General features: G+C 71.6%; 98 protein-coding genes and 2 riboswitches (1 of these 100 cut by a window edge). Of the genes, 37 read left to right on the plus strand and 61 right to left on the minus strand.

Features of this window, described 5'->3' with window-relative positions:
- The 6 genes from ACV7NM_RS10040 to ureA form a co-directional block, all read right to left on the minus strand.
- Positions 1 to 1,271, minus strand: the 5' portion of a protein-coding gene (locus tag ACV7NM_RS10040) for a hypothetical protein (protein ID WP_463409973.1). Its footprint begins 76 nt before the window's first position; 1,271 of the gene's 1,347 nt are visible here — the first part of the coding sequence; the start codon lies at positions 1,269 to 1,271; its stop codon lies off the left edge, out of view.
- Between the two features lie 81 nt (positions 1,272 to 1,352).
- The gene (cimA, locus tag ACV7NM_RS10045) at positions 1,353 to 2,984 is read right to left on the minus strand and encodes a citramalate synthase (protein ID WP_463409974.1); all 1,632 of its coding nucleotides are present in this window, start codon (positions 2,982 to 2,984) and stop codon (positions 1,353 to 1,355) included.
- A 433-nt stretch (positions 2,985 to 3,417) separates the two neighbouring features.
- The gene (locus ACV7NM_RS10050) at positions 3,418 to 4,035 is read right to left on the minus strand and encodes a TetR/AcrR family transcriptional regulator (RefSeq protein ID WP_463409975.1); all 618 of its coding nucleotides are present in this window, start codon (positions 4,033 to 4,035) and stop codon (positions 3,418 to 3,420) included.
- A 34-nt stretch (positions 4,036 to 4,069) separates the two neighbouring features.
- The gene (locus ACV7NM_RS10055; RefSeq protein ID WP_463409976.1) at positions 4,070 to 5,104 is read right to left on the minus strand and encodes an agmatine deiminase family protein; all 1,035 of its coding nucleotides are present in this window, start codon (positions 5,102 to 5,104) and stop codon (positions 4,070 to 4,072) included.
- A 94-nt stretch (positions 5,105 to 5,198) separates the two neighbouring features.
- A complete protein-coding gene (locus tag ACV7NM_RS10060) occupies positions 5,199 to 6,881 on the minus strand; it encodes an urease subunit alpha (RefSeq protein ID WP_463413885.1) in 1,683 nt (560 codons plus the stop codon).
- A 50-nt stretch (positions 6,882 to 6,931) separates the two neighbouring features.
- Complete coding sequence (gene ureA, locus ACV7NM_RS10065; protein WP_463409977.1) at positions 6,932 to 7,663, minus strand: urease subunit gamma; 732 nt, start codon at positions 7,661 to 7,663, stop codon at positions 6,932 to 6,934.
- A 156-nt stretch (positions 7,664 to 7,819) separates the two neighbouring features.
- On the opposite strand from ureA, the gene ACV7NM_RS10070 reads away from it, so the two are divergent.
- Positions 7,820 to 9,280, plus strand: a complete 1,461-nt coding sequence (locus ACV7NM_RS10070; protein WP_463409978.1) for a cytosine permease — start codon at positions 7,820 to 7,822, stop codon at positions 9,278 to 9,280.
- Positions 9,281 to 9,384: 104 nt separating this feature from the next.
- Here the strand turns inward: ACV7NM_RS10070 and ACV7NM_RS10075 are convergent, their stop codons facing one another.
- The 5 genes from ACV7NM_RS10075 to ACV7NM_RS10095 form a co-directional block, all read right to left on the minus strand.
- Complete coding sequence (locus tag ACV7NM_RS10075; RefSeq protein ID WP_463409979.1) at positions 9,385 to 9,822, minus strand: hypothetical protein; 438 nt, start codon at positions 9,820 to 9,822, stop codon at positions 9,385 to 9,387.
- A 389-nt stretch (positions 9,823 to 10,211) separates the two neighbouring features.
- Positions 10,212 to 11,297: a branched-chain amino acid aminotransferase gene (locus tag ACV7NM_RS10080; protein ID WP_463409980.1), complete on the minus strand. Its 1,086-nt coding sequence runs from the start codon at positions 11,295 to 11,297 to the stop codon at positions 10,212 to 10,214.
- Between the two features lie 231 nt (positions 11,298 to 11,528).
- Positions 11,529 to 12,569 (minus strand): 3-isopropylmalate dehydrogenase, encoded by a 1,041-nt coding sequence (locus ACV7NM_RS10085; RefSeq protein ID WP_463409981.1) that lies wholly within the window; start codon positions 12,567 to 12,569, stop codon positions 11,529 to 11,531.
- Positions 12,570 to 12,728: 159 nt separating this feature from the next.
- A complete protein-coding gene (locus ACV7NM_RS10090) occupies positions 12,729 to 12,860 on the minus strand; it encodes a hypothetical protein (protein ID WP_361128211.1) in 132 nt (43 codons plus the stop codon).
- Between the two features lie 271 nt (positions 12,861 to 13,131).
- The gene (locus ACV7NM_RS10095) at positions 13,132 to 14,010 is read right to left on the minus strand and encodes a LysR family transcriptional regulator (RefSeq protein ID WP_463409982.1); all 879 of its coding nucleotides are present in this window, start codon (positions 14,008 to 14,010) and stop codon (positions 13,132 to 13,134) included.
- A 101-nt stretch (positions 14,011 to 14,111) separates the two neighbouring features.
- Here ACV7NM_RS10095 and ACV7NM_RS10100 point away from each other — a divergent pair, with 101 nt between their 5' ends.
- The 3 genes from ACV7NM_RS10100 to ACV7NM_RS10110 all read left to right on the plus strand — a co-directional run bounded on the left by ACV7NM_RS10100 (position 14,112) and on the right by ACV7NM_RS10110 (position 18,383).
- Positions 14,112 to 15,125, plus strand: coding sequence for an NADP-dependent oxidoreductase (locus tag ACV7NM_RS10100; protein ID WP_463409983.1), 1,014 nt, complete (start codon positions 14,112 to 14,114; stop codon positions 15,123 to 15,125).
- Between the two features lie 119 nt (positions 15,126 to 15,244).
- The gene (locus tag ACV7NM_RS10105; RefSeq protein ID WP_463409984.1) at positions 15,245 to 17,275 is read left to right on the plus strand and encodes a phosphocholine-specific phospholipase C; all 2,031 of its coding nucleotides are present in this window, start codon (positions 15,245 to 15,247) and stop codon (positions 17,273 to 17,275) included.
- Between the two features lie 406 nt (positions 17,276 to 17,681).
- The gene (locus ACV7NM_RS10110) at positions 17,682 to 18,383 is read left to right on the plus strand and encodes a nitroreductase family protein (protein ID WP_463409985.1); all 702 of its coding nucleotides are present in this window, start codon (positions 17,682 to 17,684) and stop codon (positions 18,381 to 18,383) included.
- Here the strand turns inward: ACV7NM_RS10110 and ACV7NM_RS10115 are convergent.
- On the minus strand, positions 18,362 to 18,826 hold the full coding sequence (locus ACV7NM_RS10115) for a MarR family winged helix-turn-helix transcriptional regulator (RefSeq protein WP_463409986.1): 465 nt from the start codon (positions 18,824 to 18,826) through the stop codon (positions 18,362 to 18,364). The genes ACV7NM_RS10110 and ACV7NM_RS10115 overlap by 22 nt on opposite strands.
- 86 nt (positions 18,827 to 18,912) lie before the next feature.
- Here ACV7NM_RS10115 and ACV7NM_RS10120 point away from each other — a divergent pair, with 86 nt between their 5' ends.
- Positions 18,913 to 19,836, plus strand: a complete 924-nt coding sequence (locus tag ACV7NM_RS10120) for a quinone oxidoreductase family protein (RefSeq protein WP_463409987.1) — start codon at positions 18,913 to 18,915, stop codon at positions 19,834 to 19,836.
- A 129-nt stretch (positions 19,837 to 19,965) separates the two neighbouring features.
- Here ACV7NM_RS10120 and pruA read toward each other — a convergent pair whose 3' ends face one another.
- Both pruA and ACV7NM_RS10130 read right to left on the minus strand, forming a co-directional pair.
- Entirely contained in the window at positions 19,966 to 21,597 is a 1,632-nt protein-coding gene (pruA, locus tag ACV7NM_RS10125; RefSeq protein ID WP_463409988.1) for an L-glutamate gamma-semialdehyde dehydrogenase, read from the minus strand.
- Positions 21,598 to 21,629: 32 nt separating this feature from the next.
- Complete coding sequence (locus ACV7NM_RS10130; protein ID WP_463409989.1) at positions 21,630 to 22,556, minus strand: proline dehydrogenase family protein; 927 nt, start codon at positions 22,554 to 22,556, stop codon at positions 21,630 to 21,632.
- Positions 22,557 to 22,755: 199 nt separating this feature from the next.
- On the opposite strand from ACV7NM_RS10130, the gene ACV7NM_RS10135 reads away from it, so the two are divergent.
- A complete protein-coding gene (locus ACV7NM_RS10135) occupies positions 22,756 to 24,027 on the plus strand; it encodes a PucR family transcriptional regulator (RefSeq protein ID WP_463409990.1) in 1,272 nt (423 codons plus the stop codon).
- Between the two features lie 99 nt (positions 24,028 to 24,126).
- Here ACV7NM_RS10135 and ACV7NM_RS10140 read toward each other — a convergent pair whose 3' ends face one another.
- Positions 24,127 to 25,293 (minus strand): GDSL-type esterase/lipase family protein, encoded by a 1,167-nt coding sequence (locus ACV7NM_RS10140; RefSeq protein WP_463409991.1) that lies wholly within the window; start codon positions 25,291 to 25,293, stop codon positions 24,127 to 24,129.
- Positions 25,294 to 25,406: 113 nt separating this feature from the next.
- Entirely contained in the window at positions 25,407 to 26,012 is a 606-nt protein-coding gene (locus tag ACV7NM_RS10145; protein ID WP_463409992.1) for a TetR/AcrR family transcriptional regulator, read from the minus strand.
- A gap of 89 nt (positions 26,013 to 26,101) precedes the next feature.
- Between ACV7NM_RS10145 and ACV7NM_RS10150 the strand changes: the two genes are divergently transcribed.
- Complete coding sequence (locus ACV7NM_RS10150; protein WP_463409993.1) at positions 26,102 to 27,643, plus strand: MFS transporter; 1,542 nt, start codon at positions 26,102 to 26,104, stop codon at positions 27,641 to 27,643.
- 70 nt (positions 27,644 to 27,713) lie between these two features.
- Here ACV7NM_RS10150 and serA read toward each other — a convergent pair whose 3' ends face one another.
- The 6 genes from serA to ACV7NM_RS10180 all read right to left on the minus strand — a co-directional run bounded on the left by serA (position 27,714) and on the right by ACV7NM_RS10180 (position 37,565).
- Positions 27,714 to 29,303 (minus strand): phosphoglycerate dehydrogenase, encoded by a 1,590-nt coding sequence (serA, locus tag ACV7NM_RS10155; RefSeq protein ID WP_463409994.1) that lies wholly within the window; start codon positions 29,301 to 29,303, stop codon positions 27,714 to 27,716.
- Between the two features lie 281 nt (positions 29,304 to 29,584).
- Entirely contained in the window at positions 29,585 to 30,586 is a 1,002-nt protein-coding gene (gene ilvC, locus ACV7NM_RS10160) for a ketol-acid reductoisomerase (protein ID WP_136214557.1), read from the minus strand.
- A 148-nt stretch (positions 30,587 to 30,734) separates the two neighbouring features.
- Positions 30,735 to 31,259: an acetolactate synthase small subunit gene (gene ilvN, locus ACV7NM_RS10165; RefSeq protein WP_030027475.1), complete on the minus strand. Its 525-nt coding sequence runs from the start codon at positions 31,257 to 31,259 to the stop codon at positions 30,735 to 30,737.
- Between the two features lie 32 nt (positions 31,260 to 31,291).
- Entirely contained in the window at positions 31,292 to 33,178 is a 1,887-nt protein-coding gene (locus ACV7NM_RS10170; protein WP_463409995.1) for an acetolactate synthase large subunit, read from the minus strand.
- Between the two features lie 230 nt (positions 33,179 to 33,408).
- Positions 33,409 to 36,378, minus strand: coding sequence for a putative bifunctional diguanylate cyclase/phosphodiesterase (locus tag ACV7NM_RS10175; protein ID WP_463409996.1), 2,970 nt, complete (start codon positions 36,376 to 36,378; stop codon positions 33,409 to 33,411).
- Between the two features lie 239 nt (positions 36,379 to 36,617).
- A complete protein-coding gene (locus tag ACV7NM_RS10180; RefSeq protein WP_463409997.1) occupies positions 36,618 to 37,565 on the minus strand; it encodes a 2-hydroxyacid dehydrogenase in 948 nt (315 codons plus the stop codon).
- A 73-nt stretch (positions 37,566 to 37,638) separates the two neighbouring features.
- Between ACV7NM_RS10180 and ACV7NM_RS10185 the strand changes: the two genes are divergently transcribed.
- Entirely contained in the window at positions 37,639 to 38,646 is a 1,008-nt protein-coding gene (locus ACV7NM_RS10185; protein WP_463409998.1) for an aldo/keto reductase, read from the plus strand.
- Positions 38,647 to 38,876: 230 nt separating this feature from the next.
- Positions 38,877 to 40,082, plus strand: a complete 1,206-nt coding sequence (locus ACV7NM_RS10190; RefSeq protein ID WP_463409999.1) for a PQQ-dependent sugar dehydrogenase — start codon at positions 38,877 to 38,879, stop codon at positions 40,080 to 40,082.
- Between the two features lie 63 nt (positions 40,083 to 40,145).
- Here ACV7NM_RS10190 and ACV7NM_RS10195 read toward each other — a convergent pair whose 3' ends face one another.
- From ACV7NM_RS10195 to ACV7NM_RS10215, 5 genes are all read right to left on the minus strand, one after another.
- Positions 40,146 to 43,208, minus strand: a complete 3,063-nt coding sequence (locus tag ACV7NM_RS10195) for a helix-turn-helix transcriptional regulator (protein ID WP_463410000.1) — start codon at positions 43,206 to 43,208, stop codon at positions 40,146 to 40,148.
- An 80-nt stretch (positions 43,209 to 43,288) separates the two neighbouring features.
- Positions 43,289 to 43,462: a hypothetical protein gene (locus tag ACV7NM_RS10200; RefSeq protein WP_463410001.1), complete on the minus strand. Its 174-nt coding sequence runs from the start codon at positions 43,460 to 43,462 to the stop codon at positions 43,289 to 43,291.
- Positions 43,463 to 43,676: 214 nt separating this feature from the next.
- Positions 43,677 to 44,384, minus strand: coding sequence for a hypothetical protein (locus tag ACV7NM_RS10205; RefSeq protein ID WP_463410002.1), 708 nt, complete (start codon positions 44,382 to 44,384; stop codon positions 43,677 to 43,679).
- Between the two features lie 406 nt (positions 44,385 to 44,790).
- A complete protein-coding gene (locus tag ACV7NM_RS10210) occupies positions 44,791 to 47,082 on the minus strand; it encodes an MMPL family transporter (protein ID WP_463410003.1) in 2,292 nt (763 codons plus the stop codon).
- A 194-nt stretch (positions 47,083 to 47,276) separates the two neighbouring features.
- Positions 47,277 to 47,681 carry a cupin domain-containing protein gene (locus ACV7NM_RS10215; protein ID WP_463413886.1) on the minus strand — a complete coding sequence of 135 codons (405 nt, stop codon included), beginning with the start codon at positions 47,679 to 47,681 and terminating at the stop codon, positions 47,277 to 47,279.
- Positions 47,682 to 47,825: 144 nt separating this feature from the next.
- Here ACV7NM_RS10215 and ACV7NM_RS10220 point away from each other — a divergent pair, with 144 nt between their 5' ends.
- The 7 genes from ACV7NM_RS10220 to ACV7NM_RS10250 all read left to right on the plus strand — a co-directional run bounded on the left by ACV7NM_RS10220 (position 47,826) and on the right by ACV7NM_RS10250 (position 55,040).
- Positions 47,826 to 48,632: a GNAT family N-acetyltransferase gene (locus ACV7NM_RS10220; protein WP_463410004.1), complete on the plus strand. Its 807-nt coding sequence runs from the start codon at positions 47,826 to 47,828 to the stop codon at positions 48,630 to 48,632.
- Between the two features lie 59 nt (positions 48,633 to 48,691).
- On the plus strand, positions 48,692 to 49,192 hold the full coding sequence (locus ACV7NM_RS10225; protein WP_463410005.1) for a DinB family protein: 501 nt from the start codon (positions 48,692 to 48,694) through the stop codon (positions 49,190 to 49,192).
- 95 nt (positions 49,193 to 49,287) lie between these two features.
- Complete coding sequence (locus ACV7NM_RS10230) at positions 49,288 to 51,444, plus strand: penicillin acylase family protein (RefSeq protein ID WP_463410006.1); 2,157 nt, start codon at positions 49,288 to 49,290, stop codon at positions 51,442 to 51,444.
- On the plus strand, positions 51,441 to 52,055 hold the full coding sequence (locus ACV7NM_RS10235) for a GNAT family N-acetyltransferase (protein ID WP_463410007.1): 615 nt from the start codon (positions 51,441 to 51,443) through the stop codon (positions 52,053 to 52,055). Before ACV7NM_RS10230 ends, ACV7NM_RS10235 begins: the two co-directional genes overlap by 4 nt.
- 81 nt (positions 52,056 to 52,136) lie before the next feature.
- Entirely contained in the window at positions 52,137 to 52,961 is an 825-nt protein-coding gene (locus ACV7NM_RS10240) for a helix-turn-helix domain-containing protein (protein ID WP_463410008.1), read from the plus strand.
- Positions 52,958 to 53,197 (plus strand): DUF397 domain-containing protein, encoded by a 240-nt coding sequence (locus ACV7NM_RS10245; RefSeq protein WP_463410009.1) that lies wholly within the window; start codon positions 52,958 to 52,960, stop codon positions 53,195 to 53,197. The genes ACV7NM_RS10240 and ACV7NM_RS10245 overlap by 4 nt, the downstream gene beginning before the upstream one ends.
- A gap of 73 nt (positions 53,198 to 53,270) precedes the next feature.
- The gene (locus ACV7NM_RS10250) at positions 53,271 to 55,040 is read left to right on the plus strand and encodes a protein kinase domain-containing protein (protein WP_463410010.1); all 1,770 of its coding nucleotides are present in this window, start codon (positions 53,271 to 53,273) and stop codon (positions 55,038 to 55,040) included.
- Between the two features lie 63 nt (positions 55,041 to 55,103).
- Here the strand turns inward: ACV7NM_RS10250 and gatB are convergent, their stop codons facing one another.
- The 10 genes from gatB to ACV7NM_RS10300 all read right to left on the minus strand — a co-directional run bounded on the left by gatB (position 55,104) and on the right by ACV7NM_RS10300 (position 66,955).
- A complete protein-coding gene (gatB, locus tag ACV7NM_RS10255) occupies positions 55,104 to 56,612 on the minus strand; it encodes an Asp-tRNA(Asn)/Glu-tRNA(Gln) amidotransferase subunit GatB (RefSeq protein WP_463410011.1) in 1,509 nt (502 codons plus the stop codon).
- A 15-nt stretch (positions 56,613 to 56,627) separates the two neighbouring features.
- Positions 56,628 to 56,873, minus strand: coding sequence for a hypothetical protein (locus tag ACV7NM_RS10260; RefSeq protein ID WP_136214541.1), 246 nt, complete (start codon positions 56,871 to 56,873; stop codon positions 56,628 to 56,630).
- Complete coding sequence (gatA, locus tag ACV7NM_RS10265) at positions 56,870 to 58,369, minus strand: Asp-tRNA(Asn)/Glu-tRNA(Gln) amidotransferase subunit GatA (RefSeq protein ID WP_463410012.1); 1,500 nt, start codon at positions 58,367 to 58,369, stop codon at positions 56,870 to 56,872. The genes ACV7NM_RS10260 and gatA overlap by 4 nt, the downstream gene beginning before the upstream one ends.
- 5 nt (positions 58,370 to 58,374) lie before the next feature.
- Positions 58,375 to 58,671, minus strand: a complete 297-nt coding sequence (gatC, locus tag ACV7NM_RS10270) for an Asp-tRNA(Asn)/Glu-tRNA(Gln) amidotransferase subunit GatC (RefSeq protein WP_010984178.1) — start codon at positions 58,669 to 58,671, stop codon at positions 58,375 to 58,377.
- A 300-nt stretch (positions 58,672 to 58,971) separates the two neighbouring features.
- The gene (locus tag ACV7NM_RS10275) at positions 58,972 to 61,170 is read right to left on the minus strand and encodes a putative bifunctional diguanylate cyclase/phosphodiesterase (RefSeq protein WP_463410013.1); all 2,199 of its coding nucleotides are present in this window, start codon (positions 61,168 to 61,170) and stop codon (positions 58,972 to 58,974) included.
- A 385-nt stretch (positions 61,171 to 61,555) separates the two neighbouring features.
- On the minus strand, positions 61,556 to 63,766 hold the full coding sequence (gene ligA, locus ACV7NM_RS10280) for an NAD-dependent DNA ligase LigA (RefSeq protein WP_463410014.1): 2,211 nt from the start codon (positions 63,764 to 63,766) through the stop codon (positions 61,556 to 61,558).
- A 30-nt stretch (positions 63,767 to 63,796) separates the two neighbouring features.
- Positions 63,797 to 64,792 carry a methionine synthase gene (locus ACV7NM_RS10285; RefSeq protein ID WP_463410015.1) on the minus strand — a complete coding sequence of 332 codons (996 nt, stop codon included), beginning with the start codon at positions 64,790 to 64,792 and terminating at the stop codon, positions 63,797 to 63,799.
- Positions 64,789 to 65,478: an SDR family oxidoreductase gene (locus ACV7NM_RS10290; protein ID WP_463410016.1), complete on the minus strand. Its 690-nt coding sequence runs from the start codon at positions 65,476 to 65,478 to the stop codon at positions 64,789 to 64,791. Before ACV7NM_RS10290 ends, ACV7NM_RS10285 begins: the two co-directional genes overlap by 4 nt.
- Before the next feature lie 63 nt (positions 65,479 to 65,541).
- Entirely contained in the window at positions 65,542 to 65,886 is a 345-nt protein-coding gene (locus tag ACV7NM_RS10295) for a DUF1330 domain-containing protein (protein WP_463410017.1), read from the minus strand.
- Positions 65,887 to 65,974: 88 nt separating this feature from the next.
- Complete coding sequence (locus ACV7NM_RS10300; protein WP_463410018.1) at positions 65,975 to 66,955, minus strand: GlxA family transcriptional regulator; 981 nt, start codon at positions 66,953 to 66,955, stop codon at positions 65,975 to 65,977.
- 134 nt (positions 66,956 to 67,089) lie between these two features.
- Between ACV7NM_RS10300 and ACV7NM_RS10305 the strand changes: the two genes are divergently transcribed.
- Positions 67,090 to 68,013 (plus strand): NADP-dependent oxidoreductase, encoded by a 924-nt coding sequence (locus ACV7NM_RS10305; protein ID WP_463410019.1) that lies wholly within the window; start codon positions 67,090 to 67,092, stop codon positions 68,011 to 68,013.
- Between the two features lie 58 nt (positions 68,014 to 68,071).
- Here ACV7NM_RS10305 and mnmA read toward each other — a convergent pair whose 3' ends face one another.
- The gene (gene mnmA / locus ACV7NM_RS10310; RefSeq protein WP_463410020.1) at positions 68,072 to 69,208 is read right to left on the minus strand and encodes a tRNA 2-thiouridine(34) synthase MnmA; all 1,137 of its coding nucleotides are present in this window, start codon (positions 69,206 to 69,208) and stop codon (positions 68,072 to 68,074) included.
- A gap of 69 nt (positions 69,209 to 69,277) precedes the next feature.
- Here mnmA and ACV7NM_RS10315 point away from each other — a divergent pair, with 69 nt between their 5' ends.
- Positions 69,278 to 69,934, plus strand: coding sequence for an N-acetylmuramoyl-L-alanine amidase (locus ACV7NM_RS10315; protein WP_463410021.1), 657 nt, complete (start codon positions 69,278 to 69,280; stop codon positions 69,932 to 69,934).
- A 65-nt stretch (positions 69,935 to 69,999) separates the two neighbouring features.
- Here ACV7NM_RS10315 and ACV7NM_RS10320 read toward each other — a convergent pair whose 3' ends face one another.
- The 11 genes from ACV7NM_RS10320 to ACV7NM_RS10370 all read right to left on the minus strand — a co-directional run bounded on the left by ACV7NM_RS10320 (position 70,000) and on the right by ACV7NM_RS10370 (position 82,561).
- Positions 70,000 to 71,163: a cysteine desulfurase family protein gene (locus ACV7NM_RS10320; protein ID WP_463410022.1), complete on the minus strand. Its 1,164-nt coding sequence runs from the start codon at positions 71,161 to 71,163 to the stop codon at positions 70,000 to 70,002.
- 180 nt (positions 71,164 to 71,343) lie between these two features.
- Positions 71,344 to 72,198, minus strand: coding sequence for a thioesterase family protein (locus ACV7NM_RS10325; RefSeq protein WP_463410023.1), 855 nt, complete (start codon positions 72,196 to 72,198; stop codon positions 71,344 to 71,346).
- A 57-nt stretch (positions 72,199 to 72,255) separates the two neighbouring features.
- A complete protein-coding gene (locus tag ACV7NM_RS10330) occupies positions 72,256 to 72,912 on the minus strand; it encodes a trimeric intracellular cation channel family protein (protein ID WP_463410024.1) in 657 nt (218 codons plus the stop codon).
- A gap of 199 nt (positions 72,913 to 73,111) precedes the next feature.
- Positions 73,112 to 74,224 carry an ABC transporter ATP-binding protein gene (locus tag ACV7NM_RS10335; RefSeq protein ID WP_463410025.1) on the minus strand — a complete coding sequence of 371 codons (1,113 nt, stop codon included), beginning with the start codon at positions 74,222 to 74,224 and terminating at the stop codon, positions 73,112 to 73,114.
- A 5-nt stretch (positions 74,225 to 74,229) separates the two neighbouring features.
- Positions 74,230 to 75,306 (minus strand): ABC transporter ATP-binding protein, encoded by a 1,077-nt coding sequence (locus tag ACV7NM_RS10340; protein ID WP_463413887.1) that lies wholly within the window; start codon positions 75,304 to 75,306, stop codon positions 74,230 to 74,232.
- Between the two features lie 29 nt (positions 75,307 to 75,335).
- Positions 75,336 to 76,337, minus strand: a complete 1,002-nt coding sequence (locus tag ACV7NM_RS10345; protein WP_463410026.1) for an ABC transporter permease — start codon at positions 76,335 to 76,337, stop codon at positions 75,336 to 75,338.
- A 209-nt stretch (positions 76,338 to 76,546) separates the two neighbouring features.
- Positions 76,547 to 78,304: an ABC transporter substrate-binding protein gene (locus tag ACV7NM_RS10350; protein ID WP_463410027.1), complete on the minus strand. Its 1,758-nt coding sequence runs from the start codon at positions 78,302 to 78,304 to the stop codon at positions 76,547 to 76,549.
- Between the two features lie 41 nt (positions 78,305 to 78,345).
- Entirely contained in the window at positions 78,346 to 79,338 is a 993-nt protein-coding gene (locus ACV7NM_RS10355) for an ABC transporter permease (protein ID WP_463410028.1), read from the minus strand.
- A gap of 553 nt (positions 79,339 to 79,891) precedes the next feature.
- Entirely contained in the window at positions 79,892 to 80,632 is a 741-nt protein-coding gene (locus ACV7NM_RS10360) for an enhanced serine sensitivity protein SseB C-terminal domain-containing protein (protein ID WP_136214523.1), read from the minus strand.
- A gap of 59 nt (positions 80,633 to 80,691) precedes the next feature.
- Positions 80,692 to 81,426, minus strand: coding sequence for an enhanced serine sensitivity protein SseB (locus tag ACV7NM_RS10365; protein ID WP_463410029.1), 735 nt, complete (start codon positions 81,424 to 81,426; stop codon positions 80,692 to 80,694).
- Between the two features lie 475 nt (positions 81,427 to 81,901).
- Positions 81,902 to 82,561 (minus strand): AAA family ATPase, encoded by a 660-nt coding sequence (locus tag ACV7NM_RS10370; protein WP_463413888.1) that lies wholly within the window; start codon positions 82,559 to 82,561, stop codon positions 81,902 to 81,904.
- A 247-nt stretch (positions 82,562 to 82,808) separates the two neighbouring features.
- Positions 82,809 to 82,912: riboswitch (glycine riboswitch) on the plus strand.
- 161 nt (positions 82,913 to 83,073) lie between these two features.
- Here ACV7NM_RS10370 and gcvT point away from each other — a divergent pair.
- The 4 genes from gcvT to ACV7NM_RS10390 all read left to right on the plus strand — a co-directional run bounded on the left by gcvT (position 83,074) and on the right by ACV7NM_RS10390 (position 87,575).
- Positions 83,074 to 84,189 carry a glycine cleavage system aminomethyltransferase GcvT gene (gcvT, locus tag ACV7NM_RS10375; RefSeq protein WP_463410030.1) on the plus strand — a complete coding sequence of 372 codons (1,116 nt, stop codon included), beginning with the start codon at positions 83,074 to 83,076 and terminating at the stop codon, positions 84,187 to 84,189.
- An 80-nt stretch (positions 84,190 to 84,269) separates the two neighbouring features.
- Positions 84,270 to 84,650, plus strand: coding sequence for a glycine cleavage system protein GcvH (gene gcvH, locus ACV7NM_RS10380; protein ID WP_463410031.1), 381 nt, complete (start codon positions 84,270 to 84,272; stop codon positions 84,648 to 84,650).
- Between the two features lie 15 nt (positions 84,651 to 84,665).
- Positions 84,666 to 85,922, plus strand: coding sequence for a serine hydroxymethyltransferase (glyA, locus tag ACV7NM_RS10385; protein WP_463410032.1), 1,257 nt, complete (start codon positions 84,666 to 84,668; stop codon positions 85,920 to 85,922).
- Positions 85,923 to 86,192: 270 nt separating this feature from the next.
- Positions 86,193 to 87,575 carry an L-serine ammonia-lyase gene (locus tag ACV7NM_RS10390; RefSeq protein ID WP_463410033.1) on the plus strand — a complete coding sequence of 461 codons (1,383 nt, stop codon included), beginning with the start codon at positions 86,193 to 86,195 and terminating at the stop codon, positions 87,573 to 87,575.
- Between the two features lie 86 nt (positions 87,576 to 87,661).
- On the opposite strand, the gene ACV7NM_RS10395 is transcribed toward ACV7NM_RS10390, so the two are convergent.
- Entirely contained in the window at positions 87,662 to 88,333 is a 672-nt protein-coding gene (locus tag ACV7NM_RS10395; protein WP_463410034.1) for a hypothetical protein, read from the minus strand.
- 149 nt (positions 88,334 to 88,482) lie between these two features.
- Here ACV7NM_RS10395 and ACV7NM_RS10400 point away from each other — a divergent pair, with 149 nt between their 5' ends.
- Entirely contained in the window at positions 88,483 to 88,974 is a 492-nt protein-coding gene (locus ACV7NM_RS10400) for an AMIN-like domain-containing (lipo)protein (RefSeq protein WP_463410035.1), read from the plus strand.
- 18 nt (positions 88,975 to 88,992) lie between these two features.
- Here the strand turns inward: ACV7NM_RS10400 and ACV7NM_RS10405 are convergent, their stop codons facing one another.
- Positions 88,993 to 89,724, minus strand: a complete 732-nt coding sequence (locus ACV7NM_RS10405; RefSeq protein ID WP_463410036.1) for a flavodoxin family protein — start codon at positions 89,722 to 89,724, stop codon at positions 88,993 to 88,995.
- 82 nt (positions 89,725 to 89,806) lie between these two features.
- Positions 89,807 to 90,032, plus strand: a riboswitch (cobalamin riboswitch).
- 29 nt (positions 90,033 to 90,061) lie between these two features.
- On the opposite strand from ACV7NM_RS10405, the gene ACV7NM_RS10410 reads away from it, so the two are divergent.
- The 5 genes from ACV7NM_RS10410 to ACV7NM_RS10430 are packed head-to-tail and all read left to right on the plus strand — an operon-like array spanning position 90,062 to position 93,319.
- Positions 90,062 to 90,760, plus strand: a complete 699-nt coding sequence (locus tag ACV7NM_RS10410) for an energy-coupling factor ABC transporter permease (protein ID WP_463410037.1) — start codon at positions 90,062 to 90,064, stop codon at positions 90,758 to 90,760.
- On the plus strand, positions 90,760 to 91,143 hold the full coding sequence (locus tag ACV7NM_RS10415) for an energy-coupling factor ABC transporter substrate-binding protein (protein ID WP_463410038.1): 384 nt from the start codon (positions 90,760 to 90,762) through the stop codon (positions 91,141 to 91,143). The genes ACV7NM_RS10410 and ACV7NM_RS10415 overlap by 1 nt, the downstream gene beginning before the upstream one ends.
- Positions 91,144 to 91,146: 3 nt before the next feature.
- Complete coding sequence (gene cbiQ / locus ACV7NM_RS10420; protein WP_463410039.1) at positions 91,147 to 91,896, plus strand: cobalt ECF transporter T component CbiQ; 750 nt, start codon at positions 91,147 to 91,149, stop codon at positions 91,894 to 91,896.
- Positions 91,893 to 92,726: an ATP-binding cassette domain-containing protein gene (locus tag ACV7NM_RS10425; RefSeq protein WP_463410040.1), complete on the plus strand. Its 834-nt coding sequence runs from the start codon at positions 91,893 to 91,895 to the stop codon at positions 92,724 to 92,726. Before cbiQ ends, ACV7NM_RS10425 begins: the two co-directional genes overlap by 4 nt.
- 44 nt (positions 92,727 to 92,770) lie before the next feature.
- Positions 92,771 to 93,319: a PadR family transcriptional regulator gene (locus ACV7NM_RS10430; protein WP_463410041.1), complete on the plus strand. Its 549-nt coding sequence runs from the start codon at positions 92,771 to 92,773 to the stop codon at positions 93,317 to 93,319.
- Between the two features lie 21 nt (positions 93,320 to 93,340).
- Here the strand turns inward: ACV7NM_RS10430 and ACV7NM_RS10435 are convergent, their stop codons facing one another.
- Entirely contained in the window at positions 93,341 to 93,553 is a 213-nt protein-coding gene (locus ACV7NM_RS10435) for an EF-hand domain-containing protein (protein ID WP_463410042.1), read from the minus strand.
- Between the two features lie 251 nt (positions 93,554 to 93,804).
- On the opposite strand from ACV7NM_RS10435, the gene ACV7NM_RS10440 reads away from it, so the two are divergent.
- Together ACV7NM_RS10440 and ACV7NM_RS10445 are read left to right on the plus strand one after the other, a co-directional pair.
- On the plus strand, positions 93,805 to 94,605 hold the full coding sequence (locus ACV7NM_RS10440; protein ID WP_463410043.1) for a tRNA-dependent cyclodipeptide synthase: 801 nt from the start codon (positions 93,805 to 93,807) through the stop codon (positions 94,603 to 94,605).
- Entirely contained in the window at positions 94,586 to 95,839 is a 1,254-nt protein-coding gene (locus ACV7NM_RS10445; protein WP_463410044.1) for a cytochrome P450, read from the plus strand. Before ACV7NM_RS10440 ends, ACV7NM_RS10445 begins: the two co-directional genes overlap by 20 nt.
- A 161-nt stretch (positions 95,840 to 96,000) precedes the next feature.
- Here the strand turns inward: ACV7NM_RS10445 and ACV7NM_RS10450 are convergent, their stop codons facing one another.
- The 6 genes from ACV7NM_RS10450 to ACV7NM_RS10475 form a co-directional block, all read right to left on the minus strand.
- Entirely contained in the window at positions 96,001 to 97,188 is a 1,188-nt protein-coding gene (locus tag ACV7NM_RS10450) for a YncE family protein (protein ID WP_463410045.1), read from the minus strand.
- On the minus strand, positions 97,185 to 97,967 hold the full coding sequence (locus tag ACV7NM_RS10455; protein WP_463410046.1) for a polysaccharide deacetylase family protein: 783 nt from the start codon (positions 97,965 to 97,967) through the stop codon (positions 97,185 to 97,187). The genes ACV7NM_RS10450 and ACV7NM_RS10455 overlap by 4 nt, the downstream gene beginning before the upstream one ends.
- A 373-nt stretch (positions 97,968 to 98,340) precedes the next feature.
- The gene (locus ACV7NM_RS10460; protein WP_463410047.1) at positions 98,341 to 98,844 is read right to left on the minus strand and encodes an ATP-binding protein; all 504 of its coding nucleotides are present in this window, start codon (positions 98,842 to 98,844) and stop codon (positions 98,341 to 98,343) included.
- A 276-nt stretch (positions 98,845 to 99,120) separates the two neighbouring features.
- Positions 99,121 to 99,888 (minus strand): enoyl-CoA hydratase/isomerase family protein, encoded by a 768-nt coding sequence (locus tag ACV7NM_RS10465; RefSeq protein ID WP_389662998.1) that lies wholly within the window; start codon positions 99,886 to 99,888, stop codon positions 99,121 to 99,123.
- 86 nt (positions 99,889 to 99,974) lie between these two features.
- Entirely contained in the window at positions 99,975 to 101,216 is a 1,242-nt protein-coding gene (locus tag ACV7NM_RS10470; RefSeq protein WP_463410048.1) for a L,D-transpeptidase, read from the minus strand.
- 139 nt (positions 101,217 to 101,355) lie between these two features.
- Complete coding sequence (locus tag ACV7NM_RS10475; protein ID WP_463413889.1) at positions 101,356 to 102,576, minus strand: L,D-transpeptidase; 1,221 nt, start codon at positions 102,574 to 102,576, stop codon at positions 101,356 to 101,358.
- A gap of 181 nt (positions 102,577 to 102,757) precedes the next feature.
- On the opposite strand from ACV7NM_RS10475, the gene glgX reads away from it, so the two are divergent.
- Together glgX and ACV7NM_RS10485 are read left to right on the plus strand one after the other, a co-directional pair.
- A complete protein-coding gene (glgX, locus tag ACV7NM_RS10480; protein ID WP_463410049.1) occupies positions 102,758 to 105,109 on the plus strand; it encodes a glycogen debranching protein GlgX in 2,352 nt (783 codons plus the stop codon).
- A 492-nt stretch (positions 105,110 to 105,601) separates the two neighbouring features.
- The gene (locus ACV7NM_RS10485; protein ID WP_463410050.1) at positions 105,602 to 106,324 is read left to right on the plus strand and encodes a CDP-alcohol phosphatidyltransferase family protein; all 723 of its coding nucleotides are present in this window, start codon (positions 105,602 to 105,604) and stop codon (positions 106,322 to 106,324) included.
- Here the strand turns inward: ACV7NM_RS10485 and ACV7NM_RS10490 are convergent.
- Entirely contained in the window at positions 106,305 to 106,790 is a 486-nt protein-coding gene (locus ACV7NM_RS10490) for an adenylyltransferase/cytidyltransferase family protein (protein WP_463410051.1), read from the minus strand. The genes ACV7NM_RS10485 and ACV7NM_RS10490 overlap by 20 nt on opposite strands.
- 172 nt (positions 106,791 to 106,962) lie before the next feature.
- Here ACV7NM_RS10490 and ACV7NM_RS10495 point away from each other — a divergent pair, with 172 nt between their 5' ends.
- From ACV7NM_RS10495 to ACV7NM_RS10505, 3 genes are read left to right on the plus strand one after another with little or no spacing between them, the layout of a single operon-like run.
- Positions 106,963 to 108,168 (plus strand): glycosyltransferase family 4 protein, encoded by a 1,206-nt coding sequence (locus ACV7NM_RS10495; protein ID WP_463413890.1) that lies wholly within the window; start codon positions 106,963 to 106,965, stop codon positions 108,166 to 108,168.
- Positions 108,165 to 109,928, plus strand: coding sequence for a lipopolysaccharide biosynthesis protein (locus ACV7NM_RS10500; RefSeq protein WP_463410052.1), 1,764 nt, complete (start codon positions 108,165 to 108,167; stop codon positions 109,926 to 109,928). Before ACV7NM_RS10495 ends, ACV7NM_RS10500 begins: the two co-directional genes overlap by 4 nt.
- Positions 109,925 to 111,142, plus strand: a complete 1,218-nt coding sequence (locus ACV7NM_RS10505) for an MATE family efflux transporter (RefSeq protein ID WP_463410053.1) — start codon at positions 109,925 to 109,927, stop codon at positions 111,140 to 111,142. The genes ACV7NM_RS10500 and ACV7NM_RS10505 overlap by 4 nt, the downstream gene beginning before the upstream one ends.
- Before the next feature lie 238 nt (positions 111,143 to 111,380).
- Here the strand turns inward: ACV7NM_RS10505 and ACV7NM_RS10510 are convergent, their stop codons facing one another.
- Positions 111,381 to 112,892, minus strand: a complete 1,512-nt coding sequence (locus tag ACV7NM_RS10510) for a hypothetical protein (RefSeq protein ID WP_463410054.1) — start codon at positions 112,890 to 112,892, stop codon at positions 111,381 to 111,383.
- 108 nt (positions 112,893 to 113,000) lie between these two features.
- Between ACV7NM_RS10510 and ACV7NM_RS10515 the strand changes: the two genes are divergently transcribed.
- Positions 113,001 to 113,540, plus strand: a complete 540-nt coding sequence (locus ACV7NM_RS10515; RefSeq protein WP_463410055.1) for a WcaF family extracellular polysaccharide biosynthesis acetyltransferase — start codon at positions 113,001 to 113,003, stop codon at positions 113,538 to 113,540.
- Positions 113,541 to 113,548: 8 nt separating this feature from the next.
- Complete coding sequence (locus ACV7NM_RS10520) at positions 113,549 to 114,676, plus strand: glycosyltransferase (protein ID WP_463413891.1); 1,128 nt, start codon at positions 113,549 to 113,551, stop codon at positions 114,674 to 114,676.
- 20 nt (positions 114,677 to 114,696) lie between these two features.
- On the opposite strand, the gene ACV7NM_RS10525 is transcribed toward ACV7NM_RS10520, so the two are convergent.
- Positions 114,697 to 114,915, minus strand: coding sequence for a hypothetical protein (locus ACV7NM_RS10525; RefSeq protein WP_136214496.1), 219 nt, complete (start codon positions 114,913 to 114,915; stop codon positions 114,697 to 114,699).
- Positions 114,916 to 114,978: the final 63 nt, after the last annotated feature.

The raw sequence follows: 114,978 nt of genomic DNA on the forward strand, positions 1-114,978 counted from the left end.
AAGTCGGCCGGGTTGAAGTCGGCCCCCGACACGTCGCCGCCGTCGAACCCGCCGCCCACTCCGCCGAAGTCGGAGGCGTACGCCGGACCGGACATCATCGAGCCGAGCATCGTGCCCACGAGCAGACCGGGCAGGATGCCCCCGCCGAAGTACCCGCCGGCCCAGGGGCCGTAGGCCGGGCCCGCGTCGTAGTAGGGGCGCGGCCCGTGGTCGGTGTCCACGGTGCGCACGGCCGGGTCCAGGCCGTCGCGCAGCCGCACGGCGTCCGCCGTGCAGACGGGGACGGTACGGGCCACCCCGCCCGCGGGGGCCCAAGTGGCGTCCTCCGTGCTCGGACCGTGGCGCGGGTCGAAGAAGCACGGCGCCCGACGCTCCGGTACCGGCCGGCCCTGGCGGCGCGCGTCGAGGCGGGCCAGGGCGTATCGACCGTCCTCCAGTGCCTGCGTGACGCCCTGCACCTCCTCCGGGTACCGGACCTGGGCCATGATCTGCTTGGCCCTCTCGTACGAGTCCAGGGCCTGGCCGTAATCCGCGCGCATGGCGTCGTCGGCGCCGGGCTCACCGGGCCGGAAGTCCAGGCGGTCGAGTTCCTCGCCGAAGGCGGTGATGTCCTCGTCCACGACCACGCCGAGACGGGCGACGGCCTCGCGGCGGACCTCTTCCTTCTTCTTGCGGTTGCGCCGGACCAGCGCGTACGCGCCGCCGCCGCCGAGCACGGCGACCGCGCCGAGCGTGACCAGGCCGCCGACCGGGGTGCCGTGGTCGGCGCCGGTGTCGCCCCAGGAGGCCGGGGCCCCGCCCTTGGTCTGGGTGAGGGCCTGGTCCACGAAGTTGTTCAGCTCGGTGACCGCGTCGACCGGCCCGCCCGCCTTCACGGCGTCGGTGAGGTTGCGTACGGCGACCCGAGGCATGACGGAGGCGTCGGCCCCGGCGTCGAAGCCGGTGCCGAGGCGGATCGCGTACAGCCCCGTGATGCCCGTCTGGGCGCGGACGGCGCTCAGCAGCCCATTGGGCGGGAACTCGTCCGTGGCGGGGAGGACCACGACGAAGACCGGCTTCCCGGCCTTCTCGATCTTCCGGGCCAGCGCGTCCGCCTGCGCCTTCGGCAGCTGTGCCTCGGCGCGGGGGTCGACGTAGACGGGACCCTGCTTGAGGGCCCGCGCGACGGCCGCGGTCCCGGTGTCGGCGGACGCATGCGGCGCGCCCACGAGAGCGAACGCGAAAAGCCCCAGCAACAGACCGGACAATACGGAGACAAGCCTGGTCTTCATGTCTACGACGCTACCCGAACCGCCCCTCGCGCGGGTGAACGGGACATGGGGCCGGTCTGTGCCCGGGCCGGGGCCGCGCGCCTACTCGGCCGGTTCGACGCCCGCGCGTAGGAGACCGTAGGTGAAGGCGTCCTCCAAGGCCTGCCAGGAGGCCGCGATCACGTTCGGGGCGACGCCGACCGTGGACCACTCGCGGGCGCCGTCCGTCGTGGAGATCAGCACCCGGGTCGTGGACTCCGTGCCGTGCTTGCCCTCCAGGATGCGGACCTTGTAGTCCACCAGCTCGAACTTGGCCAGCTGCGGGTAGAACCGCTCCAGCGCCACCCGCAGCGCGCGGTCGAGCGCGTTGACGGGGCCGTTGCCCTCGGCCGTCGCCACGATCCGCTCCCCCTTGGCCCACAGCTTGACCGTGGCCTCGTTGGCGTGGGTGCCGTCCGGACGGTCCTCGACGATCGCCCGCCAGGACTCGACCCGGAAGTACTTGCGGGCCCGGCCCTCCGCCTCGGCGCGCAGCAGCAGCTCGAAGGAGGCGTCGGCGGCCTCGTAGGTGTAGCCCTGGAGCTCGCGCTCCTTGACCCGCTCCACGACCCGGGAGATCAGCGCGCGGTCGTCGCCGAGATCGACGCCGAGTTCCTTGCCCTTGAGCTCGATCGAGGCGCGGCCCGCCATGTCGGAGACCAGCATCCGCATGGTGTTGCCGACGCGCTCGGGGTCGATGTGCTGGTAGAGGTCGGGGTCGACCTTGATCGCGGACGCGTGCAGGCCCGCCTTGTGCGCGAAGGCGGAGACGCCCACGTACGGCTGGTGCGTGGACGGCGTCAGGTTGACGACCTCGGCGATGGCGTGCGAGATCCGGGTCATCTCGGCGAGCGCGCCCTCGGGCAGCACCCGACGCCCGTACTTGATCTCCAGCGCGGCGACGACGGGGAACAGGTTGGCGTTGCCGACGCGCTCGCCGTAGCCGTTCGCGGTGCACTGGACGTGGGTGGCGCCCGCGTCCACGGCGGCGAGCGTGTTGGCCACCGCGCAGCCGGTGTCGTCCTGGGCGTGGATGCCCAGGCGCGCGCCGGTGTCCGCGAGGACGGTGGCGACGGTGGCGGAGATCTGGGCGGGGAGCATGCCGCCGTTGGTGTCGCAGAGGATGACGACATCGGCGCCGGCCTCGTACGCGGTCCGCACGACGGACTTCGCGTACTCGGCGTTGGCCCGGTAGCCGTCGAAGAAGTGCTCGCAGTCGACGAAGACCCGACGGCCCTCCGCGACCAGGTGGGAGACGGTGTCGCGGACCATCTCCAGGTTCTCGTCCAAGGTGGTGCGCAGCGCGAGTTCGACGTGCCGGTCGTGGGACTTCGCGACCAGGGTGATCACGGGCGCGCCGGACTCCAGCAGGGCGCGGACCTGGGGGTCCGCGGCGGCGGAGCCGCCGGCGCGGCGGGTGGCGCCGAAGGCTACGAGCTTCGCGTGCTTGAAGTCGATCTCGGCGCGGGCGCGGGCGAAGAACTCGGTGTCGCGGGGGTTGGCGCCGGGCCAGCCGCCCTCGATGAAGCCCACCCCGAAGTCGTCCAGGTGCCGGGCGATCGTCAGCTTGTCCGCGACCGTGAGGTTGATGCCCTCGCGCTGGGCGCCGTCGCGCAGGGTGGTGTCGAAGACGTGGAAGCCGTCGGCAGTGCCTGCCTGCGGCTCAGTCGGCTCCGTGGCCTCTGTCGTCGTCATGCTGGTCTGACTCCTGTCGGATGAGTGGTTCCGGAGACCGGGGATCCACTGCCCCCATCATCGCGCGCTGCCGGGCCCCGGCAGGAATGGGCCGGGAAACGAAAAAACCTCTCGCGGGTGCGAGAGGTCTGCGCGCGGGTCTGAGGCACGGTGGCCGCTTTCCCGTGGTTGTTCCACGGCTAGCGGCCACTGCGGACCGGCGCGCTGCTGTCGATAATCATGAGCTGAGCAGGCACGCCCGCAGTGTGCCACAGGGGTCCACGCGCGCGGACCGACGTCTCACTATGCGAGCGGGGGCGGTGCGGGCGGGTCTCGGCGGATCGGGGTCTCGGGGTGATCGGGTCTGGGGGTGATCGGGTCTCGGGGCGATCGCGTCTCGGGGCGATCGGGTCTGGGGGTGATCGCGTCTGGGGGTGATCGGGCGCCCGCGGGGTCAGGCCGGCGGCGCCGCCAGCGTCTGGTCCACGAATTCCCTCACGTGGTCGAGGATGTCGCCCCGCCCTATCCCGGGCAGGCCGACGGCGACCTGGATGCTGAACCCGTCGAGCAGGGCGCGCATCCGGGCCGCGAAGCGGTCGGCGTCCACCGGCCGGAACTCCCCGCGCGAGATGCCCTCGGCGAGCAGCGCCACGAGATCGCGGTGCCAGGCGCCCTCGATGGCGGCCTGCCGCTCGCGTTCGCCCGGCCCGGCGTTCTGCGACCGGTTCCAGACCTCCAACCACAGGGTCCAGTGCGGGTCCCGGGCGCCGTCGGGGACGTAGAGGTCCACGTAGGCCGCGAGCCGTTCGCGCGCGGTACCGCCGCGCGAGAGCAGGGCGCGTCGTTCGCCGCCGAGCTCGGCCTCGCTCCACTCCAGGGTCCGCAGCAGCAGTTCGTCCTTGCTGCCGAAGTAGTACAGGAGGTGGCCGCTGCTCATGCCGACCTCGCGACCCAGGCCGGCCATGGTCAGACCGTCCAGGCCGCGTTCGGCGATCGTGGCCATGGCGGCGACGAGCACGTCCTCGCGCGGCGGTGCGTTCTTCCGCGCCGGCCGTACTCCACCCGCCGCCATGGGCCTCTCCTCTACATCGGTCCGACCACCCGGGTCAGACCTTCGGTTGCTGCTGGGTGATGCAGTGGATACCGCCACCCCCGGCGAAAATCGTACGTGCGTCAACGAGGGTCACGGTCCGCTCGGGGAACAGACCGCGGAAGATCTCCGCCGCCTCCTCGTCCCGGGGGTCGTCGAAGGAGCACAGGACGACGCCGTCGTTGCACAGGTAGTGGTTGATGTACGAGTAGTCGACCCACTCGCCGTCCTCCTCCAGCACGGTCGGCGCCGGGATCTCCACGACCTCCAGCTGCCGGCCCCGCGCGTCGGTGGAGGCGCGCAGGAGCGCGGCGATGGTCTTGCAGCGCTCGTGGTCCGGGTGGGCCGGGTCGGGCTGGGCGTGGACCATGACCACGCCGGGGCGCGCGAAGGCGGCGACGATGTCCACGTGGCCCTGGGTGCCGTAGGTGCCGTAGTCCCCGGCCAGGCCGTACGGCAGCCAGATGGCCTTGGTGGTGCCGAGGTGGGCGTGGATCTCCTCCTCGACCTGCCGGCGGCTCCAGTCGGGGTTGCGGCCCTCGCCGAGCTGCACGGTGTCGGTGAGGAGCACGGTGCCCTCGCCGTCGACGTGGATGGCGCCGCCCTCGTTGACCAGGGAGGTGCTGTACGTCCGGGTGCCGACCAGGTCCGAGACGTGGCGGGCGATCTTCTCGTCGTGGTCCCAGCGGGCCCACTCCTGGGCGCCCCAGCCGTTGAAGGTCCAGTCGACCGCGGCCAGCTCACCGGCGTCGTTGGTGACGAAGGTCGGACCGATGTCCCGCATCCAGGCGTCGTCGAGCTCCCGCTCGACCAGCTCCACGTCGTCGCCGACTATCGCGCGGGCGCTCTCGGCGTCACCGGGCGAGACCACGAGGGTGACGGGCTCGTACGAGCGGACCGCGCGGGCCACGGCTCCCCACGCCTCACGGGCCTCGGCGAGTTCCTGCTCGTTGGTGAAGGTGGGGTTGGGGCTGGGCCAGGCCATCCAGGTGCGCTCGTGGGGCGTCCACTCGGCGGGCATCCGGAATCCGTCGGCGACGGGCTTCGTCATGAGGGGTCCTTTAAGGGCTGGGCTGATTGACAAGCTCGGCTGGTTTACAAGCTGTGGCGGCCTACAAGCCGTGCCGGCTTACAAGCTGTGTCGGCTACAGGAAGTACAGGCGGTTGAGGGAGACCGAATCGGCCGCCTCGGAGCGCAGCGGATCGCCGTCGAGGGTGACGAGGCCGCTGCGCGCGTCCACGTCGACCGCGCCCACCCGGGAGTTGAGGAGGAGGTCCGCGGGGCCGATGCCACGGGCGCCGCGTACGGCCACCCGGCGCCGGCGCGTGGGCATCTGGTCGGAGCCCAGCGCCGCCGCCGCGGCGGAGACGAAGGCGACGGAGATGTCGGCGGCGGTGGCCCCGTACGCGCCGAACTGCGGCCCCAGTACGAGCGGTTCGCAGGTGTCGGTGGCGGCGTTGGGGTCACCGGTGACCCCGTACGCCGGGAAGCCGGACTTCAACACCAACTGGGGTTTGGCGCCGAAGAACTGCGGGCGCCACAGCACGATGTCGGCGAGCTTGCCGACCTCGACGGAGCCGATCTCGTGGGCCAGGCCGTGGGCGATGGCGGGGTTGATGGTCAGCTTGGCCATGTAGCGCAGGACGCGGGCGTTGTCGTCGCCCTCGCCGTCGCCGGCCAGCGGGCCCAGCTCGCCCTTCATCTTGGCGGCCATGGCGAAGGTGCGCCGGATGGTCTCGCCGGCGCGGCCCATGCCCTGGGCGTCGGAGGAGGTGATGCCGATCGCGCCCAGGTCGTGCAGGACGTCTTCGGCGCCCATCGTCCCGGCCCGGATGCGGTCGCGCGCCATGGCCGCGTCGCCCGGCAGGTCCGGCTTGAGGTCGTGGACGGAGACGATCATGCCGTAGTGCTCGGCGACCGCGTCCCGGCCGAAGGGCAGGGTGGGGTTGGTGGAGGAGCCGATGACGTTCGGCACGCCCGCCATCTTGAGCACGTTGGGGACGTGACCACCGCCGCAGCCCTCGATGTGGAAGGCGTGGATGGTGCGGCCGTCCAGGACGCGCAGGGTGTCCTCGACGGAGAGGCACTCGTTGAGGCCGTCGCTGTGCAGGGCGACCTGTACGTCGTGCTCCTCGGCCACCCGCAGGGCGGTGTCCAGGGCGCGGGTGTGCGCGCCCATGTCCTCGTGGACCTTGAACCCGCTCGCGCCGCCCTCGGTCAGGGCCTCCACCAGCGGCGCGGCGTCCGAGGAGGAGCCGCGGGCGAGGAAGCCGATGTTCACGGGCCAGGCGTCGAAGGCGTTGAAGGCGTGCTTCAGCGCCCACGGGGAGTTGACCCCCACGCCCCAGACCGGGCCGAACTCCTGGCCGATGACGGTGGTGACGCCGGCGGCGAGCGAGGCCTCCATGATCCGCGGGGAGAGCAGGTGGACGTGGGTGTCCACGGCTCCGGCGGTGGCGATGAGACCTTCGCCGGAGACGATCGACGTACCGGTGCCGACGACGACGTCCACGCCGTCGAGGGTGTCGGGATTGCCGGCCCGGCCGATCGCGTGGATGCGGCCCTCGCGGATGCCGATGGACACCTTGCGGATGCCGAGGACGGCATCGATGACCAGCACGTTGCTGATCACCACGTCACAGGTGTCGCGGACGGCGGCGGCCTTGAGGTGCAGGCCGTCGCGGGCGGTCTTGCCGAAGCCGGCCAGGAACTCGTCGCCCGGCTTCTGCGCGTCGTGCTCCACGCGGACGGTCAGGCCCGAGTCGCCGAGTCGCACCCGGTCGCCGGCGCGGGGGCCGAAGACGGAGGCGTACTCGTGCGCGTCGATGTGCCGGCTCGCGCCGGGCGCGCAGTGGTCGCTGTGCTTGGTCTGCTTGCTCACGCCTGGTCTCCGTCCGTCGAGTCGTCCGTCGTCGCGTCCCCGGACTCGCCGACGCCCAGGTAGCCACAGGCGGCGGCGCGGCGCAGGGCCTCCGCCTTGGCGCCGGGGGCGTCCAGCGGCCCGTCGACCAGCCCCGCGAAGCCGATGGCCACGCGCTCGCCGCCGATGGGGACCAGCCCGACCTCGGCCTCGCCGTGCGGGTCGAACCGTACGGAGGAGCCCGCGAGCACGCACAGCCGCATGCCGTAGGCCGCGGCCCGGTCGAAGTCCAGGCGCGGGTTCGCCTCGAAGAAGTGGAAGTGGGAGGTGACGCTGACCGGCACGGAGGCCGTGTTGCGCACCCGCAGGTGGACCACGGGCTCCGGCTGGGGCGCTCCCGGGCCGGGCACGACCGCGCCGGGCGCGTCGTCGCCCAGGCCCACGGCGCCCCGGATCGGCGAGGAGACCACGGCGAGCCGCGATCCGTCGTCGAAGACGGCCTCGACGTGGACCTCCGTGACCACGTCGGACACGCCGGGCAGCACGTCGTCGGGGCCCAGCACCCTTCGGGCCTCCTCGATGGCCTCGGCGAGCCGCTTGCCGTCGCGGGCCGCCTCGCAGATCGTGTCCGCGATGAGCGCGGTGGCCTCGGGGACGTTGAGCTTCAGGCCCCGGGCCCGCCGGGACCTGGCCAGTTCCGCCGCGCCGCGCAGCAGCAGCCGGTCACGCTCCGTAGGGGTCAGCCGCACGCCGATCCACCACCTTTTGAGTCGATGGGTTAGAGCATCACTCTAACTCTTCATTTCCCTGCAATGAAGCATTGACCTCAGGCCAGGGATTAGGTCACATTGAATGTCGCTCAAACGAAGTGCAAACATCCCCGCCCTGCCAAGGGAGCTCCCCCCATGCCCATCGAACAGCGTGGAGTCGACACGATCCCCGAGGAGGAGCGGACGAGCGGTCCCCGTGACCTGATATCGATCCTGCTCGGCTCCAATCTCTGCCTCGGCGTGATCGTGTTCGGCTGGCTGCCCCCGTCCTTCGGGCTGGGCCTGTGGCCCTCGCTCACGGCCATCGTGACCGGCACCCTCGTCGGCATCGCCTTCACCGCGCCGCTGGCGCTGGTCTCCCTGCGGACGGCCACCAACCTCTCCACCTCCAGCGGCGCCCAGTTCGGCGTCCGAGGACGGCTCGTCGGCTCGATCGTGGGCCTGCTCCTCGCGCTCGGCTACACCGCCCTGACCCTGTGGATCGGTGGCGACGTGATGGTCGGCACCCTGGCGCGGCTCGTGGGGCTCCCGGACACCAACGTCACCCACTCGGTCATGTACGGCGTACTGGCCGCCTTCACCGTCGTCGGGGCCGTCTTCGGCTACCGACTGCTCCTGCGCATGAGCAAGGTGCTCTCCATCGGCATGGTGATCCTGCTGGCCATCGGCCTCTACGCCTACGCGCCCGACTTCACCACCGCCGCGCCGCTCGGGACCTCGTACCTGCTCGGCTCGTTCTGGCCGACCTGGCTGCTGGCCGCCGTCGCCGCCGGTCTGAGCGGTCCCGTCGCCTTCATCACCCTGCTCGGCGACTACACCCGCTACATCTCCCCGACCCGGCACAGCTCCCGCAAGGTCTTCTGGGGCACCTGTCTGGGTCTGGCGATCGGTCTCCTGATCCCGCAGCTGTTCGGCACGTACACCGCGCTCGCCGCCAAGGCCGGCGCGGACTACGCCGGGCCGCTCGTCGACGCGGCGCCCTTCTGGTACCTGGTCCCGCTGCTCGCCGCGGCCGCGGCCGGTTCGGTGGGCAACGCCGGGCTGATGCTCTACTCCATGGGCCTCGACCTGGACGCGATCGTCCCCAAGGCCACCCGTACCAAGGCCACCGTGATCGCCGCCGCCGTCGCCACCGCGTTCGTCTTCATCGGTTCGTTCGAGTGGGACGTCCAGTCCGCGATGACCTCGTTCGTCCTGCTGCTGACCGCGATCGGCACGCCGTGGGCCGTCATCACCCTGATCGGCTACGTCCGCTGCCGCGGGCAGTACGACGCCGACGCGCTCCAGGTCTTCAACCGCCGCTCGGTCGGCGGGATCTACTGGTACCGGGCGGGCTGGAACATCCGGGCCACCGCAGCCTGGGCGATCGGCGCGGGCGTCGGCCTGCTCGCCGTGACCACCCCCTTCTACGAGGGCCCGCTGCTGGCCCTGACCGGTGGGGTGGACTGCTCCTTCGTCCTCTCCGGCCTGGTCGGCGGCCTGGTGTACCTGGCCCTGACGTTCAAGACGGCGGACGCGTCCGAGCCGGCCGAGCCGGCCGGACTCGACGAGACGGCCGTGTCGGCCGCCGTCGGGGTCGCGGTGGCCGTCGACTGACGCCGGCTGAAGCGGACGTACGGCGCGGGCCCCGGGGATTCCTCTCCCCGGGGCCCGCGCCGTCGGTCGTCGCCGCCGTCGGCGGCCCGTCCCGCCGTGCCCGGTCAGCCGGCCCGGCAGTGGTGGTCGGTGGCCGCCTGGGTGGCCGCGGTGTCGAGCTGCTGGATCTGCGGCTGGAGCTGGGTCAGGGCCTCCTTGCCCGTGGTGTCGCCGGGCAGGCCCTCGTAGGCCTTCTTGAGGTTCTCCGCAGCCGACTGGACGGCGTCCCGCTCGGCCGACTTCATGGTCTGGGTGTTCTCCTTGACGTTCTTCCAGTCCGTCTGCACGGCGTCGTAGGCCTTTTGCATCTGGTCCTTCGTGGCCGTGGCCGGGTTCAACGCCTTGAGTGCGGCATTGTCCGACTTCAGCTGGGTCAGGTTGGTACAGAGCTCGGCTCCGGCCTTCGAGGCCTTTTCCTCCGGGGTCTCGTCATTGCTGGAGCATGCCGAGGCGCCCAGCACCACGGCCGCACAGATCAGGCCGGAGGCAACGAACCGCTTCATGGGATCCGCCTTTCCGCCGGCACGAGCCGCCGGCGCACGAGGGGTCCACCCCCGATGGAGGGGCGTACCGGGCCGCCCGGGCCGGTGTCCGGCGCCGAATCGGCGGCGCGACCAAATTCGCACGCCGGTACGCACCCCGCATCCGTTTACGGGCGGGTCCCGCGCCCGCAGGGAGCGACGTCCGGGCTCGAACGGCCCGGCGGCCGACGGCCCGCATCGGTCGTGGCGTTCCCCGAGCGCCTGCCCGAGAGCGGGGCCGGGATGAGCCGTTCGGGTGGGACGGACGGCCGCCGCGAACTGCCCGCGCCGTCGGCGGCAGCGGACCCCGAACGCACGACGAGGCCCCGACCTCGCGGCCGGGACCTCGTGGCGGACGCGCCCGACAGGGACTAGCCGAGCGGGTGCATCCAGCCGTGGGTGTCGGCGGTGTGGCCGGTCTGGAGGTCCAGCAGCGCCTTGCGGAGCTTCATGGTGACCTCGCCGGGCTCGCCGGTGCCCTGGGTCCAGTTGGCGCGCTCCGACTTGACCGAGCCGACCGGGGTGATCACGGCGGCCGTGCCGCAGGCGAACACCTCGGTCAGGGTGCCGTTCTCGTTGTCGCGCTTCCAGTCCTCGGTGCTGATCCGGCCCTCCTCGGCGGTGTAGCCGAGGTCGCGGGCGATGGTGAGGAGCGAGTCGCGGGTGATGCCCGGGAGGAGCGAACCGGTGAGCTCGGGGGTGACGATGCGGTCGCCGTACACGAAGTACAGGTTCATGCCGCCCATCTCCTCGATCCAGCGGTGCTCGACGGCGTCGAGCCACACGACCTGGTCGCAGCCGTGCGAGGCCGCCTGGGCCTGGGCGACCAGGGAGGCCGCGTAGTTGCCGCCGGTCTTCGCCGCGCCCGTACCGCCCTTGACGGCGCGGACGTACTCCTCCGAGAGCCAGACGGAGACGGGCTTGACGCCACCGGGGAAGTACGCGCCGGCCGGCGAGGCGATGACCATGAACAGGAACTCGTTGGCCGGACGGACACCCAGGCCGACCTCGGACGCGAACATGAACGGACGCAGGTACAGCGAGGCCTCGCCGGAGTCCGGCACCCAGGCGCGGTCCTGCGCGATGAGGGCGTCGCAGGCGGCGATGAACAGGTCGGCGGGGAGCTCGGGCATCGCCATGCGGCGCGCGGAGGTCTGGAAGCGCTCGGCGTTGGCCTCGGGGCGGAACGTGGCGACCGTGCCGTCGGGCTGCTTGTAGGCCTTGAGGCCCTCGAAGATGGTCTGCGCGTAGTGCAGCGTCATGTTCGCCGGGTCGATCGACAGCGGCGCGTACGGGACCAGCTCGGCGTCGTGCCAGCCGCGGCCCTCGGTCCACTTGATCGTCACCATGTGATCGGTGAAGTGGCGGCCGAAACCGGGGCTGGCCAAGATCGCCTCGCGCTCCGCGTCGGACAGGGGGTTCGAGGAGGGCTTCAGCTCGATCGTGGGCGTCGTCATGAGTGCTTGTCCTTCACCGTTTGTGTATGGCGGACCGCGCTCACGCGTACTAGGACGTCCGAGCTTCCCCGTATTCCGCGGCCTCGCGTTCGATTATCGCGCGCGAGGTGTCCTCGGAGAAACGGGGTGATGCGGCCCAGGGGAGATGGTGGCACCCGGGGCCGCGCAGGAAAAGCCGCCGGGTGCGGTGATCGCGACCCGGCGGCTTCCTGGGTGTGGAGCTCTGCCGGGTCAGCCGGCTACTCGCGCGGCGAGGGCGTCGCCGATCGCGTCGGTGGAGCGGAAGGTTCCGTCCCGCTCGGCCAGGTCGACGGAGACCGCTTCCTCGATGCGGACCGCCTGGGCCTCGTAGCCCAGGTGGCGCAGCAGGAGGGCGACGGAGAGGATCGTCGCGGTCGGGTCGGCCTTGCCGGTGCCGGCGATGTCCGGGGCCGAGCCGTGGACGGGCTCGAACATGGACGGGAAGGCGCCGGTCGGGTTGATGTTCCCGGAGGCGGCCAGGCCGATCCCGCCGGTCACGGCAGCGGCCAGGTCGGTGAGGATGTCACCGAAGAGGTTGTCCGTGACGATGACGTCGAAGCGCTCGGGCTGCGTGACGAAGAAGATCGTCGCGGCGTCGACGTGCAGGTAGTCGGTGGTGACCTGGGGGTACTCCCGGCCGACCTTGTCGAAGATGTTCTTCCACATGTGACCCGCGTACACGAGGACGTTGTTCTTGTGGACCAGCGTCAGCTTCTTGCGGGGGCGGGCGTTGGCCCGCTCGTACGCGTCACGGACGACGCGCTCCACACCGTACGCGGTGTTGATGCTGACCTCGGTGGCCACCTCGGCCGGGGTCCCCGTGCGCAGGCTGCCGCCGTTGCCGGTGTATGGACCCTCGGTGCCCTCGCGCACCACCACGAAGTCGATCTCCGGACGACCGGCCAACGGCGTGGCCGTGTTGGGGAAGAGCTTCGAGGGGCGCAGGTTGATGAAGTGGTCGAAGGCGAAGCGCAGCTTCAGCAGCAGACCGCGCTCCAGGACCCCCGAGGGGACCGAGGGGTCGCCGATGGCGCCCAGCAGGATCGCGTCGTGGTGCTTGAGCTCTTCGAGCTCCGCGTCCGGGAGGGTCTCACCGGTGCGGTGCCAGCGCTGGGCGCCGAGGTCGTACTCCTTGGTCTCCAGCTTCACATCCTGGGGCAGGACCGCGGTAAGGACCTTGAGGCCCTGAGCCACGACTTCCTGGCCGATGCCATCACCGGGGATCACTGCGAGTTTGATGCTGGTCGACATGTCGGAACCGTACTCCCTGTCCCAGCCCTCAGACATCATCCGTCCACCATGTGGACCCATGTGGACTCGTGTGAATGGTGGGACGGTCGGTGCCGCGTCCGGGGTTGCGGCCCGGACGCGGGCTGTACGTCAGAAGGTGACCACGGGCCGCGGGGCGGCTCAGTGGCCCGTCGAGCCGCCGTTGTCGCGGCGGTCCAGCGCGCGCTGGAGAGCCGCGGCGGCGTTCTTGCGATCGGCGTCGGCGGTGGAGGAGTGGCGGACACGGCGGACCGCGGCGGTGGTGGGGGTCATGGTGATCGACTCCTTGAGATCACGGCGTGGCGGGGCCACGGATGAGGGGTTCCTTCAAGGCGCCGGAAGAGGCGGGGGGCGGTGCGCCGCAGGGGTTGCCTGCCAGGGGGCGCACGCTCTCGACCGCCATTCGCCGGATCAGCGAGACGTTCGGCTCCTACAAAGCTAGGGCAGGTGCCGCTGTCTGTCTCCGCAATTACTCGGACTTCCTAGTATCTGAGACGGGAATGACTCGAACGGAGCGCCCGAGCGGCCTTGAGAGCGGTTCCCCTCAGCCGTCTTTCGATCGAAGTTCCCTGATCAGGGCCCTCACGGCGAGGGTGGACGCCGATTCCGGTGTGGTGACGTAGCCCACCTGCCTCACCGGCCTCCCGGGCCCCAGGTCGGCGATCTCCACGGTTCTCCCCGCCTCGCGCAGCGACAGCTCGGGCAGGATCGCCATCCCCAGCCCCCGGCCCACCATGGTCAACACCATGCCGTCGTCCTCCGCCTTCACGGTGGCCCGCGGAATCCAGTCCTGGGCCGCCCACCAGGCACGGGTGTAGGAGCCGCAGTTCTCGTCCCAGTCCAGGAGCGGCAGCGTCCTGGGGTCCGGGTGACCCACCGGGTGGACCAGGGCGTACGCCTCCTCGGCGATGACCCCGCTCAGCAGGCCGGGCGGCAGCCCCGTCGAGCCGCCGAGGGTGGCGATGCCCAGGTCGGCCCGGCCCGCCAGGACCTCCCCGGCGGTACCGGCGCCGAGCTCGCGCACGACCCGGACCTCGGGCCGCAGCCCCGGGTGACGGGCGGTGAGGCGCTCCAGGGCGGGCGGCAGCAGGTGCAGGGCGGCGCTGCGGAACGCCGCGACGCGCAGTACGCCGTCCACCGCCTCGGCCGGGGCCCGGCCGGCGGCGCGGGCTTCGGCGCCCATGACCTCGTGGAGGCGCAGGATGCGCCGGGCCAGGGCGACGGCCCGCTCCCCCGCCGGGGTGGGCGTCGCCCCGGCGCGTCCGCGCTCGAAGAGCACCGCGCCGACCTTGGCCTCGCTGCCGCGCACCGAGTGCGAGACGGCCGACTGGCCGATGCCGAGCGCGGCGCCGGCGGCGGAGAAGCCGCCGGTTTCGGCGACGGCGACCAGGATGCGCAGTTCCTGCGGGGCGAGCTCGGCCACGCGGGCTCTCACCTCGTTCTATGAGCGGGATTCATGGTTGTGCGGCTTCCATGAGCCCAACCCCCTGCCCGGGCCGGTGATTCCTTCCTACGGTCACCGGCATGAGCACGCAGACCGGCTACGCCGTCCACCAGATCGCCCGCCCCACCGGCTTCCCCACCGCCGACGACTTCGCCCGCGTACGGACGCCGGTCCCCTCGCCCGCTCCCGGGACCGCCCTGGTCCACAACCTCCTGCTCTCGGTGGACCCGTACCACCGCGGGCTGATGGACGGCGGCGAGGGCGGCTTCGAGCTGGGCGCCCCGTTGGAGGGGCGCGCGGTCGGCCGGGTGGTCGCGTCCCGGGACCCCGGCCTGGCCGAGGGCGACCTCGTCTTCCACCGGCGGGGCTGGCGCACCCACGCGCTGGTCACCCCGGGCGTGGACGGCGCCCGCAAGCTGAGGAACCACGAGGGGGTCCCCCTGGATGCGTACCTCTCCATCCTCGGCGGCACCGGCCTGACCGCCTACGCCGCGTTGACCCGGACGGCTGCCCTCCACGAGGGCGAGGACCTCTTCGTCTCCGCCGCCGCGGGCGGGGTGGGTACGGCCATCGGGCACATCGCCCGGCTGCTCGGCGCCCGCCGGATCATCGGCAGCGCGGGCTCGGCGGCCAAGGTCGCACATCTGACGGGCGAGTTGGGTTTCGACGCCGCCTTCGACTACCACGACGGCCCGGTCGGCGAGCAGCTCGCACAGGCCGCGCCCGGCGGTATCGACGTGTACGTCGACAACGTCGGTGGGGACCACCTGGAGGGCGCGATCGACGCACTGCGCGAGTTCGGGCGGATCGCCTGGGTCGGGGCGATCTCGATGTACAACGGCGACCGCTCCCCCGCCGCGCCGCGCAACCTGTTCGAGGTCGTACACAAGTCGCTTCGACTGGAAGGGGTATTGGTTCGCAATCACACCAATCTGCAGGACGAGCTGGAGGAGTTCTTGGTCCCGCACCTGCGCAGTGGGCGGATCGGTACGGATACCACCGTTGTACAGGGGTTCGAGCACACGGTTGAGGCGTTCCTGGGCATGCTCCGCGGGGACAATCTGGGCAAGATGCTCGTTCGCGTCGAGGGCTGATTCCGGCCACCCGGAAGTTCACCGACTTCTTACCGCACGGATGTAGACCTTTGGTCCGGCGCCCGCCACTCTTTCGCTCAATGTGCCGACGGGGCACTTGGGTTGGAGGCGAGTAGCCAGTGACACCGATCAGCCGCAGGGGTTTCGTGGGTATCGGCGCCGGGCTGGTGGCGGGGGCCACCCTGCCCGCGGTCACGTCGACGACGGCGGCCGCGGCCGCCGCGACCGGCACGATCACCGATGTGAAGCACGTGGTGATCCTCATGCAGGAGAACCGCAGCTTCGACCACTACTTCGGTCGACTGAGGGGCGTCCGCGGCTTCGGCGACCGCGCGGCCGGCAACATACCGGGTGGTTGGGGCACTTTCAACCAGCCCAACTGGGGCGGCCGCCAGTATCCCTGGAAGCTGAGCGCCACCCCCGCCGCCGGCGGTGTCGACAGCGAGACCCTCGCCCAGTGCGACGGGGACCTCCCGCACAGTTGGTCCTCGCAGCACGCCGCATGGGACAAGGGCCGGATGGACAACTGGGTCACCGGCGTCGGCAACACCCGCACCCTCGGCTACCTCGACCGGGGTGACATACCGTTCCACTACGGGCTCGCCGACGCCTACACGATCTGCGACGGCTACTTCTGCTCCACCCTCAGCGCGACGGGCCCCAACCGCACGTTCCTGTGGAGCGGCAAGGTCGACGCGGGCAGCAAGGACGGCGGCGACGAGTCCGGGCTGACCTGGGAGACGTACGCCGAGGCCCTCCAGCGGGCCGGGATGAGCTGGAAGGTCTACCAGAACGCCCAGGACAACTACGGCGACAATGGCCTGGCCTACTTCAAGAAGTTCACGGACTCGGCCCCGGGCGACCCGCTGTGGGACCGGGGCATGGGCTCCGTCCCCAAGGTCACCGGCTCCACCCCGGACGACATCGCGGCGGCCATCCGCGCCGACGTGGTCGCCGGCACCCTGCCCCAGGTGTCGTGGGTCGTGGCGAGCGAGGCCTTCTCCGAGCACCCCTACGCGCCTCCCGGCGACGGCGCGCACTTCGTCGACCTGGTCTACCGGGCGCTCGCCGCGAACCGGGAGGTCTTCGACTCCACCGTCCTCTTCCTGAACTACGACGAGAACGACGGCTTCTTCGACCACGTCGCCCCGCCGATCGCCCCGCCCGGCACCCCCGGCGAGTACATCGACGGCACCCCGATCGGCCTGGGCTTCCGCGTGCCGATGATCGTGATGTCCCCGTGGACCCGGGGCGGCTGGGTCAGTTCCGAGGTCTTCGACCACACCTCCGTGCTCCGCTTCATGGAGACGTGGACTTCGGCCCTGGGCACCCCCGCGACCTGCCCCAACATCAGCGCGTGGCGCCGCAAGGTGACGGGCGACCTGACGGGCGTCTTCGACTTCGCGCACCCCGTCTACGGCGTCCCCGCCGGACTGCCCCCGACCTCGAAGGTCATCGGCCAGTCGACCTGCGGCCCGCTGCCCAACCCTGCGCCACAGGACAACGCCCTCCCCGCGCAGGAAGCCGGCACCCGTCCGGCGCGGGCCCTGCCGTACCAGGCGAACGGAAACCTGGACCGCTTCGAGTTCGGGGCGGCGGGCAAGATCCTGGCCTGGTTCTCGATGACCAACCAGGGCGCGCAGGCGAAGCAGGCCGCGCACTTCTCGATCCACCCGCACCAGTACCGGGACACGGCGGCCTGGCAGTACACCGTCGACGCCGGTTCCACCGCGACGGACTACTTCAACATCGGGCTCGGCAGCGGCTCCGGCAAGTACGACATCTCGATGTACGGTCCCAACCGCTTCCTGCGGCGCTTCATCGGCGACGCGTCGAAGGCGGGGAAGTCGGTCGAGGTCGCCGCCCGCTACGCGGTGGAACCGGGCACGGGCAAGACGGCGCTCTACTTCAAGATGACCAACGCCTCGGCCGCACCGGTCACCTTCACGATCCGCTCGAACGCCTACCGCACGGACGGGCCGTGGACGTACACAGTCCCGGCGAACTCCTCCCGCGAGGACTACTTCAACGCGGTCGCGTACAACAACGGCTGGTACGACTTCACGATCCTGGCGGACTGCGACGGCACCTGGTCGCGCCGCTACACGGGCCACATCGAAACGGGCGCGCCGAGCGTCTCGGGCTCGTAGCCGGAGCCTGGGGCGGGGGCGAGGGCGGCGGAAAGGCCAAAAACGCGCGGGGGTTCCGGAATTCGGAGAGCCCCTCGCGCGATCGGCGATCCCCGGCGGGCACCCGGCGGGGGCCGGCCGGTCGGGGGCGTGGTCCATCGCGGGCCGCGCCGCACCCGCGCAGGTCGATCGCGAGGGCGCGTCCCCCGCGTCGGCAGTGGTCCAGGCGCGCGCGGCGGGCACGGTCGGCGGGCCGTCGGGGCTCCGGGCCGCCCCGGGCCGCCCAGTGAGCGCCTGTGGGAACAGCCGCCCGCCGCGGGAATCGACCGGCGCGCGCCACCCCCAAACCTCCCCTGAGCGCACAGATCGGACAGCGGGCGGCGGCGGGAATCTGGTGGCGACCGGTCCTCCGCGTGAAGATCTGCGCATGTCACACGAGACCGAGCACTGGACCCCCACCCACGGCCTGCCCTACCGGCCCGTCGCCTACCGCCCGGCGCGCATGCCGAGCCGGGAATCCCTTGCGCGCGTCGCCGATTTGCGGGCGCGGATGGACGAGCGGCGCACCGTCCGCCGCTTCTCCACCGACCCGGTCCCGGAGCAGGTCGTGCGGGACGCCATCGCCTGCGCGGCGACCGCCCCGTCCGGCGCGCACCAGCAGCCGTGGACGTTCGTCCTGGTCAAGGACCCGGCCGTCCGACAGCAGATCCGCGCCGCCGCGGAGCAGGAGGAACAGATCTCCTACGACGGCCGGCTCGGCGAGGAGTGGCTCGCCGCGCTGCGCCCGATCGGCACGGACGCCGTCAAGACCCACCTGACCGACGCGCCCGCCCTGATCGTCGTCTTCCGGCAGCGCTACTGGCTCGGCCCGGACGGCACGAAGCGCAAGCACTACTACGTCGACGAGTCGGTCGGCATCGCGGTCGGCATGCTGCTGTCCGCGCTCCACCTCAGCGGCCTGTCCGCGCTCGTCCACACGCCGAGCCCGATGCGCTTCCTGGGCCACGTCCTGAGCCGCCCGGAGAACGAGAAGGCCTTCGCCGTCATCCCGGTCGGCTACCCCTCGGACGACTGCGAGGTCCCGGACCTGCTCCGCAAGTCCCTGGATCAGGTCTTGGTGGAGGTCTGACCGCTCTCGTCCGCGGTCGCGTCGTGAATACGGCTCAGCAGGGCCATGAGCGTGCGCCGCTCCGCCGGCGCCAGCGGCGCGAGGAACTCCGCGTTCGCCGCCTGCGCCAGGGCTCCGCAGCGGGCCAGGGTGGCCGCGCCCGCCGGGGTGAGGCTGACGGAGTTCTTGCGGCGGTCGGCGGGGTCGGGGGTCCGCAGGACGAGGCCCGCGTCCTGGAGGTGGTTGAGCAGCCCGACCAGGTCCTTGGGGTCGACGGCCAGCCGGCGGCCCAGGTCGGCCTGGGCGAGGGGGCCGTACTCGTCCGTCGCGGCGAGGACCGCGTGGTGGGCGGGCTTGAGCCCCTCCGCCGCGAGCGCGTCGGCGACCAGGGCGCGACCCCGGGTCGCCACGCGGCCGACGAGCCAGCTCGGCAGGGACTGGATGTGGGCGAGCGCTGAGGTCATGGACCCAACCTATCCGAAAACCGTTGGACACCCCCACGATCTCCATTATCGTTGGAGATCCCAATGAGTTGGATCGAGGAGGTCCCGTGCGGCGTGTTCGGTACGAGGTCAATGGCGGACCCGAGGTGCTGTTGTGCGAGGAGGCGGAACTCCCCCGCCCCGGCGCCGATGAACTGCTGGTGCGCGTCGAGGCGATCGGCGTCACGCTGCCCACCGTCCGCAAGGTGCGCGAGAGCAGCGAACCGATGCCGCTCGGCGGCGAGGTCGCCGGCACCGTGGAGGCCCTCGGCGCCGACGTGACCGACTTCGCCGTCGGGGACCGCGTCACCGGCCTCTGCTTCGCGGACGCCTACGCCGAGGCCGCCGTCGTGTCCACCGCCATGGCCTCCCGCGTCCCCGACGGCGCGAGCGCCGTCGAGGCGGTCGCGCTCGTGCGCAGCGGCCTGGTGGCGCGCGGAGCGTACGAGGCCGCGCGCCCGGAGCCCGGGGAGTCGGTCCTGGTGACGGCGGCGGCCAGCGCCGTCGGAGGCCTCGCGCTCCAGTACGCCAAGGCAGGTGGCGCCGGGCGCGTGGTGGCGGCCGTCAGCGACCGCGCCAAGGCCGACTTCGTGCGCGGCCTCGGCGCCGACGAGGTCGTCCTGTACGGGGACGCCGGCTGGGGAGACCCGTACGACATCGTCCTCGACGGTGTCGGCGGCGACCTGCTCTCCCCCGCCGTACGCGCCCTCGCGCCCGGCGGCCGGCTGGTGGCCTACGGCTCCGGCGGCGGGACCGTGGAGGCGTACGAACTGCTGGTGCGCGGCGCGTCGGTGATCGGCTTCCAGATGCGGTCCGTCGCCCTCGGCAAACCCGCGCTGTACGCCTCCTGGTTGCGCGAGGTGTGGGAGCTGCGGGACGCCGGCACCCTGCGCGCGTCCGTGCACGAGGAGGTGCCGTTGGCCGAGGCGGCCCGCGCGCACACGCTCATCGAGGAGCGGCGCAACCTCGGCAAAGTGGTCCTCGTGCCGTGAAGTCCTCCTGTCCGGAAGCCCTCGCGCCGCGAAGTCCTCGCGCCGTGAAGTCCTGGCGCGTTGGAATGGAGACCGCCCCCGCTCCGGGCTTGGGGGTACCGGAACGGGGGCGGGGTTCGGCGGGGGCGGTCAGCCCATGTGGGGGTACGCGTAGTCCGTCGGCGGGACCAGCGTCTCCTTGATGGAGCGGGTCGAGGTCCACCGCAGCAGGTTCGACGCCGCGCCGGCCTTGTCGTTCGTACCCGAGGCACGGCCGCCGCCGAAGGGCTGCTGGCCGACGACGGCGCCGGTCGACTTGTCGTTGATGTAGAAGTTGCCCGCCGCGAAGCGGAGCTTGTCCATCGCGTCGGCCACCGCGTAGCGGTCCTGGGCGATGACGGCGCCGGTCAGCGCGTACGCCGACACCGACTCCATCTGCTCCAGCATCGCGTCGAACCGCTCGTCCTCGTAGACGTGGACGGCCAGGATCGGGCCGAAGTACTCGGTCGTGAAGACCTCGTTCTCCGGGTCCGTGCACGCGATGACGGTCGGGCGGACGAAGTAGCCCTCCGAGTCGTCGTACGTGCCGCCGGCGACGATCGTGCAGGTCGGGTCGGCCTTGGCGCGGTCGATCGCGGCCTTGTTCTTGGCGAACGAGCGCTCGTCGATGACGGCGCCGATGAAGTTCGTCAGGTCGCGGACGTCGCCCATGGCGATGCCGTCGACCTCGGTCGCGAAGGCCTCCTTGAAGCCGTCGTTCCAGATCGACGCCGGGATGTACGCGCGGGAGGAGGCCGAGCACTTCTGGCCCTGGAACTCGAAGGAGCCGCGGGTCAGCGCCGTCTTGAGGATGTCGCGGTCCGCGGACGGGTGCGCGACGACGAAGTCCTTGCCGCCGGTCTCGCCGACCAGGCGCGGGTAGGACCGGTACTTCTCGATGTTGTTGCCGACCGTCTTCCACAGGTACTGGAAGGTCTTGGTCGAACCGGTGAAGTGGATGCCCGCCAGCTCGGGGTGGTTCAGGGCCACCTCGGAGACGGCGATTCCGTCGCCCGTCACCAGGTTGATGACGCCCTTGGGCAGACCGGCCGCCTCCAGGAGCTCCATCAGCAGGACCGCGGAGTGCGTCTGCGTCGGGGACGGCTTCCACACGACCACGTTGCCCATCAGGGCCGGGGCGGTCGGCAGGTTGCCGGCGATGGCCGTGAAGTTGAACGGGGTGATGGCGTAGACGAAGCCTTCGAGGGGGCGGTGGTCGCTGCGGTTCCACACGCCCGCGCTGTTCGCGGCCGGCTGCTCCGCCAGGATCTGGCGGGCGAAGTGGACGTTGAAGCGCCAGAAGTCGACGAGCTCGCAGGGCGTGTCGATCTCGGCCTGCTGGGCGGTCTTCGACTGGCCGAGCATCGTGGACGCGGCCAGCTTCTCCCGCCAGGGACCGGCCAGCAGGTCGGCGGCGCGCAGGATGATCGCGGCGCGGTCGTCGAAGGACATCGCGCGCCAGGCCGGAGCGGCGGCCAGGGCGGCGTCCACGGCCTCCTGGGCGTCGGCCTCGGTGGCGTTGGCGTAGGTGCCGAGCACCGACTTGTGGTCGTGCGGCTGCACGACGTCGAAACGCTCGCCGCCGCCCATCCGCTTGACGCCGTTGATCGTCATCGGGAGGTCGATCGGGTTCTCGGACAGCTGCTTGAGCTGGATTTCGAGACGTGCGCGCTCCGGGCTGCCGGGGGCGTACGAGTGGACCGGCTCGTTGACCGGCGCGGGGACCTGGGTCACAGCATCCATGGGGCTGGTAACTCCTTGAGCTAGTTCTGGACCTAGTTCTTGGTGATCATCGAGCGGAGGAAGAAGAGCAGGTTGGCCGGCTTCTCCGCCAGGCGGCGCATGAAGTAGCCGTACCAGTCCGTCCCGTAGGCGGTGTAGACGCGCATCCGGTGACCCTCGGCGGCCAGCCGCAGGTGCTCTTCGCCTCGGATGCCGTACAGCATCTGGAACTCGTACTCGTCCAGTTTGCGCCCGGCCGCGCGCGCGAGCTCCTGTGCGATGGCGATGAGACGCGGGTCGTGCGACCCGATCATCGGGTACCCGTCGCCCTCCATCAGGATCTTCATGATCCGGACGTACGCCTTGTCGATCTCGGCCTTGTCCTGGTAGGCGACCTCGGCGGGCTCCTTGTAGGCGCCCTTCACGATCCGTACGCGGCTGCCGGCGGCGGCCAGGCGGCGGGCGTCGGCCTCGGTGCGGAAGAGGTACGCCTGGATGACGCATCCGGTCTGCGGGAAGTCCCGGCGCAGCTCCTCGTGGATGGCGAACATCGAGTCGAGGGTGGTGTGGTCCTCGGCGTCCAGGGTGACGGTGGTGCCGATCGCGGCGGCGGCCTCGACGACGGGGCGGACGTTGGCGAGCGCGAGCTCGTGGCCGCCCTCCAGCGCCTGGCCGAACATGGACAGCTTGACCGACATCTCGGCCTTGTCGCCCAGGCCCAGGGCGGCGAGGCGTTCGATCAGCTCCAGGTAGGCGTCCCGCGCGGCGTGGGACTGCTCCACGGTGGTGATGTCCTCGCCGACGACGTCGAGGGTGACCTCCAGGCCCTTGCGCGTGAGGTCCCGGACGATCGGGATGACCTGGTCGACCGTCTCGCCGGGGATGAACCGGTTCACCACGGGCTTGGTCACGGGGGCGGCGGAGACGATTCGGCGCATCTTGTCGCTGCGCGACGCGGCGAGGATCGCGGGACCCAGCACGGGGCACCTCCAACGGGTGGCAGAAGCGGACATACGATCCGTCGCCGGATGGGCGGGGGACGTAAGAAAAACGCAAGTAAAACCACCGTGAAACCTAAGGATCTCCACGATCCTCTGCCATCGACAGCTGTCACGCATCCGTGGCGGCTATCTCATACATATGTCTGACGGCAGGCTGTGAGAGTGGGAGAATGTCCGGGTGAAGGGCGATTACCAGGACCTGGTGGACGAGATCTCGGCGCTGGTCGGCGCCCCGGCGACGCTGGAGAACCGGGACTTCCGCCTCATCGCCTTCGGCGCGCACGACAGCGATGACGATCTCGCCATGGACCCGGTACGGACCCGCTCGATCCTGACCCGGCAGTCGACGGCTGCCGTCCGCGCCTGGTTCGAGGCCTTCGGCATCGCCCGCGCCACGGGACCGGTACGCATCCCCGCCGCTCCGGACGCGGGGGTGTTCCGGGGCCGGATCTGCCTCCCGGTGCGGTACCGGGGCATCGTGCAGGGCTACGTGTGGCTCCTGGACCCGGAGCCCGGAGCGGGCGCGGGACCCGGCCCGGCGGCGTTGGCCTCCGCCATGGAGGTCGCCGAGCGGATCGGGGTGCTCCTCGCACAGGAGGCCAAGGCGGGGGCGGACCTCTCGCGGGAGTTCCACGCGGCGCTCACCGCCGGGCGGGGCTGGGAGCGGGACATGGCGGAGGCCGCGCTGCGCTCCGCCCTGGGCCCGGACGGCGACGGCCTGCACGCGGTGGTCTGCGTGACCCCGTGGGCCGGGGAGGCGCCGGGCTCCGTGCCGGGCGCGGCGGCGGTGTGCGTGGCGCCCTGCCCGGGGCCGGCCGGCGACGGGCCCGAGAGGGGCCTTGCCCTGCTGGTCAGGCTCCGCTCGGCGGACACCCTCACCCCGGCCGAGACGGTGGCGGCCCGACTCCTGCCGCGTCGGACCACACCGGCGGCGGCCGGGAACCCGGCTCCGCACACCTCCCCCACCACCGCCCGGACCGCGACCGCCGGGGCCGCGACCGCCCGGAGCGCGACCGCCGGGACAGCGACGGGCGTTCCCGCGACGGCCGGTATCGCCGAACCTCGGCGCGGGCCGGCCGGGCTCGCCGACGCCTGGGCGCAGGCATGGGCGGCGGCCCGGGCGGCGACCGCCCAGCCCCGGCTCGGCGCGGTGGCCCGGTGGTCTGCGATCGGTCCCTACCGGATGCTGGCAGCGCTGGCGACGGCCCCGGTGGACGATCCGGCGACCCGGGTCCTGCTCGGCCCGGCCCACCGGGAACTGGCCCGCACCGCCGAGGTGTTCCTGGACTGCGCGGGCCAGGCCGGCCGCGCGGCGGCGGCCCTCGGCATCCACCGCCAGACCCTGTACTACCGGCTGGGCCGGGTGGAGCAGCTGACGGGGCTCGACCTCGACGAGGGCGAGGACCGGCTGCTGCTCCACATGGCGCTCAAGACGGCCCGCCTCGCCTGACCGGCCCGTCCGGCTTGACGATCCGCTGCGCCTGACCAGCCCGTACGGCCTGATGGCCCGCCTCGCCTGACCGGCCCGTCCGGTTCGCGGGCCCTCCCGTCAGGCGCCCTTCGTCGCGAACGGCCCGCCCTCTCCGAAGGCCCGCTCCGCGAACCTCTCCCCGATCCGGCGGTGACCGGCGGCGTCGGGGTGCAGCCCGTCCGGCAGCGGCGATCCGGCCAGGTCGGACTCCCCGTAGAGCTCGCGGCCGTCCAGGTAGTAGAGGTTGGGGTCTTCGGCCGCGCGCGACGCGGTGATCCGTGCGAGTTCCTCCCTGACGACGGCCAACGTCAGCTTCCCCGCGGCCCGTTCCGCCGGGTCGCCCGTCGCGCGGAAGCGCAGCGTCCCGCCCTCGAACTCCGGCGTGAGGGGCCCGGGGGTGTCCTCCTGGATCGGGCACAGGATCGGGGAGACGACCAGCAACGGCGCGCTCGGATGCCCCTCTCGGAGGGTGTCGAGGAAGCCGTGGACCGCCGGTCCGAAGGCGCGCAGCCGCATCAGGTCGGTGTTGACCAGGTTGATGCCGATCTTGACGCTGATCAGGTCGGCGGGGACGTCCCGCATGGCCCGGGCGGTGAAGGGGTCGAGCAGCGCGTTGCCGCCGAACCCGAGGTTGATCAGCTCCACGCCGCCCGCGCGGGCGGCGACGGCCGGCCAGGTGCCCGTGGGCCCGGAATCCCTCGAACCGTGGCTGATCGAACTGCCGTGGTGCAGCCACACCCGGCGGGCGCGGTCGGCCGCCGCCGTGACGGGGGCGTCGGTGCGCAGCGCCACCAGTTCGGTGACCTCCGCCTGCGGCAACCAGATCTCGACGTCCTTCTCACGATCGGCCAGCCCCGTGAACCGGACGGTGGCGACCGGCCCGGGCTCGGTCACCGCCGCCCCGGTCGTCATGTCGACGGTGCGCACGTTGCCGCCGGCGGCGATCACCCCGGCCGTCACGACGCCGTCGACGACCAGCTCGTAGAGTCCGTCCGGCGTCGCGGGGGCGTCCCGGTAGACCACCTTCGTGGGTAGGACGTCCAGTTCCACGGCGGTGGCGCGGGTGCGGAACGCGAGCCGGACGCCGGAGGGCTGGGACTCGACCATCGCGAGGTAGGGATCGGGGCACTGCCGTCGTGCCCGGGCGGGCAGCCGGTGCGGGAGCAAGCCGTGGGCGGTGCGCTCCAGTTCGAGCGCGCCGCGCAGGACGTCGGGCCCGACAGGGGTGGTGGTCCAGTCCGTCACATTGACCTCCTTGGGGGGTGATCAGCGACGATAGACACACGGCGTGGCCCGGCGCCGCATCCTTTTCCCCCGGGACGTCGACGGTCGCGGCCTCCCCGGCCGTCTCCCGCGCCCTACGCGCCCCCGCCGCTCTTCCTCTCTCCTCCCGAGGCCTTGGACATGCCCTCGGCCGCCAGACGCATGCCCTCGCTGAACTCCTCGGCCGTGGCCGCCGATTCGGGATCGAAGAGCCACTGGATCATCAGGCCGTTCAGCAGCGCCTGGTAGAAGGTGCCCAGTGTGCGCATGTCCCGCTCCGTCAGTTCCTCCTCGGGCCGCCCGGTGAACATCGCGATCATGCCCTTACGCCCCTCCACCTGGGAGGTCGCGAGCATGCTCCGCAGCTCCGGCAAGCGGTCCCCGCTCAGCGCCACCTCCAGGCTGGCCGCCCAGATCGGCCCCCCGCCCTCTGGTTGGGACAGGACCCCGTCCCATACGGCGCGGAAGCGTTCCAGCGAACCGCCCTCGCCGCCCAGACCGCCCTGGAAGCCCTCGCCCCACTCCCGGATGAGCTCGATGAACGCCTGGGTGAGCAGGGCGTCCTTCGAGCCGTAGTGGTAGCCGATCGACGCCAGGTTGGTGCCGGAAGCCTTCACGATGTCCCGCGCCGTCGTGCGCACGAATCCCTTGTCGACCAGGCACTGCTTGGCGCCTGCGAGCAGATCCTCACGATGTCCCATGCCGCCACGGTATCAAGACAACCGTCCTAGACGACAGTTCTATACGCACGTACTAGACAACCGTATAGATGCCTTGTACCGTCCTGCCCATGACGAACCCCGCTGCTCCAGCCCGCCTCGCCGGCCGCCGTGAATGGATCGCCTTCACCGTCCTCGTGCTGCCCCTGCTCCTGGTCTCGATGGACGTCTCCGTCCTCTACTTCGCCATCCCCGCGATCACCCGACAGCTGGACCCGAGCGCGACCCAGCAGCTGTGGATCTTCGACAGTTATGCCTTCGCCCTCTCCGGACTCCTCATCACCATGGGTTCGCTGGGCGACCGGATCGGCCGCCGCAAGCTGCTGCTGATCGGCGCGGCGGCCTTCGGCCTCGCCTCGGTCGGCGCCGCCTACGCCACCAGCCCCGGGATGCTGATCGCGGCCCGCTTCCTGCTCGGCATCGGCGGCGCGACCCTGATGCCGTCCACGCTGGCGCTCGTCCGCAACCTCTTCCGGGACGCCAAGCAGCGCGGTCAGGCCATCGCCATCTGGTCCGGCGCGATGACCGGCGGGATCGCCCTCGGGTCCGTCATGAGCGGCCTGATGCTCAACCACTTCTGGTGGGGTTCGGTCTTCCTCGTCAACGTCCCCGCGATGCTGCTCCTGCTGCTCCTGGTCCCCGTGCTCGTCCCGGAGTTCAAGGACCCCGCCCCCGGCCGCTTCGACCTGCTGAGCGTCCCGCTGTCGATGGCCGCCGTCCTGCCGCTGGTCTACGGCCTCAAGGAGATCGCCGCCGAGGGCTTCGAGCCGCTCCACCTCGTCAGCGTCACCGTCGGTCTGGCCTTCGGCTACGTCTTCCTGCGCCGCCAGGCGACCCGTGCGGACGCCATGATCAGCCGGGACCTCTTCAGGGGCCGCGGCTTCGGGGCCGGTATCGGCCTGGGCACCCTCGCCGCCTTCGCCATGATGGGTTCCGCCTACTTCAGCACCCAGTACCTCCAGTCCGTCCTGGGCATGGGCACCCTCGAAGCGGCCCTGTGGAGCCTCGCCCCCTCGCTGGCGATCGGCGCCGCCGCCCCCGTCGGCGCGGCCATCGCCCAAAAGACCGACCGCGCCTACGTCATCGCCGTCGGGTTCGTCCTCGCCGCCGTCGGGTTCGCCCTGATGGGGCTGGTCGACACCGACTCGCTGTGGCTGCTGCTCGTCGCCGCGGGCGTCCTCGCCTCGGGCATCGTCACGGTGATGTCCCTCGTCTCCGACATGGCGCTCGGCTCGGCCCCCGCCGAGAAGGCCGGCTCGGCCGCCTCCCTGCTGGAGACGGGGCAAGAGTTCGGCGGAGCACTCGGGATGGCGCTCCTCGGCAGCCTCGGAACCGCCGTCTACCGCGCCGACCTGGCCGACGCCGACCCCGCCGTGCGGGAGACCCTGGGCGGGGCGGTCGCGGTGGCCCAGCGGCTCGGCGGCGAGGCCGGCGGGCAGATCCTCACACTGGCCCGGGAGGCCTTCGTCCACGGGATGCGGTACGCGGCCTGGGGCGGTACGGCGCTGCTGCTCGCGGCGGCGGTGGCCGCGGTCGTCTCGATCCGGGGCATCGGAGCTCCCGCCCCGGTCGCGGCGGATCCGGTCGAGGCTCCCGAAGTCCTCGCGCACTGAGCTTCGTAGAAGAAAAAGGCGGAAGGGCCCGGGGAAACACCCGGGCCCTTCCGCTCAGCCGTACGGCGGATCAGGTGAGGCTCACCGTGCGCGCCGAGACCGCGCCGATCTCGGCGGCGATGTCCGCGAGGACGTTGACCGGGACCTCGGCGTCGACCGTGAGGACGCCGAGCGCCTCGCCGCCCTCCTCCGCACGGGCGACCTGCATGCCCGCGATGTTCAGGCCGGCTTCGCCGAGGATGCGGCCGACGGTGCCGACGACGCCCGGGCGGTCGGAGTAGCGAAGGACGACCATCTGGTCGGCGAGCGCCAGGTCGACGTCGTACTCGCCGATGCCGACGATCTTCTGAAGGTGCTTCGGACCCGCGAGCGTGCCCGAGACCGAGACCTCCTGGCCGTCCGACAGGGTGCCGCGTACGGTCACCACGTTGCGGTGGTCGGGGGACTCCGAGCTGGTGGTCAGCCGGACCTCGACACCGCGCTCCTGCGCGAACAGCGGGGCGTTGACGTAGGAGACCGTCTCGTCGACGACGTCCTCGAACACACCCTTGAGGGCGGAGAGTTCCAGCACCTTGACGTCGTGCTGGGTGATCTCGCCGCAGACCTCGACATCGAGGCGGACCGCGACCTCGCCCGCAAGGGCGGTGAAGATGCGGCCGAGCTTCTCGGCGAGCGGCAGACCGGGACGCACGTCCTCGGCGATGACGCCGCCCTGGACGTTGACCGCGTCAGGCACGAGCTCACCGGCGAGCGCCAGGCGCACAGACTTGGCGACCGAGACGCCGGCCTTCTCCTGGGCCTCGTCCGTGGACGCGCCGAGGTGCGGGGTGCAGACGACCTGGTCGAGCTCGAACAGCGGGGAATCCGTGCAGGGTTCCTTCGCGTACACGTCGAGGCCTGCGCCGGCGACGCGGCCTTCCTTGATCGCCGAGTACAGCGCGGCCTCGTCGACGATCCCGCCGCGGGCGGCGTTGACGATACGGACGGACGGCTTCACCTTGTGCAGGGCCTCGTCACCGATGAGACCGAGGGTCTCGGGCGTCTTGGGCAGGTGCACGGTGATGAAGTCGGCGACCTCCAGCAGCTCGTCCAGCGTCAGCATCTTGACGCCCATCTGGGCGGCGCGCGCCGGCTGTACGTAGGGGTCGTACGCGACGACCTTCATGCCGAAGGCCGACATGCGCTGGGCGACGAGGACGCCGATGCGGCCGAGGCCCACGACACCGAGGGTCTTCTCGCTCAGCTCCACACCGGTGTACTTGTTCCGCTTCCACTCACCGTTCTTGAGCGCGGTGTTGGCCTGCGGGATGTTGCGCGCGGTGGCGACGAGCAGGCCGCAGGCGAGCTCGGCGGCGGTGACGATGTTGGAGGTCGGGGCGTTCACGACCATCACGCCGGCCTTGGTGGCGGCGGAGACGTCGACGTTGTCGAGGCCGACACCCGCGCGGGCGACGACCTTCAGCTTCTTGGCGGCGGCGATCGCCTCGGCGTCGACCTTGGTCGCGGAGCGGACCAAGATCGCGTCGACATCGACGATCGCGGGCAGCAGCTCCGCGCGGTCGGCTCCGTTGACGTGCCGGATCTCGAAGTCCGGGCCGAGCGCGTCCACGGTGGCGGGCGACAGCTCTTCGGCGATGAGTACGACGGGTTTCGAGCTCACGTGGGTCCTCACAAGTCCAGTGCGACGGCCGTCCCGACGGCCGCAGGCGGTGGAGGGGGTAGCCGCGTGGAAGACGCACGACACTGTGGGCCTGACGCGTTGTCTTATGCAGTGTAGTAGCGCTTCCGGGCCGGAACTCCGCCTGTACGGAGAGATCACCCGTCCGTGATTGGCCGGGGTGGACAAGCGGCGGTTTCGGAGGGTGCCGATCCGGCCGGATCGGCACCGGCGGTGTTGCGCGGCGGGGCCGGGAGTGGTCCCGGCCCCGCCGCCTCACGAGATCAGCTCTCGTCGTTGTCGACCCAGCTCATCAGCTTGCGCAGCTTCTTGCCGGTGGTCTCCAGCAGGTGCGCCTCGTCGGCCTTCTTGTACTCGTTGTACTTCGGCAGACCGGCCTTGTACTCGGCCATCCAGGTGTTGGCGAACTCGCCGCTCTGGATCTCCGCGAGGACCTTCTTCATCTCGGCCTTGGTGGCGTCGGTGATGATGCGGGGGCCGGTGATGTAGTCGCCCCACTCGGCGGTCTCGGAGACCGACCAGCGCATCTTCTCCAGGCCGCCCTCGTACATGAGGTCCACGATGAGCTTGAGCTCATGCAGGCACTCGAAGTACGCGATCTCCGGCTGGTAGCCGGCCTCGGTCAGGGTCTCGAAACCGGCCTTGACCAGGGCGGACGCGCCACCGCAGAGGACGGCCTGCTCGCCGAAGAGGTCAGTCTCGGTCTCCTCGGTGAAGGTCGTCTTGATGACGCCGGCGCGGGTGCCGCCGATGCCGGCCGCGTACGAGAGGGCGAGCGCGAAGGCGTTGCCGGTGTAGTCCTGCTCGACGGCGGCGATGCAGGGCACGCCGCGGCCTTCCTCGTACTGGCGGCGGACCAGGTGACCCGGGCCCTTCGGGGCGACGAGGGCGACGTCCACGTTGGCCGGGGGCTTGATGAAGCCGTAGCGGACGTTGAACCCGTGACCGAAGAAGAGCGCGTCGCCGTCCTTGAGGTGGTCCTTGACGGACTCCTCGTAGATCTCGGCCTGGAGCGGGTCCGGGGTCAGGATCATGATGACGTCGGCCCACTCGGCCGCCTCGGCCACGGGGAGGACCTTGAGGCCCTGCTCCTCGGCCTTGGCCTTGGACTTGGAGCCTTCCTTCAGACCGACCACGACCGGGACGCCGGAGTCGCGCAGCGACAGCGCGTGGGCGTGGCCCTGGCTGCCGTAACCGATGACCGCGACCTTGCGGCCGGCGATGATGGACAGGTCGGCGTCGTTCTCGTAGAACAGCTCGGCCACTGGGATATCTCCTTGGTGCGCTGGTGTTGCTCCCACCGTACGGCGGGGAACGGAATGTGAGTTTGTCGGTCTCGCCATACGGGCGGCTCGCGTGTCGTCTCCGGGTCACCGGCGGGTCGTCGCGGAAGCCGCCGCGCGGGGCGGTCGATCAGGCGCTGCGGTCGAGCGCGCGCAGGCTGCGGTCCGTGATGGACCGGCCGCCACGCCCTATGGCGATCGTGCCGGACTGCACGAGCTCCTTGATGCCGAAGGGCTCCAGCATCTTGAGCATGGCGCCGAGCTTGTCGCTGCCTCCGGTGGCCTCGATGGTGACGGCCTCCGGGGAGACGTCGACCGTCTTGGCGCGGAACAACTGGACGATCTCGACGATCTGGGAGCGGGTCTCGTTGTCGGCGCGGACCTTCACCAGGACGAGTTCGCGCTCGATGGCGTTGTGCGGCTCCAGCTCGACGATCTTGAGCACGTTGACCAGCTTGTTCAGCTGCTTGGTCACCTGCTCCAGCGGGAGGTCCTCGACGTTCACGACGATGGTGATGCGGGAGATGTCGGGGTGCTCGGTGACGCCGACCGCGAGGGAGTCGATGTTGAACCCGCGGCGGGAGAACAGCGCGGCGATCCGGGCGAGGATGCCGGGCGTGTTCTCGACCAGGACGGAGAGCGTGTGCTTGGACATGTGAGGCGTTCTCTCTCTCAGGCTCTCTCGGCTCAGTCGTCTTCGTTGTCGCCGAAGTCGGGACGGACGCCCCGGGCTGCCATGACCTCGTCGTTGGAGGTGCCGGCGGCGACCATCGGCCACACCATGGCGTCCTCGTGGACGATGAAGTCGACGACCACCGTACGGTCGTTGATCGCGTTGGCCTCGGCGATGACGCGGTCCAGGTCGGCCGGGTCCTCGCAGCGCAGGGCGACGCAGCCCATGGCCTCGGACAGCTTGACGAAGTCCGGGACGCGGGTGCCCTGGCGGGGGGCGATGGACTCGCCGAGCTGTGAGCCGACGGTGTCGTGGCCGGTCTCGTCGGCGTGCAGGACGGTGTTGGAGTACCGCTGGTTGTAGAACAGGGTCTGCCACTGGCGGACCATGCCCAGCGCGCCGTTGTTGATGATCGCGACCTTGATCGGGATGTTGTTCAGCGCGCAGGTGACCAGTTCCTGGTTGGTCATCTGGAAGCAGCCGTCGCCGTCGATCGCCCAGACGGTGCGCTCGGGCATGCCGACCTTGGCGCCCATCGCGGCGGGGACCGCGTAGCCCATGGTCCCGGCGCCGCCGGAGTTCAGCCAGGTCCGGGGCTCTTCGTAGTTGACGAAGTGCGAGGCCCACATCTGGTGCTGGCCGACGCCGGCCGCGTAGATGGTGTGCTCGGGGGCGAGCTCGCCGATGCGCTGGATGACCTGCTGCGGGGAGAGCATGCCGTCCGCCGGCAGGTCGTAGCCCAGCGGGTACGTCTCGCGCCAGCGGTTGAGGTCCTTCCACCAGGCGCTGTAGTCGCCGGCGTTGCCCTCGGTGTGCTCGGCCTGGACGGCCTGGATCAGGTCGGCGATGACCTCGCGGGCGTCACCGACGATCGGGACGTCCACCTCGCGGTTCTTGCCGATCTCCGCGGGGTCGATGTCGGCGTGGATGACCTTCGCGAAGGGCGCGAAGCTGTCCAGCTTGCCGGTGACGCGGTCGTCGAAGCGGGTGCCGAGGGCGATCAGCAGGTCCGACTTCTGCAGCGCCGTGACGCCGGTGACCGAGCCGTGCATGCCGGGCATGCCGACGTGCAGGGGGTGGCTGTCGGGGAAGGAGCCCAGCGCCATCAAGGTCGTGCAGACGGGAACGCCCGTCAGCTCGGCGAGGACCTTGAGCTCGGCGGTCGCGCCGGACTTCATGACGCCGCCGCCGATGTACAGGACCGGGCGCTTGGCCTGGCAGATGAGCTTGGCGGCCTCGCGGATCTGCTTGGCGTGCGGCTTGGTGACCGGCCGGTAGCCCGGCAGGTCGTGGGTGGGCGGCCAGGAGAAGGTCGTCTTCGCCTGGAGCGCGTCCTTGGCGATGTCGACCAGGACGGGGCCGGGCCGGCCGCTGGAGGCGATGTGGAACGCCTCGGAGATCGTCCGCGGGATGTCCTCGGCCTTGGTGACCAGGAAGTTGTGCTTCGTGATCGGCATGGTGATGCCGACGATGTCCGCCTCCTGGAAGGCGTCGGTGCCGATGGCCTTGGAGGAGACCTGGCCGGTGATCGCGACCAGCGGGACGGAGTCCATGTGGGCGTCCGCGATCGGCGTGACCAGGTTGGTGGCGCCGGGGCCGGAGGTGGCCATGCAGACGCCGACCTTGCCGGTGGCCTGGGCGTAGCCGGTGGCGGCGTGGCCGGCCCCCTGCTCGTGGCGGACCAGGATGTGACGGACCTTCTTGCTGTCCATCATCGGGTCGTAAGCGGGGAGGATGGCGCCGCCCGGGATGCCGAACACCGTGTCGCACCCCACCTCTTCGAGAGAGCGGATGAGGGACTGCGCACCCGTGACGTGCTCAACTGCGGCGGACTGCTGTCCACCCGTACGGGGCCGCGGCTGCGGATGGTGGGCCCCGGTGGCCTGGTCGGTCATCGGCATTCTCTTCTCGAAGCTGAGGGTTTTACGAGGAGCGGGGGTCTCCCCCGGACCGTGTCCGGGGGCGTGTGCCAGTGCAACAAAAAACCCCTCGTGCCGGGAGGCAAGCGAGGGGAGCGCGTCGGGCGTTGTGGAGCGGGGACATACCGACCCCGGCTTCAGCCGACGCGCTTTCCAAGTACGAGAATTCGGGTGCGCATGGCATTGACCCTCCCTCCGTCGGGAGGTCGATGTCAAGTAGGTGGGACGGGCGTCTCATTATGTGAGCCCCTATGGGTGACCATCGAGCCACCGGGCGAGCCGCCGGCCAAGGCGGGCTGGGCCAATACGCCCGGTACTGGGAACGTACCCCGCACGAGCGAGCGCCGCAGCCTGTATTCGTCGAGTGGCCCGGAGAAGGCCATGCCTTGTCCATGGGTACACCCCATCGAGCGCAGCGCCATGACCTGCTCGGGCCGGTCCACCCCATCGGCCACGGACTGCATGCCGAGATCGTTCGCGATCCGCAAGAGCCCTGCCGTGATCTTGTGCAGGCGGGCAGACTCGACCACGCCCTCGACCAGGCCCCGGTCCAGCTTGAGCATGTCCACCGGGAGGCGCCGCAGGGCGCTGATGGCCGCGTAGCCGCTGCCGAATCCGTCGAGCGCGATCCGGACGCCGAGCCTGCGCAAGGCCGCCAGGCGCCGCTCCAGCTCGTCGAAGGGGACTCTGGGGTCGTTGTCCGCGAGCTCGATCACCAGCGCCCCCGACGGCAGCCCGTGCCGGGACAGCAGGGCCTCCACCGAGGGCTCCGGCGCGGCTCCCCCGGTTCCGGCCGGGGGTGCTCCCAGCTCCAGCAGCCGCTCGGCGGTCATCCGGACCGCCACCGGGACGTCGTGCCCGACCCGGTGCCGTTCCGCGGCCTGCTCCACGGCCTGCTCCAGCAGCCGGCGCCCCAGCTCTGCGGCGCGCAGGGACGCGGCCCCGGTCCGGGCCCCGGGGGCACCCGGGGAGGCGGCGTGCGCTCCTTCGCCGGACTCGGCGACACGCAGGACCTCGGCCGGGGTGAACAAGATCCCCTGGGCGGAACGCCAGCGGGCCTGGGCGGCCACCGCCGTGACCTCCCCGGTGGCAAGCGACACCACGGGCTGGTGCAGCAGGGCGAACTCGCCCTCTTGGAGCGCGGCGCGCGGCCGGCCGGCCGGCTCCGCCTTCCGAGCGGCCGCCGTCTGCATCTGTGGCACGTACAGCTCGACGCGGTCCTTGCCGGCCGCCTTGGCCCGGTACATCGCCAGGTCGGCGTTGCGCATCAGGTCCGAAGGCGTGATGCCGGGGTCCGCGAAGGCCACCCCGATGCTGGCGGCGACGCGGACCTCGCTCCCGGAGATCCGGTAGGGCTGGGAGAGCGTGGCCCTCAGCCGGTCGGCGATCTCGCGCACCTGGTACTCGCGGCCACCGCGGTCGCGGCTGCCGTCGCCCACGATCAGCGCGGCGAACTCGTCACCTCCGAGGCGGGCGGCCGTGTCCCCGGCCCGGACGGAGTCCTGGAGCCGGCGCGCGGCCTCGACCAGCAGTTCGTCACCGGCCTGGTGCCCGATCGTGTCGTTGACCGCCTTGAAGCCGTCGAGGTCGATGAAGAGCACGGCGGTGCTCCGGTCGCCGGCCCGGCGGCCCGTGAGGGCCTGGCGGACCCGGCGGGTGAACAGGGCCCGGTTGGGCAGGTCCGTCAGGGCGTCGTGCTCGGCGCTGTGCTGGAGCTGGGCCTGGAGCCGGACCCGCTCGGTGACGTCCCGGCTGTTGAGGATCAGGCCGCCCTGGTGGCGGTTGACGGTGGACTCGACGTTGAGCCATTCGCCGCCGCCCGACTTGAACCGGCACTCGATGCGGGTGGTGGGTTCCTCGGTGGGCGGAGCGGCGAGGAAGCGGCGCACCTCGTGCACCACGCGGCCCAGGTCCTCGGGGTGGATCAAGGTGGCCAGTTCCGTCCCGACGAGCTCCTCCGCCTCGCGGCCGTACACCCCGGCGGCGGCGGGGCTGACGTAGCGCAGGGTCCCCGTGGGCGCGGCGATCATGATGACGTCGCTCGACCCCTGGACCAGGGAGCGGAAGTGGTTCTCCTTCTGCGCCAGTTCCTGGGTGAGCGCGATGTTGTCGAGGAGCATGATGCCCTGGCGGATGACGAGGGCGAGGACGACGGTGCAGCCGGTGAAGACGACCACACGGTCGACCTTCCGGCCGTCCACGACGTTGTACAGGATGCCCAGCGTGCAGACGGCGGCCGCGAGGTACGGGGTGAGGGCGGTCAGCGATCCGGTGATGGGACGGCTGACCGGGCGGTCGCCGCGGGGGTGCCTGGGGACGGCGGGGCCCGGGTGGCTGCGGCGGGCGCCCCAGGGCGCGTAGGCGAGGAGCAGCGAGCCGGCGAACCAGCCGGCGTCCAGCAACTGCCCCGACTTGTAGGCGGCGCTGAGCAGCGGTGAGGTGAACAGGGCGTCGCTGAGCACGGTCAGGGCCAGCGCCGCGATGGCGGTGTTGACGGCGGACCGGTTGGTCTCGGAGCGCCGGAAGTGCAGGACCAGGACTATCGAGACGAGCGCGATGTCCAGGATCGGGTAGGCGAGGGTGAGCGCCGCGCTCAGCACGCTGCTGGGGGTCCCGGACTGGGCGGTCCGCGCGGCGTTCGCGAGGGCCAGGCTCCAGGACAGGGTCAGCAGGGAGCCGCCGATGAGCCAGGAGTCCAGCCCGAGGCAGACCCAACCGGCGCGGGTGACGGGACGTTTGGCGAGGACGAGCAGGCCCACGATCGCGGGCGGCGCGAAGCAGAGGAAGGCGAAGTCGGCGAGCGAGTGCTTGGGCACCTCGGCGCCGAGGATCACCTCGTACCAGCCCCAGACCGCGTTTCCGCAGGCGCCCATGAGGGAGGAGAAGGCGAACAGCAACCAGGCGGGGCGTTCGCGCGGGTCGATGGTGCGCGCGTAGCCGTAGCAGGAGACGGCGGCCAGCAACGCGGCCCCGCTGAGTCCGAAGTCGCCCATGAAATCGGCGACGAACTTGGAGCCCCATCCGAGGGCCGATCCGACGGCGTAACCGGCGCACGTGGCGGCGAGAAGCAACTGCATCGTCAGGCCCCTGGCCCCGGCGCGGCCCGGCGGCCGGGTCAGGAGCGCCGCCGCCCCCGGGGCGCTCACCGGTCCACCTCGCCGGCCGGTTCGGGGGCACCCCATCGTCGCTTCCGGCGGCTCTGCCGCACCCGATCCTTCGTCCATTGGCCGTACATCGCCCGTCGCCCCCCAAATGGTCCGATCACTCCCCAGCGCCAGACGTTCGTGGCGCAGCCCCTTCTTCCGGACGATACACCACTTTCGTCACTCAGGGACATAGCACGTCTACGCTCAGTGACCGTGGAGGAGGGGTTCCGACACCGCTCGCACTCGCCCGAATGCGCTTGGTCACCATCCTGCCCTCAGTCCGTGATCAACACGGTGTTCTCCACCGGTTCCCCGGCGGCGAACCGAGCGAGCTGGCGGGCGACCAGGCGCTTCGCCCGTGGCTCGAACGCGCTGCTGCTGCCGCCCACATGAGGCGTGATCAAAGTGTTCGGCGCGTGCCACAGCGGATGGCCGGCGGGCAGCGGTTCCGGGTCCGTGACGTCCAGCGCCGCCCGCAACCGCCCCGTCCGCAGCTCCGCCAGCAGCGCGCCGGTGTCGACGACGGGACCCCGGGCGACGTTCACCAGGAGGGCGCCGTCCTTCATGCGGCCGAGGAAGCCGGCGCCCGCCAGGCCCCGGCTCTCCTCGGTCAACGGCGTGGTGAGGACCACCACGTCCGCGTCCGGCAGCAGCCGGGGCAGCTCTTCCAGGGAGTGCACCGGGCCGCGCGGCACGGAGCGGGCCGACCGGGCGACGCGCGTGACCAGCCGGCATTCGAACGGCTCCAGCCGGTCCTCTACGGCCGCGCCGATCGACCCGTAGCCGACGATCAGGACGGACTTGTCGGCGAGCGCCTCGTAGAAGCCCGAGCGCCACTCCTCCCGGTCCTGACCGCGCACCATGCCGGGGATGCCGCGCAGGGAGGCGAGGATCAGGGTGAGGGCCAGTTCGGCGGTGCTCGCCTCGTGGACGCCGCGCGCGTTGCACAGCCGTACGCCCGACGGCAGGTCGTCGAGGCCGGGCAGGACGTGGTCGATGCCGGCCGTGAGGGTCTGGACGACCCGGATCACGGGCATGGCGGCCAAGGGGCGCAGGGTCACCGCCGAGGACTTCATGTAGGGCGTCACGTAGAAGACGCACGCCCGCGGGTCCGCGGGGAACCGCTCCTCACCGTCCCACAGGCGGTAGCGGAAGGCGTCGGGGAGGCCGTCGACCTCGTCGGCGGGGAAGGGGAGCCACACGTCCCCGGTCGTTGCAGTCATGATCACGAGGCTATGCGAAGGCATCGCGATCAAGCCGTTAGTTTGAGGGCCGGACCGGGAGGGGGACTCAGGCGTGGAGCGCAGGTCGATCGGGGCGGGATCGCTGACGGTGGGCGCCGTCGGACTCGGCTGCATGCCGATGAGTTGGGGATACGCGCCCTCGCGCCGCCGGGGCGAGGAGTCGCTGCGGACCCTGCACACGGCGCTGGACTTGGGGGCGAACCTGCTGGACACCGCCGACGTCTACGGGCCGTACACCAACGAGCTCGTACTCGGGCGCGTGCTGCGGGAGCGGCGCTCGGACGCCTTCGTCTCCGCCAAGGTGGGGCTGCGGGCGGGCGAGCAGCACGTGGTGGCCGACGGGCGGCCGGGATACGTGCGGCGGGCCTGCGACGCGTCGCTGCGACGGCTGCGGACCGACGTCATAGACCTGTACCAACTGCACCGGGTCGATCCGGACGTCCCGGTGGAGGAGACCTGGGGCGCCATGGCGGAGCTGGTGGGGGCGGGGAAGGTGCGGGCGCTGGGCTTCTGTGCGCTGGGGGCGGCGGCCGGTCCGGGGGCGGGGCGGCTCGGGGACCGGGGGTACCGGTCGACCGTGCGGCACCTGGAGCGGGCGCAGCAGGTGTTCCCGGTGACCGCGGTCCAGGCGGAGCTGTCGGTGTGGTCGCCGGAGGCGGCCTGGCAACTGCTGCCGTGGTGCGCCGCCCGGGGAGTGGGGTTGCTGGCGGCGATGCCGCTCGGCAGCGGCTTCCTGACGGGGACGCTGCGGCCGGGGGCGGGATTCGAGCCCGAGGACGCGCGGGCCCGGCACCCCCGGTTCACGGCGGACGCGATGGCCGCGAACCAGGTGTTGGTGGCGGGGCTGCGGCGGGTGGCCTCGCGGCACGGGCCCGAGGTGACCGCGGCGCAGGTGGCGCTGGCGTGGGTGCTGGCGCAGGGGCCGCACGTGGTGCCGGTGCCGGGCGCGGACCGTGCGCACTGGGCGGCGGAGAACGCGCGGGCGGCGGAGGTCCGGCTCACGGCCGCCGATCTGGCGGAGATAGCCGGGCTGCCGGCGGCGGTGGGGGCCTGGGACTGAGCCGGTCCGCCCGTGGGCGGCTCACACATCCACTCGATCGAGTGTACGAGTGGTGGAACTTCGGGTAAGGCCGTGGCGGTTGAGTCAGGTGGAAGGGCACAGTCACAGGACCGGAGGGGAGCAGGATGATGCGATACGGACAGGGGTCGGCGGGCGCGGCGCGGGGTCGGACGCGGGGGCAGGGGCGGCGGGATCGCGTTTGGGGATTCGGGGGTCCTCGGGAGGCACACGTGTCGTACGAGGACCCGCGCGCCCGGCCCCGCGGAGTGCCGGCGGCTCTCGCCCTGGCGGGATGTGGGGCCTTGCTGGCGGCGGGATGTTCACCACCGGGCGGCGCGCCCCCCGGGCCGGGCGGCTCACCACCGCAGGCGGCGTCCGCCGCGACGGCCAAGGCCGCCTCGGGCGGCCCGTCCCGCTCCCCGGACGCTTCGGCGCCGCCCGCCAAGGGGTCGGTGACCGTGACGGGCGAGGTCGCCAAGGACCTGGAGTCCCCGTGGGGAGTGGCACCGCTGCCGGAGGGCGACCTGCTGGTGGCCTCGCGGGACAAGGGCACCATCAGCAGGGTGGATGTGGGCAAGGGCACGGTGACCCAAATCGGAAAGGTTTCGGGGGTGGCCCCGGGAGGCGAGGGGGGACTGCTGGGCTTGGCCCTGTCCCCGGCCTTCGCTTCGGACCATCTGGTGTACGCCTACTTCACCACCGAGTCGGACAACCGCATCGCCCGGATGCGCTACGACGCCGAGCGGCCTGCGGGGCAGCAGCTCGGGGCTCCCGACACCATCTTGCGGGGCATCCCCAAGGGCGTGATACACAACGGCGGCCGGATCGCCTTCGGCCCGGACAAGATGCTCTACGCCGGGACCGGGGAGACGGGTGACACCGGGCTGGCGCAGGACAAGAAGTCGCTCGGCGGCAAGATCCTCCGGATGACCCCGGACGGGCAGCCGGTACACGGCAATCCGGAGCCCGATTCCGTCGTCTACTCCTACGGCCACCGCAATGTGCAGGGGCTGGCCTGGGACCAGGACAAACGGCTGTGGGCGTCCGAGTTCGGGCAGCACACCTGGGACGAGCTCAATCTCATCGAGCCGGGCGGGAACTACGGCTGGCCCGAGGCCGAGGGGAAGGCGGGCAAGCCCGGTCTGCGGGACCCGGTGGCGGTGTGGAAGACGGACGAGGCCTCGCCGAGCGGGATCGCGTGGGCGCAGGGCTCCATCTGGATGGCGGCCCTGAAGGGCGAGCGGCTCTGGCGGATTCCGCTGGCGGGGGCGGCCCCGGTGGCGCAGCCGGAAGCGTTCCTCCAGGGCGCCTACGGCCGGCTTCGGACGGTGGTGGCACTGGGCGGGGACAGATTGTTGCTGGTGACGAGCGAGACGGACGGCCGCGGGTCGCCGAGCGCCGGTGACGACAGAATCCTGACACTGACCGTGCGGTGACCGGCGGGACCCGGGGTCGGCAGGGGCGCCGCGCCCCGGGGGCCCTACCGGGCGGGGACCGTCCTACCGGTTGTGGGCCGCCCTGGCGGGCGGGGGGACGTGGACGATCGGGCCGAACAGTCGCAGCCGGTGGGCGAGGGCAGCCGCTTCGCCTCGGCCGGAGACGCCCAGCTTGGCGAGGATGTTCGAGACGTGCACGCTCGCCGTCTTCGGGGAGATGAACAGTTCCTCGGCGATCTGCCGGTTGGTGCTGCCCGTCGCGACCAGGCGGAGCACGTCCCGCTCGCGGCTGGTCAGGCCGAGCGCCTCGACCGGGTCCTCCTCCGGCGCGACCGCCCGCCGCGCCGGCTCGTCTTCGGTGAGGGGGAGCCGGGCCCGCTGCGCCAACAGGGCCAGGTCCTCGCGGAGTCGGCGCGCGCCCAACCGGTCGGCGGTGGCGTAGGCGTCGCGGAGCAGGGTCGCGGCCCGATCGCGGTCGCAGCCGGCCGCCAGCAGGGTCTCGGCGAGCCGGTGGCGGGCGCGGGCCAGCAGGTAGGGACGTTCCAGCGGGGCGACGGCCTCCACGACCGAGTTCCAGTCGCGGACGGTGTCCCCGCCCTCGGCCCGGCGCAGCTCGGCCCGCAGGTACTCCGCGTGCGCGGCCCACACCGGCACGGGGGTGGCCAGGTTCCGGGCGGCGTCGCGCAGGACGTCCACGGCGGCGGCGCGGCCGGCGTCGGCGGCCGGGAGGCCACGGGCGTCGGCTTCCGCGGTGGCCGCCGCGAGGAGCAGCGGCCAGGCGTAGCGGTGGTGGCCCAGCGGGAAGCCGGCGGCGATCGCGTCGGCGACCTCCGCGCGGACGTCGGCGATCCGGCCCTCCCCCGCGGCCAGCCCGACCGCGAGGCGGTACAGCGGTATCCGGTGCTGTGGCTGGGTGTCGTGGGTTCCGAAGTGGGCGTGGGCGGCGGCGAGTTGCGTGGCCGTCTCGCTCAGTTCCCCGCGGGCCAGCGCGAGGTAGGCGAGGCGGGCGGCGCCGGAGCCGCGCGGGGCCGCGCTCTGACCGACCCGCAGCGTGCGCCGGGCCGCGTCGGCGGCCTCGTCCCAGCGGCCCAGGCTGTACAGGCTCTCGGCCATGTTTCCCCAGATCCAGGCCTGGATGTCCAGGAGCCGGGCCTTCCCCACGCGTTCGACCCCCTGCTGGGCCACCTCCACGGCCTCCCGGGACCTGCCCAGGCTCTCCAACTGCGAGCTGAGGTTGATGTCGGCTCGCCCCGCCAGCATGACGTGGCCGAGCGCGGTGGCCCGGTCCTTGACCTCGGTCATCACCGCCAGACCCCTCTCCCGCTCCCCGGAGTCGGCGAGCAGGGAGCCCATGGTGATGCGGGCGTTGAGTTCGATCTCCTCCGCGTCGACCATGTGCGCGTACTCGACCGCCCGTTCGGCGGCCTCCAGATTGCCCGGGCCGGGGTTGTGCAGCATGCCCCACCCGGCGGCCCGGACCAGGACCTGGGCGTGCACGTGCGACGGCGGCAGTCCTTGGACGAGTTCCTGCGCCTTGGCGAGTTCCTCCCACCCGTCGCCCCGTCCGAGACCGGCGATCAGGGAGGAGCGCTCGGTCCAGAACCAGGCGGCGCGCAAGGGGTCCTGGTCCTCTTCGAGGAACCTCAGGGCCAACTTGGTCGTCTTGAGGGCGCGTTCGCGTTCGCCGCCGAAGCGCGCCGCGACGGTCGCCTCGGCCAGCAGGTCGAGGCGGGCGAGCGGGGTGGTGGCCGGGTCACAGCCGCACGGCGGGTACACGTCGGTGTAGTCCACCGGGCGCAGCGCCTCGCGGACCTCCGCGGGGGCGCTGTCCCACAGGTCCAGGGCGCGTTCCAGCAGCCGCAGTTGCTCGGAGTAGGCGTGCCGGCGGCGGGCGGCCACCGAGGCGGCGAGCACCGCGGGAAGCGCCTTCGCCGGGTCGTTGGCGTGGTACCAGTAGGTGGCCATACGGATGACCCGCTCCTCGGCGCGGACCAGCGAGTCGTCGCCTTCCATGGCCTCGGCGTAGCGGCGGTTGACGCGGGCCCGCTCCCCGGGCAGCAGATCGTCGCTGACGGCCTCGCGCACCAGCGAGTGGCGGAAGCGGTAGCCGTCCCCGTCGGCCGTGGCGAGGAGGATGTTGGCTCCGACCGCGGCCCGCAGGGCCTCGATCAGCTCGTCCTCGCTGAGTCCGGCGACGGCCCTCAGCAGCGGGTACTCGACGGTGGAGCCGCCCTCGGCCACGATGCGCACCACGCGCTGGGCCGCCTCGGGCAGGACCTCGACCCGTACCAGCAACAGGTCGCGCAGGGATTCCGTGAGCCCGGTGCGGCAGCCGCTCTCCCGGGAGGCGACGAGTTCCTCGACGAAGAAGGCGTTGCCGTCCGAGCGCTCGAAGACGGAGTCGACGAAGCCCTCGTCGGGCCGGGCCGCGAGGATGCCGGCGAGCTGGCGGCGTACTTCCGCCCGGTTGAAGCGGGGCAGTTCGATCCGGCGGACGGTGCGCAGGCGGTCGAGTTCGGCGAGGAGGGGCCGCAGCGGGTGACGGCGGTGGACGTCGTCCGCCCGGTAGGTGGCGACGACGACGAGCCGGCCGCTTGCCAGGGTCCGGAAGAGGTACGCGAGGAGGTGCCGGGTGGAGGTGTCGGCCCAGTGCAGGTCCTCCAGGACGAGCACGATCGTGCGGTCCGCGGCGAGCCGCTCCAGCATCCGGGCCGTCAGTTCGAACAGCCGGGCGGTGCTCTCCTCGTCGTGCGGCCCCCTGGGGGTCTCGCCGAGTTCGGGGAGGATGCGGGCGAGTTCGTCCTCCTGGCCTGCGGCCGCGGCGGCCAACTCGCCGGGAAGCCGGCGGTGCAGACTGCGCAGGGCGGTCGAGAAGGGGGCGAAGGGCAAACCCTCCGCCCCGATCTCGACGCAACCTCCGACGGCCACCACGGCGCCCCGGCGGTCGGCGACCTCCAGGAACTCCTCGGTGAGCCGGGTCTTGCCGACTCCCGCCTCTCCCCCGATGAGGAGGGCTTGCGGCTCCTGTTCGGCGGCGCGCGTCAAGGCGTCCACGAGTACGGCCAGTTCGTCGGCTCGGCCGACGAACACCGGGCTGACAGATCTGGTCTCCACGGCGTCGAGCATCGCACAGGGGCCCTGCCCGGCGGCACTCGTTATCGGTGCGCTCCTCATCACGGGTCAGTGGGGCCGGGGTGCGGGGCGCTTCACGCAGCCGGGCTGAAGCGGCTGCGTTGGACCCTCACCGATGTCCCTTCGGGTTCCTGGCTCCGTGCGGAGGCGGCGCGGCGCGCGTTCTTGGCCTCCCGGATCAGCCGGTACCGGTCGGCCTGGCGGACGAGTTCGGCGTGGCGGGCGGTGGCGATCTCGTAGGCGAACATCTCGTACTCCCTGGTTGCGTTTCTCGGGCACCTCGTTCGGTGTGATCCAAGATTCGCGTCCCAGGGGGTGCCGCCACATCGGGCGCATGCCGCATCTGTGCGGTCCGGGGTGCCTTAGGCGGGGCCGGCGGACGCCTGAGGCGGGTGACGGGGAGGTAAGTGGGTGCCTAGGCCGACCCTTACGGCCCGGGCAACCTCCTTACGGGCCGGCGGGCTAGGCGGGCTGGGCGGGAGCCGTCGGGACGGGGAGGAGGACATCGAAGTACATGAGCCCGAAGATCAAGATGCCCAGGACGCCGAGGGCGACGGCCGCCCAGGCGACGGACCGGATCCAGGTGGGGAGGGTGCGGCCGGGCGTGCCGAAGGCCGGACGGGCCAGGACGAAGACGGCGAGCAGGAGCGCGAGGGTGGCGAGGACGCCGTTGACGAGGGCGGTCGCGTGCCAGGGCGCGCTGTAGAGCGCCGCGATCTTCGCGTTGTTGTCGGCCGTGGGGCTCAGGTCGAGCTGGTTGACCAGGTTCTCGCGCTCGGCGGCGACGCGGGAGACCCAGCTGCCGCTGAGGGCCACGGTCCCCAGTGCGGCGGCGACGATGGCGCAGGCGGCGGCCCCGACGCCACCGGCGCGCTCGTCGGTGTCGTCCACCTCGCCGGTCAGGCCGGTCTCGTCCGTCTCCGCGTCGTCGGTCAGGTCGGTCTCGTCCGCCGTCTCGGCGGCGGAGTCTTCGGTGGCCACGTCTTCCGGGGCGGAGCCCTTGGCGGCGGAGCCGTCGGCGGCGTGGTCACCGTCGACTTCGGGGCGCCCGTCGGCGGGCTGCTCGGCCGTCTCGCCCTTCGCCGCGCCGGTCGCGGTGTCGGCCGCCGTCACGTCCTCGGGGTTCTCGACGTCGGCGGGGGCGGGGGCGGTGGTCTTGGTGGTCTCCATGCGGGGCACCGTAGGCGGCGTTTCTGAGAGGTTCCTGAGAGGCCCCCGAGAAGCCTCCGGAGCATCGCCCCAGGTGGGCCCCGGGTTGGGGTGGCAACCGGTCCCGGGCACGGCTGCCGGCTACGGGTTCCGGCCACCGGGAGGCGGGCGCCGCCCGGGTCACGGTGTCCTGGCGGACGCCCCGGAGCGGCTGGCTCCCCCGCAGCGCCCCTTCCCGCTCCGCGCCGAGCCGCTCGACCGCGGCGAGGCCTCGCGGCTGGCGGAGAGACTCGGCCCCTGCGCCCCGGTGCGTGCCGCGTTCCCGAAAGACCCGGTCGCGAAGGAGCCGACCCGCCGTGGTGGCCGGACCCGGGCCGGCCGGGTAGCCGGGGAGCAAGGCGCGCGGCGCGGTACGGAGGTCGCCGGGTCAGCGGGCCGCCGTGGCGGGCTCGGCGCCGTCCTCGCGCTTGGCGGAGTCGGTACCCGCCCTCCGCGCGGGCAGTGTGACACGGTCGCGGCACTCGGGCGGCTCGATGCTGATCCGCGGCAGCCGGCGGTCGAGCCACGCGGGGAGCCACCAGTTGGCGCCGCCCAGCATGTGCATCAGGGCCGGGACCAGCAGCGTGCGCAGGACGAAGGCGTCGAGCGCGACGGCGGAGGCGAGGGCGATGCCGAACATCGCGATGAGCCGGTCGCCGCTGAGGACGAACGCGAGGAAGACGGAGATCATGATGACGGCGGCCGAGTTGATCACCCGGCTGGTCTCGGCGAGTCCCACGCGTACGGCCCGTCGGTTGTCTCCGGTCTCCAACCACTCCTCGTACATCCGGCTCACCAGGAAGACCTGGTAGTCCATGGAGAGCCCGAAGAGCACCGACACCATGATGACGGGGAGGAACGGCTCGATCGGGCCGGCGCGGCCCAGGCCCAGCAGTTCGCTGCCCCAGCCCCACTGGAACACGCCGACGACGACGCCGAAGGACGAGGCGACGGCCGCCACGTTCATGACGGCGGCCTTGACGGGGATGCCGACGGACCGGAAGGCCAGCAGCAGGAGGACGCACCCGAGGGCGATGACCACCCCGACGAAGAGAGGCAGTTTCCCGATGATCACGTCGGCGAAGTCGTCGAAGGAGGCGGTCACACCGCCGACGTGGGCCTTCATCGACGTGCCGCGCGCGGCGCGCGGGATGACGTCCCGGCGCAACGTGTCGACCAGGTCGCTCGTGGCGCGCGATTGCGGGGCGTAGTCCGGTACGACGGTCAGGACGGCGGTGTCACCGCTCCGGTTGAAGACGGGAGGGGCGGTGGAGGCCACGCCCTTGGTCGTGCGCAGGGCGTCGGCCAGCCCGTCCACGGCGATCCGGTCTCCGGCGCCGTCGAGACGGACGATGACGGTGAGCGGACCGTTGGTCCCGGGGCCGAAGCCCTCCGACGGGGCCGCTGCGCGTTCCCGGGTCGGGGAGGCGCCCCCGGCCAGCAGGTCGTAGGCCTTGCGGGTGGTGGAGCCGGCCGGGTCGTTGCCCTGGTCGGAGGTGCCGAGGTGCATGGAGACGGTGGGGAGCGCCAGCACCACCATCACGGCGGCTGCGAGCAGTCCGAGCGGTTTGGGATGCCGTTCGACGAAGGCGGACCACCGGGCGGCGAAACCGGCGGCCGCCTCGGGCCGGGGCCCCTCGTCCGCCAACCGGCGGCGCTCGCGGCGCGAGAGGGCGCGCGGGCCGATGACCGCGAGGAGGGCGGGGAGCAGCGTGATCGACGCGGCCACGGTGAGGACCACGGTGAGGGAGGCCGCTACGGCGACGCCGTCGAGGAAGTCGAGCCGCAGTACGAGCATGCCGAGCAGCGCGATGCAGACGGTGGCCCCGGCGAAGACCACGGCCCTGCCCGTGGTGGCCACCGCGTGCGCGGCCGCCTCCTCGACGGGGAGGCCACGGCCGAGGCCCTTGCGGTGCCGGGTGACGATGAACAGCGCGTAGTCGATGCCGACTCCGAGCCCCACGAGCGTGCCGAGCATCGGGGCGAAGTCGGCGACGGGCATGGCGTGCCCGAGCAGGGTGGTCCCGAAATAGGCGGTGCCCACGCCGACCAGGGCGGTGGCGATGGGCAGCAGGCTCGCGGCCAGGGACCCGAAGGCGAGGAAGAGCACCACGGCTGCGATGACCACGCCGACGACCTCGGCGTAGTGGGCACTGGGCGCCTGGGTCAGACCGATCGCCCGGCCGCCGAGTTCCACTTGGAGACCGTCCGTCTCGGTGGCGGGGTTCTTGGCCGCCTTGACGACCGCCTCGGCCTGGGCCTTGGGGACGGAGTCGGCCTCCCGGTCGAAGGTGACGACGGCGTAGGCGGTGCGCCCGTCGGGGCTGATCTGCGCGGCCTGCCCCGGGTGCGAACCGTAGGGGCTGACGACCGATCCGACGCCGGGGAGACGGGACACCGCCTCCAACGCCGCCGTCATCCGCCGCTCGACGGCGGGGGTGCGGGCCGTCTGGTGGTCGGGGGTCCGCCACACGATGGTGTCGGTGTCGCCGCCCTGGCCGTGGAAGCCCTCGCGGAGGAGGGCGGTGGCCCGGCCGGACTCGGTCCCGGGTACCTCGTAGTCGTTGGAGAACGCCGATCCGGCGACCGCGGCGGCGCCTGCCGTCCCGGCGAGGGCGAGCAGCCAGATCAAGACGGTGGCCAGGCGGTGCCGCAGGCACCACCGTGCGATTGCTGCCAACGGACGTGCTCCCTGTTGTTCGGATCTTCACGGGAGACGGCCCGTCGCAAAGAACGCCTGAACGTGCGAAGACCCGGCGGAAGCAGGGCCTCTACTGCCCCACCCTTGAGGTACGGCCCACCCTTGAGGATCGCAGCGTTTCGAGATCGTCGGTCCCTTTCGTGCGCACCGTCACAGGGGACCGGGCTCTCGGCTCAGGAGGCCGCCGGAGGGGGCTCGATCGGCGCCGGGGACGACGCTTCGGCGGGTGCTTCCGCGCGGTAGCCGGGGACGGACGGCCAGCGGACCGCGAGGACCACCGTGTCCTCCTCCGCGTACCAGGAGTGGTCCACGCCGCGGCCCCAGACCACGTAGTCGCCTTGTTCGGCCAGGACGACGGTGCGGCCGGGGAACTCCAGTCGGAAACGCCCGCTGATGAGCACCTGGAGCGCGGTGCGCTCCTCTCCGGTGACCCAGCGCGCCCGCTCGTCGCCCTTGGGGTGCACCCCCCACTTGATCTCGACGTCCTCGCTGTGGCGGGGATCGCCGGCGGGCTTGAAGTGCCCGAGGAGCCAACCGCGGTCGGCGGCGGCGTCGGGGGCGGCCTTGCCGGTGTAGATGGCGGGGGTCGCGGTCGTCGTCGCAGACGCGGTCGTGTTCGCGGTCGCGGTCGCGGTCGTCGTCGAGTGGTCGTTCACGGGCCGAGATTAATGCAGTTGTGCGGAGCGGATGCCGGGTGCTGGGCTGGGCGGATGACGACAGCGATGGATCGTGACGAAGTGACGCGGGTACGGGCCCTGTACGACGCGCAGATGCGCCGAGACGCCCGGTCCGACTCGGCCGAGGCCCGGATGGAGCGGGCGGGTGCGGTCGTGCGGCAGACGGTGCCCGGGCTGCTGGGTTGGAACGGCGTGCTCTGGTCGGAGCTGGACGAGGAGAACGCGGACGCGGAGATCGCGGCGCAGATCGCGCACTTCGCGAAGCACGCGGGCTCGGACCGGCCTACGGACTTCGAGTGGAAGCTCTACGACTACGACCGCCCGGCGGACTTGGGGGAACGACTGCGGGCGGCGGGCTTCGTGCCGGAGCCGCCGGAGACCCTGATGGTGGCCCGGACGGCCGATCTCGCCGCGCTGCCGGTGGACCCGCCGGAGGGGATCACCCTGCGGGTGGTGCGGGACGAAGCGGGGGTGGACCTGATGATGCGGGCCCACGCCCGCGCCTTCGGGACCGAGCGGCCGCGCGTCCGTGAGCAGATCCTCGGCCTGTTGCGGGAGCGGCCGCAGACGATCGAAGCGGTACTCGCCATGGCGGGTGACATCCCCGTCAGCGCGGCCAGGATGGAGATGCCCCCGGGCTCCTCCTTCGCGGGACTGTGGGGTGGTGGCACGACTCCGGAGTGGCGCGGGCGCGGCATCTACCGCCTCCTGGTCGCGCACCGCGCCCGCGTGGCGCAGCAACGCGGCATCCCCTACCTCCAGGTGGACGCCTCGGCCGACAGCCGCCCGATCCTGGAGCGGCTGGGCTTCCAGGTCCTCGGGGTGACGGTGCCGTACATGTGGGAGGGCTGAGGGGACACCTCCCCGAAACACCCTTCCGCCGGCGGCGCCCCACGCTGCAAGATCCCTACATGGAACCCGTTGACCCCTCCTTCACCGCCGACGAGCGCGAAAGCCTCCGCGGTCACCTCGACTACCACCGCGCGATCCTCGTCCGGAAGTGCCGGGACCTCTCCGACGAAGACCTGCGCCGGCAGGCGTCCCCGCCCTCGACCCTGTCCCTGCTGGGTCTCGTACGACACATGGCCGAGGTCGAACGGCATTGGTTCCGTCGCACGATCGGCGCCACCGACGTCCCGCACGTGTGGTCCGACCGGCACGACTTCCAGGCCGCCTACGACGTCTCCCGCGCCACCCGCGCCGAGGCCTTCGCGGCCTGGGAGGCGGAGGTCGAGCACTCCCGCGCCGTGGAGGCCGCGGCCGAGTCCCTCGACGTCAGGGGCTACGTCGCCAAGTGGAAGGAGGAGGTCTCCCTCAGGTTCGTGATGCTCCACATGATCCACGAGTACGCCCGGCACAACGGCCACGCCGACTTCCTTCGCGAGGCGATCGACGGCACCGTCGGCGACTGATTCCGATCTCTGTCTCTCCGCCTGCGCCTATAGTGAGTGTCGACAGTTAGGAAAGCCTTACCTAAGCCACCAGTCGCCATCGGGGGAGCCCCAGTATGAGCAGCAGGACCACCACGGACGGCTCCACTCCCGACGGCCCCGCCCTCGACGGCGTCTACCGCGACACCTGGGGCATCCCCCATCTCCGCGCCCGCGACCACCTCCGCCTCGCCCGCGCCCAGGGTCGCGTCACCGCCCTGGACCGGGCCTGGCAGGTGGAGGTGGAGCGGCACCGCGCCCGGGGTACGAGCGCCGCGTTCCTCGGACCGGAAGCCGTCACCTGGGACCGGTTCGCACGTCAGGCCCGGCTCGACGACACCGCGCGCCGCTGCCACGAGGCCCTCGACCCGCAGACCGCCGCCTGGGTGCGGGCATACGTCGACGGCGTCAACGACGGCCTCGCCGAAGGCGCCGCCCGCGACGACCGGTTCGCGCGCACCGGGCACAGCCCCACCCCCTGGGAGCCGTGGGTACCGCTGTCCGTCTGGATCGCCACTCACATCCTCTTCGCCGGCTTCGCCACCAAGCTCTGGCGCGAACGCGTGGCCCGCGCCCTCGGCGACGACGCCGTCACCCTCTTCGCCACGGACGGCCCCGGCACCGCCGGCAGCAACGGATGGCTCGTCCCCGGGGAGCGCACCGCCACCGGCGCGGCGATCATCGCGGGCGACCCCCACCGGTTCATCGAAGACCCCGGGGTGTACCAGCAGATACGCCTCTCCTGCCCCGAGTACGACGTCATCGGCCTCGCCGTCCCCGGTGTCCCCGGCCTCGCCCACTTCGGCCATACGGGCAGCGCGGCCTGGGCCATCACCAACGCCATGGCCGACTACCAGGACCTGTACGTCGAACAGTTGCGCCCGGCGGCCGTCACCGGCGGCGCCGCCCGCCACACCGACGACGGTCACACCGACGACGGCCACGACATCGACGGTCACGACGTCGAAGCGCTCGGGCCGGACGGCGCGTGGGAGCCCGTCCACCGGCACACCGAGACCGTCACCGTCGCCGGCGCCGACCCCGTCACCGTCGAGGTGCTCGAAACCGCCCGCGGCCCGATCGTCGTCCGCGACACCGACACCGACACCGTCCTCTCCCTGCGCTACCCGCCCCGCGTGCGCCGCGACCTCGGCTTCGCCGCCCTCCCCGCGCTGCTGCGCGCCCGCACGGTCGCCGACATCGACCGCGCCCTCGACGGCTGGGCCGAGCCCGTCAACGTCGTCCACGCCGCCGACACCGAGGGCGGCCTGCTGCACCGCGTCGCCGGCGCGGTCCCTCGCCGCGATCCCGCCAACCGGCTGCGCCCCGTGCCCGCCTGGGACGGGCGGTACGCGTGGCGGGGTTGGGCCGAGACCCCCGCCGAGCCGGTCCGGGGTTTCGCCGTCATGGCGAACGCGCGCGGCATCGCCTCCCCGCTCGGCGTGGAGTTCGCGCCCCCGCACCGCGCGAACCGCATCCGCGAGCTGCTCTCCGGTTCGGCCGACTGGTCCCCGAAGGCGATGGCCGACATCCACCGGGACACCCACCTCGCCTCGGCGCGTCCCCTGCTGGACCTGCTGCCGGGGCTCGACGGCCTCTCCCCCGCCGCGGCGCTGCTGCGCGAACGCCTCCTCGCCTGGGACCGGCACATGGACGCCGAATCCACCGACGCCACCGTCTTCTCCGCCTTCCGGGCCGCGACCGTACGTCGCTTCGCCGCCGACCCCGTCTTCGCGGGCCTGGCCGACGCCCCCACCGCCCCCGAGGTGTTCCACCCCTGGCTGTACCTCGTCCCGCGCGTCGGCTACGCCCTGGAGGGCCTGCTGACCACGGCCCTCCTCCCCGCCTTGGACCGCGCGGCGCACGTCCGCGCCGCCCTGGAGGAGACCGCGGCCGCGCGCATCGCCGACGCGCCGTGGTCGGCGGTCCACCGACTGACCCCGTGGTCGACCTTCCCGGACCCGGACGCCGAGTGGCCCGGACTCGGCGGCGACCACGACTGCGTGAACGCCACGTCCTCCGTCCCCGGCCTCACCGACACCGCCGCCCGCGCGTCGGCGGCCCGTTACGTCTGGGACCTGGCCCGGCGCGAGGACAGCCTCTGGGCGGTCCCGCTGGGCGCCGACGGTGTCACCGGCTCCCCCCACCACCGCGACCAACTCCCCCTCTGGGCGCGCTGCGAACTCGTCCCCGTCGTCACCGACTGGGCCCGCCTCACCAAGGAATCCGCATGACCACCCCCGCCACGCCCACGCTCACGTCCACCGCCACCCGGCAGCCCGTCTTCACCCGCCTCGTCGGGGGCTTCGGCACCGTCACCCTCACCCCCCTCGACCCGGCCGCCGACTCGGCCCTGGTCCACAGGTGGGTCACCGAGGAACGGGCCCGTTTCTGGGGCATGGCCGAGGCGAGCCACGAGCTGGTCCGGGAGATCTACGAGGACGTCGACCGCCGCACCACCCACCACGCCTTCCTCGTCCGCCGCGACGGCCGACCGGTCGCGCTGTTCCAGACGTACGACTGCGCCGAGGACCGGATCAGCGAGTGCTACGAGGTGCGGCCGGGCGACGTCGGCATCCACCTGCTGCTCGGCCCCGCCCAGGGCGCACCGGAGCACGGGTTCAGCGCGGCCCTGGTGGACGTGTTCACGGCGTACCTGTTCTCCGACGGCGGCGCCCGCCGGGTGGTCGGCGAGCCGGACGTCCGCAACACCAAGGTCATCGCCTTCCTCCAGCGCTCCGGCTTCACCCTCGGTCCCGAGATCGAGCTGCCCGAGATCGACCTGCCCGAGGTCTACCTCCCGGCGAAGAAAGCCCGTCTCCTCTTCCTCCACCCGGCCCCGTAGCCCGCTGACGGCGCGATTCCGTACGGGTGTTGTACGGGTTCACGGTGCGTCAGCGGTCCGTCACTCGGGGATGTCTCCGCCATGGCACACACCAACAAGCCCCTGCGCAACGCCTCTTGGGTGGTCATTGGCGCCCTGGCCAAGCACTACCGCAAGCAGACGCCGTTCACCCAGGTGACCCTCGCCGAGCACCTGTTCATCGACCCGGAGACCATCGCCTCGATGGAACAGGGCCGCCGCCTGCTCCAACCGAAGATGGCGGCGGTCCTGGACAAACTGTTCAACACCGGAGGCGCGCTGACCGTCGCCCTCGCGGAGGTCCCGAGGCGGGAGCGGTACCCGGCCTTCGCGATCGACTTCATCACCCACGAACAGGACGCGCAGAGTCTGTTCTCGTACGAGAACTCCGTCATCCCAGGGCTGCTCCAAACCCCCGCGTACGCGGGGGGCGTCTTCAGCTGCCTCTACCCACCGCTCACCCCGGAAGAGATCGAGGTCCAAACCGCGACGAGGCTGGCGCGACAGGCGCTGTTGGACCGTAAGCCGTGGCCGCCGATGATGCACCACATCATCGAACAGTCCGTCTTGGAGCGCCCCGTCGGCGGCGATGCGGTGCTTCGGGGACAGCTCCGCCACTTGCGCGAACTGGCCGATCTTCCCTACCTAGGGCTCCAGATCATGCCCACAGGGCAGGGCAACCACGCGGGCCTCGATGGACCCATGGTGCTGCTGGAGACCGACGACCACGACCAGCTCGCCTACATCGAAGGCCAGCGTGTCAGCTTCCTGCTGGACGACCCCGATGAGGTCCATCCGCTCACCCTCAAGTATGGGATGCTGCGGAACCAGGCGCTGTCCATGGAGGACAGCAAGCGCCTGCTGGATGACCTGCTAGGAGAGTCATGACCCACGCCTTGGTCTGGTTCAAGTCGAGCTACAGCGGCAGCGAAGGTGGCAACTGCTTGGAAGTCGCCTACCACTGGCACAAGTCGAGCTACAGCGGCGACGAGGGCGGCAACTGCGTCGAGGTCGCCGCGCACCCCGCCGCCGTGCACGTCCGGGACTCCAAGGCGGCCGACGGGCCCGTCCTGACGGTCTCCCCCGGCACCTGGGCCGTCTTCGTCTCCGACGCGGCAAACTGACCGTTTCGATTGACCGTGTGATTCAGGCCACGCCAGACTGACCCCCACTCAAACCAGTTCCGCTGGGGGGAAATTGACCAGCCAGAATCTGCACATCGGACCGGATTCCGCAGCCGACCGCTATCGGCTGCTCCGGTCCATCGGGCGCGGCGGGGAGGCCGTGCTCTACCTCGCCGAGCTCGAGCTCGCGGGCGGCTGTGAACCGGTGGTCGTCAAGGTGCTCGACTCCAAGACGACCATCACGCCCGACATCTTCGACCGGATCAGCCAGAAGTGGAACGAACAGGCCGAGCTGCTCCGGTTCGTCCACCGCCCCGGCGTCGTCGGCGTCCGAGAACACTTCGAGGGGCCGCCGATCCACCGGCCCGGGGAGTCCGGGACGCTGACCGGGCGGGCGCTCGTGCTCGTCATGAACCACGTCGACGGGCTCGACCTGCGCGACTGGCGCGCCGAGCGGACCCTCACCACCCCCACCGAGCGGCGCGAGGTCATGCGCACGCTGGACCAACTGGCCGACGTACTGGACTGGCTGCACTCGGGGAAGGCGACCCCCTCCGGGCGGCAGGTCATCCACGGTGACCTCTCCCCCGGCAACGTCATGGTCGACGCCCACGGGCAGGCGACCCTGGTGGACTTCGGCCTGAGCAAGCTCACGGCCGACCACCAGACGGCCGAGGTCTGGTTCACCCCGGGCTACGCGGCCCCCGAGGTCTTCGACGGCAAGCGGACCCCGGGCACGGACCGGTACGCCTTCGGGGCCATCGCGTACTTCCTGCTGAGCGGGGAATCCCCGCCCTCCTCCCCGGAGCAACTGGCCCGGGCCATGCAGGCCTTGCCGCAGTTCGCGGTGCTGGACGCCGAGCAGCGCGGCCGGATCACCGCGATCCACGCCTACGACCCCGCCGAGCGGCCGGTGAGCCTGACCGGCTGGATGAAGGACGTCCGGCACGCGGTGGTGTCCACGACCAGTTCCACCTCCCAGCGGGCCACGGCCGTCCGGGACGCCGCACCCGACGCGGTCCCGCCCAGGCCGGTGGCGGCTCCGGTGGTCCCGCCGCAGCCCGCCGGAGCGCCCGCCTGCGGACCGCCTCCCACCGAACCGACCCACGCCCCCGCCGCGTACGCGCCCACGTACGCCCTGCACGAGTCCCCGGCCCCGGGGCCGACCGGCGGCAAGAAGGAGAAGAAGCGGACCGGGCTCGTCCTAGGCTCCGTGGCCGTCGTGCTGGTCATCGCCGCGCTCGCGGTGATCGGCGTACAGCTGCTCCAGAACGAGGACGCCAAGGGGAAGGACCATGCCTCGGGCGGCCAGGTGGAGACGCCCGCGTCCGACACGGCGACATCGGAGGAATCCGAGACCCCGACGCCCAGCGCCTCGGGGAGCGAGGTCGGCGAGGCGACGGTCGACCCCACCGCCTCCGGCAGCAAGCCGGCGGGTATCGCGGCGAACATCAAGGCGGCCGATCTGACCGGAATGGCATCCGTATCGGGCCTGGAACGGTTCGCGGTCGGAGCTGCGAAGCTCAACACCAAGCAGTACGGAGTCGCGTTCATCGCAGACCCGGCCGACTGTCTGTCCGACGCGATCGCGGAGTTCGATCTCAACCGCGAGTGGAAGCACCTGGAGTTCACGGCCGGAATCGACGACGGCTCCACGAACGGGAAGGGCCGGGTCAGCGTCTCGGTCGACGGACAGCCGGCGGCCTTCGCGGAACTCGTGGAGCTGGGCAAACCCATCACGCAGTCGGTGGACGTAAGCGGTGCACTGCGGCTCCGCATCAAAGTGGACGGCGGGTGCGACTACGGCACCACGGCCATCGCCGCCCCGAAGCTGACCCGCTGACCCGCACACGACGGCGGCGCCGCACCGGAGATCCGGTGCGGCGCCGCCCTTCGCGTACGGGGACTACTCCGAGACGCCCAGCCGCTCCAGGATGAGCTCCTTGACGCGGGCCGCGTCCGCCTGGCCGCGGGTGGTCTTCATGACCGCGCCGACCAGGGCGCCCACCGCGGCGATCTTGCCGCCGCGGATCTTGTCCGCGATGGCGGCGTTGCCCGCGATGGCCTCGTCCACGGCCGCGCCCAGCGCGCCCTCGTCCGAGACGACCTTGAGGCCGCGCTTCTCGACGACCTCGTCGGGGGTGCCCTCGCCGGCGAGGACGCCCTCGATGACCTGACGGGCCAGCTTGTCGTTGAGGTCGCCGGCCGCGACCAGGGCCGCGACCCGGGCGACCTGCGCCGGGGTGATGGGCAGCTCGTCGACGGAGACGCCCTGCTCGTTGGCGTTGCGGGCCAGCTCGCCCATCCACCACTTGCGCGCGGCGGTCGAGTCGGCGCCCGCCTCGATGGTGGCGACGATGGAGTCCACCGCGCCGGCGTTGAGGATCGACTGCATGTCGTGCTCGTTCACGCCCCACTCCTCGCGGAGGCGGTTGCGGCGCACGCGCGGCATCTCGGGCAGTCCGCCCCGCAGTTCCTCGACCCAGTCGCGGGCCGGGGCGACGGGGACCAGGTCGGGCTCCGGGAAGTACCGGTAGTCCTCGGCGTTGTCCTTGATGCGGCCGGCCGTGGTGGAGCCGTCCTCCTCGTGGAAGTGCCGGGTCTCCTGCACGATGGTGCCGCCGGAGGAGAGGACCGCCGCGTGGCGCTGGATCTCGAAGCGGGCCGCGCGCTCCACGGAGCGGAGCGAGTTGACGTTCTTCGTCTCCGAGCGGGTTCCGAACTTCTCGGTGCCGTTCGGGCGCAGCGACAGGTTCACGTCGCAGCGCATCTGGCCCTTGTCCATCCGGGCCTCGGAGACGCCGAGGGCCTTGATGACCTCGCGCAGCTCGGCGACGTACGCCTTCGCGACCTCGGGGGCCCGCTCGCCGGCGCCCTCGATGGGCTTGGTGACGATCTCGATGAGCGGGATGCCGGCGCGGTTGTAGTCCAGCAGGGAGTGGGACGCGCCGTGGATACGGCCGGTGGCGCCGCCGACGTGCAGCGACTTGCCGGTGTCCTCCTCCATGTGGGCGCGCTCGATCTCCACGCGGAAGATCTCGCCGTCCTCCAGCTGGACGTCCAGGAAGCCGTTGAAGGCGATCGGCTCGTCGTACTGGGAGGTCTGGAAGTTCTTCGGCATGTCCGGGTAGAAGTAGTTCTTCCGGGCGAAGCGGCACCACTCGGCGATCTCGCAGTTCAGCGCGAGGCCGATCTTGATGGCGGACTCGACGCCGATCGCGTTGACGACCGGGAGCGCGCCGGGCATGCCGAGACAGACGGGGCAGGTCTGCGCGTTGGGCTCGGCGCCCAGCTCGGTCGAGCATCCGCAGAACATCTTGGTCCTGGTGCCGAGCTCGACATGGACCTCAAGGCCCATGACGGGGTCGTACGACGCGAGGGCGTCCTCGTACGACAGCAGTTCGATGACGGTCACAGTGAAACTTCCCTCTCAGCCCAGCAGGACGTCGTCGTCGCCGAGACGCTTCAGCTCGCGGTACAGGATCGCGAGGCCGGTGACGATGGCGGCGGCGGACACAACGGCGTCGACCAGCTTCAGCGTGTCGTTCTCGGTGCGGGCCTTCTTGGCCTGCTTGATCACGCTGATGGCACCGAAGGCGGTGGTGCCGATCGACAGGTACGTACCGGACTTGGACTTCTTGAAGCCCTTGGCCTTGGACAGTGCGCTACCACTCACAGCGACGGAGCCTCCTCAAGCAGCGGGTGACCCCAACGCTCCGTGAAGGCGGCCTCGACAGCGGCACCGACCTTGTACAGCCGGTCGTCCTTCATGGCGGGGGCGATGATCTGCAGTCCGACCGGCAGGCCGTCCTCCGGTGCCAGGCCGCAGGGGAGCGACATGGCGGAGTTGCCGGCCAGGTTGGTCGGGATGGTGCACAGGTCGGCCAGGTACATCGCCAGGGGGTCGTCGGTGCGCTCGCCGATCGGGAAGGCGGTGGTCGGGGTCGTCGGGGAGACGATCACGTCGACCTGCTCGAAGGACTTCTCGAAGTCCTTCGAGATCAGCGTGCGCACCTTCTGGGCCGAGCCGTAGTACGCGTCGTAGTAGCCGGAGCTGAGCGCGTACGTGCCGAGGATGATGCGGCGCTTGACCTCGTCGCCGAAGCCGGCTTCGCGGGTCAGGGCGGTGACGTCCTCGGCGGACAGGGTGCCGTCGTCGCCGACGCGCAGGCCGTAGCGCAGACCGTCGAAGCGGGCCAGGTTCGAAGAGGCCTCGGACGGGGCGATCAGGTAGTACGCGGCCATGGCGAGGTCGAAGGACGGGCAGTCCAGCTCGACGATCTCGGCGCCGAGTTCCTTGAGGAGCTCGACCGACTCGTTGAAGCGCTGGACGACACCGGCCTGGTAGCCCTCGCCCGCGAACTGCTTGACCACGCCGACGCGCATGCCGGTGACGGAGCCGTTTCGCGCCGCCTCGACGACCGGCGGGACCGGGGCGTCGATGGAGGTGGAGTCCATCGGGTCGTGACCGGCGATCACCTCGTGGAGCAGGGCCGCGTCCAGGACCGTACGGGCGCAGGGGCCGCCCTGGTCGAGGGAGGAGGAGAAGGCGACCATGCCGTAGCGGGAGACCGAGCCGTACGTGGGCTTGACGCCGACGGTGGCCGTGACGGCGGCGGGCTGACGGATGGAGCCGCCGGTGTCCGTGCCGATGGCGAGGGGCGCCTGGAAGGCGGCGAGGGCCGCGGCGGAGCCGCCGCCGGAGCCGCCGGGGATGCGGGTGAGGTCCCACGGGTTGCCGGTGGGGCCGTACGCGCTGTTCTCGGTGGAGGACCCCATGGCGAACTCGTCCATGTTGGTCTTGCCGAGGATGACGACGTCGGCTTCCTTGAGCCTGCGCGTCAGAGTGGCGTCGTAGGGCGGGATCCACCCTTCGAGCATCTTCGAGCCGACGGTGGTCGGGACGCCGACCGTCGTGAAGATGTCCTTGAGGGCGAGCGGTACGCCGGCCAGCGGGCCGAGCTTCTCGCCGCGCTCCCGCTTGGCGTCGACGGCGCGGGCCTGGGCGAGGGCGCCTTCGCGGTCGACGTGGAGGAAGGCGTGGACCTTCTCGTCGGTCGCCTCGATGCGGGCCAGGTGGGCCTCGGTGACCTCGACGGCCGTGAGTTCGCCGGAGGCGATCTTCTCGGCGGTCTCGGCGGCGGTGAGCTTGATGATGATGGTGTCAGCCATGGTTGTTAGTCCTCCCCCAGGATCTGCGGCACCTTGAAACGCTGCTGCTCCTGGGCGGGAGCGCCGGAAAGCGCCTGCTCGGGGGTGAGCGACGGACGGACCTCGTCCGCGCGCATGACGTTGGTCAGCGGCAGCGGGTGGGAGGTCGGCGGGACGTCTTGGTCGGCGACCTCGGATACGCGGGCGACCGCGCCGATGATGTCGTCGAGCTGTCCGGCGAAGTGGTCCAGCTCTTCGGCCTTGAGCTCCAGACGTGCCAGCCGAGCGAGGTGGGCGACCTCCTCGCGCGTGATGCCAGGCATGCAGCGATCCTCTGGGGGTGGTGAGTGTGTAGGTTTCGCTGCCAATCCTATGGGGCGGGGGGCCGCAGCCACTAAACGGTTTGCCGCGTCGGCCGCCGGGAGCGCCGCGCGGGCCGCTGCGCGGTGCCCCGCCGGGCGCCGCCCGGACCCGCGCCTCAACCGCCGGCGGGGCTGGAAGACCCGGGACCACCCCCGAGCCTCGACGGCCCCGGGCTCGGCGCCGTCCGCGCCCGAGGCGGGCGGAAGATCCGGCCGTCCACACGGCGGTGCGCCGCCGCCGGGCGGGCCCGGGGCGGGGGCTCAGGAGGCGGCCTGGGATTCCTTGGCCGCCGCGGCGGCGAGTTCGGCCGTGATGTCCGCCGGGCGGCGCCAACCGCGTTCACCGCGGGCCAGGAGCCAGGCCGTGGCCTCCTGCGGGGGCATGGCGGCGGCGACCAGCCAGCCCTGGACGGCGTCGCAGCCCAGGTCCCGCAGCCGCTCCCAGGTCTCGTCGTCCTCGACGCCCTCGGCGACGACCAGCAGGCCCAGCGAGTGCGCGAGGTCCACGGTGCAACGGACGATCTCGGCGTCCTGGGCGTCCACGGCCAACCGCGCCACGAACGAGCGGTCGATCTTGAGTTCGCTGACCGGCAGCCGCCGCAGGTGTACCAAAGAGGAGTAGCCGGTGCCGAAGTCGTCCAGGGACATCTTCACCCCGTGGCCGGTCAGCCCGGCCATGGTGTCCGCCGCCCGCTGCGGGTCCTCCAGCAGCACGTGTTCCGTTATCTCCAGCTGGAGGCCGCTCGCCGGGACCCCGTGCCGGGCCAGTCTGGCGGCCACGGCTCCCGCGAAGCCGGGGGTGTGGACATCGCGCGGCGAGACGTTCACGGCGACCGGCACCTTGAGGCCCTGGGCGCGCCAGCGGGCCACCTGGGCCAGGGCCGTCTCCAGGACGTACTCCGTCAGGTGCGGCATGAGGCCGGAGGTCTCCGCGATGGCGATGAACTCGTCCGGGGAGACCCGCCCCCTCTCGGGGTGGACCCAGCGCACGAGCGCTTCGAGGCCGGCCACCTTCCCGTCAAAGCCGACCTTCGGCTGGTAGTGGAGTTCGACCTCTCCCGCGTCGAGCGCCCTGCGGAGGTCTCCGAGGAGGCCGAGCCGGTCGGGCGTGTTGCTGTCCCGCTTGGACTCGTACACCTCGACGCCGGTGCGGTCCCGTTTGGCCTGGTACATGGCGACGTCGGCCCGCCGCAGCAGGCCTTCCGCGTCCAGGGCGTGGTCGGGGAAGACGGCGAGGCCGGCGCTGGCCTCCAGGACGAGGGTGAGGCCGTCGAGGTCGAGCGGGGAGCTGAGCTCGGAGACCAGGTTTCGGGCGACGCGCTGGGCGCTGGTGGTGGAGTCGGCGAGCGGCAGCAGGACGGCGAACTCGTCACCGCCGAGGCGGGCCGCCTCGGCGTCCGGCGGGAGCGCCTGCCGCAGCCGTTCGGCGATCTGGAGGAGCAGCCGGTCCCCGGCGAGGTGGCCGAGGGTGTCGTTGACGGCGCGGAAGCGGTCGAGGTCGATGAGGACGAGGGCGGAGCGGGTGCCCAAACGTTCAGCCTCGTCCAGCGCCGACCAGGTGCGCTCCAGCAGCCACTGCCGGTTGGGCAGGCCGGTGAGCGGGTCGCGCAGTTGTTCCTCGGCGCGGGCGCGGGCGATCCACAGGGTGGAGTCCAGTGCGATGAGCGGTACGGCGAACAGCGGCAGCAGTACCGGCTGGGTGCAGGCGACGACACAGATCAGCGGGGCGATGCCGAGCAGCGCGGCGGCGACGAGCGCCTGCCGCAGCAGGGCGGTGCGGGCGACGGTGGGCAGTCCGGCGCCGCGCGGGGCGAGCGCGAACCACAGGACGATCCTGGTCACCAGCAGGTAGGCGACCGCGACGAGGACCACCTCGGGGATCGCCGCCGGCTCCCAGGTGGTGGGCAGCCAGGGGACCTCCACGGTCGGTGTCTCGCCGAAGGCCGTCAGGACGAGGGCGCCGGCGCCGATGCCGAGGATGTCGGCGGACCCGTGCAGCAGGCCTTGGCGCCAGCGGTGGCGGCGGGCGGCCCCGACGAGCGAGACCACGGCCAGGGAGACGAGTCCGGCGGGGACCCATCCGTAGAGGAGGAGCACACCGAGGGTGAGCGCGGCTCCCGAGCCGGTGCCGCCCCACCAGCGGTCGCGGCCGAGTGCCACGAGGTGACCGACGATGATCCCGGTGAGGAGGGCGAGCGCCCAGCCCACGGGCCCACCGGGGAACAGCGCGTGACCTTCCGTCAGGGCGGAGACGATGCCGGCCGCCAGTACGGCGACGGCCAGGCCGACAATGGCGAAGGGCAGCACGGTGCGCCCTTGTCCGCCGTTCGCGCCCGCCCCGGTGTCCGGCGTGCGCGTCTCCGGTGTCCTGGCACCCAGGACACCGATCCGGCCCGTCCGTATGGACGGGGGTTCCCCGCCGAATTCAGGTGACGGGTCGGCGCTTTCGGTGGGTTTCATGCCCGTCCCTCTCACAGCCGGCGATGCCGATGTCACGCGATGGCCCCTGTGTCATGCCACCACGGCTGAAAGCGCATCAGGCAGCCGTGCACGACAGGCGCACCCCTCAACAGTAGGACGCGAGAGGCTCCCAAGGGCAGCGGTCGGCGGCGGTTGCCCGAATGCGACCCAGCCATCCTCATCAGTACGGTATCCGCCGAACAGGTGAGTTTAGACCAGGACTTCGAGGTCACCCATGCGATGATCCGACAGCTCACGGCCCCGCCACCAGGCTTGTATGAGCCGTTTACCCCGGGTCCCGCGCGGGGCGTGCGCCCGCCCGTACGGCCGCACGCCACGCATCGGTTCGCCTCCGCCGCTGCCCGGAAAGGCGTTCATCCGGTGATTACTCCGCTTCGGTGGCGCCGTCCACCGGGAGGGCTACGGCGCGGGCGGCGTCGGGACCCTGTTCCAGCAGCACCGCGAAGCCCTCGTCGTCGAGGATCGGGAGCTTCAACTGCACGGCCTTGTCGTACTTCGAGCCCGGGTTGTCGCCGACGACGACGAAGGAGGTCTTCTTCGACACGGAGCCCGTGACCTTGGCGCCCCGGCTCTGTAGGGCCTCCTTGGCCCCGTCACGGGTGTGGCTGCGGAGGGTGCCGGTGACCACGACGGTCATGCCCTCCAGCGGACGCGGCCCCACCTCTTCGCCGGAACCCTCCTCCTCCATCCGGACACCGGCTTCGCGCCACTTCCGCAGGATCTCCTGGTGCCAGGCGACGGCGAACCACTCCTTGAGGGAGGCGGCGATGATCGCGCCGACGCCGTCCGTCGCGGCCAGCTCTTCCTCGGTGGCCTGTTCGATGCGCTCGATCGACCGGAATTCGCGGGCGAGGGCCTCGGCGGCGACGGGTCCGACATGACGGATGGACAGGCCGTTGATGATGCGGGCCAGGGGGCGGTCCTTGGCGGCTTCGATGTTCCGGAGCATCGCCAGGGCGTTCTTCTTGGGTTCGCCCTTCTGGTTGGCGAAGACGCGGACGATCTTCTCCTCGCCCGTCTTCGGGTCCCGCTTGGGCAGTCCGCTGTCCTGGTCGAGCACGTACGCCTTGATGGGCAGCAGGTCCTCGATGGTGAGGGTGAACAGGTCCCCCTCGTCAAGCATCGGGGGGGAGGCCGGCTCCAGCGGTCTGGTCAGCGCGGCCGCGGCGACCTTGCCGAAGTTCTCGATGTCGAGGCACTGCCGGCCGACCAGGTAGAACAACCGCTCGCGCACTTGGGCGGGGCACGTCTGCCCGTTGGGGCAGCGCAGGTCGATGTCGCCTTCCTTCATGGGCCGCAGCGGCGCGGCGCACTCGGGGCACTCGGCGGGCATCACGAACTCGCGCTCGGTGCCGTCGCGCAGGTCCACCACCGGGCCCAGGATCTCGGGGATGACGTCCCCCGCCTTGCGCAGCACGACGGTGTCCCCGATGAGCACGCCCTTGGCCTTGACGACCTCCTGGTTGTGCAGGGTCGCGAACTCGACCTCGGAGCCGGCCACGGTCACCGGCTCGACCTGGGCGTACGGGGTGACGCGCCCGGTACGGCCGACGCCGACCTTGATGTCGATCAGCTTGGTGTTGACCTCTTCCGGGGCGTACTTCCAGGCGATGGCCCAGCGCGGCGCGCGCGCGGTGGAACCGAGCCGCCCCTGGAGCGGGATCTCGTCGAGCTTGACGACCACGCCGTCGATCTCGTGTTCCACGGAGTGCCGGTTCTCGCCGAAATAGGCGATGAACTCGCGGACCTCTTCGAGTGACGAGACCACCTTGTTGTGCCGGGCGGTCGGCAGGCCCCACTCACCGAGCAGCCCGTACGCCTGGGAGAGCTTGTCGATGTCGAGGCCCTCGCGGGCCCCGATGCCGTGGACGACCATGTGCAGCGGCCGGGTCGCGGTGACCTTCGGGTCCTTCTGCCGCAGCGAACCGGCCGCCGCGTTGCGCGGGTTGGCGAAGGGCTTGTCGCCCGCCTCGACGAGACGGGCGTTGAGCTCCTCGAACTTCTCCATCGGGAAGAAGACTTCACCGCGGATCTCCACCAGCTTGGGGATCCGATCGCCCTTCAGGCGGTCGGGGATCTCCGCGATGGTGCGGACGTTGGGCGTGATGTCCTCGCCGGTGCGGCCGTCGCCGCGGGTGGCGGCGCGGGTGAGGCGGCCGTTCTCGTAGGTGAGGTTGACGGCGAGGCCGTCCACCTTCAGCTCGCAGAGGTAGTGGTAGTCGCCGGTGTTCACGTCCCGGGCGACCCGCTCGGCCCAGGTCGCCAGTTCCTCGTCGTCGAAGGCGTTGTCGAGCGAGAGCATGCGCTCACGGTGCTGGACGGAGGCGAAGTCCGTCTCGTACGCCCCGGACACCTTCTGGGTGGGCGAGTCCGGGGTGCGCAGCTCCGGGTACTCCTCCTCCAGGGCCTCCAGCGAGCGCAGCAGCTGGTCGAACTCGGCGTCGCTGACGACCGGCTGGTCGTTCACGTAGTACCGGAAGCGGTGCTCCTCGACCTGCTCGGCGAGCAGCGCGTGCTGTTCGCGCACCGCCGCCGGTGCCGTCGTGTCGCTTGCCTGCTTCTGTTCGGCTGCCATGCCGTGTCCTCCCGTGGCCCGTCTCGACCGTCACTCAGGGTTGTCGGCGAGCGACCTCGCCGCTCTGACGCAGTGCGCCTGTGCCGCGCGGGCGTAGGCGGGCGAGGCGCCCGCGAGACCGCACGACGGGGTGACCACGACGGACTCGGCCAGAGTCCCCGGAGCCAGCCCCAGCCTGCGCCAAAGCTTCCTGACACCCATGACGCTACCGCCCGGGTCCGACAACGGGGCGTCGGTGCCCGGCACCACTCCGGCGAAGAGCCTCAGGCCGTCCTCGACCGCTTCGCCGATGGCGTCGTCCTCGCGCTCGGTGAGCAAGGAGAAATCGAACGAAGCGCCCGAGGCACCGGCTCGCCGCAGGAGGGCGAAGGGCACCTCGGGGGCGCACGAGTGGACGATCACCTCACCGCCCCCGACGGACTCCGTGACGGCGAACAGGTCGCGGAGCGTGCCCTCGACCACCTGCCGGTCGACCGCCCGGTAGGTGCGGTAGCCGCTCGCGGAGCGGACCCGGCCGAGCAGGACGGCGGTCAGCGACGGCTCGTCGAACTGGAGCACGATCTCGGCGCCGGGTACCCGTCGGCGTACGTCGGCCAGGTGCTCGCGCAGCCCCTCGGCGAGGGACGCGGCCAGGTCACGGCAGGCGCCGGGGTCCTGGAGCACGGCCTCACCGCCGTGCAGCTCCAGGGCCGCGGCCAAGGTCCACGGGCCCACGGCCTGGACCTTGAGCTTGCCGCGGTACCCCTGGGTGAACTCCTCCAGTGCGTCGAGGTCCTCTCCCAGCCAGGACCGGGAGCGCCGGGTGTCGCGGCCGGGGCGGTCACTGATCCGCCAGCCGCTGGGTTCGACGTGCGCGTACATCTCCACGAGCAGCCCGAGGGTGCGGCCGATCATGTCCGCGCCGGGCCCGCGGGCGGGCAGTTCGGGGAGGTACGGGAACTGCTCGAAGGAACCGGTGGCGGTCTTGGCCGCCTCGCGGGCGTCGCCGCCGGGCAGCGAGCCGACGCCGGTGGCGTTCGCGGTCATCGGCCGGGCCTCACGGACAGGTCGTGCACCTCGGCGTCGCGGGGCAGGTCGACGGCCATGACGATGGTGGTGGCCACCGATTCGGGGTCGATCCAGGCGGCGGGGTCGTACTCCTTGCCCTCCTGCGAGTGCACCTTGGCCTGCATCGGGCTCGCGGTGCGGCCCGGGTAGACGGAGGTGACGCGGATGCCGTGCTCCTTCTCCTCCTCGCGCAGGGAGTCGGCGAGCGCCCTGAGGCCGTGCTTGGAGGCGGCGTAGGCACTCCAGTCCGCGTGGGCGTTCAGGCCGGCGCCGGAGTTCACGAAGACGACGGTCGCGCGCGAGGCGCGCAGGGTGGGCAGCAGCAGGCGGGTGACCTCGGCGGGGGCGATGAGGTTGACGTTGAGCTGCTGGTGCCAGGTCTTGGGGCGCAGTTCCCCGACCGGTCCGAGGTCGACGATGCCGGCGATGTGCAGGAGGGAGTCGATCCGCTCGGGGACGGCCTGCTTGGAGAACGCCCAGGAGAGCCGGTCGGGGTCGGCGAGGTCGCCGACGAGCGCGCGGGCGCCGGGGTACCGGTCCGTGAGCTGCCTGGCGCGGCCGGCGTCACGGGCGAGCAGGACGAGGTCGTCGCCGCGAGCGTGGAGGCGGGCGGCGACGGCGGCGCCGATGCCCGATCCGGCACCGGTGATCAGGTGAGTAGCCATGTGGCCATGCTCGCACCCCGGAGGCAGTCGTCGTCCCCCTCGGGGTGCGGCGGGGGCCCGCGGTCAGAGGCCGGCGGCCTCGCGCAGTCCGGCGGCGGTCTTGCGGGCGTCGTAGCCCGGCGGGACGCCGTCGACCAGGATGATCTCGCCGGGGATGTGACGGGTGCGCAGCGGGATGAGGGCCTGGTAGGCGGGGGACGCGTACCAGGCGCGGGCCCGCTCGATGTCCGGGAAGCCGATCACGACGAGCGCGCCGGGGAAGGTGCCTTCCATGACCTCCACCTCGGCCCCGTGGACGAGGAAGCGGCCTTCGAAGGGGTCCATGGTGGCCTGGATCTCCTCGATGTAGCGCAGGATCTCCTCGTTCATGGTCTCGGGACGTATGTGGCCGATGGCGTACGCGGTCATGACTGTCTCCCCTCTGGGCTGTCCCGGTGGTCCGGGCCGTTGGCTCGATCCTGCCGTGCCGCGGCCGGTGCGGCGATTACCTCGCGGGTCATGCCGCGACGAGGGCCGGGCGGTAGGTGCGCCGGTAGGCGATCGGGGAGATGCCCAGGGTCGCCCGCATGTGCTGGCGCAGGGAGCTCGCGGAACCGAATCCGGAGCGGTGGGCGACGAGGTCGACGGGCAGGTCGCTGGATTCCAGCAACTGCCGTGCCAGGTCCAGGCGCTGGCCGGTGAGCCACTGGACGGGGGTCATGCCGACCTCGTCGCGGAAGCGCCGGGTGAAGGTGCGCAGGCTCATCCTCGCGTGCGCGGCCAGCTCGGCCAGGGTGAGGGGTTGGGCGAGTCGCTCCAGGGCCCAGGCCCGGGTGGCGGTGGTGGTGGCGACGGTGGGTTCGGGCACGGGCCGGTCGATGTACTGGGCCTGTCCGCCGTCACGCCAGGGCGGTACGACGCACATCCGCGCGGCGCGGTTGGCGACGGCGGTGCCGTGGTCGGCGCGCACGAGGTAGAGGCAGAGGTCGATGCCGGCGGCGACCCCGGCGGAGGTGAGGATGTCGCCGTCGTCGACGAAGAGCACGTCCTCGTCGAGCTTGACGCGGGGGAAGGCCCGCTGGAACTCCGGCGCGTGCCCCCAGTGGGTGGTGGCGGGCCGGCCGTCGAGCAGTCCGGCGGCGGCGAGCACCTCGGAGCCGGTGCAGATGGACACGATGCGGGTGCCGGGGCGGATGGCCGCGAGGGCGTCGGCGAGGACCGCGGGCAGGGGTTCGCCGCGCAGCAGCCCGGGCATGGCGTGGGTCGGCGGGACGATCACGGTGTCGGCCGCCGCGAGGGCCTCGGGGCCCGCGCGGACGCCGACGGTGAAGCCCGCGTCGCTGGCCACCGGGAGGCCGTCGGCGGTGCAGACGGTGACCTCGTAGAGGCTGCCACCGTCCTCGGCGCGGGCGTTCCCGAAGACCCTGGAGGGCATGCCGAGCTCGAAGGGGGCGACACCTTCGAGGGCGAGTACGGCGATTCGATGCAAAGCGGACATGGCCAGATCCTGTCACATGGTGGCCGTCCGGCCAACACCATGTGGTCCCGCGAGCGGCCAAGCTGGTGCCATCGGCCGGAACAACCGGCCCCGAGCACCACAGAGCGCAACAGAGCGCTACGAAGGAGACAGTCATGCGTGCGGTCGTCGTCAGCCAGTGGGGTGGACCCGAGGTTCTCACCGAGGTCGAGGCCGAGCGGCCCGAGCCGGGTCTGAACGAGATCCTCGTGCGGGTCCACGCGGCCGGCGTGAACCCGGTGGACTTCAAGACCCGTGCCAGTGGCGCCCTCATCGGCTGGGGCGACGTCCCGATGGTCGGCTGGGACGTCTCGGGCACCGTCGAGGCGGTCGGCCCGGGCGTGACGCTGTACCGCGCGGGCGACGAGGTCTACGGCATGCCGAACTTCCCGCGCCAGGCGGGCGGCTACGCCGAGTACGTGGTCGCCCCGGCCCGGCACTTCGCGCGCAAGCCCGCCTCCTTGGACCACGTGCAGGCGGCGGCCCTGCCGCTGGCCGCGCTGACCGCCTGGCAGGCACTGGTGGACACGGCCGGGGTCACCGAGGGCCGGCGGGTGCTGATCCACGCGGCGGCCGGCGGCGTCGGTCACCTGGCGGTACAGATCGCCAAGGCCCGCGGCGCGTACGTGATCGGCACCGCCAGCGCGGGCAAGCACGAGCTGCTGCGCGAGCTGGGCGCCGACGAGGTCGTCGACTACCGGACCACCGACTTCGAGGACGTCGTATCCGAGGTGGACGTCGTGCTCGACGCGGTCGGCGGGGACCACGGGCAGCGCTCGCTGAAGGTACTCAAGCAGGGCGGACACCTGATCACCCTGCCGGGCCCGGACGGCCTCCCGGAGGACCCGGAGGGCGTGCACGCCTCCTGGATGCTCGTGGAGCCGGACCACCTCGGCCTGCGGGAGATCGCCGCGCTCGTCGAGGCGGGCAAGCTCCGCGTGGTCGTCGACACGGTGCTGCCGCTGGAGCAGGCGGCGAAGGCCCACGAGATCGGCGAGCAGGGCCGGACCACCGGCAAGATCGTCCTGACGGTGGTCTGAGCACTGACCTGAGCCGGTGAGCCGAGGTGCCGGGGCCGGGCCGGTGGCCCGAGCCGGTTTAGACGTTCGCGGCGGCGGCGCGGGTGGTGGTGGCGATGGTGGCGGAGCCGACCACGCGCGTGCCGTCGTAGAGCACGATCGCCTGGCCGGGGGCCACACCGCGCACCGGTTCGGTGAAGGAGACGCGCAGCTCGCCGTCCACCATCTCGGCGAAGACCTCGCTCTCGCCGCCGTGGGCGCGCAGCTGGGCGGTGTACGTCCCGGGGGCGGCCGGGGTGGAGCCGCACCAGCGGGGGCGGATGGCGGTGAGGGCACTGACGTCGAGGGCCTCGACGGGGCCGACGGTCACGGTGTTGTTCACGGGCGAGATGTCGAGGACGTAGCGCGGCTTGCCGTCGGGCGCGGGGTGGCCGATCCGCAGGCCCTTGCGCTGGCCGATGGTGAAGCCGAAGGCGCCGTCGTGCGTGCCGACCTTCTCACCGGTGGTCCCGTCCACGATGTCGCCCTCGGCCTTGCCCAGCCGGCTCGCGAGGAAGCCCTGGGTGTCGCCGTCCGCGATGAAGCAGATGTCGTGGCTGTCGGGCTTCTTCGCGACGGCCAGGCCCCGGCGCTCCGCCTCGGCGCGGATCTCGTCCTTGGTGGTGAGGGTGTCGCCGAGCGGGAAGAGGGCGTGGGCGAGCTGCTTCTCGTCGAGGACGCCGAGGACGTACGACTGGTCCTTGGCCATGTCGGAGGCGCGGTGCAGCTCGCGCGTCCCGTCCTCGTTCAGTACGACGGTGGCGTAGTGGCCGGTGCACACGGCGTCGAAGCCGAGGGCGAGGGCCTTGTCGAGCAGCGCCGCGAACTTGATCTTCTCGTTGCACCGCAGGCAGGGGTTGGGGGTGCGCCCGGCCTCGTACTCGGCGACGAAGTCCTCCACGACGTCCTCGCGGAAGCGTTCGGCGAGGTCCCAGACGTAGAAGGGGATGCCGATGACGTCGGCGGCGCGGCGGGCGTCGCGCGAGTCCTCGATGGTGCAGCAGCCGCGGGCGCCGGTCCGGAAGGACTGCGGGTTCGCGGAGAGCGCGAGGTGGACGCCGGTCACGTCGTGCCCGGCTTCGACCGCGCGGGCGGCGGCGACGGCGGAGTCCACACCGCCGGACATGGCGGCCAGGACGCGGAGTGGACGGGCGGTGCGCGGCAGGTTCTCAGTCATAGCACCGTCCAGAGTACGGGGGAACCGGGCGGGGTCCCAGCGCGTTCTCGGGTACGGGGGGTGGATCACATGGGCGACAAGGGCAGGACCCGCAGGGCAGTGCTCTTCGGTGGGCTCGGGATCTTCGCGGTGGCGGTGATCGCGGGGCGGGATGAGATCGGGCGCGCGTGGTGGCTGGTGCCGGGGGTGTCCAAGCCGCGGCAGGAGGGGGCGCTGGACCACGCGGGCGCGAGCTGGACGGCGGCCTCGCCGGCGAACTGGCGCCGGGCGGACCGCCCGGAGGACTACCGGGTGGACCGGATCGTCGTCCATGTCACGCAAGGCAGTTTCCAGACCTCGGTGGACGCCTTCAAGAACCCCTGGCACAAGGCGTCGGCGCACTACATAGTCCGCCAGGACGGGCATGTGGAGCAGATGGTCCGCGAGCTGGACGTGGCCTTCCACTCGGGGAACCGCTCGATGAACGAGCGCAGCGTCGGCATCGAGCACGAGGGGTTCGTCGACCGGCCGCGGGACTTCACCGACGCGATGTACGCGGCGTCGGCCCGGCTGGCGGCCGATGTGTGCCGTAGGTACGGCATACCCGTCGACCGCAAGCACATCCTGGGCCACTCCGAGGTCCCGGGCGCCGACCACACCGATCCCGGCCCGCTGTGGGACTGGGGCCGGTACCTGCGCATGGTCGGCGAGGCCCTGCGCGCCGGGGCGCCGCCCGGAGCCGGCTGAGGCGGGGGCGGGCCGGCCGGACCGGGCCGGGGGGCGAGAGCCGGCCGGACCGGGCCGGGGGCGGCCTAGCTGAGGCCCGCCGTGCGGGCGCGCGCCACGGCGGGGCCGATGGCGGCGGCCACGGCGGTGACGTCCTCCTTGGTGGAGGTGTGGCCCAGGGAGAACCGCAGGGTGCCGCGGGCCAGCTCGGGATCGGTGCCGGTGGCGAGCAGGACGTGGCTGGGCTGCGCCACGCCCGCCGTGCAGGCGGAGCCGGTGGAGCACTCGATGCCCTGGGCGTCGAGGAGCAGCAACAGGGAGTCGCCTTCGCAGCCGGGGAAGCTGAAGTGGGCGTTGGCGGGGAGCCGCTCGGTGGGGTCCCCGCCCAGGACGGCGTCGGGCACTTCCCGAAGGACGGCGGTGACCAGCTCGTCGCGCAGGGCGCCGACGCGGGCGGCGAAGGCCTCGCGCCGTTCGGCGGCGAGGACGGCGGCGACCGCGAAGGCGGCGATGGCGGGCACGTCCAGGGTGCCGGAGCGCACGTGCCGCTCCTGGCCGCCGCCGTGCAGGACGGGTACGGGGCTCTGGTCGCGGCCGAGCAGCAGGGCGCCGATGCCGTAGGGGCCGCCGACCTTGTGGCCGCTGACGGTCATGGCGGCCAGACCGCTGTCGCCGAAGCGGACGTCGAGCTGCCCGAAGGCCTGGACGGCGTCGGAGTGCATGGGGATGGCGAACTCGCCCGCGATGGCGGCGAGTTCTCGGACCGGCAGGACGGTCCCGATCTCGTTGTTGGCCCACATGACGGTGGCGAGGGCGATGTCTTCGGGGTTGCGTTCCACCGCCTCGCGGAAGGCCTCGGGGCGGACGCGCCCGTACCGGTCCACGGGCAGGTACTCGACCTGTGCGCCCTCGTGCTCGGCGAGCCAGTGGACGGCGTCGAGGACGGCGTGGTGTTCGACGGGGCTGGCGAGGACGCGGGTTCGGGCGGGGTCCTGGTCGCGACGGGCCCAGTAGAGGCCCTTGACGGCGAGGTTGTCGGCCTCGGTGCCGCCGGCGGTGAAGACCACCTCGCTCGGGCGCGCGCCGAGGGCTTCGGCGAGTGCCTCGCGCGCCTCCTCGACGGTGCGGCGGGCGCGGCGGCCGGCGGCGTGGAGGGAGGACGCGTTACCCGTGGCGGCGAACTGCGCGGTCATCGCCGCAGCCGCCTCCGGCAGCATCGGCGTGGTTGCGGCGTGATCGAGGTAGGCCATGATCCCCCGATTCTACGAGCCCCCCACCGCCCGGGACCCCTCCGGCCCCACCACCACCCCGAACCCCCCGACCCCGGCCCGCCCGCCCCACCGCCCGACAGGCCAACGCGGGCCCGCTTTGCCGCCCGGCGCGGCGAGCGCCGGCGGGGCGGAGGCGGGAGTCGGCGGCGCGGGCGGGGGCTAGGGGCGAGGGGCGCGGGCCAGTTGGCGGGATTGGGCCACCAGGCGGTCCGCCGAGTCCCAGACCTCGGCGTCTTCCTCCAGGAAGCCGCCGGCCAGGTTGCGCGTGGTGATGGCGACGCGCAGCGGGCCCGGGGCCGGCCGGTGGCGGACGTGGGTGGTGAGTTCCACGGTCGGGGTCCAGCCCATCAGGCCCAGGTCGAAGGAGGTCGGCGGCAACGCGTCCACCGCCAGCAGCAGGGAGAGCGGGTCCGCGTCCCGGCCGTCGGCGAGCTCGAACCAGGCACGCATCTCGCCCTTGCCGGACGGCGCGCCGACGGCCCAGCCGGCCGTCGCGGGGTCCAGCCGAAGCCGCAGCCGGTCCACGATCGCGGAGCTGCCCGGGATGGGCGCCGGGCCGGCTTCCGGGCCGAGGCAGTCCTCGTACGCCGGGATGGCCGGGGGCCGCGCGGTGGTGTGGACGGAGTCGGGCAGCGAGTCGAGGTCGCCGTAGGAGGCGAGGACCCGGATGCGCTCGATCTCCGCGCCGTTCTCGTCGTACTGGAAGAGCGAGGCCTGGCCGGTGGACAGGGTGCGACCGGTGCGGACGACCTGCGTGCGGATCACGGCGGGGCCGGGCACGGAGGAGGTCAGGTAGTGGGCGGAGACGGTGAACGGGTCCGGGTGCGGCAAGGCCGCCGCCAGTGCCCGGCCGACCAGGGCCAGCAGATATCCGCCGTTGACGGCGGTGATGATGGTCCAACCCGCGGAGAGTTCCGTGTCGTACGTCCCGGGCTCGCCCGTTCGGGGGGCGATGGCGGTGTCGCGGTCGAACTCGCTGTCTCCGATGGCCGCCTGGGCCGCTGTGTGTGACATGAGGCGACGGTACACCGGCATGCTACTAAGCGGTAGCTTTGCTCTGCTACGGCGGTGTTACGGCTCTTCGGCCACCGCGGAGCGGCGGTTCCAGGCCAGTGGCGCCCGCCAGTGGTACCGGATCGCGAGCAGCCTGAGCACGAAGGCGGTGACGATCGCGACGCCCGTGGTGAAACCGTTCAGCTTGTCGAAGCCGATGAACAGGGCCACCATCGAGGCCCCGACCACGGCCGGGACCGCGTACATCTCCCGGTCGCGCAGCAGCGAGGGGACGCCGCCCGCGAGGACGTCGCGCATGACGCCGCCGCCGACCGCCGTCGCCACTCCCAGCGCGGCGCACGCGGTGAGCCCCAGTCCGTACTCGTAGGCCTTCGTGGTGCCGGAGACGCAGAAGAGCCCGAGCCCGGCGGCGTCGAAGACGTTGATGGCGCGGTTGATCCGCTGGACCTCGGGGTGCAGGAAGAAGACGATCGCGGCGGCGACCAGCGGGGTCAGGAAGAAGCTGAGCTCGCCGAACGCGGCCGGCGGGACGGCCCCGATCACCAGGTCGCGCAGGAGTCCACCGCCGAGGGCGGTGACGAGCGCGAGCACGCAGATGCCGAAGACGTCGAAGTTCTTGCGGACGGCGAGCAGCGCGCCGGCGGTGGCGAAGACAAAGATGCCCGCGAGGTCCAGGGCGTGCTGGATCTCGGGCGGGAAGAGATCGTGGGACACGCCCCCATTGTGCGGGGTGCGGGCGGCGCCCCGGACAAGGCCCGGCCCCTGACCAGGCCGGGCGGGCACGCCAGGCACGGCACGGCAGGCCGGGCCGGCATGCAGGGCCGGAGCCCCCGGGCGTGGCCGCCCCGGGACCCCGGCGCCGCGTCCACCCCCGGCCACTACCCCGGGGGAGGGACAGGGGGGACGCCTCGCGCTACACGGTGGGCGTCTCCACCGCTTCCGCCGCGCCCGGCAGCGCCTTGTCGCCCGGCGCCTGGTCGGGGGCGTTCTCCGGGTGGTGGCAGGCGACCTGGTGCCCGGTCTTGAGGGCGACCAGCGGCGGCTCCTGCGTGGTGCACAGCTCCGTCGCCTTCCAGCAGCGGGTGTGGAAACGGCAGCCGCTCGGCGGCGAGATGGGCGAGGGCACGTCGCCCTTGAGCAGGATGCGACCGCTCTTGGCGCCGCGCCGCCTCGGGTCCGGCACCGGCACGGCCGACATCAGCGCGTTCGTGTACGGGTGCATCGGCGCGTGGTACAGCGCGTCGCGGTCCGCCAGCTCCACGATCTTGCCGAGGTACATCACCGCGATCCGGTCGGAGACGTGCCGGATGACCGACAGGTCGTGCGCGATGATCACGTAGGTCAGGCCGAGCTCCTCCTGGAGGTCGTCCAGCAGGTTCACCACCTGGGCCTGGATCGACACGTCCAGCGCCGACACCGGCTCGTCCGCGACGACCAGCTTCGGCTTGAGGGCCAGGGCCCGGGCGATGCCGATGCGCTGGCGCTGGCCGCCGGAGAACTCGTGCGGGTAACGGTTGTAGTGCTCGGGGTTGAGGCCCACCAGCGACAGCAGCCGCTGGACCTCCGCCTTGACGCCGCCCTCGGGGGTGACCTTCTGGAGCTTGAACGGCGCTCCGACGATCGTGCCGACCGTGTGGCGGGGGTTCAGCGAGCCGTACGGGTCCTGGAAGATCATCTGGACGTCGCGGCGCAACGGCCGCATGCCGACCACACCGAGGTGGGTGATGTCCTTGCCCTCGAACTCGACCGTCCCGCTGCTCGGTTCGAGCAGACGCGTGATCAGCCGACCCATCGTGGACTTGCCGCAGCCGGACTCGCCGACGATGCCGAGGGTCTCACCCCGGCGGACGTCGAAGTCGATCCCGTCGACGGCCTTGACCGCTCCGGTCTGGCGGCGCAGCAGCCCCTTGTTGATGGGGAAGTGCTTGACCAGCCCCGTCACCTTGAGGAGCGGCTCCTCGGCCACGGACGCCCCTGAGGCCTCGGCGGCCTGCGGCGCACCCGTCCGCGCACCCGTCTTGTTCATGTCGGTCACAGCTTCGGCGCAATCTCTTCGGTCCAGATCCGGGTCCGCTCCTCCTGCGACATGTGGCAGGCGGACCAGTGCCGGGTGTCGTCCTGGGTCAGCTCGGGGCGCTGGGTGCGGGTGATGCCGCCCTTGGGTACGTCGGCGTAGGGGCACCTGGGGTTGAAGGCGCAGCCGCTCGGGATGTTGATGAGGCTGGGCGGGGAGCCCTTGACCGGGATCAGGCGCTCGGTCTGCTCGCGGTCGATGCGCGGCATCGAGCCGAGCAGGCCCCAGGTGTAGGGGTGGCGGGGCTCGTAGAAGACCTTCTCGGCGGTGCCGCGCTCGACGCACCGGCCGCCGTACATCACGAGGATGTCGTCGGCCATCTCGGCGACGACGCCGAGGTCGTGCGTGATCATGATGACGGCGGAGCCGAACTCCTTCTGGAGGTCGCGGATCAGGTCCAGGATCTGCGCCTGGACGGTGACGTCCAGGGCGGTCGTGGGCTCGTCCGCGATGAGCAGTTCGGGGTTGTTGACCAGTGCCATCGCGATCATCGCGCGCTGGCGCATGCCGCCGGAGAACTCGTGGGGGTACCCGTCCACGCGCCGGTGGGGTTCCGGGATGCCCACGCGGTCGAGCATCTCGACGGCCCGCGTGCGGGCCGTCTTCTTGTCGACGTCGTTGTGGGTCCGGTACGCCTCGATGATCTGCTTGCCGACGGAGTAGTACGGGTGCATCGCGGACAGGGGGTCCTGGAAGACCATCGCCATCTTGCGGCCGCGGAGCTTGCGCACGTGGTCGGCGTCGGCCCGGACGAGGTCCTCGCCGTCGAGCACGACCTCGCCGGAGATGTGCGGGCGGCTGCGGGCCTGGCCGGTGCGGTGCAGGCCCATGATGGCCAGCGAGGTCACCGACTTGCCGGAGCCGGACTCGCCGACGATGCCGAGCGTCTTGCCTCGTTCGAGGTCGAAGGAGAGCCCGTCGACGGACTTGACCAGCCCGTCGTCGGTCGGGAAGTGGACCTGGAGGTCGCGTACGGACAGGAAGGACGTCGCCGAGGCCCGGGATTCGGGCTTCGCCTGCTCGGGCACGAACACGGGTTCGGCGGAGCTGGAGGGGTTGTCGGTCACGTCAGCCTCACGCGCGGGTCGATGACGGCGTACAGCAGGTCCACGATCAGGTTGGCCAGGACCACGAACAGTGCGGCGAGCATGGTGACGCCCATGATGACGGGGAGGTCACCCTGGCTGATGGCGGCGACGGCCGCCGTTCCCAGGCCCTGGAAGTTGAAGGTCGTCTCCGTGAGCACCGCGCCGCCGAGGAGGCCGCCGAGGTCGAGGCCGAACATGGTGACGATCGGGGTGAGCGTGGAGCGCAGGGCGTGCTTGCGGATGACCACGCCCTCCGTGAGGCCCTTGGCGCGGGCCGTGCGGATGTAGTCCTCGCCGAGGACCTCCAGCATGGTGGCGCGGGTGATGCGGGCGTAGGTGGCGGCGAAGAGGAAGGCCAGGGTGACCCAGGGCAGGATCAGGCTGTTGAGCCAGGCCAGTGGATCCTCGGTCAGGGGTTTGTAGTTGGACACGTCCAACCAGCCCAGGCCGTAGACGAAGATCGCGGGCGCCACCATGCCGGTGAAGAAGATCGGCAGGGATACGCCGGCGAGCGCTCCGATCATCACGGTCCGGTCGATGGCGGTCCTGCGTTTGAGCGCGGAGACCACTCCGGTGGCCACACCGGCGATCACCCAGATCACGGCCGCGCCGAGGGCGAGCGAGAGGGTGACGGGCATGCGGTCGAGCATGGTCTCCCAGACGGGGGCCTCGCTCTTGAAGGAGTAGCCGAAGCACGGTGCCGCGCAGTGCGTGACCTCGGTGCCGGCGTCGTAGTCGCGGCCGACGAAGATGCCCTTGAGGAACACCCAGTACTGCTCGGAGATGGGTTTGTCGAAGCCCATCTTCACGCGAATGCCGGCCAGGGCGGTCGGGTTGGTCTCGCGGCCGGCGTACATGAGCGCGGGATCGCTGCCGGTCAGTTTCGGGACCGCGAAGAAGATGCCGAAGGTGACCACGGAGACCACCAGCAGCGTGGCGGCGACGTTGAACAGCCGCCGTATGAGGTAGACGAGCACTGCAGTCGGCCGCCCGGGGCGGGCGGTCGCCGCCCCTCGTGGGGACGACGACCGCCGCCTGCGGCCTTCACCTGCCCTTCGGACTAGCGCATGTGCGGTGAAGGCACTTACTTACGTACTTGCTGACCTACTGGTGTCCGGCGGCCGCCTCGCGGGGCCGCCGGACGGTCGGACGACTGGGCGCCGACTACTGCTGCCGTGCCCGCGGGCTACTTGGCGACGCCGACGACGGCGAGGTCGATCTTGCCCATGGAGTCGTTGAAGTAGACGTTCGTCAGGCGCGGGTTGTGGTAGACGAGCGCCTTGTCGAAGTTGATCGGCAGGTAGAGCGCCTTCTCCATGATCTTCTTGTTGATGTCGGTGTAGAACGGCGCTGCGGCGTCGGGCGTGGCGGCCGCGGCGGCCTTGTCGAAGAGCCCGTTGACCTCGGGGTCGTCGAGCATCGTGTAGTTGTTGTTGCCGGTCTGCGCGATGAACGATCCGTCGACCAGCGGCTGGAGGAAGCCCGCGCCGGAGTTGTAGTCGGCGCCCCAGCCCATGACGATGATTCCGTAGTTCTTCTTCTTCACGTTGTCGGGCGAACCGATGGTGGAGGAGGAGAGCTTGCCGTCGTACTGGTCGATCGTGGCCTTGATGCCGACCTTGGCGAGCGAGGCCTGGAGGGACTCGGCCGTCTTGACCTCGGGGGCCTTGTTGTTGCGGACCGCGATGGTGGTCTCGAAGCCGTCCGGCTTGCCGCACGCCTTGAGGGCGGCCTTCGCCTTGTCCTCCTGCGGCTTGCCGGCCGTCAGGTTCCACGGGTCGTAGGACTTGTCGGCGCCGGGGACACCGGGCGGCAGCATGTTCGCGCCGAGGTCACCGCTGGTCGGGCCACCGCGGGCGTTCTGGAGCGACTTGGGGTCGGCCGCGTAGATGACGGCCTTGCGGCACTCGACGTTCTCGAACGGCGCGACCGTCTGCGGGAAGGCGAAGTAACGGATGTAGCCCGTGAAGGGGTTGTCCGCGTTCTTCTTGAGGTTCGCGTCCTTGAGGATCTTGTTCTTCGCGGCCTGCTGGACACCGGTGCCGTCGACGGCGAGGTCGATGTCGCCGGAGAGCAGACGCTGGTCCATGTCGTCCGGGTTGGTGGTGACCGTGAAGGTGACCTTGTCCGGCAGACCCTTGCGGATCGTGTCGGTCTTCGGATCCCAGTTCTCGTTGCGGACGAAGGTCGCGCCCTTGCCCGAGGCGAAGCTCTCGACCTTGTAAGGGCCGGTGGAGACGGGCTTGTTGGTGTAGGTGGCCCCCGTGTCCTTGCCCGCCGGGACGGGCGAGGAGGAAGGCATGGCCAGCAGGTACTTGAAGTCGGAGTTCGCGCTCGCCAGGTTGAAGACGACCGTGTGGTCGTCCGGCGTCTGGACGGACTTCAGCCCCATCTTGTCCGGGTCGGTGTCCTTGTAGGGACCCTGGTACTTCTGGCCCTGGTCGAGCTGGTCGATCAGGTAGGTCGGGCCGCCGGCCAGCACGTCCTGCGCGAAGACGCGCTCGATGCCGTACTTGAAGTCCTTCGAGGTGATCGGCGTGCCGTCCTCGAACTTCACGCCGTCCTTGATCTTGACGGTGTACGTCTTGCCGTCGTTGCTCAGGACGGGCTCGCCCTCGGCGAGGTCCGGGACCAGCTTGGTGCCCGCGGCGCCCGGCTTGCTGTCGTACGCGTAGAGCTGGCGTATGAAGAGGCGCTGCATGTTCCACACGAAGCCGTAGTAGGCACGCGCCGGGTCAAGGAAGTCGACGTCCTGGGGGGACCAGAGCTTGAGCTCACCGCCCTTGGCGTCGGAGGCGTTCACGACGCCGGTGGCGGCACCGCTGTAGCCCTTGTCGCCCTTGTCGCCCTCCGCCTTCTTGGTGTCGTCGCCACCGCACGCGGCGGTCAGCGACAGGGCGGCGATCACGGCGGTGATCGCGAGTGCCTGCTTTCTGCGGATCACGGTTGTCCAACCTCCAGAAGTGGGTGAATCGAAAGAGCGGTTCAGCTGCCCTTGGGGTCGAGTGCGTCGCGCAGCCCGTCCCCGAAGAGGTTGAACGCCAGGACGGTGATGAAGATCGTGATACCGGGAACCACCATGTACATGGGGTCGTCCTGGTAGATGGGGATGGCGTCGGACAGCATCTTTCCCCAGGAGGCGGTGGGCGGCTTGACGCCGGCGCCGAGGAAGCTGAGGGCCGCTTCGGTCAGGATGTTGGTCGGGATGATCAGTGTCGAGTAGACGAGGATCGGCGCGACCAGGTTGGGCAGGAGTTCCTTGATCAGGATGTACCCGCGGCCCGCGCCGAGGCTGCGTGCCGCCTCCACGTACTCCCGCTCCCGCAGCGACATCGTCTGGCCTCGGACGATGCGGCCGATGTACGGCCAGCCGAAGAAGCCGATGACGAGGATCAGCACCGCCATGCGGACGCTGGAACCCTCCAGCCCCAGAAGGCTGTTGGGCACCACCGAGACGAGCGCGATGGTGAACAGCAACTGCGGGAAGGCCAGCAGCAGGTCCATCAGGCGGCTGATGATGCCGTCGACCCAGCCGCCGAGGAAGCCGGCGAGCGCGCCCAGCAGGCTGCCGATGACGACCGAGACGAAGGCCGCGAGGAAGGCGACGATCAGGGAGATGCGGGCGCCGTAGACGATCCGGCTGAAAACGTCGCGCCCGTTGGTGGGTTCGACGCCCAGCAGGAAGTCGGAACTCACGCCGCCGAACGAGCCGATCGGCGTGCCGAGGTCGGGATCGATCATGTCCTCGTGGAACTCGTTGGGCGGGTGGCCCAACAGGCTCACGATCTGCGGCGCGAAGACCGCCACCAGGATCAGGAAGATCACGACCACGCCGCCGGTCAGCGCGACCTTGTCGCGCTTGAGCCGCATCCAGGCGATGCGGCCGGGCGAGCGGCCTTCGATGGCCTTGGCAGGGACGTCGGCTACGGACACGGGTGCGGGCGTCTCCGCGCTCGTGTCGTGCAGTGGTGCCGTCATCGTGGTGGGGACCCCTCTCGGCCGACGGGTGTGCCGGCCCATGCCCGCCGCTGTGGCGGCGTTGGTGCGGAGTGGCGCTCGGAGTGCGTGGGACACGCTGAACGCGTGTGAAGTGCAGGAAGTGCGGGAAGTGCTGCGGGAACCGCGGTGCGGGACCACGGGTGCGGATCACGTCTCGAACCGCGTCCTGGAGGACTGAGCGGCTCTTGGGTGGGGAGTCTTCATCGGGCGCTCGACCAGCCGCCAGACCCGCAGTTGAATGGATGCGCAACCGTGATCTGACGCTTCGATTCCCGTTATCCGGACTGCGCTCACACCTCAGCGGAGCAAGACCGTCTGTTCGGTACGCAACCGGACATCTGCCCCAACTCGCATGCGGAGAGTGCTTTTCAGGCTGACAATGGCGGCGATATCCGGGCAAGTCGAAGGCCGCCGGGGACCGTGGGTCCCGGCGGCCTCGTGATGGCTCGTTATCGCTGTCTCAAAACATGGGCACGCTTGCGGAGGGAAATATTCCGGCGCGCGCGACTCGGGTGGGGCGTCCCGTTACGGCCTAGTACGAGGGAGCCTGGCCCTCGCGGTCGTAGAACGGGCGGGTCTGCGAACGCAGCCACATCGCCACCGGATCGTGCTCGTCCGCGAGCGCGACGGTGCACACCGGGACGCCCTCGGGCACCGCCCCGACCGACTGCCGCATCATCTCCCGTACGGACTCCAGCGCGGGCGCGGAGGCGTCGTACAGGTCCAGCCCCACCGCCAGGTACGCCGACCCCAGCGACGGCTGCACCCAGGCGCGGCGGAGCGAGCGCACGGCGGGCGTGCGGTGCGCGTGCTGGGTCAACAGCCCGTAGAACTGTGGGAGCTCCAGCGCCGGCTCGGACAGTCGCAGCGGACCGGCCGGCATCCGGTCGAGGCCGGTGGCGATCCGGCGCAGGTCCGCCCAGGGGAGGCCGAGGCCGCCGCCCTGGGCGTGGGGGTTGAGCCACAGGCCCCAGCGGTCCGGGTACAGCGCGCGGGCGATGTCCCGGCCGGTGACGACCTCGTAGCCGCGGTTCCATCCGCTGGCGGCCAGTTCCTGCGGGGAGGTCACACAGGGCGCGTAGCCCAGGCCGTCGACCTCCATGCCGCCGTACTGGGCGTCCGGTGATCCCGGCCTGCCCTGCCAGAGCAGCATCCACAGGCGGCCCTCGGCGAGGGCGTGCAGGAGCGACTCGTAGCTCTCATAGCGCCCGGGAGTCACCTGGCGCAGCATGTGCTCGACCTGCCCGGCCGCGGCCGTGCCTGACGCACTCACCCGGTACCCCTCTTCGTCCGCCCGTCATCCACGCGTATCGGCCCCCAGCTTAAGCGGCCCTAGGGGAGGTAGAAGGGGCGTACGCGCTCACGGATGTGGTCGACCACCGGGTCCTGGGCGGCGTCGAGGAGGATCAACTGCACGGGCCAGGGCGGAGGTACGCGGGTCAGGGCGCGGCCAAGGGCCTCCAGCGGGGCGCTGCGCGACTCGGTGTCCCATCCCACCAGTCGGACACCGATGTACAGCTGCGGCGCTCCGCCCTCGACGCTGGCGAGGCAGCGGTGGGCGGCGGCGACCACGCCGATGGCGCGGAACTCCTCTGCGGCGGCGGCGAGGAAATCCACCGGGTCGTCCTGCCAGTCGGGCTCGAAGAGCCGGACGCGGCCGCCGGTGGCGGGGCCGTCGAGGGGGGTGCGGCCGGTGCGGCAGAGCTCCGCGACGGCGGGCGGCGGGAGCGGGACGCCGACGGCGCCCTCGGGGTTGAGGGCGATGCCGAGCTGCGGGGGCAGGCCGCGGGCGAACTCGACGGCGGGAGCGACGGCGAAGTCCATGGCGGGGCCGACGCAGACAAGGAACTGGGCCTCGGAGCTGTAGACGGGGACGTAGGCCTCGCCGCCGATGAGCATGGTCGGGAGGTTCAGGGCGGTCTGATCGGGGCTGCCGCCGGTGGGCAGCGGGACCCAGACCCGGCTGCGGCCGAGCACCTCCAGGATGCGGGCCCCGGCGTCCGCCTGTCCCAGGGCCGCGCCGAGCACGTGTTCCAACTCGTTGTCGGGCCACCCGCCGCCGTGCATGTGCCGCCTCCGCCTGTCGCTCCGCGTTGTCCCGCTGACCCTAATCCGTCCGCCCCTCCCTCCGACCGCCGGGTCACACCGCCGCCTGCCGGTACCGGAAGGACCCCGCCCCCGAGTCGAACCCCCGGCCAGACCGGCCCCGCCGGCGCGCGGGCTCCGGGGCGTGGGGTGTGGGGCGGGCGCCCCGGGAAACCCGGCTCCGCCGGGAGGTCCCCCTGGTCGAACGCCGGTGCGCGGGCGGGCACGCGGCGAGTGCCGGGCTGCCCGGCGGGGTGCCCGCAAGGGCCGGAGGTGCTCTGCGCTTCGTACGGCAGCTCGTACCCGGGGCGCCCGGCGGGGGGGGAGTCACCTTGCCTGGGCCGCGCCGGACGGCCACGCCGCCTTGGTGGACAGCGCCCGGCCCGCCCCCTTCGGCCCGCGCCGGCCTTCGAGGCGCGGGTCCGGGGCGGCGCCCCGGGAGGGAGAGGGGGCCGCGCTAGTGGAACGTGATGCGGGTGACCGCGGCGGCGGCGGGGCGGTCCAGGAGGGTGACCGATGCGCAGCCCGTCGGCGGGCGGCCCGCTTCCGCGGCGCGGATCAGGCGGGCCGCCGCCGCCCGGTGGTGGGCGAACGCGTACGCCGACACCCGCCGCCCGCGCTCCGCCTGCCCGGCCAGCGCCTCCCCCGCCGTGGCGTCCAGCAGCAGCAGGTGCAGCGCCCGGCCGCGCCTGCGCGCCGCCCCCGCCAGGAGCCGCCGCACCCACGCCTGGCTCCCGCAGTCGTGCACCACCACCGACGCCCCCGAGCGCACCACCCGCCACAGCCCCCAGTAGTGCGCCACCCGCACCACCGGCCGGTACACGGCGTACGGAAGCACCCCCCGCGTCCGCCGCTCCCACCGCTCCCGCGTGTCCTGCGAGTCGATCGCGCCGCCCCCCGCGGCCCGCTTGATCAGCGTGCTCTTGCCGCCGCCGGGCAGGCCGGAGACCACCACGATGTCCCCCGCCACGAAGCCCAGCCGTCTCGACCCCCCGGCCCCCGACCCCCGTAGATCGCGGACCCGTCCCGGCCGCACCGGCGCCGGCGCCGGCCGCTGCGCCGGGACCCCGTCGAGGGTCCCCGTCAAAGCCGGCACTCCGAACCTCCGCACAGTGATCGCCTCCCCCGGACCGTGAATGTAAAGAGACGGTAATCCGGCCCGCCCGGTTCCGGCCCGCCCCCTCAAGCCCGCCCGGTTCCGGCCCCGCCCGGTTCCGGCGCCGCCCGCTCAAGCCCGCCCGGTTCCGGCGCCGCCCGCTCAAGCCCCGCCGGCGTCCGCACGGACTTTCGGGGCCGCCCGCCCACGCCCGTCCACCTCGTGCAATGATGTGCGCCATCTGGACACCAACTGCATACCGGCCGCTTGAATCCGCGCGGGAGAGTCCCGGCACGCCGTGAGGCCGTGCCCGGGCGCCGAAGGAGCAAGTTCCTCCCTTGAATCTCTCAGGCCCCGTACCGCGTGGATGAGGCAGATCTGAAAAGCGGGCTGTTCGACAGCTCCACCCAAGGTGCAAGCCGAAGACGCGTCCCGCCCGGTGCGGGAACTCTCGGCGAACCTCTCAGGTTCCGATGACAGATGGGGAGGATCGTCCTCGTCATGTCATGCCCTGGGACCCGGGAGCCACACCCATGAGCACTGCCCCCCGCCTGACCGCGCTCGACGCGCTGCACCGCTCGCTCGGTGCGACCATGACCGACTTCGCGGGCTGGGACATGCCGCTGCGCTACGCCAGTGAGCGCGACGAGCACAACGCCGTGCGCACGAAGGCCGGTCTCTTCGACCTGTCCCACATGGGCGAGATCACCCTGACCGGCCCCGAGGCCGTCAAGGCCCTCGACCACGCGCTGGTCGGCAACATCTCCACCGTCGGCGTCGGCCGCGCCCGTTACACGCACATCTGCCAGGAGGACGGCGGAATCATCGACGACCTGATCGTCTACCGCCTCGGCGAGAGCGAGTTCATGGTCGTCGCGAACGCCTCCAACGCCCAGGTCGTCCTGGACGCCCTGACCGAGCGCGCCGCCGGCTTCGACACCGAAGTCCGCGACGACCGCGACGCCTACGCCCTGATCGCCGTCCAGGGCCCCGAGTCCCCCGGCATCCTGGCGTCCCTCACCGACGCCGACCTGGACGGGCTCAAGTACTACGCGGGCCTGCCCGGCACGGTCGCCGGCGTCCCCGCGCTGATCGCGCGTACGGGCTACACCGGCGAGGACGGCTTCGAGCTGTTCGTCGCCCCGGAGCACGCCGTGGAGCTGTGGCAGGCGCTGACGAAGGCCGGCGAGGGCGTCGGCCTGGTCCCGGCCGGCCTGTCCTGCCGTGACACGCTGCGCCTGGAGGCGGGCATGCCGCTGTACGGGCACGAGCTGACCACCTCCCTGACCCCGTTCGACGCGGGTCTGGGCCGGGTGGTGAAGTTCGAGAAGGAGGTCGACTTCGTCGGCCGCCGGGCCCTGGAGGCCGCCGCCGAGCGCGCCGCCACGAACCCGCCGCGCAAGCTGGTCGGGCTGATCGCCGAGGGCCGCCGGGTCCCGCGCGCCGGTTTCCCCGTGGTCGCCGACGGCAAGGTCATCGGTGAGGTCACCTCCGGCGCCCCGTCGCCGACGCTGGGCAAGCCGATCGCGATGGCGTACGTGGACGCGGCGCACGCCGCGCCCGGCACCTCCGGCGTCGGCGTGGACATTCGCGGTACGCATGAGCCGTACGAGGTCGTTGCCCTGCCGTTCTACAAGCGGCAGAAGTAGCGCCCGTACGCCCTGCCGGCCGTCTCAGTACCCGAGACCACCGTTCGTATCCACTCCCCCGCATCCAGGAGAATCAGGTCATGAGCAACCCCCAGCAGCTGCGTTACAGCAAGGAGCACGAGTGGCTGTCGAACGCCGAGGACGGCGTCTCGACGGTCGGCATCACGGAGTTCGCGGCCAACGCGCTCGGTGACGTCGTCTACGCACAGCTCCCCGAGGTCGGCGACACGGTGACCGCGGGCGAGACCTGCGGCGAGCTGGAGTCGACCAAGTCGGTCAGCGACCTGTACTCCCCCGTCACCGGTGAGGTCGTCGCGGCCAACCAGGACGTCGTGGACGACCCGTCGCTGGTGAACTCGGCCCCGTTCGAGGGTGGCTGGCTCTTCAAGGTGCGCGTCACGGAGGAGCCGGCCGACCTGCTCTCCGACGACGAGTACGCCAAGCTCACCGCCGGTAACTGACCCCAGGGGATCCTGATGTCCGTACTGAACACCCCTCTCCACGAACTCGACCCCGACGTCGCCGCCGCCGTCGACGCCGAGCTCGCGCGCCAGCAGTCGACCCTGGAAATGATCGCGTCGGAGAACTTCGCTCCGGTCGCCGTCATGGAGGCCCAGGGCTCCGTCCTGACCAACAAGTACGCCGAGGGCTACCCCGGCCGCCGCTACTACGGCGGCTGCGAGCACGTCGACGTCGTCGAGCAGATCGCCATCGACCGGATCAAGGCGCTCTTCGGCGCCGAGGCCGCGAACGTGCAGCCGCACTCCGGTGCGCAGGCGAACGCCGCCGCGATGTTCGCGTTGCTCAAGCCGGGCGACACGATCATGGGCCTGAACCTGGCCCACGGCGGTCACCTGACCCACGGCATGAAGATCAACTTCTCCGGCAAGCTCTACAACGTGGTCCCGTACCACGTCGACGAGACCGGCCAGGTCGACATGGCCGAGGTCGAGCGCCTCGCCAAGGAGTCCAAGCCGCAGCTGATCGTCGCCGGCTGGTCCGCCTACCCCCGTCAGCTGGACTTCGCCGCCTTCCGCCGCATCGCGGACGAGGTCGGCGCGTACCTGATGGTCGACATGGCGCACTTCGCCGGTCTGGTCGCCGCGGGCCTGCACCCCAACCCGGTGCCGCACGCCCACGTCGTCACCACCACCACGCACAAGACCCTCGGTGGTCCGCGCGGCGGTGTCATCCTGTCGACGCAGGAGCTGGCCAAGAAGATCAACTCCGCGGTCTTCCCCGGTCAGCAGGGCGGTCCCCTGGAGCACGTGATCGCCGCCAAGGCGGTCTCGTTCAAGGTCGCCGCCTCGCCCGAGTTCAAGGAGCGCCAGGAGCGCACCCTGGAGGGTGCGAAGATCCTCGCCGCGCGCCTGGTCCAGGACGACGTCAAGGCCGTGGGCGTGGACGTGCTGACCGGCGGCACCGACGTGCACCTGGTCCTGGTCGACCTGCGCAACTCGGAGCTGGACGGCCAGCAGGCCGAGGACCGCCTCCACGAGGTCGGCATCACGGTCAACCGCAACGCCATCCCGAACGACCCGCGGCCGCCGATGGTCACCTCGGGTCTGCGGATCGGTACGCCGGCCCTGGCCACCCGCGGTTTCGACACCGAGGCCTTCACCGAGGTCGCCGAGATCATCGCGCAGGCGCTCAAGCCGGCGTACGACGCCGAGTCCCTCAAGGCACGCGTCTCCGCGCTCGCCGCGAAGTTCCCGCTGTACCCGACGCTCTGACGCGGCCGGGCGGGGCCCGGTGCCTGTTCCCACAGGCCCGGGCCCCTTTTTCACGCCTGATCGCCCCCCGGGGGCGGTCCGGGATGTGAGCCGACGCACACCCGTGCTTCCCCTTGTGGCCCTTCCTGGCAGGGGGGTCGTTCACCTCGCCGCGTTAAGCTCGACCGTCGGACAAAATCCGAACAAACCTCCCTGATCACCTCCCGCTGATCAACCCGCTCTCCTGTGCCCCTCTCCCACCCCACGAGCAGACAAGGGAGTCTCGCCACCGTGGCCATCTCCGTCTTCGACCTCTTCTCCATCGGCATTGGTCCCTCCTCCTCCCACACGGTCGGCCCGATGCGGGCGGCGCGCATGTTCGTGACCCGCTTGAAGAAGGAAGGTGCCCTCGCCCAGACGGCCTCCGTCCGCGCGGAGCTGTTCGGCTCCCTGGGCGCGACCGGCCACGGCCACGGCACCCCCAAGGCGGTCCTGCTGGGCCTGGAGGGCCACTCCCCCCGCACGGTGGACGTCGAGAGCGCCGACGCCGAGGTCGAGCGCATCCGCCGGAGCGGCCGGCTGCGCCTGATGGGCGCCGAGATAGGCGAAGCCCACGAGATCGCCTTCGACGAGCCGAGCCAGCTCATCCTGCACCGCCGCCGGTCGCTGCCCTACCACGCGAACGGCATGACGCTCTTCGCCTACGACGCCGCCGGCGCGCCGCTGCTGGAGAAGACGTACTACTCGGTCGGCGGGGGCTTCGTCGTCGACGAGGACGCGGTCGGCGAGGACCGGATCAAGCTCGACGACACCGTCTTGAAGTACCCGTTCCGCAGCGGCGACGAGATGCTGCGCCTCACCCGCGAGACGGGCCTGTCGATCTCCGCGCTGATGCTGGAGAACGAGAAGGCCTGGCGCACCGAGGAGGAGATCCGCGAGGGCCTCCTGGAGATCTGGCGCGTCATGCAGGCCTGCGTGGCGCGCGGGATGTCCCGCGAGGGCATCCTCCCGGGCGGTCTGCGGGTCAAGCGCCGCGCCGCGACCACGGCCCGCAAGCTGCGCTCCGAGGGCGACCCGCAGGCGCTGTCGATGGAGTGGATCACCCTCTACGCGATGGCCGTGAACGAGGAGAACGCGGCGGGCGGGCGGGTGGTCACCGCCCCGACGAACGGCGCGGCGGGCATCATCCCGGCGGTGCTGCACTACTACATGAACTTCGTGCCGGGCGCCGACGAGGACGGCGTGGTGCGCTTCCTCCTCGCGGCCAGTGCGATCGGGATGCTCTTCAAGGAGAACGCCTCGATCTCGGGCGCCGAGGTCGGCTGCCAGGGCGAGGTCGGCTCGGCCTGCTCGATGGCGGCGGGCGCGCTCGCGGAAGTGCTGGGCGGCAGCCCGGAGCAGGTCGAGAACGCCGCCGAGATCGGCATGGAACACAACCTCGGTCTCACCTGCGACCCGGTCGGCGGTCTGGTCCAGATCCCGTGCATCGAGCGCAACGGCATGGCGGCGGTCAAGGCCGTCACCGCGGCCAAGATGGCGATGCGCGGCGACGGCTCGCACAAGGTCTCCCTGGACAAGGTCATCAAGACCATGAAGGAGACCGGCGCCGACATGAAGGTCAAGTACAAGGAGACCGCCCGCGGCGGCCTCGCGGTCAACGTCATCGAGTGCTGAGCCGACGCCGGAGCCGCTGACGGCGGCCGGCGAGTACCGACGGGAGGGCCGGGCGCGCGTGCGCCGGCCCTCCCCACGTCCTCGCGCTACTTCCTGCGGATCGTGGTCAGACAGCCCTTGGCGAAGTCGTTCACGGCGTCGTCCAGCGCCTTGAGGCTCTCGGGTGTGGGAGGCTTGCGCGCCTCACCGGTGACCGTGATCTCCAGCATGAGGTTGCTGTCCCGCACCCGCAGCTGCCTGACCTGGTGCGGATCGTCCGGCTTGGTGTAGCCGAGGCGGTACGCCTCCTTGCCCACGTCCTTGACGTCGGCCGGCGCGCCGCCCGGCGAGTCCTTGCCCGCGTCGCCCCGCACCTTCTCGAAGACGGCCTTCGCCTCGTCGACGCCCGGGACGTAGGCGAAGTCCAGCTCGACCTTGACTCCGCCGAAGGTCGCGGGTCCCGTCTCGACGAGTTTTTGGACGCACTGCGCCCCGGGGTAGCCCCCCGTGGTCCGGCGGGTACGGTCGGCCACGTCCTCGCGGGCCCCGAGCGGGTCGGCCAGCTTGCCGTACGGCAGCGCGTTGCATATCTCGTCCGTGGCGACCCAGGGGTAGCCGCCCTTGCCCTCCTGCGAGACCTCCTCCCCGCCGCTTCCGCAGGCGGTGGCCCCGAGGAGAAGGACGGCGGCGATCGCGACGTGACGGTGGGGGCCGCGACCGCGATGGCCTCGGTGCGGGTCGTGCGGGTCGTGCGGGCTGTGCAAGCGGTGACGGCGCATCCGGGCTCCCCTGTCGCACGGTCCAAGTCCAGGCGCCACCATGCCAGGAAAGCCGCGCGGGCACCCCGGGATCGCGCAACCGCGGCGGCCCGGCGGGCGTCTTGAACGGTGTCACCCTTGTCCCTGTCTCTCAGAATCGGGGGGACGTCATGCAGCACGTACGTCGCCGTCAGGTCACCGCACTGCTCGCGGGCGCTCTGCTCACCGCCGGGGTCGCGTTCGCCGCGCCGGCCTCCGCCGCCTCCACCACACTGGTCACCAATGCCCGCTGGGGCGGCCACTGCACCTACGACCGGCTCGTCGTCGACCTCCAGGGAGCCGCCCCGCCGGTCACCGTCACGCCCGTCCCCCAACTCGTCTACGACGGGTCCGGCAAGCCCGTCCCGCTGCCGGGGAAGTACTTCCTGGAGATCAGGCTGCACCCGGCCGCCGGGCACGACGACGCCGGCCACAACGTCTACGTGGGGCCGAAGCTCCAGCAGATCGCCCTGAGCAAGCTCAAGGGCATCGCCTTGACCGGCGACTTCGAGGGGTACGTGACCTTCGGCGCCGCCTTCGACACCCCGCCCACCTACGACACGAGCGTGCTGCACTCCCCGGAGCGGCTCGTCCTGGACTTCCCGCACCCGGCCACCTGCTGACCGCGCCGCGACCCGCGGCTACCGGTGCTCGGGGTTCGGGAAGTCGAAGCGGCACCCGGCGTCCCACTCCGAGCGCCGGTTGCCGTGCGCGGGAATGCCGCCGGCCCTCTTGAGGAGGGCGGCCAGGTGCATGAGGTTCCAGCTCATGAAGGTCGTGTTCCGGTTGGTGAAGTCGTTCTCGGGACCGCCCGAGCCGGGGTCCAGGTACGAGGGCCCCGGGCCGGCCTCGCCGATCCACCCGGCGTCGGCCTGCGGCGGGATCGCGTACCCGAGGTGCTGGAGGCTGTAGAGGACGTTCATGGCGCAGTGCTTGACGCCGTCCTCGTTGCCGGTGATGAGCGCCCCGCCGACCCGACCGTAGTAGGCGTACTGGCCCCGTTCGTTCAGGAGCGAGGAGCAGGCGTACAGCCGCTCGATGACCTGCTTCATCACCGAGCTGTTGTCCCCGAGCCAGATCGGGCCGCACAGCACCAGGATGTCGGCGTCCATGATCCGGCTGTACAGGACGGGCCACTCGTCGCTCTCCCAGCCGTGCTCGGTCATGTCGGGCCAGACACCGGTGGCGATGTCGTGGTCGACGGCGCGGACGAGCGAGGTCCGGGCCCCGGCGGCCTCCATGACCGCGCGGCTGCGTGCGATCAGGCCCTCCGTGTTGCTGGTCTCGGGGGACCGTTTGAGGGTGCAGTTCACGTACAGGGCGCTCAGGTCGCCGTAGTGGGGGGTCTGCGGGGATGCGGAGTCGTCGGTCATCCCACCACCCTGCTTTCCACCGGACGCGGCCGCCGGCGGGCGCGCGCGGAAGGGCCGGGTTGTGACCCGTCCGGACGGCCGACTAGGGTCAAGAGGCCTTGGTGTTCGGGAAACCGGTGGGAAACCGGTGCGGCCCTCGCCACTGTGATCGGGAAGTCCGGCTCCACTCTCCCCCAGACACTCGGTCCGGGAGGTGCCCCCAGCGGGAAGCCACTGGGCCCGCGCGGGAGACCGCACGGCCCCGGGAAGGCGGAGTCAGGGCGTCAGCACCCGTGAGCCAGGAGACCGGCCGGGGCGCGTTGTCCATCCACGAGGTGCTGGAGAGGTCTCCCCACTCATGCATATCGCCGAGGGCTTCTTGCCCCCGTTGCACGCGGCCGCCTGGGCCGTCGCGGCCGCCCCCTTCGTCGTACACGGTGTCCGCTCCCTGACCCGCGAGGTCAAGGCGAACCCGGAGAGCACGCTGCTGCTCGGTGCGTCGGGGGCGTTCACGTTCGTCCTGTCGGCCCTCAAGATCCCGTCGGTTACCGGCAGTTGTTCCCACCCCACCGGGACGGGGCTCGGCGCGATCCTGTTCCGGCCTCCGATCATGACCGTGCTCGGGACCATCACCCTGCTGTTCCAGGCCCTGTTGCTCGCCCATGGTGGCCTGACCACGCTCGGCGCGAACGCCTTCTCGATGGCGATCGCCGGGCCCTGGGCGGGGTACGGCGTCTACCGCCTGCTCAAGCGGTTCGACGTGCCGCTGATGGTGACGGTCTTCTTCGGCGCTTTCTTCGCCGACCTCGTCACCTACTGCGTGACCAGCGTGCAACTGGCGCTGGCCTTCCCGGACCCGGCGAGCGGATTCGCCGGCGCGCTCGCGAAGTTCGGCGGCATCTTCGCGGTCACGCAGATCCCGCTGGCCGTCAGCGAGGGGCTGCTGACCGTGCTCGTCATGCGGCTGCTGATGCAGTCCAGCACCTCGGACCTGGTCCGGCTGGGCGTCGCCAAGCTCACGGTCCGTGCCCGCGACGAGCAGGAGGCGGCGGCCTGATGGGCGGCACGAGCAAGAACACGAAGATCAACGTCCTGCTGCTGTTCCTGGTGGCCGCGCTCGCCGTCCTGCCCGTCGCGCTGGGCATGGGCGACGACAAGAAGGAGCCGTTCGCCGGCGCCGACAACCAGGCCGAATCGGCGATCACCGAGATCCGGCCGGACTACAAGCCCTGGTTCTCCCCGCTGTACGAACCCCCCTCCGCGGAGGTCGAGTCGGCGCTGTTCGCGCTCCAGGCGGCCCTCGGCGCGGGTGTGCTCGCCTACTACTTCGGGCTGCGCAGGGGCCGTCGCCAGGGCCTGGCGCAGAACCGGGGCGTGCGAGGCGGAGGCGAGCGGGGCGGGGACGCAGAGGTCCCCCCGGCGTCCTCCACGGAGTCCTAGCCGGTGCTGCCCATCGACGTGGCGGCGCACGGCAGCCGTTGGCGCCGGCGCCATCCGCTGGAGAAGGCGCTGCTCGGGCTCGGGCTCACCGTCACCGCCGTCGCGCTGCCGCCCTGGCCCGGCGGCCCGCTGGTCGCGGCGGCGACCCTGGCCGTGCTGCTCGGTCCGGCCGGGGTCGCCGGACGACAGCTGTGGCGGGCCTTCCGCGTCCCGCTGGGCTTCTGTCTCACCGGGGCGCTCCCGCTGCTGTTCGCGGTGGGCGGCCCGGCGGGGCCGGTCTCCCTGGCCCCGGACGGCCCCCGGCACGCGGCGGAGCTGCTGCTGCGCGCCTCGGCGGCCTCGCTCGGAGTGCTGCTGTTCGCCTTCACCACCCCGGTGTCGGACGTACTGCCCCGGCTGGTGCGGGCGGGGGTCCCGGCCCCGGTGGTGGACGTGGCCCTGGTCATGTACCGGATCGGCTTCCTGCTCCTCGATTCGGCCGCCCAGGTGCACCGGGCGCAGGCGGCCCGGCTTGGGCACACCGGTCGGGCGGCGCTGTGGCGTTCCCTGGCCGGCCTCGCCGCCACCTCGTTCGTACGGGCCTTCGACCGCGCGGCGCGGCTCCAGGAGGGGCTGGCCGGGCGGGGCTACGAGGGGGCGCTGCGGGTGCTGGTGCCGCAGGCGGCGCTGTCGTGGCGGTTCCTGGCCGCGTCGGCGGCCCTGCTGGGCGCGCTGGTCGCCCTCACCCTGACCCTGAAAGGGATGTACCTGTGAACCCGTTGGTGGAACTGGTGGGCGCGGGCTACGCGTACGAGGACGGGCCGGCGGTGCTGTCCGGCGTGGACTTCGCGATCGCGGAGGGCCGGGCGCTGGTCCTGCTGGGCCGCAACGGCAGCGGCAAGACCACGCTGATGCGGCTGCTGAGTGGGGGCCTTCGGCCGGGCGCCGGCGAACTGCGGCTGGACGGCGCGCCGGTGGGGTACGACCGGGCGGGGCTGACGCGGCTGCGGAGCCAGGTCCAGTTGGTTGTGCAGGACCCGGACGACCAACTGTTCGCGGCCTCGGTCGAGCAGGACGTGTCCTTCGGCCCCATGAACATGGGTCTGGCCCTGGCGGAGGTGCGGGCGCGGGTGGACTCGGCGCTCGCCGCGCTGGACATCACCGCCCTGCGGGACCGGCCGACGCACCTGCTCTCGTACGGGCAGCGCAAGCGGGCGGCGATCGCGGGCGCGGTGGCGATGGCACCACGGGTGCTGATCCTGGACGAGCCGACGGCCGGACTCGACCCGGACGGACAGGAGCGGCTGTTGGACGTGCTGGCGGGCCTGCGCGCGGACGGCACGACGGTGGTGATGGCCACGCACGACGTCGACCTCGCGGTGCGCTGGGCCGACGACGCGGCGGTCCTCACGCCGGCGGGCATCCGCCTCGGCCAGGCCGGGGCCCTGCTGGCCGATCCGGAGCTGCTGGCGTCGGCGGGGCTGCGCCAGGCGTGGTCCCCGGCCGTTACGGCTTTCCTCCGGGCCCGGGGTCTGCTGGAGGGAACCGCGCCGGGTCCGAGGACGCCGGAGGCGCTGGCCGCCTGGGCCGAGACCACGTGCTGAACGGGACGCGTCCGCCGTCCCGCCGCGAAACCTAGGATGTGCGCATGTCGCTCCCGCACGCCATCCTCACCGCCCTGCTCGAGAAGCCCTCGTCGGGGTTGGAGTTGACCCGGCGGTTCGACAAGTCGATCGGGTACTTCTGGTCCGCGACGCACCAGCAGATCTACCGCGAGCTCGGCCGGCTGGAGGAGTCCGGGCTGATCCGGGCGCTGCCCAGCGAGGTGCCCGTGCGGGGACAGAAGAAGGAGTACGAGGTGCTGCCCGCCGGAAGCGCGGAGCTGGCCCGGTGGGTCGGCGAGAGCCAGGACCCGAAGGCCATCCGGGACGCGCTGCTGCTGCGGGTGCGGGCGGCCGGTGTCGTCGGCCCGCAGGGGCTGGCCGGGGAGCTGCGGCGCCACCTCGAACTGCACCGGGGGCAGCTGGCGGAGTACGAGGCCATCGAGGCGAAGGACTTCCCGCCGGGGCGGGACTCCGACGAGGACCGGCTGCGCCGGCTCGTGCTGCGCGGCGGCATCGGCCTGGAGACGTTCTGGCTGCGCTGGCTGGAGGAGGCGCTGGCCGAGGTCGAGGACATGACGGGGCCGCCCGCGTGACGCGGCCCCGTCCGGCGTTCGCTACTTGTTCAGGGCGTTCCAGAACTCGTCGAAGCTCAGCAGGCCGTCGCCGTTCGTGTCCTTGGCGGCGATGACGGCGTCCGCGACGGCGCCGGTGACGTACGCGTCACCCATGGCCTTCATGGCCGCGCTGTACTCGTCGGCCGTGACGAAGCCGTCGCCGTCCGCGTCGAACTTGCCGAACGCCGCCCGCGCGCTCTCGATGTCCGCCACTGGGTCCACCCCTTCTCGGTGCTTGTTGACGGCTCAGGGTAGCGCCCCGGACGGGTCGCGCTCACCCCGGGTCCCGTTCGGCCGGCAGAAAGAAATTCAATTCCTCCCCGGCCACCCGGAAGCGATAATTCCAGCCAACAAAACCGGCCCCCACTTGTCACGCTCCGGGATCACGGCATAACGTACCGACATTGCCGCCACACCAGGAGCGCAGGGCTCCCAGGGACAAGCGGCAACAAGGGCGATCAAAGGTGACGATCAAAACCGACGCATCATTCGAAGTTCTGCCCTTCACCCGCACTTGCCGCCATATCTGGGAAGACGGCGACCATGTGCTCATCGGAGTGAGTCCCGGCAACAGCTACTTCAGCTCCGAGCGCATCGGCAGTCTTGCCCGATGGGCGACGACCCGCTTCGCGCAGGTCGACTTCGTCTACGCGGATCTCCACGTGGACCGGATGTTCGCCGCCTTCGGCTACACCCGGGAGCATGCGGAGAAACGCGCGGCCAAGGAAATCAAGGCAGTGCGGAGAAGGATTCTCAAAGGTGTCGAGGAGTCCGGATCCACGCACGCCGAGATACGAGTGAGGGCACTTTCCGAGTTCGAGTCGAATCCCGTGTACCAACTACTGCACCGGCGGGTCCTGCATTTCCTGGAGACCGATGACGAGTTCCGCAAGGGCTGCGAGAAGATGGCTCTCCAGTTTGTCGGTTCGAAGTTGCCGGAAGGTGAATCGATGACCGACAGCCAGTTGCAGGTGTGTTTCGATTACATGGCGGCGGAGCTGCCGTTCTTCGTGGACACCCCGAGCATTCTCGACGTGCCGTCCTCCGTGGCGGCCTACCACGTCAAGATGCCGATGACGGATGTCCTCTTCGCGCGCGGTGGGGGACTGCGCGCGACCCGCAACCAGGCGTACGCCGTCGTACGCCCGGAGGCCGCGGAGACCGCCCCGCACCCGGCGGCCGACCGCCACGCGAGCGAGCACCATGCGAGACCCGCGAACCACGCACCGACCGAAGGGACCGTCGATGAGCGTCGAGCAGCTTGAGGGCCGGGAGAGCGGGCGGGGCGCCGGGACCGACGAGGTCCTCCTCGACTTCCCGCTCTCGCGGCGCGGTGACGTGCTCCCCGAGGAGTGCGCGTGGCTGCGCGAGAAGGCACCGGTCGCCAAGGTCCGCACCCTGACCGGGGACCCGGCGTGGCTGGTGAGCAGTTACGCGCTGGCCAAGCAGGTGCTGGAGGACGAGCGGTTCAGCCTCAAGGACACCGCGAACGCCGGCGTGCCCCGCCAGTACGCGCTGACGATACCGCCCGAGGTCGTCAACAACATGGGCAACATCAACAGCGCCGGGCTGCGCAACGCGGTGATGAAGGCGCTCAACCCGCGCCAGAAGGGTCTCCAGGACCGGCTGCGCGCCATCGCGGGGTCGCTCGTCGACCAGATCGTGGCAGAGGGCGGTCCGGCCGACCTCCGGGCGGGGTTCGCCGACCCCTTCTCGGCGGCGCTGCACTGTCAGGTGCTGGGAGTTCCCTTCGAGGACCGGCGTCGGTTGATGTCGGGGCTGGACGTCGCGTTCATGACCGCTCGCGAACCGTTCGCCGACTCCGCGCTGAACTGGTACAAGGACGTCGGCTATTTCGTCGAACAGCTGAAGGTCCAGCTCGCGCTGCCGGCCGAGGAGCGTACGGGGCTCCTCGGCAAGTTCGCCGAGCTGAAGGAGGCCGACCCCGAGTCGGCGCACCTGACCGACGACATGTTCGCGACGGTCGCCGTCTCGCTCTTCGGGGCGGGCGCGGTGTCCACGTCGGCGTTCCTGGTGCTCGCCGTCCTCGCGCTGCTCCAGCGTCCGGAGCTCATCGGGTACCTGCGGGCGCACCCCGAGCGGATGGGCAAGGCGGTGGACGAGCTCCTGCGCTGGAACCTGTCCGTCGGAGACGGCCTGCCGCGCATCGCCCTGGCCGACGTGCAGGTCGGGGACGTCCTGGTGAGGGAGGGCGAGCTGGTGCTCGTCCTGCTGGAGGGGGCCAACTTCGACCCGGAGGCCTTCGAGAACCCGGACGAGCTGGACCTGGAGCGGGAGAGCGCCAACGCCCACCTGGCCTTCGGCGCCGGGCGGCACTTCTGCCCGGCGTCCGCGCTGGGCCGCGCGCAAGCGGAGATCGCGCTGGAGGTCCTGGTGGAGCGGCTGCCCGGGCTGCGGCTGGCGGTGCCGGCGGAGAACCTCGTCTGGCGCACCGGCTTCATCAAGCGGCTGCCCGAGAGGCTTCCCGTCGCCTGGTGACGCCTTCGGCGTGAGGCGGAGGGGGCATGGCGGCGGTGCCCCGGGTGCTGTGCGAGCTCCCGGGGCACCGTCACGCCGTTGCGGGGTCGAACCCTGCCGTCGAAGCCCCTCCCCCGGCTACCGCTGGGAGGTGCCCCCGGGCGCTGCTTCGACGACGCGCCCTAGCGGAAGATGCCGGTGTGGCCGAGCGAGTAGCGGCCGGGCTGCGGGTAGACGGCGAGGCCGTGGGGCCCCGAGCCGACCGGGATCTTGGCCAGTTCCTCGCCCGTCTTCGTGTCGATCGCGTAGACCTCCGAGTTGTAGCGGCCCGAGAGCCAGAGCACCTTGCCGTCGGCGGAGACCCCGCCCATGTCGGGGCTGCCACCGTCCGGCAGCTCCCACTTCTTGGTGAGCTTGTTCGCCTTGAAGTCGAAGACGGAGATGCTGCCCTCGCCCCGGTTGGAGACGTACATCTCCTTGGAGTCGCGGCTCACGTAAAGGCCGTGGCAGCCCTTTCCGGTGGGCAGCAGCTTCGGTGTCCCGAATTTGTCGCCGCTGAGCACCCACATGCCGTGCGCCATCATGTCCGCGACGTAGAAAGTCTTCCCGTCCGGCGACACCTTGACGTCCTGCGGCATGGCGCCCTCGAAGGGCAGCTTCTGCTGGCCGACGATCTCCATCTTCTCGGTGTCGACCTTGAGCAGTTCGCCGGAGAACTCGCAGCTCACGATGAAGTAGCGGCCGTCGAGGGAGAAGTCGGCGTGGTTGACGCCGTAACAGGTGACCGGGACGGTCTTCACCCGGTTCATGGTGTGCGGGTCCCGGAAGACCAGCTCGCGGTCCATGGAGGCCATCACGATCGCGTACTTGCCGTTGGGCGTGAAGTACAGGTTGTACGGGTCGTGCACCTCGACGGGGTCGCCCGCCTCGCCCGTGGCCGGGTTGATGGGGGTCAGCGTGTGGCCGCGGTTGTTGTTGACCCACAGGGTCTTCATGTCCCAGGACGGCACCACGTGCTGGGGCTGGATGCCGACCGGGATGGTGTCGATGACCTTGTACGTCTTCGGGTCGATGACGGACACGGTGTTGGAGCCGGTGTTCGGTACGTAGACGCGGGACGGGAAGTTCTTGACGACCGGGGACAACTGGTTCGGCCGGTCGGCCGCGTAGACGTCGTGGGGGTCGAGCACGGGGGGCATGCCGGCCAGTCCCGGCGGCGCCGCGGGTTCCGCCTTGGCCGGCCGGGCGGGCCCCTTGGTGCCGAGCGCCTCGGTCGCGCCCTTCCCCCCCGCTCCGCACCCGGCCAGGGCCGCGAGAAACAGTCCGGCAAGCAGCACGGTGGCCTTCCGTGGAAGGCGATTCGTCGTCATGGGGTCAGCAGCTCCGTGGTGGTCACCGCGCGCAGTTGGCGACGCGCGAGTTCTTCGAGGAGGGGCGGCATCGCGTCGACCGTGTCCGCGTAGCCGAAGTGCAGGCTCACCACCGATCCGGCGTGGATCGTCCCGGTGACGTTGCGGATGACGGCCGCGGCGCCGGGCGAGGTGAAGTCGAGGGAGTCCACGTCGTACGAGAGGACGTGCGGGTAGCCGGCCCTCTGGGCGAGCTTCTGGACGAGGGGGGTCGCGTACTGGGTCTGCGAAGGGCGGAACCAGGTGCCGATCGAGCCGGTGAGGCGCTTGAGGCGCTGGGCGCAGCCGGTGATCTCCGCGTAGGCCTCGTCCTCCGGCATGGAGTTGATGGCGAGGTGGCGTTGGGTGTGGTTGCCGAGTTCGTGGCCGCCGTCCAAGACCCGGCGGGCCATGTCGGGATGCTCGTCGAGCCAGGTGCCGATCGCCAGTACGGTGACCCGCGCACCCGCGCGCTCCGCCTCGGCGAGGACCGCGCGTCCCGTCGCCGGGTCGCCGTTGCCGTGGAAGGTGAGGGCGACGCGCGGGCGGTCCCGGGAGCCGTGACCGATCTCGACGGGTTGACCGGCGAACCGGCGCGGGCCCGGGGCCGCGGCGGCCGCCGGGACGGGTCGGGCCGGGGTGGGGGCGGTGGAGGCGGGCGCCTTGGGCACCGTCGCGGTTCCACAGGCGGCGGTCAGGGCACCGGCGGCGACCGCGGCACCGGCGAGGAGGACGGATCGGCGGTCCGGGTAGCAGTACACCTGCCCATTTAAGGTCCGATTGCCCTGGTTCGGGCTGATTGACCCGGTTCGGTGGCCGCCCGAGGGCCACTCGAAGAGCCGCCGGTCCGCTATGTGATCAACGATTCACGCAGAGCGGTCGATACTTATTCATTGATTACGAGGTGAGTGGGGCACCTCACCTAGGATTTAACTGTGAACTCTTAGGTTATACACACTTATGTCCGAGTTTGAGGTTTTGGCATTTGGTCGCTCGTCTGCCATAGTCGGAATCACGGCTTCCCTTTGACCCGAGCGAAGTCCCACGCCGAGGATCACACCCCCTTCGATCCTCGGCGCACCCATGAAACCCCCGCGGCGCCCCACCACACGGCGACAGGGGGTTTCCGGCGTTTCAGCGGTCCGCCACCCGCATCTCGAACCAGGTGATCTTGCCCCGCGGCAGCAGATCGGCGCCCCAGCGGTCGGACAGCTTGTCCACGAGGAACAGACCCCGACCCGTGGTGTCCATCTCGTGGACCGGCAGCAGACAGGGCAGCCCGCGGGAGGGATCGCGCACCTCGACCCGGATCCATCCGCGCCGGCGCACCAGCCGTAAGCCGAACGACCTCGCGCCGGTGTGCCGCACGGCGTTGCCCACGAGTTCCGAGACCAGCAGGACGGTGTGCTCCGCGATCTGCGGCGACAGCCCCCACAGCCGGATCACCACGGACTGGGTCAGCCGGCGCGCCGTACCGGCTGATTCGGGCATGGACGGCAGCGTCACCTCCGCCTCGGCGGGGTTCCCGTACAACTCCAGGGTCCTGAGACCCTGTTCCTCCTCAAGAGCCGCCGCGATCCGTACCGCCGAAGCGCCACCGCGCTGCCGCTGCTGCTCCACACCCTCCAGGCCCGCCATGCACCCATCATGGATGGCCGCACCGCTGCTCCGGGCCGTTCCACGGGAAAACACCCCCTGGGGGCCCGCGATTCCCAGGGGGCGGTTCGGCATATGCGCAAGGCAATCAGGGGGCCGCGCCACCGGTCTGACCTGGCGTGACACGGCGCGCACCGGTGATCACGGTGAGTGGATCACCGTTCGGCCTTAAGGCTGCCTTAAGGCCTGGCTAATCCACCCCCAGGAAGGACCGTCGGCGGGGACCGGCCAAGCCGTCCGAAAGTGAGACGACGCGCCCTAGAGGAACTTGGCCTTGCCCGGGCCCTCCTCGACGAAGCTGCGCATGCCGCGCTCGCGGTCCTCGGTCGCGAACAGCCCGGCGAACCAGTTGCGTTCGATGGTCAGCCCCGTGTCGATGTCCGCTTCCAGCCCGGCGTCCACGCACTCCTTCGCCGCGCGCAGCGCGAGGGCCGGCCCCTGGGCGAGCTTCGCCGCCCAGGCTCGCGCCTGCTCGTACACCTCGGCGGCCGGCACGACCCGGTCCACCAGTCCGAGGGCGAGCGCCTCGTCGGCCTTGACCATGCGGCCGGTGAAGATGAGGTCCTTCGCCTTGGAGGGGCCGATCAGCCGGGACAGCCGCTGGGTGCCGCCGGCGCCCGGGATCAGGCCGAGCAGGATCTCGGGCTGGCCGAGCTTGGCGTTGTCCGCGGCGATCCGGTAGTCGGCGCACAGCGCGAGTTCGCAACCGCCGCCCAAGGCGTAGCCGGTGACCGCCGCGACCACCGGCTTGGGAATCCGCGCGACGGCGGTGAAGGCGTCCTGGAGCCCGCGCGAGCGGGCGACCATGGCCGCGTGGTCCATCGTCTGCATCTCCTTGATGTCCGCGCCGGCCGCGAACACCTTCTCGCCGCCGTAGAGGATCACCGCTCGGACGTCGGCGCGGTCGGTGGCCTCCACCGCGAGCTCGCGCAGCCGGTCCTGGGTGGCGATGTCCAGGGCGTTCATGGGCGGCCGGTCCAGGCGGAGGGTGCCGACACCTTCGGAGACTTCGAGAGAGAGGGTCATACGGGGAAGGTTAGCCGCGGTTAACGCCGAGTGGCCCGGTGCTGTGGGTCACAGCACCGGGCCACCGGGTCACGTACCGGAGGGGACTACTTGATCCACTCCGACCAGTCCATGTTCCAGCCGTTGAGGCCGTTGTCCGGGGCGATCTGCTTGTCCTTGGAGTTCTTCACGACGACCACGTCGCCGATGAGGGACTCGTTGAAGAACCAGGCGGCGGGCTGGTCGTCGTCACCCGCGCCGCGGGCGTCCTTGAGGCCGACGCAGCCGTGGCTGACGTTCTCCGAGCCGAACGTATCGGCGGAGGCCCAGTAGTTGCCGTGCACGAAGGTGCCGGAGCTCGACAGGCGCATGGCGTGCGGTACGTCGGAGATGTCGTACTCGCCGCCGAACCCGACGGTCGCGCCGTTCATACGGGTCACCTTGTACTTCTCGCTGATGACCATCTGACCGTTGTACGTGGTGGTCGACGGGCCGCCCGCGGTGATCGGCAGGGTCCTGAGCACCTGGCTGTCGCGGACGACCTCCATCGTGTGCGCGCTCGCGTCGACGGTGGAGACCTGGGAGCGACCGATGGTGAAGTGGACGGTACGGGTCTGCTTGCCGTAGACGCCCGGACGGCCTTCGACGCCGTCGAGGGCCATCTTCACGGTGACCTTGGTCCCCGCCGCCCAGTACTTCTCGGGACGGAAGTCGAGGCGGTCGTTGCCGAACCAGTGACCCTCGACGGGTACGTTCGGCTCCGCCGTGACGGTGATGGCCTTCTCGACGGCCTCGGTGTTGGTGATGCCCCGGGTGAAGTTGATCGACACGGGCATGCCCACGCCGACGGTCTCCCCGTCCTCGGGCGTGTAGTGGCCGACGAAGGTGTTCGTCGGCGTAAGGGTCGTGAAGGTGGTGTCCTTGGCGGACTCCCGCCCGGCCTCGTCCTTGGCGACCACGTGCACCTTGTACTCGGTGGCAGCGGCCAGGTTGCGCGACGGCTCCCAGCCGGCCCCGTCGGCCGCGATCTTGCCCTCCACCGCGTTGCCCTTGGTGTCGGCCACCGTTACCGTGGTGAGCTTTCCGCCGGTGCTGGATATCTTCAGGACGCCGCTCGTGGCGACTTCCTTGGAGCCGTCGTCCGGCTTGACGTTGACCACGGCCTTGGACGCCTCGGTACCGGTCTTGCCGCCATTCTTGCCGGTGGCGTCGCCGGCGGCGCCACCCCCGCTGTCTGCACCGCCGCTGCACGCGCTGGTGAACAGCAGGGCCGCTCCCAGCAGAAGGGCCGGCAGGCCGGTGCGGACGCGGCCGCGAGTCGGCTGCAGGTTCACTCGTGTTCTCCCCATGTCCCCCGCGCGGACAGTCGCGCGCTTGCCGCCAGGAAATCACATGGGGAGATCACGTGAAGGCACGGTCTTGTCACCGTTCCGTCCCAACTGGTGCGCGGGCCGTGTCCTCGGAGCTCGGCACCCGGCCCCGGGGCCGTCAGCCGATCGCGGAGCCGGCGACCCAGTCGGCCCAGGAGAGGTTCCAGCCGCCCAGGCCGTTGTCCCCCGCCACCGTCTTGTCCTGCGAGTTGACCACCTCGACCACGTCCCCGACGAGGGAGCGGTCGAAGAACCAGCCGGCGGGGGTGTCCGAACCGCCGCCCTTGTCGTCACGCAGTCCGACGCAGCCGTGACTGGTGTTGAGGGAACCGAAGGTTTCGGGGCTGGCCCAGTAGTTGCCGTGCAGGAAGGTGCCCGAGGTGGTGAGCCGCATGGCGTGCGGGACGTCGGGGATGTCGTACTCGCCGCCGAAGCCGACGGTCTGGCCGTTCATGCGGGTGACGTCGAACATCTCCATCACCACCATCTTGCCGTTGTAGGTGGTGTTCTTGGGCGCCCCGGCGGTGATGGGCAAAGTGGACAGCAGTTGGCCCTCGCGGCGGACCTCCATGGTGTGCGCGGCCGCGTCCACGGTGGAGATCTGGGAGCGACCGACCTTGAAGGTGACCGTCTTGTCCTGGATGCCGTAGGCACCGGGCGAGCCCTCGACGTCTCGGAGGTTCATCCTGACGGTGACCTCGGTACCGGACTTCCAGTACTCCTTGGGCCGGAAGTCGAGCCGGTCGTGGCCGAACCAGTGGCCGACGACCTTGACGGCGGGGACGGAGGTGATGGTGATGGCCCGTTCCACGGCGGCGCGCTGCTTGATGGAGCGGTTAAACCGGAAGGAGACGATCATTCCGGTACCCACGGTCGAGCGGTTCTCGGGCCGGAAGTAGCCGATGAACCGCTCCTCGGGAACGTAGGTGGTGAAGGTGGTGTGCCGGGCCTGACGGCGGTCGTGTCCGTCGACGGCTACCGCGTCGACGGTGTACTTGGCCGCGAGCGCGAGCCGTCCGGCCGCCGGGTCGGGGCTCCAACTCAGCCCGTCGGCGGCGATGGCGCCCGGCACCCGCTCCTCTTGGGCGTCCTCGACCTTGGTGACCACCACCCGCTCCAGCCGCCCCTCGGCGACCTTGACGGTCAACGGACCGTCGGCGGGGACCCCCTTGGCGTTGTCGTCGGGGGTGATCCGGATGGCCTCGTCCGGCGACCGGGGTTTCCCGGGCAGCTGGATCTCGACCGGTGAGCGGCCGTCCTCGGTGCAGCCGCTCAGGGCGCCCAGCAGGGCCGCCCATACCGCGACGGCCGCCAAGCCCGCCCCTGCCCGCCTCGTCAGAAAAGTCACGCCCTGTCCAACGACCGGCCCCCTCGGGGGGAAACGTGGGCGCGCCCGACGTTCCGGGCGGGGCAGTGCGGGCAGAACAGTGGGAAGGACCAGACGGGGGCGGGCCCGGGCCGGGACGCCAGGGGCCGCACTCCCCTGCCCTCGCAGGTACCGAGAGCCGTGGAGGCGGGCAGTGTCGAGCGCAGCCGAGCAAGAGGCGTTGGGAACCGTCGACGGAGAGGTACGGGTCAACGGGAGCGCGCCCGCGCCGCCCGTCGACGGGCAGCCGGACGGCCATCCGCGGGGGCGACCGAACGGTCAGGTCACCGGCCTGGTCACCGGCCGGCCGGGGGGCCGGGGCGCACGGGTGCCGGCGCCCCCGGGCCCGCCGGTGTGGCCCGGGTCCTCGCACCCGCTGGGTGCCCGCTACCGGTCGGGCCCGGACGGGGTCGCGGGCACCAACTTCGCGCTGTGGGCGCCGGGCGCGGAGACGGTGGAGCTCTGCCTGTTCGACGGGCGGGGAGCCGAGACGCGCTGTTCGCTGACGGAGCTCACCCACGAGATCTGGCACGGCTTCGTCCCCGGTGTGCGGCCCGGGCAGCGGTACGGGTTCCGTGTGCACGGCCGCTGGGACCCCTGGACGGGGGCCCGCCACAATCCGGCGAAGCTGCTCCTGGACCCGTACGCGCGGGCCGTGGACGCGCGGCCCGGCAACGACTACGGCGCGCTGCCGCCCGAGGTGTACGGGCACGTGCGGGACTGGCCGCAGCAGTACATCGCGGACACCGTGCGCGACGACCGGGACTCGGCCCCGTACGTCCCCAAGGGGGTCGTGGTCCACGACGACGACGACTGGTCGGACGACGTGCGGCCGAAGACCCCGTGGGCCGATTCGGTGATCTACGAGCTGCACGTGCGCGGGTTCACGATGCGCCATCCGGGCATTCCCGAGCGCCTGCGCGGCACCTACGCGGGGCTCGCCCATCCGGCCGCGATCGAGCACCTGACCCGGCTCGGGGTGACGGCGGTGGAGCTGCTGCCGGTGCACCAGTTCGCGCACGAGGACCACCTGCTGCGCCGGGGGATGCGCAACTACTGGGGGTACAACTCGATCGGCTACTTCGCCCCGCACGCCGCGTACTCGTCGAGCGGTACGACGGGTCAGCAGGTCGGCGAGTTCAAGCGGATGGTGCGGGCGCTGCACGCGGCGGGGATCGAGGTCATCCTCGACGTGGTCTACAACCACACGGCGGAGGCGGGCGAGCTGGGCCCGACCCTGTCCTTGCGGGGCATCGACAACCGGGGCTACTACCGGCTGCAGAACGACCAGCGCAGGTACGCGGACTACACGGGTTGCGGGAACACCCTGCACGCGGGGCGGCCGAACGTGCTGAGGCTGATCACCGACTCGCTGCGGTACTGGGTGACGGAGATGGGGGTCGACGGCTTCCGTTTCGACCTGGCGGCCGCCCTGGCCCGCTCCATGCACGACGTGGACATGCTGTCGCCGTTCCTCGCGGTGATCGCCCAGGACCCGGTGCTGCGGCGGGTGAAACTGATCGCGGAGCCCTGGGACGTGGGCTCGGGCGGCTACCAGGTGGGCGCGTTCCCACCCCTGTGGACGGAGTGGAACGACCGCTACCGGGACGCCGTCCGGGACTTCTGGCGGGGCGCGCTGCCCGACGTACGGGACCTGGGGTACCGGCTGTCGGGGTCGAGCGACCTCTACGCGTGGGGCGGGCGGCGCCCGTACGCGTCGGTGAACTTCGTGACCGCGCACGACGGTTTCACGCTGCGGGACCTGGTGTCGTACGAGCGCAAGCACAACGAGGCCAACGGGGAGGACGGCCGGGACGGCACCAACGACAACCGGTCGTGGAACTGCGGGGCGGAGGGCGAGACGGACGACCCGCGGATCGGGGCGCTGCGCCGGCGGCAGTTGCGCAACCTGCTCACCACGCTGCTGCTGTCGACCGGGGTGCCGATGCTGGTCGCGGGAGACGAGTTCGGCCGGACACAGGGCGGCAACAACAACGCCTACTGCCAGGACAACGGGACGAGCTGGCTGGACTGGTCGCTGCCGCAGGACCCGGACTGGGCACAGCTGCTCGCGCTGACCGCCCGGCTGACTGCGCTGCGCCGGGAGCACCCCGTGTTGCGCAGGCGGGCGTTCTTCTCCGGGCGGGCCCAGGACGCGGACGGACTGCGCGACCTGGCGTGGTTCACCCCGGCGGGCGCGGAGATGACCGAGCGGGACTGGTACGCGCCCGCCGCGGCGCTGGGCCTTTACCTGTCGGGGCGCGACATCCCCGGCCGGGACGAGCGGGGGCGGCAGGTCAGCGACGACAGCTTCCTGGCGTTGCTGCACGCCGGGGACCGGCCGGTGCAGTGGATGCTGCCGGGCGCGCCGTGGGCGGCGTCGTACGAACTCGTGCTCGACACCTCTCGGGAGGAACAGACCTCGGCGCCCGGCACGCGCCACCGCGGCGGCGAGCCCCTGACGGTCCCGGCGCGGGCGGTGCTGCTGCTGCGGGTGGCGAGCTGAGCGGATCTCCCGCGGGCGTCGCACCGGCGGACATCGCGTCCTGCTGCCGGCCGGCCCGGTACGGGTGGCCCCGCCGGTCGCACCGGCCGACGTCACCGGCGCCGCCATGGCCTTCGACGCGTCCGCGGCCCGGACGCCGGTGGCCGACGTCATGGCGCACGGGGTCCGGTACCCGGCCGCGGGACGCCTGCCGGCCCCGGGGCCGCTGATCGCGGTCGAGTCCCCGGGCGGAGCGCGCTCGTGGGGGGGCATCGCCCCGGCCGGCCGATCCGCGCATCGGGGCCCGGGCCGCCGAACGGCTGCCCGTCCGCAGGCCGGCGGTACGGGCGGCGGTCGCCCCGGTGCTCGTGGCCGCAGCCCACCTGTCCCTCCCGCCGCTTCCGGACGTAAGAGCCCGTCCGGGGGCCTGAGCGCGTGCACGCCCTGCGATGATGTGGCCTTCGTATGTAGGTACGGCGTACGCATATTCGCACCAAAGGGGGGCTTGCGCAGATGGCGAGAGTCGAAACCGCGCTGCGGGAGTTGCGCGGGGCGCAGAAGTCGGCGAAGGGGGTCTCGCTCTACTCCCGGTTCGTCAACCGGCCCGCCGGGCGGTACCTGGCCGCCGGCTCGTACGCGCTCGGGCTCACCCCGAACCAGGTGACGCTGGTCAGTGCCGCGTTCAGCTTCGCCGCCGTGGCGGCGGTCGCGCTGGCCGCGCCGTCGTGGGGGCTCGGGGTCGCGGTGTGGGCGGCGCTCGCGGTCGGCTTCGCCTTCGACTCGGCGGACGGGCAGTTGGCCCGGCTGCGCGGGGGCGGCAGCGCCTCGGGCGAGTGGCTCGACCACGTGGTGGACTGCGCCAAGCTGACCGCCCTGCACACCTGTGTGCTGATCGCCTTCTACCGCTTCCCCGACGCGTACGGGACGGGTTCGGACGGCTGGCTGCTGGCGCCGCTGGTCTTCCAGTTCGCCTCGGTCGTCACCTTCTTCGGCGGGCTGCTCACGGAGAAGCTCAAGCCGAAGCCGGCGCCGGGAAGCCCCGCCGCCGCGCCGTCGAACCTGCGCGCGGTGGCGTTGCTGCCCGTGGACTACGGGGTGTTCTGCCTCGTGTTCCTGCTGCTCGGCGGCGGGCAGCTGTTCCGCTGGGCGTACGCGGGGCTGGGCGCCGTCGCCGTGCTGTTCCTGCTGGCGTTCCTCGTGAAGTGGTTCCGGGAGCTCAGCGCAGTTCCGCGGTGAGGGCTTCCGGGGCGGCGGGCCGCGCCAGCGCGTCCAGCGCACGACGCAGTTGGGTGCTTGAGGTGTGCACCGTGTAGGGGAAATAGACGACGTCGACCCCGTGTTCGGCGAAGTCCTTCTCCAGCCGGTCGCCCTTGGGGGTGCCGCGCCAGTCGTCGCCCTTGAAGATGACGTCGAAGCGGACCTGCTTCCAGGTCTCCACCTTGTCCGGGACCGTCTCCACGAAGGCGGCGTCGACGTACTTGACGCTGCGGACGATCTCCAGGCGTTCCACCAGCGGAATCATCGGGCGGCGGCCCTTGGCCAGTTCGGCCATCTCGTCGGAGACCACCCCGGCCACCAGGTAGTCGCACCGACTGCGGGCGTGCCGGAGGATGTTGAGATGTCCGATGTGGAACAGGTCGTAGGCGCCCGGCGCGTAGCCGACCCGATACGGCCTGCGTGCGGGCGCGCCAAGGTCGGACATGTCCTGCTCCGTCATCTCTTACCCCCCAGAAGCCACACCCCCCGGTGTGGCGGATTAGCAGACAATAGCGTGCACGTTCCGCGCCACGCCGGTGAACGAATAGGGTGACGTGCGCATCATTCAGGGGAGAAGGGGACGTCCAGTGTCCAGATCCGGTCACCGGCGACTGCTGCTGGTTTCCACCAATTACGCTCCCGAGCACGCGGGGATTGGGCCGTACGCCACCCAGATCGCGGAGCACTGGGCGGATCTCGGCCACGAGACGCATGTCCTCGCGGGCATGCCGCACTACCCGGCCTGGTCGCTGGAGCCGGAGTACAAGGGGGCGCTCCGGCGCACGGAACAGCGCGCTGGAGTCACCGTGCACCGGCGTGCGCACACCGTGCCGCCGCGCCAGACCGCCGTACGACGGGCCCTGTTCGAAGGATCGATCCTGCTGCACGGCGCCGTGGCCCCGCCCCGGATGCCGAAGCCGGACGCGGTCCTCGCCCAGATGCCCAGCCTGGCCGGCGGGGTGCTCGCCGCACGCCTGGCCGCGAAGTGGAAGGTCCCCTACGTCCCGATCGTCCAGGACCTGATGGGCGCCGCCGCCGCGCAGAGCGGGATCAGCGGAGGTGACAAGGCGGCCGCGCTGGCCGGGCGCGCCGAGGCGTACGCGCTGAAGCGCGCCACCCTGGTCGGCGTCATCCACGAGACCTTCGTGGACCGGGTCGTCGGGATGGGCGTGCCCGAGGAGAAAATCCGCCTGGTGCCCAACTGGTCGCACGTGGCCCTGCCGACCAAGCCGCGCGGCGAGACCCGCCGCCACCTCGGTTGGGCGCCGGGACAGACCGTGGTCCTGCACTCCGGGAACATGGGCCTCAAGCAGGGCCTCGAAGTCCTGGTCGGCGCCGCCCGGCTCGACCCGGACGTCCGCTTCGTCCTCATGGGTGACGGCAGTCAGCGTGCGGCCCTCGCCGACCTCTCGGCGGACGTACCGAACCTTGACATCATCCCCCCTGCCGCCGACGGGGAGTTCCCCGATATCCTCGCGGCGGCGGACGTGCTCGCGGTCACCCAGCACGCGGCGGTGCTGGACATGAGCGTGCCCTCGAAGCTGACCTCGTACTTCCAGGCCGGCCGGCCCGTCGTCGCGTCCGTCGCGGCGCAGGGCGGGACCGCCCAGGAGGTGGAACGTTCCGGCGCGGGGGTGCTCGTACCTCCGGAGGACCCGGGCGCCCTGCTCAAGGCCGTACGGGCGCTGGCCGAGGACCCGCGGGCCGCGGACGCCCTGGGCGCCGCCGGGCCCGTCCACGTGGCGGCCCACCTGAGCCGCGAGGCGGGACTGGCCCGCATCGACGCACTGATGGACGAAGCACTTGGGGGTTCCCGGCCGTGATCGAGACGAACCGGCCGGCAGCGGCCCCCGCGGAGGACGAACCGGACCTCCTGCGGGACCAGTTCCGACAGCTCCTGCGCTACCGCCGGCTCCTCGGCGCCGGCGTCGGCATCGGACTGCTGGGCGGCGTCTACCTCGGCATATCCACGGCGGACACCTATGTCGCGACCGCCGACATCGTGCTCCGCGCACCCACCGACGACCCCTTCAACCCGAGCCTGGCGCCCGACAAGGCGATCAACATCGGTTCGGAGCGCCAGGTCGCGCTCAGCTCCTCCATAGCCGACGAGGCGGCGAAGAAGCTCGGCGTGCCCGAGTCCGGCGTCACCGCCCTGCGCGGCGGCCTCCAGGTCACCAACCCGCCGCAGACGATGGTGCTCCGCTTCACCTACACCGCGTCCTCCCCCGGGGAGGCCGCGAAGCGCGCCAACGCGATGACCGCGGCGTACCTGCTCAAGCGGCAGGATGCCCTGGACGTCACCCGCGACAAGATGGTCAAGGGCTACCAGGACCAGCGCGATCCGGTCGCCAAGCAGCTCGACGACCTCGTCAGGCAGATCAACGCCATGCCCTCGGGACCCGGGCGCGACGCGGCGTACTCCTCCAAGACCGACCTCCAGAGCAAGGTCAACACCCTCAACAGCAACATCGCCAAGCTCCAGGCGCTGGACATGGCCCCGGGCCGGGTCACCAGCCCCGCGACCCCGCCCGGCGATTCCGACGGGCCGGGCCTGCCGATGTCCCTCGCCCTCGGCGCGGCCGTGGGTCTGGCGCTCGGCCTGCTCGCCGCCTGGGTCCGGCTCGTGTTCGACCCGGCGCCGCGCTCCGACGGCGATGTGGCGCGGGCCCTGCGGGCGCCCGTACTGGGCTCCCTGCCCCGGGACAAGACCGGTGGCGGGCCGCTGCTCGCCGCCGGTGAGGAAGACCCGCGCCTCGCGGAGGAGTTCCGGTCGGTGGCGTTCCGGCTCGCCTACGACTCCCGCTTCGCCGACCGGCGCCGACTGCTGGTCGTCGCGCCGCGCGGCAGCAGCGAGACCGCCGCCGCCGTCGCCGTGAACCTGGCCGCCTCCTTCGCGGAGACCGGCAAGGACGTCCTGCTCATCGAGGCCGACCTGCGCACTCCGGTACTGGCCAGCCAACTGCCGACCGACGCGGGCGGCCGCCCGCGCTGGAGCCAGATGCCGGGCGGCCCGGGCGCAGGCGGACAGCCCGGTCAGCAGGGCGACTCCGACTGGCCCGACGGACGTCAACTCGTCGTGGACGCCGGGGAGTCGGGAGCCTTCGACCTGATCCCCGGTGAGCGGGTCCGCAACGTCGCCCGCGCGTTGACCTCCCCACGCGCCACCCGGCTGATCTCCGAGGCCGACTCCCCCAACTCCACCGTCGTGGTGCTCGCGCCGCCCGTGCTCTCGTACGCCGACGCGCTCGCGCTCGTCGACCGCGTCGACGGCGTCCTGGTGGTCTGCGACCCGCGCGCGGTGCACCGCAGCGACCTGGCCCGCATCCGCGAACTCATCAGCGGCGCCGGTGGGACCGTGCTCGGCGCGGTACTGCACACGCCGCTGCCCGGCGAGAAGCGCGGCGGCCGGGGCAAGGGGAAGGGCGGGTCCGCCCCGGCGGCTCCGGCCTCCGCCTCGGCCTCCGCCCGCAAGTCGGCGCCGCAGCCGATCCCGTACGAGGTCGCCGAGGCCGAGCAGCACATCCCCGGTGACGGCACCGACACCGTCGCGCTGCGTACGGTCCGCATGGGCCGGCGGTGAGGCGCGGAGGTCTCGCCGCGCTCGCCTCGGTCCTGGACCAGGCCGCTTCCAGCGCCACCAACATCGGGGTGCTGGTGCTGGCGGCCCGGCTGTCGTCGGCGTCCGGCTTCGCCGACTTCTCGATGGTGTACGTGACCTTCACGGTGCTCCTCGGACTGAACATGGCGTACGTCGGCCAGAGCGTGGTGCTGGAGAAGGACGGGGAACGCCTCGGCTCGGTGTGCCGTTCGGGCCTGACCTTCACCGCGGTCGCCTCGGCCGTGGCCGGGGTCGTGCCGGCGCTGGTGGGCCTGATACTGCCCGGGGCCGGGGGGTGGGCGTTCCTCGCGCTGGGGCTCGTACTGCCGCTGGTGCTCGTGCAGGACGGACTGCGGTACTGCTTCTCGGCGCTGCGGGTGCCGGAGCGCGCGCTGGCCGCCGACTCGCTGCGGCTGGTGGGTGTGGTCGGCGCGCTCCTCGCGCAGCCCGAAGGGTCGTCGGCGGGGCGGCTGGTGCTGGTCTGGGGGGTCTCGGCACTGCCGGCCCTGGGACTCGGACTGTGGCTGCTGCGGCCGTACGTGCGCGGGGCGCGGGTGGACCTGCGGCCGTACGTGCGGCGCGGGCACCTGGGGCAGCGGTTCGTGGTCGAGTTCGCGGTGGGCAACGGCTCCAGCCAGCTCGCGGTGCTCGGACTCGGGTTGTTCGCGACGCCGCTGGCGGTCGGTGCGCTGCGGGGCGCGACGACGCTGTTCGGGCCGCTGAACGTGCTGTTCAACTCGGCGAACGCGTTCGGGCCGCCGGTGGTGGGGCGGGCGTCCGGCAAGCGGGGCGTGGTCCGGCTGACGCTGCTGATGGGCGGGGTGCTGGCGGCGCTCGGGGCCGGGTGGGGCGCGGTGTTGTACGCGCTGCCGGAGACGGTGGGGCGCCGGCTGCTCGGCGATACGTGGGGGGCGGCGGCGGCGCTGCTTCCGGCGACGGGGGCGCAGTACGCCGTGATGGGGCTGGGCACGTGTGCGTTGCTGACGCTGCGGGTGTTGAACCCGAAGGCGACGCTGTCGTTGCAGGTGGTGTTCTCGTTGCTGTCGGTGGCGCTGCTGTTGGGGGGGTACGCGGTGTGGGGGGTGGCGGGCGCCGCGTGGGGCCTGGCGGCGGGATCGGCGGCGAAGGCGGCGGCGGCCTGGGCCCGTGTCTCACGCCTCCCGGACCCGGCCGTATGGGTCCCGGAACCGGCCTGACCGACCGCCCCGGCCCGGCCGGAGCGAGAATGCGACTCCGCCCAACCGGGGCTCCGCCCCAGACCCCGCGCCTCAAACGCCGGCGAGGCTGAATTCAGCCACCCCGGCGTTTCGTTGCGCAAGGCGGCAACTCCAGCCCCTCCGGGGCGGAGGGTACGGGACGACAAATGCAGCCCCGCCGGCGATTGAGGCGCGGGGTACGGGGCGGAGTCCCGGAGAGGCCGGAGGGGCCGGGGGGTCAGCGGAGGCGGGATGCCTTGTCCTCGCGGAACGTCGCGACCAGCGCCAGGCAGAGTCCCGCGATGGCGATCCGCCCCGACGCCTGGAGCAGCGGCCCCCGCAGCAGGATGAAGGAGTACCCAGCGACCAGCGGGACCACCACCGAGATCAGGCTCCCCGGCGGCGACCGCCTCGTGGCCCGTTTCGCGTACCGGCGGTCCACCCGGGCGGCCGCGTAGCCCATCCCCAGCAGTCCCGCGCCCATCCCCAGTGGGCCGAAGTCGACCCACAGTTCCGCCCAGATCGGGGACGAGAGGTTGGTGTTGACCGTCCCCATCCACTCACCGATCATCACGCCCGTGTCCTTCGGCTTCCCCGGCCACACCGAACGCGGTACCGCGAAGAACACCGACCCCGCCAGCTGACGCCCGTACAGGTGCCCCGGGCCCGAGTTCGAGTAGGTGATGGTGTTCGCGAACATGCCGATCTGGTCGTAGTCCTTGAGGGCCATCGGCTCCAGGAAGGACGTCGTCTCGACCGGCTTGTAGTTCTTCTCGTCGTAGCGGAAGCGGTCCGCGAACGGGAAGACGAGGAGCGCGACCACCACGGCCATCGACAGCGCCACCCGGTACATCGCCGCGCTGACCGGGAAGACGGTGAACAGCAGCGCGAACATGACCGTCAGGAACCAGTACCGGGGGTTGGAGATCGGGTTGTTGACCACCAGGTTCAGCAGCGCGAGCGCGCCCCACGTCACGATGATCGAGACCTTGCGGCGGGCGTACTTCGAGGTGATCAGCCAGCGCGTGTACAGCAGCAGCGCCAGCAGCGCCGGCACCGTGCCGAAGCCGCGCAACAAGGCTTGGCCCGCCTGGCCGTCGCCGTTGGAGACACCCGCTTCCTCGATGCCCGCGATGATCTCCTGCCGGCTGGAGAAGAAGACCGCCGGGCCGCCCAGCTTCATGATGAACGCCGCGCTGCACAGGAACGCGAGCGCGGTGAGCAGGTGCAGGCGGCGCCGGTGCGCGAGGACGGGCCGTTTCTCCTTCTGCGAGCCGCCCGCGCGGCCCGTCGGCCGGTGTCGGGCCAGCAGCACGCCGACGTCGAAGGCGGTACAGCCCAGCAGGACGAGGGCGATGGCGGTCGTGAGGTCGTAGCGCGGGCCGACGACGGGTGTCGGGACCCGGCCGAGGACGGCCTGGGCGAGCGGGGCCACACCCATGGCCATGTAGACGAAGAGCCAGAACGAACCCTGGAGCAGTTTGCGCCGGCTCGTGAGGACCATCGCGGACAGGCGGGCACCCGCGTACATGGTGAGCAGCAGTTGCAGCCAAAAGGCGGCGTCGTGCTGGCCGTCGCCGGACTGGACGGCGACGAAGAGCGGGAGGAATACGGTGAACCCGAGGATCAGCGGGACGGACAGCGCGCGCGAGAGCAGGGTGCGGGGGGTGGTGACGCGCCCCCACCGGGCCTCGTCCTGCGGCGCCGGTACCGGCGCCGCGACGGGGGGTCTGCGAATGTCCGTTGCCACTGCCGCCCCCACCCCATGTGCCTGGTCCGCGCGCAGTCTAGTCTGAGCGGGCCGCGCCCGGGGAGGCGCGGCGGGGTGGTTGTCGGGGGCGGACGATGGGGACGACTGTTGCGTGATCTTCCTTCCTTCACGCTGGCCGGGTACGACAAGGGGCGCGGGCGGCTGACGCAGGCCCTCTGGTTCGCCGTGATGAACACGCTCTTCATGACGTGGTTCTGTCCGGCCCGGCTCCGGGTGGCGCTGCTGCGGGCGTTCGGCGCGCGGATAGGCGAGGGCGTTCTGATCCGGCACAAGGTGCGGGTGCTGTGGCCGTGGAAGCTCACGGTCGGGGACCACGCGTGGATCGGCGAGGGTGCCTGGCTGTTGAACCTGGAGCCGGTGACCATCGGTGCGAACGTGTGCGTCTCGCAGGAGGCGATGCTCTGCACCGGCTCGCACGACCACCGGGCGGCGGACTTCCGCTACCGCAACGCGCCCATCGTCGTGGAGGACGGTGCATGGGTGGCCGTACGGGCCACCGTGCTGGCGGGTGTGACGATCGGGCGGTGCGCCGTGGCGGGTGCGGGCGCCGTGGTCCACAAGGACCTGCCCCCGCTGACCCTACAGACCCGGGACGGGCGGCGCCGCCCGGTGGAGGAGCCGAAGTGAGTGCCGCTTTGAGAGTCCTGCACGCCGTGACGTTGCACTCCCCCTCGCACGCCTTCGGCGGGCCGGTCCGGGTCGCGCTGAACCTGTCCAAGGGGCTGCGGGCGCGGGGTCACGAGGCGCGGTTGTTGGCCCTCGGCGAGGGGTTCCCCGATCCGTGGCCGACATCCGTGGAGGGGGTGCCCGCGAAGCTGTTCCCGGCCCGCAGGCTGCTCCCGCTGGGCTTCAGCGGGATGACCTCCCCGGCGCTGCTCGCCTCGGCGGGGCGGCTGGTGCGGGAGGCGGACGTGGTCCACGTCCACCTGGCGCGGGACCTGGTGACGCTGCCCGTGGCGCTGGCCGCGCTGCGCGCCCGCAAGCCGCTCGTGCTCCAGACCCACGGAATGGTGGACCCGAGCGGGAAGCCGCTGGCCAAGGTGCTGGACGCGGTGGCGGTACGCCGGCTGCTGCGCGGCGCGGACGCGGTGCTGTACCTGACGCCGCACGAACGGGAGGGCTTGGACGCGGTGGTGGGGCCGCCCGCGCTGGACACGGCGGTGCGGCTGGTCAACGGCACCCCGGCGCAGGAGGAGCGCCCGGCCCCGACCGGGGCGCCGCGCATCCTGTACTCCGCGCGCCTACAGGCCCGTAAACGGCCGGTGGACTTCGTGGACGCCGCGCCGGCGGTGCTGGCGGCGCATCCGGACGCGCGGTTCGTGGTGGCCGGGCCGGACGAGGGCGAACTGGCGGCGGTCCGGGCGCGGATCGCGGAACTGGGGCTGGACGCCTGCTTCACGGTCCCCGGGGCCCTGTCGAGCGCGGAAGTCCTGGCGGAGCTGCGTCGGGCCCATGTGTACGTGCTGCCGTCGGTGGAAGAGCCGTTCCCTATGTCGGTGTTGGAGGCGCTGGCGGTGGGCACGCCGGCGGTGGTGACCCACTCCAACGGTCTGGCCCGGGACATCTCCGCGGCGGGGGCCGGACGCGCGGTGGAACCGGGTCCGGCGGGGGTCGCCGAGGCGGTCCTCGCCCTCCTGGACCCGGACGCGAACCGGTCGGCGTCGGTGGCCGCCCGGAAATTGGCGGCTCAGTCGTTCTCGATGGACACCGTGCTGGACACCCTCCTGTCGGTGTACGCGTCGGCCCGCGGCGCGGGGGCGTAGCCGCTCCCCCGCCCGGCGGGTCAGATGATGTCGCGGCCGCGTTCCTCGACCACCGGGAGCACCCCGGCGGCCCGACGCCGGCGCAGGACGCTGGAGTACACGGCCAGGCCGATCGCGCCCGCCGCCATCATGATCAGGCCGACGAGGGGGAGGTTGACGCCCTCCATCCGCCAGTCGCTGGCGAAGGTGATGATGGCCCCCACCACGATCAGGGCAATGCAGCCGCCGATGCCTCGCATGTCAACTCGCCTCCACATTCGTGGTCTTGTGACGGCGCGAGTACCCCGGGCCGGGACATGGAA

The organism is Streptomyces sp. Tek67B01 (genome assembly GCF_055231995.1).

Coding starts and splice junctions, on each gene's coding strand:
- ACV7NM_RS10195 (WP_463410000.1), bottom strand. CDS start 43,208: ATGCTCGACGCCGTGGAGACCAGATCTGTCAGCCCGGTGTTCGTCGGC.
- ACV7NM_RS10395 (WP_463410034.1), bottom strand. CDS start 88,333: ATGCGCCGTCACCGCTTGCACAGCCCGCACGACCCGCACGACCCGCAC.
- ACV7NM_RS10315 (WP_463410021.1), top strand. CDS start 69,278: ATGGGCGACAAGGGCAGGACCCGCAGGGCAGTGCTCTTCGGTGGGCTC.
- ACV7NM_RS10100 (WP_463409983.1), top strand. CDS start 14,112: ATGAGCACGCAGACCGGCTACGCCGTCCACCAGATCGCCCGCCCCACC.
- ACV7NM_RS10415 (WP_463410038.1), top strand. CDS start 90,760: ATGGGCGGCACGAGCAAGAACACGAAGATCAACGTCCTGCTGCTGTTC.
- ACV7NM_RS10300 (WP_463410018.1), bottom strand. CDS start 66,955: ATGTCCGCTTTGCATCGAATCGCCGTACTCGCCCTCGAAGGTGTCGCC.
- ACV7NM_RS10220 (WP_463410004.1), top strand. CDS start 47,826: ATGGATCGTGACGAAGTGACGCGGGTACGGGCCCTGTACGACGCGCAG.
- ACV7NM_RS10410 (WP_463410037.1), top strand. CDS start 90,062: ATGCATATCGCCGAGGGCTTCTTGCCCCCGTTGCACGCGGCCGCCTGG.
- ACV7NM_RS10110 (WP_463409985.1), top strand. CDS start 17,682: ATGTCACACGAGACCGAGCACTGGACCCCCACCCACGGCCTGCCCTAC.
- ACV7NM_RS10085 (WP_463409981.1), bottom strand. CDS start 12,569: ATGTCGACCAGCATCAAACTCGCAGTGATCCCCGGTGATGGCATCGGC.
- ACV7NM_RS10400 (WP_463410035.1), top strand. CDS start 88,483: ATGCAGCACGTACGTCGCCGTCAGGTCACCGCACTGCTCGCGGGCGCT.
- ACV7NM_RS10465 (WP_389662998.1), bottom strand. CDS start 99,888: ATGACCCTCTCTCTCGAAGTCTCCGAAGGTGTCGGCACCCTCCGCCTG.
- ACV7NM_RS10325 (WP_463410023.1), bottom strand. CDS start 72,198: ATGTCACACACAGCGGCCCAGGCGGCCATCGGAGACAGCGAGTTCGAC.
- cimA (WP_463409974.1), bottom strand. CDS start 2,984: ATGACGACGACAGAGGCCACGGAGCCGACTGAGCCGCAGGCAGGCACT.
- ACV7NM_RS10525 (WP_136214496.1), bottom strand. CDS start 114,915: ATGCGAGGCATCGGCGGCTGCATTGCCCTGATCGTGGTGGGGGCCATC.
- ACV7NM_RS10275 (WP_463410013.1), bottom strand. CDS start 61,170: ATGAAACCCACCGAAAGCGCCGACCCGTCACCTGAATTCGGCGGGGAA.
- ACV7NM_RS10205 (WP_463410002.1), bottom strand. CDS start 44,384: ATGGAGACCACCAAGACCACCGCCCCCGCCCCCGCCGACGTCGAGAAC.
- ACV7NM_RS10335 (WP_463410025.1), bottom strand. CDS start 74,224: ATGAACAAGACGGGTGCGCGGACGGGTGCGCCGCAGGCCGCCGAGGCC.
- ACV7NM_RS10145 (WP_463409992.1), bottom strand. CDS start 26,012: ATGGGACATCGTGAGGATCTGCTCGCAGGCGCCAAGCAGTGCCTGGTC.
- ACV7NM_RS10245 (WP_463410009.1), top strand. CDS start 52,958: ATGACCCACGCCTTGGTCTGGTTCAAGTCGAGCTACAGCGGCAGCGAA.
- ACV7NM_RS10090 (WP_361128211.1), bottom strand. CDS start 12,860: ATGACCCCCACCACCGCCGCGGTCCGCCGTGTCCGCCACTCCTCCACC.
- glyA (WP_463410032.1), top strand. CDS start 84,666: ATGTCCGTACTGAACACCCCTCTCCACGAACTCGACCCCGACGTCGCC.
- ACV7NM_RS10295 (WP_463410017.1), bottom strand. CDS start 65,886: ATGACCGCGTACGCCATCGGCCACATACGTCCCGAGACCATGAACGAG.
- gcvT (WP_463410030.1), top strand. CDS start 83,074: ATGAGCACTGCCCCCCGCCTGACCGCGCTCGACGCGCTGCACCGCTCG.
- ACV7NM_RS10320 (WP_463410022.1), bottom strand. CDS start 71,163: ATGGCCTACCTCGATCACGCCGCAACCACGCCGATGCTGCCGGAGGCG.
- ACV7NM_RS10445 (WP_463410044.1), top strand. CDS start 94,586: ATGAGCGTCGAGCAGCTTGAGGGCCGGGAGAGCGGGCGGGGCGCCGGG.
- ACV7NM_RS10485 (WP_463410050.1), top strand. CDS start 105,602: ATGGCGAGAGTCGAAACCGCGCTGCGGGAGTTGCGCGGGGCGCAGAAG.
- ACV7NM_RS10075 (WP_463409979.1), bottom strand. CDS start 9,822: ATGAAGCGGTTCGTTGCCTCCGGCCTGATCTGTGCGGCCGTGGTGCTG.
- ACV7NM_RS10175 (WP_463409996.1), bottom strand. CDS start 36,378: ATGGGGTGCCCCCGAACCGGCCGGCGAGGTGGACCGGTGAGCGCCCCG.
- ACV7NM_RS10080 (WP_463409980.1), bottom strand. CDS start 11,297: ATGACGACGCCCACGATCGAGCTGAAGCCCTCCTCGAACCCCCTGTCC.
- ACV7NM_RS10430 (WP_463410041.1), top strand. CDS start 92,771: ATGTCGCTCCCGCACGCCATCCTCACCGCCCTGCTCGAGAAGCCCTCG.
- gcvH (WP_463410031.1), top strand. CDS start 84,270: ATGAGCAACCCCCAGCAGCTGCGTTACAGCAAGGAGCACGAGTGGCTG.
- ACV7NM_RS10450 (WP_463410045.1), bottom strand. CDS start 97,188: ATGACGACGAATCGCCTTCCACGGAAGGCCACCGTGCTGCTTGCCGGA.
- ACV7NM_RS10180 (WP_463409997.1), bottom strand. CDS start 37,565: ATGACTGCAACGACCGGGGACGTGTGGCTCCCCTTCCCCGCCGACGAG.
- pruA (WP_463409988.1), bottom strand. CDS start 21,597: ATGGATGCTGTGACCCAGGTCCCCGCGCCGGTCAACGAGCCGGTCCAC.
- ACV7NM_RS10200 (WP_463410001.1), bottom strand. CDS start 43,462: ATGTTCGCCTACGAGATCGCCACCGCCCGCCACGCCGAACTCGTCCGC.
- ACV7NM_RS10470 (WP_463410048.1), bottom strand. CDS start 101,216: ATGGGGAGAACACGAGTGAACCTGCAGCCGACTCGCGGCCGCGTCCGC.
- ACV7NM_RS10305 (WP_463410019.1), top strand. CDS start 67,090: ATGCGTGCGGTCGTCGTCAGCCAGTGGGGTGGACCCGAGGTTCTCACC.
- ACV7NM_RS10405 (WP_463410036.1), bottom strand. CDS start 89,724: ATGACCGACGACTCCGCATCCCCGCAGACCCCCCACTACGGCGACCTG.
- ligA (WP_463410014.1), bottom strand. CDS start 63,766: ATGGCAGCCGAACAGAAGCAGGCAAGCGACACGACGGCACCGGCGGCG.
- ACV7NM_RS10225 (WP_463410005.1), top strand. CDS start 48,692: ATGGAACCCGTTGACCCCTCCTTCACCGCCGACGAGCGCGAAAGCCTC.
- ACV7NM_RS10355 (WP_463410028.1), bottom strand. CDS start 79,338: ATGACGGCACCACTGCACGACACGAGCGCGGAGACGCCCGCACCCGTG.
- ACV7NM_RS10170 (WP_463409995.1), bottom strand. CDS start 33,178: ATGCCGATGACCGACCAGGCCACCGGGGCCCACCATCCGCAGCCGCGG.
- mnmA (WP_463410020.1), bottom strand. CDS start 69,208: ATGACTGAGAACCTGCCGCGCACCGCCCGTCCACTCCGCGTCCTGGCC.
- ACV7NM_RS10460 (WP_463410047.1), bottom strand. CDS start 98,844: ATGGCGGGCCTGGAGGGTGTGGAGCAGCAGCGGCAGCGCGGTGGCGCT.
- gatC (WP_010984178.1), bottom strand. CDS start 58,671: ATGCCTGGCATCACGCGCGAGGAGGTCGCCCACCTCGCTCGGCTGGCA.
- ACV7NM_RS10150 (WP_463409993.1), top strand. CDS start 26,102: ATGACGAACCCCGCTGCTCCAGCCCGCCTCGCCGGCCGCCGTGAATGG.
- ACV7NM_RS10290 (WP_463410016.1), bottom strand. CDS start 65,478: ATGGCTACTCACCTGATCACCGGTGCCGGATCGGGCATCGGCGCCGCC.
- ACV7NM_RS10230 (WP_463410006.1), top strand. CDS start 49,288: ATGAGCAGCAGGACCACCACGGACGGCTCCACTCCCGACGGCCCCGCC.
- ACV7NM_RS10285 (WP_463410015.1), bottom strand. CDS start 64,792: ATGACCGCGAACGCCACCGGCGTCGGCTCGCTGCCCGGCGGCGACGCC.
- ACV7NM_RS10055 (WP_463409976.1), bottom strand. CDS start 5,104: ATGACGAAGCCCGTCGCCGACGGATTCCGGATGCCCGCCGAGTGGACG.
- ACV7NM_RS10115 (WP_463409986.1), bottom strand. CDS start 18,826: ATGACCTCAGCGCTCGCCCACATCCAGTCCCTGCCGAGCTGGCTCGTC.
- ACV7NM_RS10070 (WP_463409978.1), top strand. CDS start 7,820: ATGCCCATCGAACAGCGTGGAGTCGACACGATCCCCGAGGAGGAGCGG.
- ilvN (WP_030027475.1), bottom strand. CDS start 31,259: ATGTCCAAGCACACGCTCTCCGTCCTGGTCGAGAACACGCCCGGCATC.
- gatA (WP_463410012.1), bottom strand. CDS start 58,369: ATGGCTGACACCATCATCATCAAGCTCACCGCCGCCGAGACCGCCGAG.
- ACV7NM_RS10050 (WP_463409975.1), bottom strand. CDS start 4,035: ATGGCGGCGGGTGGAGTACGGCCGGCGCGGAAGAACGCACCGCCGCGC.
- ACV7NM_RS10240 (WP_463410008.1), top strand. CDS start 52,137: ATGGCACACACCAACAAGCCCCTGCGCAACGCCTCTTGGGTGGTCATT.
- ACV7NM_RS10235 (WP_463410007.1), top strand. CDS start 51,441: ATGACCACCCCCGCCACGCCCACGCTCACGTCCACCGCCACCCGGCAG.
- ACV7NM_RS10365 (WP_463410029.1), bottom strand. CDS start 81,426: ATGCACGGCGGCGGGTGGCCCGACAACGAGTTGGAACACGTGCTCGGC.
- ACV7NM_RS10490 (WP_463410051.1), bottom strand. CDS start 106,790: ATGTCCGACCTTGGCGCGCCCGCACGCAGGCCGTATCGGGTCGGCTAC.